The sequence below is a fragment of the Sphingomonas sp. GW821-FHT03E12 genome (assembly GCF_059420685.1).
In genome coordinates this window covers 1-115343 of record NZ_JBWKUF010000003.1, presented here as the reverse complement: position 1 = coordinate 115343, position 115343 = coordinate 1, and the positions used below count along the sequence as shown (strand labels likewise).

The 115343-nt window shown below is 66.0% G+C and carries 102 protein-coding genes and 1 riboswitch (1 of these 103 running past the window's edge); of the genes, 46 read left to right on the top strand and 56 right to left on the bottom strand.

Annotated features, from left to right (window positions below; all coding sequences use genetic code 11):
• The 3 genes in view from AC07TU_RS10050 to AC07TU_RS10040 are tightly spaced (at most 12 nt apart) and all read right to left on the bottom strand, a layout consistent with a single transcriptional unit that may run on beyond the window.
• Window positions 1–730: the 5' portion of a sulfotransferase gene (locus tag AC07TU_RS10050; protein ID WP_495187772.1), read on the bottom strand. Its footprint begins 116 nt before the window's first position; the window shows 730 of its 846 coding nt (coding positions 1–730); it begins with the start codon at window positions 728–730; the stop codon falls past the left edge of the window.
• 12 nt (window positions 731–742) lie between these two features.
• Window positions 743–1978 (bottom strand): DegT/DnrJ/EryC1/StrS family aminotransferase, encoded by a 1236-nt coding sequence (locus tag AC07TU_RS10045; RefSeq protein WP_495187771.1) that lies wholly within the window; start codon window positions 1976–1978, stop codon window positions 743–745.
• Window position 1979: 1 nt separating this feature from the next.
• Window positions 1980–3965, bottom strand: coding sequence for a polysaccharide biosynthesis protein (locus AC07TU_RS10040; RefSeq protein WP_495187770.1), 1986 nt, complete (start codon window positions 3963–3965; stop codon window positions 1980–1982).
• A gap of 402 nt (window positions 3966–4367) precedes the next feature.
• On the opposite strand from AC07TU_RS10040, the gene AC07TU_RS10035 reads away from it, so the two are divergent.
• From AC07TU_RS10035 to AC07TU_RS09995, 9 genes are all read left to right on the top strand, one after another.
• A complete protein-coding gene (locus tag AC07TU_RS10035) occupies window positions 4368–5597 on the top strand; it encodes a glycosyltransferase family 4 protein (RefSeq protein ID WP_495187769.1) in 1230 nt (409 codons plus the stop codon).
• Complete coding sequence (locus AC07TU_RS10030; protein ID WP_495187768.1) at window positions 5594–6838, top strand: glycosyltransferase; 1245 nt, start codon at window positions 5594–5596, stop codon at window positions 6836–6838. Before AC07TU_RS10035 ends, AC07TU_RS10030 begins: the two co-directional genes overlap by 4 nt.
• Window positions 6835–8586 (top strand): sugar transferase, encoded by a 1752-nt coding sequence (locus AC07TU_RS10025; protein ID WP_495187767.1) that lies wholly within the window; start codon window positions 6835–6837, stop codon window positions 8584–8586. The genes AC07TU_RS10030 and AC07TU_RS10025 overlap by 4 nt, the downstream gene beginning before the upstream one ends.
• Window positions 8558–9469, top strand: coding sequence for a methionyl-tRNA formyltransferase (locus AC07TU_RS10020; protein ID WP_495187766.1), 912 nt, complete (start codon window positions 8558–8560; stop codon window positions 9467–9469). The genes AC07TU_RS10025 and AC07TU_RS10020 overlap by 29 nt, the downstream gene beginning before the upstream one ends.
• Window positions 9466–10152, top strand: coding sequence for a PIG-L deacetylase family protein (locus AC07TU_RS10015; protein ID WP_495187765.1), 687 nt, complete (start codon window positions 9466–9468; stop codon window positions 10150–10152). Before AC07TU_RS10020 ends, AC07TU_RS10015 begins: the two co-directional genes overlap by 4 nt.
• On the top strand, window positions 10152–11168 hold the full coding sequence (locus AC07TU_RS10010) for an ATP-grasp domain-containing protein (protein WP_495187764.1): 1017 nt from the start codon (window positions 10152–10154) through the stop codon (window positions 11166–11168). The genes AC07TU_RS10015 and AC07TU_RS10010 overlap by 1 nt, the downstream gene beginning before the upstream one ends.
• Window positions 11165–11872 (top strand): HAD family hydrolase, encoded by a 708-nt coding sequence (locus tag AC07TU_RS10005; protein ID WP_495187763.1) that lies wholly within the window; start codon window positions 11165–11167, stop codon window positions 11870–11872. The genes AC07TU_RS10010 and AC07TU_RS10005 overlap by 4 nt, the downstream gene beginning before the upstream one ends.
• Window positions 11869–13014, top strand: a complete 1146-nt coding sequence (locus AC07TU_RS10000) for a glycosyltransferase family 4 protein (protein ID WP_495187762.1) — start codon at window positions 11869–11871, stop codon at window positions 13012–13014. The genes AC07TU_RS10005 and AC07TU_RS10000 overlap by 4 nt, the downstream gene beginning before the upstream one ends.
• Before the next feature lie 545 nt (window positions 13015–13559).
• Window positions 13560–14303 carry a LuxR C-terminal-related transcriptional regulator gene (locus AC07TU_RS09995; RefSeq protein WP_495187761.1) on the top strand — a complete coding sequence of 248 codons (744 nt, stop codon included), beginning with the start codon at window positions 13560–13562 and terminating at the stop codon, window positions 14301–14303.
• Here the strand turns inward: AC07TU_RS09995 and AC07TU_RS09990 are convergent.
• Window positions 14185–15552: a lipopolysaccharide biosynthesis protein gene (locus AC07TU_RS09990; protein ID WP_495187760.1), complete on the bottom strand. Its 1368-nt coding sequence runs from the start codon at window positions 15550–15552 to the stop codon at window positions 14185–14187. The genes AC07TU_RS09995 and AC07TU_RS09990 overlap by 119 nt on opposite strands.
• Before the next feature lie 245 nt (window positions 15553–15797).
• On the opposite strand from AC07TU_RS09990, the gene AC07TU_RS09985 reads away from it, so the two are divergent.
• The 4 genes from AC07TU_RS09985 to AC07TU_RS09970 all read left to right on the top strand — a co-directional run bounded on the left by AC07TU_RS09985 (window position 15798) and on the right by AC07TU_RS09970 (window position 22182).
• Window positions 15798–18047 (top strand): GumC family protein, encoded by a 2250-nt coding sequence (locus tag AC07TU_RS09985; protein ID WP_495187759.1) that lies wholly within the window; start codon window positions 15798–15800, stop codon window positions 18045–18047.
• 137 nt (window positions 18048–18184) lie between these two features.
• Complete coding sequence (locus AC07TU_RS09980) at window positions 18185–18811, top strand: response regulator transcription factor (protein ID WP_495187758.1); 627 nt, start codon at window positions 18185–18187, stop codon at window positions 18809–18811.
• Window positions 18812–19117: 306 nt separating this feature from the next.
• Window positions 19118–21136, top strand: a complete 2019-nt coding sequence (locus AC07TU_RS09975; RefSeq protein ID WP_495187757.1) for a hypothetical protein — start codon at window positions 19118–19120, stop codon at window positions 21134–21136.
• Between the two features lie 242 nt (window positions 21137–21378).
• A complete protein-coding gene (locus AC07TU_RS09970) occupies window positions 21379–22182 on the top strand; it encodes a Crp/Fnr family transcriptional regulator (RefSeq protein WP_495187756.1) in 804 nt (267 codons plus the stop codon).
• On the opposite strand, the gene AC07TU_RS09965 is transcribed toward AC07TU_RS09970, so the two are convergent.
• Window positions 22175–23236, bottom strand: coding sequence for an NAD-dependent epimerase/dehydratase family protein (locus AC07TU_RS09965; RefSeq protein WP_495187755.1), 1062 nt, complete (start codon window positions 23234–23236; stop codon window positions 22175–22177). The two genes, AC07TU_RS09970 and AC07TU_RS09965, sit on opposite strands and share 8 nt — an antisense overlap.
• A 266-nt stretch (window positions 23237–23502) precedes the next feature.
• Here AC07TU_RS09965 and cysD point away from each other — a divergent pair, with 266 nt between their 5' ends.
• Both cysD and cysN read left to right on the top strand, forming a co-directional pair.
• Window positions 23503–24423, top strand: coding sequence for a sulfate adenylyltransferase subunit CysD (gene cysD / locus AC07TU_RS09960; RefSeq protein ID WP_495187754.1), 921 nt, complete (start codon window positions 23503–23505; stop codon window positions 24421–24423).
• The gene (gene cysN, locus AC07TU_RS09955) at window positions 24423–26312 is read left to right on the top strand and encodes a sulfate adenylyltransferase subunit CysN (protein ID WP_495187753.1); all 1890 of its coding nucleotides are present in this window, start codon (window positions 24423–24425) and stop codon (window positions 26310–26312) included. The genes cysD and cysN overlap by 1 nt, the downstream gene beginning before the upstream one ends.
• A 22-nt stretch (window positions 26313–26334) precedes the next feature.
• On the opposite strand, the gene AC07TU_RS09950 is transcribed toward cysN, so the two are convergent.
• From AC07TU_RS09950 to AC07TU_RS09940, 3 genes are all read right to left on the bottom strand, one after another.
• The gene (locus tag AC07TU_RS09950) at window positions 26335–26958 is read right to left on the bottom strand and encodes a response regulator transcription factor (protein WP_495187752.1); all 624 of its coding nucleotides are present in this window, start codon (window positions 26956–26958) and stop codon (window positions 26335–26337) included.
• Window positions 26955–28829, bottom strand: a complete 1875-nt coding sequence (locus AC07TU_RS09945) for a PAS domain S-box protein (RefSeq protein ID WP_495188378.1) — start codon at window positions 28827–28829, stop codon at window positions 26955–26957. Before AC07TU_RS09945 ends, AC07TU_RS09950 begins: the two co-directional genes overlap by 4 nt.
• A 140-nt stretch (window positions 28830–28969) precedes the next feature.
• Entirely contained in the window at window positions 28970–29359 is a 390-nt protein-coding gene (locus tag AC07TU_RS09940; protein WP_495187751.1) for a response regulator, read from the bottom strand.
• A 557-nt stretch (window positions 29360–29916) separates the two neighbouring features.
• Here AC07TU_RS09940 and AC07TU_RS09935 point away from each other — a divergent pair.
• Window positions 29917–31968, top strand: a complete 2052-nt coding sequence (locus AC07TU_RS09935; protein ID WP_495187750.1) for a hypothetical protein — start codon at window positions 29917–29919, stop codon at window positions 31966–31968.
• Between the two features lie 72 nt (window positions 31969–32040).
• Here AC07TU_RS09935 and AC07TU_RS09930 read toward each other — a convergent pair whose 3' ends face one another.
• Both AC07TU_RS09930 and AC07TU_RS09925 read right to left on the bottom strand, forming a co-directional pair.
• Window positions 32041–33648, bottom strand: a complete 1608-nt coding sequence (locus AC07TU_RS09930) for a peptidase dimerization domain-containing protein (protein ID WP_495187749.1) — start codon at window positions 33646–33648, stop codon at window positions 32041–32043.
• A gap of 94 nt (window positions 33649–33742) precedes the next feature.
• Window positions 33743–36700, bottom strand: coding sequence for a TonB-dependent receptor plug domain-containing protein (locus AC07TU_RS09925; RefSeq protein ID WP_495187748.1), 2958 nt, complete (start codon window positions 36698–36700; stop codon window positions 33743–33745).
• A 296-nt stretch (window positions 36701–36996) separates the two neighbouring features.
• Between AC07TU_RS09925 and AC07TU_RS09920 the strand changes: the two genes are divergently transcribed.
• Window positions 36997–37512, top strand: coding sequence for an Lrp/AsnC family transcriptional regulator (locus AC07TU_RS09920; RefSeq protein WP_495187747.1), 516 nt, complete (start codon window positions 36997–36999; stop codon window positions 37510–37512).
• Between the two features lie 31 nt (window positions 37513–37543).
• Window positions 37544–40045, top strand: a complete 2502-nt coding sequence (locus AC07TU_RS09915) for a zinc-dependent metalloprotease (RefSeq protein ID WP_495187746.1) — start codon at window positions 37544–37546, stop codon at window positions 40043–40045.
• 7 nt (window positions 40046–40052) lie between these two features.
• Here the strand turns inward: AC07TU_RS09915 and AC07TU_RS09910 are convergent, their stop codons facing one another.
• Window positions 40053–40397: a UrcA family protein gene (locus AC07TU_RS09910; RefSeq protein WP_495187745.1), complete on the bottom strand. Its 345-nt coding sequence runs from the start codon at window positions 40395–40397 to the stop codon at window positions 40053–40055.
• Between the two features lie 231 nt (window positions 40398–40628).
• Between AC07TU_RS09910 and AC07TU_RS09905 the strand changes: the two genes are divergently transcribed.
• Window positions 40629–41924, top strand: coding sequence for an Hsp70 family protein (locus tag AC07TU_RS09905; protein WP_495187744.1), 1296 nt, complete (start codon window positions 40629–40631; stop codon window positions 41922–41924).
• Between the two features lie 20 nt (window positions 41925–41944).
• On the opposite strand, the gene AC07TU_RS09900 is transcribed toward AC07TU_RS09905, so the two are convergent.
• The 12 genes from AC07TU_RS09900 to AC07TU_RS09845 form a co-directional block, all read right to left on the bottom strand.
• Window positions 41945–42355: a GtrA family protein gene (locus AC07TU_RS09900; protein WP_495187743.1), complete on the bottom strand. Its 411-nt coding sequence runs from the start codon at window positions 42353–42355 to the stop codon at window positions 41945–41947.
• Between the two features lies 1 nt (window position 42356).
• Window positions 42357–43097, bottom strand: a complete 741-nt coding sequence (locus AC07TU_RS09895; protein ID WP_495187742.1) for an SDR family NAD(P)-dependent oxidoreductase — start codon at window positions 43095–43097, stop codon at window positions 42357–42359.
• Window positions 43094–44404, bottom strand: coding sequence for an FAD-binding oxidoreductase (locus AC07TU_RS09890; RefSeq protein ID WP_495187741.1), 1311 nt, complete (start codon window positions 44402–44404; stop codon window positions 43094–43096). Before AC07TU_RS09890 ends, AC07TU_RS09895 begins: the two co-directional genes overlap by 4 nt.
• Before the next feature lie 2 nt (window positions 44405–44406).
• Window positions 44407–45903 carry a UbiA family prenyltransferase gene (locus AC07TU_RS09885; RefSeq protein ID WP_495187740.1) on the bottom strand — a complete coding sequence of 499 codons (1497 nt, stop codon included), beginning with the start codon at window positions 45901–45903 and terminating at the stop codon, window positions 44407–44409.
• A gap of 85 nt (window positions 45904–45988) precedes the next feature.
• Window positions 45989–47572, bottom strand: a complete 1584-nt coding sequence (locus AC07TU_RS09880) for a hypothetical protein (protein WP_495187739.1) — start codon at window positions 47570–47572, stop codon at window positions 45989–45991.
• 9 nt (window positions 47573–47581) lie between these two features.
• Entirely contained in the window at window positions 47582–49087 is a 1506-nt protein-coding gene (locus tag AC07TU_RS09875; protein WP_495187738.1) for a DUF8728 domain-containing protein, read from the bottom strand.
• Between the two features lie 131 nt (window positions 49088–49218).
• Window positions 49219–49995 (bottom strand): enoyl-CoA hydratase-related protein, encoded by a 777-nt coding sequence (locus AC07TU_RS09870; RefSeq protein ID WP_495187737.1) that lies wholly within the window; start codon window positions 49993–49995, stop codon window positions 49219–49221.
• Entirely contained in the window at window positions 49992–50969 is a 978-nt protein-coding gene (locus AC07TU_RS09865) for an NAD(P)H-dependent flavin oxidoreductase (protein ID WP_495187736.1), read from the bottom strand. Before AC07TU_RS09865 ends, AC07TU_RS09870 begins: the two co-directional genes overlap by 4 nt.
• Complete coding sequence (locus AC07TU_RS09860) at window positions 50969–52132, bottom strand: acetyl-CoA C-acetyltransferase (RefSeq protein ID WP_495187735.1); 1164 nt, start codon at window positions 52130–52132, stop codon at window positions 50969–50971. The genes AC07TU_RS09865 and AC07TU_RS09860 overlap by 1 nt, the downstream gene beginning before the upstream one ends.
• The gene (locus AC07TU_RS09855) at window positions 52125–52919 is read right to left on the bottom strand and encodes an enoyl-CoA hydratase/isomerase family protein (RefSeq protein ID WP_495187734.1); all 795 of its coding nucleotides are present in this window, start codon (window positions 52917–52919) and stop codon (window positions 52125–52127) included. Before AC07TU_RS09855 ends, AC07TU_RS09860 begins: the two co-directional genes overlap by 8 nt.
• A 1-nt stretch (window position 52920) precedes the next feature.
• On the bottom strand, window positions 52921–53682 hold the full coding sequence (locus AC07TU_RS09850; protein WP_495187733.1) for an SDR family NAD(P)-dependent oxidoreductase: 762 nt from the start codon (window positions 53680–53682) through the stop codon (window positions 52921–52923).
• A gap of 28 nt (window positions 53683–53710) precedes the next feature.
• Window positions 53711–54838, bottom strand: a complete 1128-nt coding sequence (locus AC07TU_RS09845; RefSeq protein WP_495187732.1) for an acyl-CoA dehydrogenase family protein — start codon at window positions 54836–54838, stop codon at window positions 53711–53713.
• An 86-nt stretch (window positions 54839–54924) separates the two neighbouring features.
• Between AC07TU_RS09845 and AC07TU_RS09840 the strand changes: the two genes are divergently transcribed.
• From AC07TU_RS09840 to AC07TU_RS09830, 3 genes are all read left to right on the top strand, one after another.
• The gene (locus AC07TU_RS09840; RefSeq protein WP_495187731.1) at window positions 54925–55554 is read left to right on the top strand and encodes a TetR/AcrR family transcriptional regulator; all 630 of its coding nucleotides are present in this window, start codon (window positions 54925–54927) and stop codon (window positions 55552–55554) included.
• A 16-nt stretch (window positions 55555–55570) separates the two neighbouring features.
• Window positions 55571–57022, top strand: a complete 1452-nt coding sequence (locus AC07TU_RS09835) for an NAD-dependent succinate-semialdehyde dehydrogenase (RefSeq protein ID WP_495187730.1) — start codon at window positions 55571–55573, stop codon at window positions 57020–57022.
• Between the two features lie 140 nt (window positions 57023–57162).
• Window positions 57163–57990 (top strand): enoyl-CoA hydratase/isomerase family protein, encoded by an 828-nt coding sequence (locus AC07TU_RS09830; RefSeq protein WP_495187729.1) that lies wholly within the window; start codon window positions 57163–57165, stop codon window positions 57988–57990.
• Window position 57991: 1 nt separating this feature from the next.
• On the opposite strand, the gene AC07TU_RS09825 is transcribed toward AC07TU_RS09830, so the two are convergent.
• The 3 genes from AC07TU_RS09825 to AC07TU_RS09815 are packed head-to-tail and all read right to left on the bottom strand — an operon-like array spanning window position 57992 to window position 61193.
• Window positions 57992–59119, bottom strand: a complete 1128-nt coding sequence (locus AC07TU_RS09825; protein ID WP_495187728.1) for an acyl-CoA dehydrogenase family protein — start codon at window positions 59117–59119, stop codon at window positions 57992–57994.
• Window positions 59116–60033, bottom strand: coding sequence for an acyl-CoA dehydrogenase family protein (locus AC07TU_RS09820; protein ID WP_495187727.1), 918 nt, complete (start codon window positions 60031–60033; stop codon window positions 59116–59118). Before AC07TU_RS09820 ends, AC07TU_RS09825 begins: the two co-directional genes overlap by 4 nt.
• Complete coding sequence (locus AC07TU_RS09815; protein ID WP_495187726.1) at window positions 60030–61193, bottom strand: acyl-CoA dehydrogenase family protein; 1164 nt, start codon at window positions 61191–61193, stop codon at window positions 60030–60032. The genes AC07TU_RS09820 and AC07TU_RS09815 overlap by 4 nt, the downstream gene beginning before the upstream one ends.
• A 134-nt stretch (window positions 61194–61327) precedes the next feature.
• On the opposite strand from AC07TU_RS09815, the gene AC07TU_RS09810 reads away from it, so the two are divergent.
• Both AC07TU_RS09810 and AC07TU_RS09805 read left to right on the top strand, forming a co-directional pair.
• Window positions 61328–62464, top strand: coding sequence for an AraC family transcriptional regulator (locus AC07TU_RS09810; RefSeq protein ID WP_495187725.1), 1137 nt, complete (start codon window positions 61328–61330; stop codon window positions 62462–62464).
• An 89-nt stretch (window positions 62465–62553) separates the two neighbouring features.
• On the top strand, window positions 62554–63492 hold the full coding sequence (locus AC07TU_RS09805; RefSeq protein WP_495187724.1) for an acyl-CoA dehydrogenase family protein: 939 nt from the start codon (window positions 62554–62556) through the stop codon (window positions 63490–63492).
• Here the strand turns inward: AC07TU_RS09805 and AC07TU_RS09800 are convergent.
• Genes AC07TU_RS09800 through AC07TU_RS09755 form a run of 10 tightly spaced genes read right to left on the bottom strand, consistent with a single transcriptional unit; the run spans window position 63489 to window position 74345 of the window.
• Entirely contained in the window at window positions 63489–64592 is a 1104-nt protein-coding gene (locus AC07TU_RS09800; protein WP_495187723.1) for a 3,4-dihydroxy-2-butanone-4-phosphate synthase, read from the bottom strand. The genes AC07TU_RS09805 and AC07TU_RS09800 overlap by 4 nt on opposite strands.
• Before the next feature lie 13 nt (window positions 64593–64605).
• Complete coding sequence (locus tag AC07TU_RS09795; RefSeq protein WP_495187722.1) at window positions 64606–65373, bottom strand: enoyl-CoA hydratase/isomerase family protein; 768 nt, start codon at window positions 65371–65373, stop codon at window positions 64606–64608.
• Window position 65374: 1 nt separating this feature from the next.
• The gene (locus tag AC07TU_RS09790) at window positions 65375–66622 is read right to left on the bottom strand and encodes an acetyl-CoA hydrolase/transferase family protein (RefSeq protein WP_495188377.1); all 1248 of its coding nucleotides are present in this window, start codon (window positions 66620–66622) and stop codon (window positions 65375–65377) included.
• On the bottom strand, window positions 66622–67503 hold the full coding sequence (locus AC07TU_RS09785) for an HpcH/HpaI aldolase/citrate lyase family protein (protein WP_495187721.1): 882 nt from the start codon (window positions 67501–67503) through the stop codon (window positions 66622–66624). Before AC07TU_RS09785 ends, AC07TU_RS09790 begins: the two co-directional genes overlap by 1 nt.
• A 10-nt stretch (window positions 67504–67513) precedes the next feature.
• Entirely contained in the window at window positions 67514–68680 is a 1167-nt protein-coding gene (locus AC07TU_RS09780; protein WP_495187720.1) for an acyl-CoA dehydrogenase family protein, read from the bottom strand.
• A 2-nt stretch (window positions 68681–68682) separates the two neighbouring features.
• Complete coding sequence (locus tag AC07TU_RS09775; protein WP_495187719.1) at window positions 68683–69870, bottom strand: CaiB/BaiF CoA transferase family protein; 1188 nt, start codon at window positions 69868–69870, stop codon at window positions 68683–68685.
• Entirely contained in the window at window positions 69863–71158 is a 1296-nt protein-coding gene (locus AC07TU_RS09770) for a spinster family MFS transporter (RefSeq protein WP_495187718.1), read from the bottom strand. The genes AC07TU_RS09775 and AC07TU_RS09770 overlap by 8 nt, the downstream gene beginning before the upstream one ends.
• A 36-nt stretch (window positions 71159–71194) precedes the next feature.
• Window positions 71195–72001 carry an SDR family NAD(P)-dependent oxidoreductase gene (locus AC07TU_RS09765; RefSeq protein WP_495187717.1) on the bottom strand — a complete coding sequence of 269 codons (807 nt, stop codon included), beginning with the start codon at window positions 71999–72001 and terminating at the stop codon, window positions 71195–71197.
• A gap of 22 nt (window positions 72002–72023) precedes the next feature.
• Window positions 72024–73595, bottom strand: a complete 1572-nt coding sequence (locus AC07TU_RS09760) for an AMP-binding protein (RefSeq protein ID WP_495187716.1) — start codon at window positions 73593–73595, stop codon at window positions 72024–72026.
• A 9-nt stretch (window positions 73596–73604) separates the two neighbouring features.
• Window positions 73605–74345, bottom strand: a complete 741-nt coding sequence (locus AC07TU_RS09755) for an enoyl-CoA hydratase/isomerase family protein (RefSeq protein WP_495187715.1) — start codon at window positions 74343–74345, stop codon at window positions 73605–73607.
• A gap of 307 nt (window positions 74346–74652) precedes the next feature.
• Between AC07TU_RS09755 and AC07TU_RS09750 the strand changes: the two genes are divergently transcribed.
• Window positions 74653–75417 (top strand): GntR family transcriptional regulator, encoded by a 765-nt coding sequence (locus AC07TU_RS09750; protein ID WP_495187714.1) that lies wholly within the window; start codon window positions 74653–74655, stop codon window positions 75415–75417.
• 20 nt (window positions 75418–75437) lie between these two features.
• Here AC07TU_RS09750 and AC07TU_RS09745 read toward each other — a convergent pair whose 3' ends face one another.
• Both AC07TU_RS09745 and AC07TU_RS09740 read right to left on the bottom strand, forming a co-directional pair.
• Window positions 75438–76586 (bottom strand): FAS1-like dehydratase domain-containing protein, encoded by a 1149-nt coding sequence (locus tag AC07TU_RS09745; RefSeq protein WP_495187713.1) that lies wholly within the window; start codon window positions 76584–76586, stop codon window positions 75438–75440.
• A 17-nt stretch (window positions 76587–76603) separates the two neighbouring features.
• A complete protein-coding gene (locus AC07TU_RS09740) occupies window positions 76604–78181 on the bottom strand; it encodes an acetate--CoA ligase (protein WP_495187712.1) in 1578 nt (525 codons plus the stop codon).
• 177 nt (window positions 78182–78358) lie between these two features.
• Here AC07TU_RS09740 and AC07TU_RS09735 point away from each other — a divergent pair, with 177 nt between their 5' ends.
• The 5 genes from AC07TU_RS09735 (at window position 78359) to AC07TU_RS09715 (ending at window position 84794) form a co-directional block, all read left to right on the top strand.
• Window positions 78359–79180 carry an IclR family transcriptional regulator gene (locus AC07TU_RS09735; RefSeq protein ID WP_495187711.1) on the top strand — a complete coding sequence of 274 codons (822 nt, stop codon included), beginning with the start codon at window positions 78359–78361 and terminating at the stop codon, window positions 79178–79180.
• A 198-nt stretch (window positions 79181–79378) separates the two neighbouring features.
• Window positions 79379–81862 (top strand): TonB-dependent receptor, encoded by a 2484-nt coding sequence (locus tag AC07TU_RS09730; protein WP_495187710.1) that lies wholly within the window; start codon window positions 79379–79381, stop codon window positions 81860–81862.
• 98 nt (window positions 81863–81960) lie between these two features.
• Window positions 81961–82875, top strand: coding sequence for a VOC family protein (locus AC07TU_RS09725; RefSeq protein ID WP_495187709.1), 915 nt, complete (start codon window positions 81961–81963; stop codon window positions 82873–82875).
• Window positions 82872–84320, top strand: a complete 1449-nt coding sequence (locus AC07TU_RS09720; RefSeq protein WP_495187708.1) for an aldehyde dehydrogenase family protein — start codon at window positions 82872–82874, stop codon at window positions 84318–84320. The genes AC07TU_RS09725 and AC07TU_RS09720 overlap by 4 nt, the downstream gene beginning before the upstream one ends.
• Window positions 84321–84332: 12 nt before the next feature.
• The gene (locus AC07TU_RS09715) at window positions 84333–84794 is read left to right on the top strand and encodes a VOC family protein (protein WP_495187707.1); all 462 of its coding nucleotides are present in this window, start codon (window positions 84333–84335) and stop codon (window positions 84792–84794) included.
• A 12-nt stretch (window positions 84795–84806) separates the two neighbouring features.
• Here the strand turns inward: AC07TU_RS09715 and AC07TU_RS09710 are convergent, their stop codons facing one another.
• From AC07TU_RS09710 to AC07TU_RS09690, 5 genes are all read right to left on the bottom strand, one after another.
• Window positions 84807–85418: a carboxymuconolactone decarboxylase family protein gene (locus AC07TU_RS09710; RefSeq protein WP_495187706.1), complete on the bottom strand. Its 612-nt coding sequence runs from the start codon at window positions 85416–85418 to the stop codon at window positions 84807–84809.
• A 10-nt stretch (window positions 85419–85428) separates the two neighbouring features.
• Window positions 85429–86133 carry a dienelactone hydrolase family protein gene (locus AC07TU_RS09705; protein ID WP_495187705.1) on the bottom strand — a complete coding sequence of 235 codons (705 nt, stop codon included), beginning with the start codon at window positions 86131–86133 and terminating at the stop codon, window positions 85429–85431.
• A 128-nt stretch (window positions 86134–86261) separates the two neighbouring features.
• Entirely contained in the window at window positions 86262–87461 is a 1200-nt protein-coding gene (locus tag AC07TU_RS09700) for an LLM class flavin-dependent oxidoreductase (protein ID WP_495187704.1), read from the bottom strand.
• Between the two features lie 155 nt (window positions 87462–87616).
• Window positions 87617–88120 carry a flavin reductase family protein gene (locus AC07TU_RS09695; RefSeq protein ID WP_495187703.1) on the bottom strand — a complete coding sequence of 168 codons (504 nt, stop codon included), beginning with the start codon at window positions 88118–88120 and terminating at the stop codon, window positions 87617–87619.
• Window positions 88121–88131: 11 nt separating this feature from the next.
• Entirely contained in the window at window positions 88132–89694 is a 1563-nt protein-coding gene (locus AC07TU_RS09690; protein WP_495187702.1) for an AMP-binding protein, read from the bottom strand.
• 147 nt (window positions 89695–89841) lie between these two features.
• On the opposite strand from AC07TU_RS09690, the gene AC07TU_RS09685 reads away from it, so the two are divergent.
• Both AC07TU_RS09685 and AC07TU_RS09680 read left to right on the top strand, forming a co-directional pair.
• A complete protein-coding gene (locus AC07TU_RS09685; protein ID WP_495187701.1) occupies window positions 89842–90624 on the top strand; it encodes an SDR family NAD(P)-dependent oxidoreductase in 783 nt (260 codons plus the stop codon).
• Window positions 90625–90705: 81 nt separating this feature from the next.
• Window positions 90706–91392: a hypothetical protein gene (locus tag AC07TU_RS09680; RefSeq protein ID WP_495187700.1), complete on the top strand. Its 687-nt coding sequence runs from the start codon at window positions 90706–90708 to the stop codon at window positions 91390–91392.
• Window positions 91393–91408: 16 nt separating this feature from the next.
• Here the strand turns inward: AC07TU_RS09680 and AC07TU_RS09675 are convergent, their stop codons facing one another.
• Together AC07TU_RS09675 and AC07TU_RS09670 are read right to left on the bottom strand one after the other, a co-directional pair.
• The gene (locus AC07TU_RS09675) at window positions 91409–92284 is read right to left on the bottom strand and encodes an ROK family protein (protein WP_495187699.1); all 876 of its coding nucleotides are present in this window, start codon (window positions 92282–92284) and stop codon (window positions 91409–91411) included.
• Window positions 92285–92294: 10 nt separating this feature from the next.
• On the bottom strand, window positions 92295–92864 hold the full coding sequence (locus AC07TU_RS09670; RefSeq protein WP_495187698.1) for a TMEM165/GDT1 family protein: 570 nt from the start codon (window positions 92862–92864) through the stop codon (window positions 92295–92297).
• A 66-nt stretch (window positions 92865–92930) separates the two neighbouring features.
• Window positions 92931–93066, bottom strand: a riboswitch (yybP-ykoY riboswitch).
• A gap of 91 nt (window positions 93067–93157) precedes the next feature.
• On the opposite strand from AC07TU_RS09670, the gene AC07TU_RS09665 reads away from it, so the two are divergent.
• From AC07TU_RS09665 to AC07TU_RS09650, 4 genes are all read left to right on the top strand, one after another.
• Window positions 93158–93922, top strand: coding sequence for a class II aldolase/adducin family protein (locus AC07TU_RS09665; RefSeq protein ID WP_495187697.1), 765 nt, complete (start codon window positions 93158–93160; stop codon window positions 93920–93922).
• Window positions 93923–94269: 347 nt separating this feature from the next.
• Window positions 94270–94518 (top strand): hypothetical protein, encoded by a 249-nt coding sequence (locus AC07TU_RS09660; RefSeq protein ID WP_495187696.1) that lies wholly within the window; start codon window positions 94270–94272, stop codon window positions 94516–94518.
• Between the two features lie 55 nt (window positions 94519–94573).
• Window positions 94574–94912 (top strand): YciI family protein, encoded by a 339-nt coding sequence (locus AC07TU_RS09655; RefSeq protein WP_495187695.1) that lies wholly within the window; start codon window positions 94574–94576, stop codon window positions 94910–94912.
• A gap of 59 nt (window positions 94913–94971) precedes the next feature.
• Window positions 94972–95967, top strand: coding sequence for a hypothetical protein (locus tag AC07TU_RS09650; protein ID WP_495187694.1), 996 nt, complete (start codon window positions 94972–94974; stop codon window positions 95965–95967).
• Window positions 95968–95980: 13 nt separating this feature from the next.
• On the opposite strand, the gene AC07TU_RS09645 is transcribed toward AC07TU_RS09650, so the two are convergent.
• The 6 genes from AC07TU_RS09645 to AC07TU_RS09620 form a co-directional block, all read right to left on the bottom strand.
• Window positions 95981–96763 (bottom strand): alpha/beta fold hydrolase, encoded by a 783-nt coding sequence (locus tag AC07TU_RS09645; RefSeq protein ID WP_495188376.1) that lies wholly within the window; start codon window positions 96761–96763, stop codon window positions 95981–95983.
• Window positions 96764–96795: 32 nt separating this feature from the next.
• On the bottom strand, window positions 96796–98676 hold the full coding sequence (locus AC07TU_RS09640; RefSeq protein ID WP_495187693.1) for an acetyl/propionyl/methylcrotonyl-CoA carboxylase subunit alpha: 1881 nt from the start codon (window positions 98674–98676) through the stop codon (window positions 96796–96798).
• The gene (locus AC07TU_RS09635; protein ID WP_495187692.1) at window positions 98673–99557 is read right to left on the bottom strand and encodes a hypothetical protein; all 885 of its coding nucleotides are present in this window, start codon (window positions 99555–99557) and stop codon (window positions 98673–98675) included. The genes AC07TU_RS09640 and AC07TU_RS09635 overlap by 4 nt, the downstream gene beginning before the upstream one ends.
• Window positions 99554–99931, bottom strand: a complete 378-nt coding sequence (locus tag AC07TU_RS09630) for a RidA family protein (RefSeq protein ID WP_495187691.1) — start codon at window positions 99929–99931, stop codon at window positions 99554–99556. The genes AC07TU_RS09635 and AC07TU_RS09630 overlap by 4 nt, the downstream gene beginning before the upstream one ends.
• Window positions 99928–100317 carry an endonuclease domain-containing protein gene (locus tag AC07TU_RS09625; RefSeq protein ID WP_495187690.1) on the bottom strand — a complete coding sequence of 130 codons (390 nt, stop codon included), beginning with the start codon at window positions 100315–100317 and terminating at the stop codon, window positions 99928–99930. The genes AC07TU_RS09630 and AC07TU_RS09625 overlap by 4 nt, the downstream gene beginning before the upstream one ends.
• Before the next feature lie 107 nt (window positions 100318–100424).
• Window positions 100425–102026 (bottom strand): carboxyl transferase domain-containing protein, encoded by a 1602-nt coding sequence (locus AC07TU_RS09620; protein WP_495187689.1) that lies wholly within the window; start codon window positions 102024–102026, stop codon window positions 100425–100427.
• A gap of 48 nt (window positions 102027–102074) precedes the next feature.
• On the opposite strand from AC07TU_RS09620, the gene AC07TU_RS09615 reads away from it, so the two are divergent.
• Complete coding sequence (locus AC07TU_RS09615; RefSeq protein WP_495187688.1) at window positions 102075–102413, top strand: DMT family protein; 339 nt, start codon at window positions 102075–102077, stop codon at window positions 102411–102413.
• Window position 102414: 1 nt separating this feature from the next.
• On the opposite strand, the gene AC07TU_RS09610 is transcribed toward AC07TU_RS09615, so the two are convergent.
• Both AC07TU_RS09610 and AC07TU_RS09605 read right to left on the bottom strand, forming a co-directional pair.
• A complete protein-coding gene (locus AC07TU_RS09610) occupies window positions 102415–102762 on the bottom strand; it encodes a hypothetical protein (RefSeq protein WP_495187687.1) in 348 nt (115 codons plus the stop codon).
• Window positions 102759–103910 (bottom strand): isovaleryl-CoA dehydrogenase, encoded by a 1152-nt coding sequence (locus AC07TU_RS09605; protein WP_495188375.1) that lies wholly within the window; start codon window positions 103908–103910, stop codon window positions 102759–102761. The genes AC07TU_RS09610 and AC07TU_RS09605 overlap by 4 nt, the downstream gene beginning before the upstream one ends.
• A gap of 96 nt (window positions 103911–104006) precedes the next feature.
• On the opposite strand from AC07TU_RS09605, the gene AC07TU_RS09600 reads away from it, so the two are divergent.
• From AC07TU_RS09600 to AC07TU_RS09565, 8 genes are all read left to right on the top strand, one after another.
• Window positions 104007–104867 carry a LysR family transcriptional regulator gene (locus AC07TU_RS09600; protein ID WP_495187686.1) on the top strand — a complete coding sequence of 287 codons (861 nt, stop codon included), beginning with the start codon at window positions 104007–104009 and terminating at the stop codon, window positions 104865–104867.
• Window positions 104868–104917: 50 nt separating this feature from the next.
• The gene (locus AC07TU_RS09595; protein ID WP_495187685.1) at window positions 104918–105367 is read left to right on the top strand and encodes a MaoC family dehydratase; all 450 of its coding nucleotides are present in this window, start codon (window positions 104918–104920) and stop codon (window positions 105365–105367) included.
• A gap of 119 nt (window positions 105368–105486) precedes the next feature.
• Complete coding sequence (locus tag AC07TU_RS09590; RefSeq protein WP_495187684.1) at window positions 105487–105897, top strand: TadE/TadG family type IV pilus assembly protein; 411 nt, start codon at window positions 105487–105489, stop codon at window positions 105895–105897.
• Window positions 105894–107498, top strand: coding sequence for a pilus assembly protein TadG-related protein (locus AC07TU_RS09585; RefSeq protein WP_495187683.1), 1605 nt, complete (start codon window positions 105894–105896; stop codon window positions 107496–107498). Before AC07TU_RS09590 ends, AC07TU_RS09585 begins: the two co-directional genes overlap by 4 nt.
• A 14-nt stretch (window positions 107499–107512) precedes the next feature.
• The gene (locus AC07TU_RS09580; protein ID WP_495187682.1) at window positions 107513–107752 is read left to right on the top strand and encodes a hypothetical protein; all 240 of its coding nucleotides are present in this window, start codon (window positions 107513–107515) and stop codon (window positions 107750–107752) included.
• Between the two features lie 57 nt (window positions 107753–107809).
• On the top strand, window positions 107810–108325 hold the full coding sequence (locus AC07TU_RS09575) for a (2Fe-2S)-binding protein (RefSeq protein ID WP_495187681.1): 516 nt from the start codon (window positions 107810–107812) through the stop codon (window positions 108323–108325).
• 104 nt (window positions 108326–108429) lie between these two features.
• Entirely contained in the window at window positions 108430–109296 is an 867-nt protein-coding gene (locus AC07TU_RS09570) for an RcnB family protein (protein WP_495187680.1), read from the top strand.
• 87 nt (window positions 109297–109383) lie between these two features.
• Entirely contained in the window at window positions 109384–110088 is a 705-nt protein-coding gene (locus AC07TU_RS09565) for a 2OG-Fe(II) oxygenase (RefSeq protein ID WP_495187679.1), read from the top strand.
• Window positions 110089–110538: 450 nt separating this feature from the next.
• Here AC07TU_RS09565 and AC07TU_RS09560 read toward each other — a convergent pair whose 3' ends face one another.
• From AC07TU_RS09560 to AC07TU_RS09550, 3 genes are all read right to left on the bottom strand, one after another.
• On the bottom strand, window positions 110539–110931 hold the full coding sequence (locus AC07TU_RS09560; protein ID WP_066581509.1) for a response regulator: 393 nt from the start codon (window positions 110929–110931) through the stop codon (window positions 110539–110541).
• Between the two features lie 62 nt (window positions 110932–110993).
• Window positions 110994–113420: a hybrid sensor histidine kinase/response regulator gene (locus AC07TU_RS09555; protein WP_495187678.1), complete on the bottom strand. Its 2427-nt coding sequence runs from the start codon at window positions 113418–113420 to the stop codon at window positions 110994–110996.
• Window positions 113420–114823, bottom strand: coding sequence for an EAL domain-containing protein (locus tag AC07TU_RS09550; protein WP_495187677.1), 1404 nt, complete (start codon window positions 114821–114823; stop codon window positions 113420–113422). The genes AC07TU_RS09555 and AC07TU_RS09550 overlap by 1 nt, the downstream gene beginning before the upstream one ends.
• A gap of 442 nt (window positions 114824–115265) precedes the next feature.
• On the opposite strand from AC07TU_RS09550, the gene AC07TU_RS09545 reads away from it, so the two are divergent.
• On the top strand, window positions 115266–115343 hold a 78-nt coding region (locus AC07TU_RS09545; RefSeq protein ID WP_495188374.1), incomplete at its 3' end, for a hypothetical protein.

The following is a 115343-nucleotide window of genomic DNA, read 5'->3' as shown; positions in this document are numbered from 1 at the left end:
ACAGAGGCGGATAGCGGACCGGCCGCGCGATCAGACTGCGCGCGCCTTCGAACAGGCGCGTCCCGCGCAGCGGCGTGGCGAGCCGCTTCACCGGTGCGGGCAGCCGCCGCAGCGCGAGCGGGACGATGGCCGACGCACCATCATTCATGCGCTGCGCGATCCGCATGTCGTCGCCCGCGAGTGGCGGCAGATCGAGCATGTGCAACACGTCCGCCGTGACCTCAGCCGGATCGTGCTTGATCTCGTCATGCAGGATGACCTTGATCTGCCCGGCCGGGAAATAGTCGAGGAAGCGGCGGAGGTGGCGGCCGTACAGACCGTCCTCCAGGAAGCGCCGTTCGGACGCGCGCGCGCCGTCGAGATGGCGGTCCACATCGCCATCGACCCGGCCGCGCCGGAACAACATGCAATAGTCCGAATAGGCCCGCTCGACCGGATTGCGCAGCTGCGCGATCAAGCGGACCGAAGGGAGCAAGGCGGCGATGCGGGCCGGTGCCTCGGGATGCGCCAGATAGTCCGCGGACTTCTCCGCCACGAGTTGCCCCGGCCGGGCGCCGGCGAACAGCGATCGATACCATTGCTCCCCGCGATGGAACTCGCGGCTGAAATAATGGGGCTCCGGTCCCGGCATACAGACGTCCGGCCGGGTGCGGAGCTGGTGGGCGATCCAGGTGGTGGCCGCCTTGGCGGCTCCGATCACGATCAGCGTTGGGAGCGGCGGTGAATCCATGCATGCCTCTCGTCAGGCGGTGGCGCGTTCGATCACCGATGCGACGATCGCGCCCATCCGCTCGGCCATTGCGCTGTCGAGCGTCGGATCGACCGGCAGCATCAGGCTGGTCTCGCCCAAGGTTCGGGAAACCGGCAGCGGATTCAACGGTACGGACGGGCTACCGACAAAGGCTTGCTCACGGTAGATTTCGGGGCAGCTGCCGGTGCCGCACGGCACCCCGGCCGCGATGCATTCGCCGACGATACGATCCCGGGTCCAGCCCGGCGCCAGCCGCTCGGGCTGCACGAAGGCGTAATATTTGTAATAGGCATGCCGGACGTTCGACGGCGGCAGCGTCAGCCGCACTGCCCGCAGCGGCGCCAGCGCGGCGTTCAGGATGCGCGCATTGCGCTGCCGCGCCTCGATCCATCCGTCCAGCTTCGCGAGCTGGCAAAGGCCGATGGCGGACTGCATCTCGGTCGCGCGATAATTGCTGCCCAGGCTGCCGTGCAGCCACCGGAACGTGCCCGGCGCACCGATCGCCGCATCGACATGCGGAGACTTGCCATGGTCCTTATAGGCCCAGGCCCGTTCCCATATCGCATGGTCGTGCAGCACCAGCATGCCGCCCTCGCCGCCGGTCGAGATGATCTTGTCGGTGCAGAAGGAGTAGGCGGCGGCGTCGCTGCACGCGCCGACCGGAAGGTCGTCGTGCATCGCGCCATGCGCCTGTGCACAGTCCTCGATCACGAACACCCCCATCGCGCGCGCGAGAACCATGATCTCCTGCATCGCCGCGGGCCACCCGGCGAGATGCACGACGATGATCGCGCGCGTCCGCGGCGTGAGCGCGCTTGCGATCGTGTTCGCGGTCAGGGTCTGGGTGTCGGGATCGACATCGGCGAAGACGGGGATCGCGCCCACCGCGGCGACACAGCTCGCCGATGCCATGAAGCTTCGCGCAGGTACGACGACCTCGTCTCCCGCTCCCACGCCCAGCGCACGCAGCGCCAGCTCCAGCGCCAGCGTCCCGTTTGCCAGCGCGATTGCGTGCGAGGCTTGCGAGCGCTCGGCAAAGGCCTGTTCGAACGCGCGTGTCTGCTCGCCATGATGCAGCGCATTTACCCTGCCGCTGCGCAGGACCGCCGTGACCGCGGCGATCTCGTCTTCTTCATAGACGGGCCAGTACGAACGGATCTCGCCACCGGAAGCGGATGCGGCGTGCCGGACTGTCAGGTCGGGCGGCCGGGCGGGTGCGGTCGCCATCTCAGCCCGCCTGAGCCAAGATCGCCGGGCGGCTCGCGGCGACCAGCGCCATTTCGCCCGCCAGCGCACGCCGTCGATCGAGCAGGCCGGTCGCGATGGCAAGGCACGCCGCATCGTCGGCGTCGTCGCTGGCCCGCTCAAGCGCATCGAACGTCTTGTTCAGTGTCCGTAGCGGGATCGGGCGCGGCTCCGCCTCGAACACGCCGGGGATAGACGACGGCAGCCGCGCCTCCTCGGTATCGAACAGCTCCTCGTAGAGCTTCTCGCCCGGCCGCAGCCCGATGATGTTGATGCCGACATCGATCTCCGGATCGAGACCTGCGAGCCGGATCATGCGGCGCGCGATGTCGATCACGCGGATCGGCTCCCCCATGTCGAGCACGAAGATCCGTCCATGCCGCATGCCGTCACGCAAGCCCCGCGACGCGCTCTGCAAAATCAGCTGCACCGCTTCATGCACCGTCATGAAGAAGCGCTCGATCTCCGGATGGGTGACCGTGAGCGGCCCGCCCCGGCTCAACTGCCGCTGGAACAGCGGGATCAGCGAGCCGCTCGATCCCAGCACGTTGCCGAACCGCACGGTGATGAACCGCGGCGCGGCGGGGTCGCTCCTGCCCGCCAGATCCAGCGCCTGGCAATAGAATTCGCCCAGCCGCTTGGTCACGCCCATGAAGCCGACCGGGTTGACCGCCTTGTCGGTCGATACCTGCACCATCGCCTTCGCCCCGTGGAGGCGCGCGGCGTCGGCCACATTGCGCGTCCCCAGCACGTTGGTCTGGATGCCGGCGGCCGGATGCATCTCGACCAGCGGCACATGCTTCAGCGCCGCGGCATGGAACACGAGCTCGGGACGATGTTCGGCGAAGACCTGCATGAGCTGCCGGCGCTGGCGGATCGAACAGAGCACCGGCGTGCACGCGACCTGCGGGTGGCTCTCGCGCATCTCGAGATCGGCGTCGTAGAGGTTGAATTCGTTGGCATCGAGCAGGATCAGCTGCGCCGGTCCGCACTCGGCGATCTGCCGCGCCAGTTCGCGCCCGATCGTGCCGCCCGCCCCGGTGACCAGGATACGGCGTCCGCCGATCATGTCCGTGACGGCGCGGTCTTCGAGTGCGGCTTGCGGCCGCCCGAGCAGGTCCGCGACATTGAGGAAACGGAAGTCGAGGCTGGCGCCCGGTTCGGGCGCGAAGCCGATGAACCCCGGCCGATAGGCGATCTCCAGGTCCAGGCTCTGCGCCTGCGCGACGATATCGACCATCGCCAGCCGCTGCAGCCGCTCGACCGGGCCGGCGAAGATGAGGCAGGCCGGACGCGCATTCCTGGCGGTAAGGCTTCCGATCACGCGGACCAGGTCCGCGGGCCGCCCGACCACCGGCACGCCACGTACCCGCGCCCCGGTGTGCGCGCCGGTTTCGTCGAGAATTCCTACTGGACGGAAGGCCGCGTTCGGCTCGCCTTCGAGCTGGCGCAGCAGCTGCTCGATATCGTCGTTCGATCCGAAGAGCAGCGCGGTGCGCTTGGGATGTTCAGGATTGGCGGCCGAAGCAGGCGGATGAAACCGCCCGCCCAGATATTCAGCGGCCAGGCGGCGCGCCATGCGTACCCCGCCCATCAGCACGACGAGCACGAACCACTGGATGACCGGGATCGACCGCGGCAACCACCCTGCCCCGCCGATCAGGATCAGCAGCACGACATAGGCCAGGATCGCGGCGGTCGCCGCCTTCAAGATTTCAAAGACCTCCTCGGTCGAGCTGTAGCGCCACACCCGCCGGTGCAGCCGCATCGCCGCAAAGGTGGCGACCGCGACCGCAACGAACATCGGCGTCGCGACGAGATGTTCCTTCAGAACCTCGCCGGCGCGCAGCGAACCGACGCGCAGGCTGATCGCGGCCACCAGCGAAACGGCCGCAAGCATGCCGTCGATCAGATAGATGAGCGACGCGCGGATCAGAGACGATGATCGGCTTTCCAATGTGATGGTCATTCCGCTGCTCCGTCCCGAAGCGGCGGCGGTTGCACGGCCGCGCCCGGGATGCCCTTGACCAAGCGAAGGTAGCGGCGAAGCGAAGGGCCAATAAGCCGGGCATAGAGATTGCGTTCTAAAGGACAGGGCGGTCACCTTTTGGTTCGCCGGCTACCCCTTCTCGATCTTGTGCAGGAAAATGGGGGGCATCGCGCGATCGCCGGCCAAGCCCCCGGCACCGTCCGGAACCGATCTGGGGAGCCGGGAAAATCTTTCGGCCAGCGGCGCTGATTCCTTTGGGCAGTGTCCGAAGTTGCCGTGGTGGGCGGGTGTTCGATGCGCGACATTCCCCGCGTGTTTGAACACCTGCCTGTTTGAATAGGGGCACCCCGGTCGATGCAGATCGAACGACGAACCACAGCCATGTCGGAACATATCGTCAGGTTCGGCCCCGGCGCGCGCGATCATGCCGGCCCGTATCCGGTCAGGCCCCATCCGGTGCTTCCACGGCGGACCCGGATCTGCTTCCCCTTTGCCGGCGGGTTGATCGGGGGAAGCCATGTCTCGGCCCTGAAGCTCGTCCAGTCGCTCGATACGACCGAGTTCGAACCCGTCGTCATCCTCCATAGCCTGGAAGGTCCGCTCCGCGACTTCATCGAGGGCGCCGGCGTCCGGTTCGAGCTTGCGCCCCCGGTTCATGTCTGGCGGTCCGGCGATCGTCTGGCGATCGGCAAGGTCGCCCGCGCGCTGCCGGACGTACTGCGCATGCGCACGTTCCTGCAGGAAAGGGACATCCGCATCGTGCATACCAACGAGGGGCCGATGCACGCGACCTGGTCGCTGCCCGCGCGGCTCGCCGGAGCCGGACATATCTGGCATCACCGCGGCAATCCCCGTGCCCGGGCACTGCGCATCCAGGCGCCTTTGCTCGCAAGCCGCGTTCTCTGCGTCTCCAAATTCGCCACTCCCAAGGCGGGGCTCTGGTCGGCGCACCACAAATCCGCCGCAGTCTACAGCCCGTTCGATACCTCGATCGCGCAGATCGACCGCGATGCGGCGCGGGCCACGCTCGATGCCCGGCTCCGTATCGGCCCAGATACGGTCGTGCTGGCATTTCTCGGCCAGTTCGCGGCGCGCAAGCGCCCGCTCGTCTTCGTCGAGACGATCGCCGCACTGCGCCGGGCGCGGCCGGACCTGCGCATGATCGCACTCATGTTCGGCGAAGAATTCGAGCCGGGTATCGAAGCGCAGATCCGTGCGCGGATCGAGGAACTCGGTGTCGGAGATCTCGTCCGGATGATGGGCTTCGTCCGCCCGGTCGAGCCCTGGCTCGCGGCCAGCGACATGCTGGTGGTTCCGGCGGTCGAGGAACCCTTCGGACGGACGCTGATCGAAGCGATGCTGGTCGGCACCCCGGTGATCGCGGCGGCCTCGGGAGGCAATGTCGAGGCAATCCGGAATCGCGGCACCGGCATTCTCTCGCGCGTCGACGATCCCGCCGACCTGGCCGCGCATATCCTCGATCTGATCGATCACCCGCAGCTGGCGGAAACGATCGCGCATCGCGCGCGGCAGGAGGCGTTGGCGAAGTTCAGCGTCGAACATCACGTCAAGAAGGTCACGGCCATCTATCGGGAGGTGCTTGCAGGATGACTGATCCCGCCTGTCACGCAACGTCGGCAATGCCGGGTCTCGTGCAACACGTCACCACCAGCCTCGATATCGGCGGCGCGCAGGCGATGCTCGTGAAGCTGCTCGAAGCCAATTGCGCCAAGCGCAAATGCGCGCGGCCCGCGGTGCTTTCGCTGATGCGGCCGGGCACTTTCGCGCAGCGCATCCGGCAGACGGGCTGCCCCACCTATACGCTCGGCATGTCGCGCGGCCTCCCCGGCCCGGTCGCGATGCTCCGGCTGCTCCGGATCACGGCGATGCTTCGGCCCGACATCCTCCAGGGCTGGATGTATCACGGCAATCTCGCCGCAAGCGTCGCGAGCCTCTCCGCCGGGCGGAAGGTTCCGGTGTTCTGGAACGTACGTCACTCGCTGGCCGATCCGATGGTCGAGAAGCGCAGCAGCCGGGCCCTGTTCGCGCTCAGCGCGCGCTTGTCGCGGTCGGTACAGGGCATCATCTACAATTCGCGCACCGCGGCGAAGGAGCATGCGGCGATCGGCTTCGATCCCTCGCGCGCGATTCACATCCCCAACGGGTTCGATCTGTCGGACTATCATCCGGACCCTTCGGCCCGCGAACGGCTGGAGGCGCTGTTCAACCTCCCCGCCGGTGGAACCCTGGTCGGCATGATCGCCCGCAATCACCCGATGAAGGATCACGCGATGCTGATCCGCGGGCTCGCCCGCGCGCGCGCGGTGGGACATGATCTGCGCCTGCTCCTCGTCGGCCCGGGAATGGAACGGCCCGATGCAGCCCTGAAACGCGCGATCGCAGAGTCCCTGCCGCCGGGGACCGTCACGCTCGCAGGGGAGCGGACCGATGTCGCCAGATGGCTGCCCGGCCTCGATCTACTGGCGCTCTCCTCTGCCTGGGGCGAGGCATTTCCCAACATTCTGGGCGAGGCGATGGCGTGCGGCGTACCCTGCATCGCCACCGATATCGGCGACAGCGCCTGGGTGATCGGCGAAAGTGGCCTGATCGTCCCGCCGCGCGATGCCGAAGCGATGGGGGCAGCGCTGGAGCGCATGGCAGGGCTCGATACCGCCGCCCGGCGGAATCTGGGAGCTGCGGGACGTGCACGCGCGATCGCGCATTTCGACATCAACGACATCGCCGTCCAGTACCGCCGACTCTACGCCAGCGCGGTCCAGCGGGCGACAAGGGACACCGAGCCTGCCAGCGCGAGCACGCTGGCCAGCGACGCCGGGGTGAGCCGGCTATGAAAGTCCTGGTCCTCGCCAGCCTCGCCTATTCGCTGGTCAACTTCCGGGCAGCGTTGCTGCGTGAGATGGTCGCCGCGGGTCATGAGGTCGTTGCCTGCGCGCCGGATGAGGATCTGGCGGTCCGCGCCGAACTGTCGGCGATGGGCGTCCGTTTCATCCCGGTGCCGATGGATCGGGCCGGGACCAACCCGCTGCGCGATCTCGTGACCCTGCGCGCCCTGATCCGGACGATCCGGCGTGAGGCGCCCGACGTCTGCCTCGCCTATACACAGAAACCGATCATCTATGGCGGCATCGCCACACGGGTCATCGGCAGGGGCGCCCGTTTCTTCGCGATGGTGAGCGGACTGGGGCACGTCTATTCCGACGACCGCCCGGCCACCTGGCCACGTCTGATGCTGCGATGGCTGACCTCCATCCTCTATCGCGGCGCAGTCGCGCGTGCCGCCGGGATCTTCGTCTTCAACGCCGACGATGCGGGCGAGATGCGCCGTCACGGAATCGTGAGTCCGGGCCGCCGGATCATCCAGGTTCCCGGCTCGGGCATCGACACGGTCAAGTTCCCGCATGTCCCCATTCCCGATGGCTCACCCGTCTTCCTCCTCATCGCCCGGCTGATGCGCAACAAGGGGATCGGCGAGTTCATCGAGGCTGCGGCTTGCGTCCAGGCGCGATATCCCGAGGCGCGCTTTCAGATCCTCGGCCCGCCGGAACCGGGACCGGCCGGTTTCACCATCGAGGAGATCGGCGCGTGGCGCGCGCAGGGCATCGACTATCTCGGCGCGACGCGCGACGTGCGTCCACATCTCGCGCAATCGAGCGTATTCGTGCTGCCCAGCTGCTATCGCGAGGGACTCCCGCGCACGATCCTCGAAGCACTGGCGACGGGCCGCCCGATCATCACCACCGATACACCGGGCTGCCGCGAAACCGTCGTGCCGGGCGAGAACGGGCTGCTCGTGCCGCCGCGCAACGCCCCCGCGCTCGCCCGCGCGATGGAGCAGCTTGCCGGCGATCCGGAACGCGTTCGATCGATGGGCGCACATTCGCGACAGCTGGCGCAACAGCGTTTCCGCGTCGATCGGGTCAACGAACAGCTGCTGACGGAAATGGGCCTGATCGGGACGCCGCCGCAGCCGCCCCGGCACCGCGCGCTCGGCGATCACCGGCTTGCCGAGCGCACGCTGGCCGTGCTGGTGCTGGTGGCCACGCTCCCGCTGCTGCTGCTGACCGCGGGGGCCGTCGCGATCGCACTGGGGCGGCCGCTGCTGTTCCGCCAGTGGCGTGCCGGCCATGGCGGGCAGAGCTTCCAGCTCGTCAAATTCCGCTCGATGGCTGCGGCGGAGGGCCAACTGCTCCCCGATGAAGCCCGCGTCACATCTTTCGGACGCCTGCTGCGGCGCACCCGGCTGGATGAGCTGCCCGAGTTGTGGAACATCGCGCGCGGCGAGATGAGCTTTGTCGGCCCCCGCCCGCTGCTGCCCGAAACCGTGGAGGCGATGGGCCGGGCCGGCGCACGGCGCGGCGAGGTGCGGCCGGGACTGACCGGCTGGGCGCAAATCAACGGCAATGCGCTGCTGAACGATTCCGACAAGCTCGCCCTGGACCTCTGGTACATCGACAACCGCTCGCTCGTGCGCGACGCCAAGATCATCCTGCGCACCTTCGTCATGCTGACCGGAGGGGAACGGGTGAGCCCCGCCAATATCGGGAGGGCTTATGCGCGCATTGCTGATCGGCGCGGTTGAGGGCACGCGCGTCGCGGCCGATGCGATCGCGCAAACTCCGGGCTGGGAGCTCGCGGCGATCGCGACCCTCCCGGCGGAACTCGCCGCGCGCCATTCCGACTTCGTCGATCTGGCCCCGGTTGCAGCCCGCCACGGTGCTGCACTGCTATCCGTCACGCAATGCAACGCACCGGAATTTCTGGAGAGGATGCAGGCCATTGCTGCCGACATCGTCTTCGTCATCGGCTGGTCGCAGATCTGCGGTCCCGAATTCCGCAGCGCCGCGGGCGGTCGCGTGCTGGGGTACCACCCCGCCCCTTTGCCCCGTCTGCGCGGGCGGGCGGTGATCCCTTGGACGATCCTGCTCGACGAGAAGATCACTGCATCGAGCCTGTTCTGGATCGACGACGGGGTCGATAGCGGGCCCTTGCTCGCCCAGCGCTTCTTCCACGTTGCGCACGACGAAACCGCCGGCACACTCTACGCCAAGCATATGGCTGCGCTCGATACGATGCTGCGCACGCTGCTGCCGCACCTGGCGCAGGGCCCGGTCCCCGGCGAGCCGCAGGACGAGCGCGTCGCGACCTGGGCAACGCGCCGCCGCCCGGGCGACGGGCGGATCGACTGGCGCGAGCCGGCGGAGCAGGTCGAGCGGCTGGTGCGCGCGGTCGGTCATCCCTATCCGGGCGCATTCACCGACACGGGCGGCGATCGCATCACCATCTGGTCCGCGCGCGCCTGCGGCTGCGCCGAGCGCCAGCATGCGAGCCCCGGCCAGGTGGTCCAGCGCGATGCGGAGGGATTTGCGGTGCGGTGCGGAGACGGGCGCGCGCTCCACGTGCTCGACTTCGAAACGACAGCCCGCGCGCCTGCGCTCCATAGCGTGCTGGGGAGCGGACGATGACCGGCGCGCTGGCCAATATGGGGGCAGTGCTGGTCGTCGCCCCGCATCCCGATGACGAGATTCTGGGATGCGGGGGCACGATCGCACGCCTCACCGCGGACGGGAACGACGTCCATGTCGCGATTGCCACGCGCGGAACGCCCCCGCGCTACAAGGCGGAGGATGTCGAACGCGTCCGGCAAGAGGCCGCGGCCGCGCACGCGCTGTTGGGCGTCACACGGACGCATTGGCTCGACCACCCCGCCGCCGAACTCGACCGCGTCCCTCATGCGGAACTCAACGCATCGATGGACGCGCTGTTCGAGGCAGTGAAGCCGGATACGCTCTTCCTCCCGTTTGCCGGGGACATCCATCTCGATCATCAGCTGATCTTCCGCTCCGCGCTCGTCGCCGCGCGGCCGCGGGACTGGCGCTACCCCACCCGGCTCTACACCTATGAGACACTGTCGGAGACCAACTGGTCGGCGCCCTATGTCGAGCCCTGCTTCGCGCCGAATGTCTTCGTCGACATCCATGAGACGCTCGAACGCAAGCTCGACGCCTTTGCCTGCTATCGATCACAGTGCCGCGCCTTCCCCAACGAACGCTCGCCCGAGGCCCTGCGCGCGCTGGCGATGCTTCGCGGCGCCACGGTGCACCGGCGCGCGGCAGAGGCGTTCCTGCTGATCCGGGAGGTAATGTGATGCACCAGCTCGTCGCCGATCATTTTCTCGGGAGAGCGCCCGCGACCGGCCGCGACCGGCAGCTGACCATGCTGCTCTGCTCGGCCGGGCGGCGCGTCGGGCTGTTGCGGGCATTCCGGCGCGCCGCCGCCAACCTGCACATCGATCTGCGCGTCATTGCGTGCGACGCGCAACCCGAATGGAGCGCGGCGTGCCGGCTGGCCGATCTGGCGGTGCGTGTGCCCTTTGCGAACGACCCCGGCTATGTCGCGGCGATCGAGGCGGTTTGCCGCGAATATCATGTCGGGCTCGTCGTCCCGACGATCGACCCGGAGTTGCTGCCACTGGCCGAGGCGCGCGAGCGGTTCGCGGCGTCCGGTACGGCGGTCGCGGTGAGCGCGCTTCCGGTGGTCGATATCTGCCGCGACAAGCTCCGGACCGCCGAGTTTCTCGCGGCGCACGCGGTTCCGGTCCCGAGGACGATGGACCTGGCATCGGCGGATCCAAAGGCGTGGAACGGCCCGGCAATCGTCAAGCCGCGGCACGGCAGCGCCGGTCGTGCGATCACCCGGATCGCCAGCCTCGATGCCCTGCCCGATGCCGGGACCGAACCGATGGTCGTCCAGGAACTGCTCGAGGGCGAAGAGTGGACGGTCAACCTCTATTTCGACGAAGCCGGCGCCCTGCGTTCGGTCGTGCCGCATCACCGGATTCAGGTGCGCGCCGGGGAAGTCGAGAAAGGTGTCACCGGGCGACAGGCACAGCTGATGGAGATTGCCGAGCGGATCGCAGCCTGCCTGCCCGGTCCGCGCGGCGCGCTCTGCTTTCAGGCGATCACGGCCGCCGACGGTTCCGCAAAGGTGTTCGAGATCAACGCGCGCTTCGGCGGCGGCTATCCGCTCGCGGACTATGCCGGCGCGAGCTTCGCACAATGGCTCATCGAAGAGCGGCTGGGATTGCCGGACACGGCCACCGACACATGGGCCGCGGGCGTCGCGATGCTGCGGTTCGATGCGGCGATCTTCGTGACGCTATGACCATCACCATCGTCTTCGACCTCGACGACACGCTGTATCGCGAGCGTGACTATGTGCGCAGCGGAATCCGTGCGGTCGACATATGGGTAGAATGGCGGCTCGGCGTACACGGCTTCGGCATGACAGCCACCCGTCTCTGGAACGAAGGGCGGCGCGCGAAGCTCTTCGACGCGACGCTGGCCGAACTCGGCGTGACCGTCGATCCGGCAACAATCGCGGCGATGGTCGCCGTCTATCGCGATCATGTTCCCCGCATCCGGCTCGCATCCGACGCGCGCGCCTTCCTCATGCGCGATCACGGTTTCTCCCTCGCGCTGATCACCGACGGCTCCGGCATCGCCCAGCGGCGCAAGGTGGCCGCACTCGGCCTGTCCAGCTACGCCTTCGATCCCGTCGTCTACACCGACGATTGGGGCGCGGCATATTGGAAGCCGCACCGGCGCGCGTTCGAAACCGTCGAGGCAGCGTATCGCGGACGATCGGACCGCTTCGTCTATGTGGCGGACAATCCGGCCAAGGACTTTCTCGCGCCCCGCGCCCTCGGCTGGGCGACGGTACAGATCGACCGGGCCGATGCGGTTCATTCCCGGATACCGCCAAGCCCGCAACATCGCGCCGCCGTGCAGATCCGTTCGCTGCACGACCTGACGCCGCAACGTATTGCGGATCTGTTCCACCCGGCCCTGCTGAGGCTCCGCGCATGAACGTCGCGTTCGTCCTTTCGGCGCTCGGCGCGGGCGGCGCGGAGCGCGTCATCAGCTGGCTCGCCCAAGCGGGCGCCGCCCGGGGGTGGAAGATCAGCATCATCACCTTCGACGCTCCCGGAGACCCGGTCTTTCACCCCATCGATCCGCGCGTCGAACTCATCCGCCTTGCGCTGCCGCCCGGAGGCCGCGGCATCGCTCCGTTCGTGACAGGCGTTCGCCGCCTCCACGCGCTCCGCCGCACCGTTGCAGACAAGCAGTTCGACGTGGTCGTGTCCTTCCTGACCAAGATCAATGTGCTGACCTTGATCGCGATGCTGGGCAGGCGCACCCCGGTCATTGTCTCCGAACGCAACAACCCCGACCGGCAGCCTGCGCATCCGCTCTGGCACGTCATGCTGCGCCGCCTCTATCCCCGTGCCGCAGCGATCGTGATGTTGACCGAACGCGGCAAGGCTCGGCTGCCGATCGCGGACAGGTCACGAGTGAAGGTCATCCCGAACCCGGTCCATTCGCTGCCGTTCCGCCCCCGGCAGCAAGGTGCGCCGCAACTGGTGGCGGTCGGGCGATTGAGCGAGCAGAAGGGGTTCGATCTGCTGATCGAGGCCTTTGGCAGGATCGCCGAGCGCTTTCCCGACTGGAATCTCCTCATTTTCGGCGAAGGTCCGGAACGGCCGCGGCTGGAGGCCATGATCGCGCGAGACGGGTTGCGGGATCGAGTCTTCCTTCCCGGCAATACCGGTCAGCACGGCGAATGGATCAGCGCGGCCAGCGTGTTCGTCCTTTCCTCCCGCTATGAAGGGTTTGCCAACGTCGTCGGGGAAGCCATGCAGGCGGGACTGCCCGTCGTGGCGAGCGATTGCGACTTCGGCCCTGCCGACATGATCGAGCCTGATATAAGCGGGCTGCTGGTGCCGCCCGAGGATGTGGAACAGCTCGCCGCCGCACTGAGCGAGGTCATGTCCAGCGAGGGGAAACGGTTGCAATTGGGCGCCAACGCCGTCCGGCGCGCCCGGCTATTCGACGAACGCGCCATTCTCGACAGCTGGCTGGATGTGATCAGCGATGCGAACGCAAATTCGCCTGCGGGAACGAAAACGAGGAGGCGACAATATCCGCCGTTACGCAGGGCGAGCCGGTAGCCGTTCGCCCCTTCAACTCCATCTTTTCGGGGAAGAATCGCCGCCGGGGTTGAGCAGCAGCGGCACGTAAAGGAATGGCGGCCTCTGATAAAGCCGCCATCCGAGTGCAGAACACTGCCTCGCACAGTGTTCAGGTCGCAACGACGACTCTAGCTCGATCGAATGCTATTCAAACTGCGGGATTCTACTAATACCATTAAGTGACAGGTTGACTGCCGATGCGCACACACCAACCTGCAGATTCATATCAATCCAGCATCACTGGAACATATGTTACATTGATCCATTACCGAACCGAAACGACATGTTTGTCGTTCTTCCAAGCGGGCAGTATTCTGATATTCCTGGCACAGAACTGTCTCATTCCGGAATATGACAACGTCGTCATCGACAACATCTTCATACATTTTAAACTATGATATTTTCTGTTCCGGATTTGAATATATACCCCCACTTTAGGGTCGCCCCTATTAATGCGAAGTAGTCCACTCGTCCAAAAGGTCGAGAAGAATTCGACTACCAAAGAGAGCGGTAGGAGGAGTCCCATGCTAAGCGATCCCATTCACGTCAATATCATCGGCAGGAATGAAATTGTCCGGGAAGGGCTGAAGCGCATTCTTGCGGATCAGGACTTCTACGTAGATTGTGCTGTATCCTGCGTCGACGACCTGGATATGGAGAATGAACCGTCCGTCATTATTGTCGACGTGAATGACATCGATGAGGGTCTGTGCGTATGTGCCGACGTACGCGAGCGCTGTCCTGGACCGCGCATTGTGATCATGACCGATGGATACAGCATGGAGGATGTTTCCCGGGCGTTCGCGACCGGGGATGTCGACGGATATCTCGTGAAGGAGATTTCGTGCGATCCGCTGGCCGGCGCATTGCGCCTGACCGCCCTTGGCGAAAAGGTATTGCCGTCGCAGATCGCGAGCTCGCTCGCGAGTGCGCCCGCTGGCGCGATCTCGCGCTGCTGGGATACCGGCGCCAGCGGAACCAACCTGTCCGCGCGCGAGGTGGATATCCTGCGATGCCTGGTGGATGGTGAGCCCAACAAGGTGATCTCGCGCCGGCTGAACATCGCCGATGCGACGGTCAAGGTTCATATCAAGGCGATCCTGCGCAAGCTGCGCGTCCGCAATCGCACCCAGGCAGCGATCTGGGCAGTCAGCCGCGGACTGGCGGGCGAAGCACCGGCGGACACGGCTCTGCGGACACCGCTGCCCGTTCCCGGCGCATTGCCCCCGCAAAGAGTAGCAGACATGCAACTAGCCAGAGCGAATTGAAGATGATGTGGGCGATTCCGGCGCCGCTCACGCCTACCGCCGGGATCGCCAGATAGAGCGCGACGAAGAAGGCGATACCCGCCACGATCGCGACCCCCAGTACCTTTGGCTGCAATCCCATCGTCATCAGCGCCGGCCGCAGCGCGCTGCCCGCGAGGAACAGCAGCGCCGCAATGGACTGGACAATCAGCGGGGTGGCCGCGTCTTCGAACTCGGGTCCCGCGATAAGGCGAATGGCGAGATCGCCTGCGAAGACCGTGCCGACGACGAAGGCGACACCCACACAGAGCGTCAGCAGCTCAAGCTGCCGGATCGCGGTCACGAAGCCATGGAGGTCGCGCCGCGCCCATAGCCGGGCGAGGTCGGGAAAGACGACCTGCTGCAGCATCGCACCGGCCTTCATCGCGGCGAGCGTGAACTTGCGCACGAGCTGGTAGATGCCCGCGCCGATCGGTCCGGCAACGGCGCCGACAGCCAGGATATCAAGCTCCTGCGTACTCTTGCGCACCAGCACCGCACCGTTGGCGGAAAGGATGAACGCCCAGATCCCTTCGAAACTGCCGGTGTCGACGAGTGCACGGAAACGCGGGCGGACCCGGTACCCGCGGCGGAGGAGCTCACGCCACGCCATGGCCGCGAGGGTCACGCGCTGGAGACACGGCACCGCGATCGCGATCACCAGCAGTTCGGATATCGAACCGCCCAACGCCCAGACCAGCGCCACCGCAACCAGCCGAAGCACCGCAAGCGCGGGATCGACCCAGGCGATGAGCGCAAAGCGATCGAACAGGCGCAGGACGCCCGTCGGCGTCGACGAAATGCCGAACGCGACGGCGATGGTGTAGAAACCGGCCATTGCCCGCGCCTCGCCGCCCCACCCGATCCAGCCGCCGACGATCGGAATGGCAAGCAGTGCGATCGCGCCGGCGGCAAGCGCCCCAATGATGTCGAGCGCGATCCCGAACCCGACCAGTTCGGCAAAACGCGCCTCGTCCCCCGCTTCGAGCGCGGCGGCGCCGTAGCGGATCACGGCCTGCCAGGTCTCGAGACGAATGACCTGATCCATGAACCGGCCATAGGCTTCGACCATGGCGAGCAGACCGAGCAGCGCGGGGCCCAGCATGTGCGCCGTCAGCGCAAGCGTCACCATGCCGATCCCGATGGCTGCAGCGTTGCCGGAGGCAAGGTGCGCGATCTGCCGCAATGTCCAGCCGATGCGCGCCCGCCCCGTGCGACTGCTCGTTTCCATGGGAGCTACAATTCCCTTACCAGCGCAATCGATGTCGCGGGTCTGCCTTTCGGTGAAAGTGATTTCTAGGCGAGCAAGCGGAATAGCCCCACTGGGGTAGTGCATGTCCCCCCGGCGATACCCGAGACGAGTTTCCCGCACCGGCGCATACCCGCAATCGCTCCGCTTCCCCCTTCTGACCAATATCCGTGGAGCGCAGGCAGCCTAAGCTCGTCCGCCAGCCGCTGTGCCGGGGAGTTGAGCTGATGAACATGCAGGAACGGGCTTTGATGGAGATGCGTCCGGCTGAGGTCGCCGTGCCGCAACAAGCGTCGGGTGTCGATTTCCTGCGCGTCCTGCGCCGGCACCAGCGCCGGCTGATCATCACCGTCCTGGTCGTGATCGTGCTTGCGGCGCTGGCACTGCTGTTCATCGAGCCGCGCTATCAGGCGACTGCCGTGATGCGCGTCGATGTCGAAGAGTCGGTGCTGCAGACCGAGGATGAAACCGCCGCCTCGATCCGTGACGCGGAACTTCGGCGCGAGCACCAGATCGAAACGCAGATCCAGCTGCTCCAGTCGCGCCCGGTCGCCCGGCAGGTGGTGCGCGACCTTGCCCTGCATGACGACGCCGAATTCAACCCTGATGCAAATCCCGACAAGAAGACCAGATGGGGCCGCTTCCTGGATCGCCTGCGATTCTGGAGGGACGACACGGTGAAGACGACCCCCACGCCGGCCGGAGCCGTCTCCCCGCAGCTCGTCGAACGTACCACCGACCGGCTGCTCGAGGTTCTCGATGTCGGTCAGGACGGCCAATCCAGCTTCATCGACGTGACCGTGACATCGCGGCACCCCGACAAGGCCGCGCTGATCGCGAACAAGATCACACGGGTCTATGTGAAGACGCAGGTCGAGGAACGCCAGGCCGCGATCCGGCGGCGCATCCAGGCATTGGGAGAGCGCGTCGATGAACTTCGCGACCAGCTGGTCTCCACCGAACAGACGATCGCATCCTATCGCCGCTCGCACGGACTCGACGCCGGTGCAGGCAGCCAGGCCGATGCGGCGCAGATGGGACGCGCCGCGGCCGAACTTGCCGCAATCCGCGGGCAGCGCGCCGAAAGCGAACGGCGCAGCGGATCGGCGGGTCAGATCATGTCGCCGCTGCTCGCGGACCTGCGCAGCCAGCAAACGACGGCGCAACGCCGCCTGGGCGAGCTGACCACCCTCTATGGCAACGCGCACCCCGATGTTCTCAAGATTCGGGCCGAACTCGCGCAACTCGACGCCAGCATCAGCCGGGAATCGGGCCGGGTCGGCGCGCAGCTCGCCAACGAGGCCTCCGCGCAACGCTCACGCGAGGCGCAACTGGCGGGAGACCTGGCGTCGCTTCGCGCCCGGTCACTCAACGACATTTCAGAGGGCGTGCCGCTGGCCGACCTGGAGCGCAACGCGCAGGCGACGCAGACCGTCTATCTCGCGCTGCTCGGCCGGCTGAAGGAGATCACCCGCAACGAGAAGACCGTCAAGGCCGACGCCGAGATCGCATCGCCGGCGCTTCAACCGACGCAACCGAGCTTCCCGCGGCGCGCCCAGATCATGGGCGCCGCCGCCGCCGCTGCGCTCATTTTCGGCTTGATCATCGTCATGCTGAGCGAAGCGCTCGACACCCAGGTACGAAGCGCGGCGCAGGTCTGGGCGATCAGCGGACTGCCGACGCTCGGCATGATACCCGAGCTCGCAAAGGGCCGCCGCCGGATGCCGACCCATCTTCGGGTGATCGGGCAACCCTATTCGGTCTTCGCCGAGGCGATCCGGTCGGTCGAGACGCGGATGGGGCGCGATGCGACCCGTGCGACGGGCAATATCGTGCTCGTCACCTCCCCGCTTCCCGACGAAGGCAAGACCAGCGTGTCGATCGGGCTGGCGGCAGCGGCCGTCGCCCGCGGTCGCCGTGCCATCGTCGCCGACTTCGACCTGCGCCGGCCGGGACTTGCCGGCCTGCTCGAAGACACATCGGGCGAGAAGGATCTGCTCGACTATATCCGCGGCGACGCCGAGATCGACGACGTCATCTTCACCAGCAGCTCCACTCCGGCCGTGCACGGCGTCAAGGCGAACCGGCCGGCCCCGGACCCGGGAGCCGCGATCGCGTCGCCGCGCGTCGAGACCCTGTTCGCGATCCTGCGCGACCGCTACGACCTCATCGTTATCAACACCCCGCCCGTGCTGGCGGTGAGCGATGCGCAACAACTCGCGCGCTTCGCAGAGCAGAGCCTGCTCGTCCTGAGGTGGGGCCGGACCACGCCGGATCTGCTGCGGTCGGCGATCCTGCAGTTCGGCGAAGCATTGACCGGTGTGGTCTTCAACCGGGTACGCTACCGGAAGCACGCGCGGCTCGATTACGGAGACGGCATCCGTCAGTACCACCGCTATGCGCGCGACGATCAGTCCTACGCCCTGCTGCGCCACCCGCTCTTGCGGCTGCGCGGCCGCCGTACCGAGTTGGCCTGAGACGGATCGCCCGCGCAATGGCCAGACAAAGACCAAGAACCCCTGTGTGACGAGGCAGACCGTTGACCGCAAACCTGCGTGCGATAGGCGGAGAGCGGAACCAGGGCAGGAGCAGTTCGGACGAATTGCATCTGCTGGTGATCGATCCCCGATCCCTGACCCGCGACTGTCTGGTGGCGGCGCTGGAGGGTGCGCAGGGCGTCGCTTCGGTGACCGCCACCGGAAGCATTGAGGAAGCCGCGACGATCCTGCGCAGCATCGACGGGCGCACGGCGGCGCTGCTGAATCTTGCTTCGGACGCCTTCGACCACCAGACGCTTTCGAGCATGATCGCGCCGCTGCGCGAGCTGGCGCCAGGCAGCCTCCTGATCCTCACCACGCATATCGACGCCGAGCATGCCCGAACCGCGCTGCGCCTGGGGGTCGCCGGCCTGCTGAGCACCGAAATGTCGTTCGACCTGACCCTCGATGCGATCCGGATCGTCAGCCGCGGCTGGATCACCTACCCCGGGTCGGTGTTGGACCCATCCTTTATCGAGGCGATCACCCGATCGGCGGGCGCCCATCGCGGCCATGAGGAGATGCTCACCGGACGCCAGCGACAGGTCCTTGATGGCCTTTCCCGCGGCATGACCAACCGGCAGATCGCGAAGAGCCTGATGGTCACCGAGCGCACCGTGAAAGCGCATGTGAAGGAACTCATGCGCCGACTCGGCGCGAGCAATCGAACCCAGGTCGTCGCAATCGCGAACGCCTATCCCTAGGCGGAATCGATCGCCCGCTGCCTTGCAACCAAGTAATCATCGCCCCGACATGAACTAAAGTACATGCACTTTAGAACAATATCCCATATCCAAATAACCCACACCGAGCCGAATAGAGGCAAATTCGGGTTAGGATTCATTTTTTTTAAATCGATATCACGGTAGACGACAGCGCCACGATCTCAATCTCAAATACATATGACTATTTACTGAACATCGGGTCGCAACCGGCAGATATATATTGAATACTTCCAGTATTCAAACTGCAGAGTCGCGCCCAATGTTGATCAACAAGGGGCGCAAATCATGAAATTCTTCTCCAGGCGCGGAGCCGGGCTGGGCACGGTAGCCGCCATCGCATTGGCGGCCACCGCGATGGTCGCCGCGCGCGCCAACCCGATCACGCTTGGGGCCGGCGTAGAGCTGACCGCAAAGTTCCGCGTCATGGGCAGCGATCTTCAGACGGGCGTTGGCATGCAGGAGGGAGGTGCCATCGGCACGATCGTCGAGGGGCCGGTGATCCGCCTTGGAAAGCGCTGGTGGAAAGTCGATTTCGGCCAGGGCGTCGATGGCTGGGTGAATGAATCGCTCCTGCGGACGACCGGTGGGATCATCATCACACCAAGTCCGACGCCGGCCCCGACGCCGCCGCCAGTCGTCACGCCGACTCCTACGCCGCCGCCCTCGACAGGCGCGGCCGGCGCGTTCGCGAACCCCGACAATGGCGGCATCCCCGACCGGGCGCGCCACCCCCTCGCCTTCCCGACCGCGACGGGTTTCGGAAAACACACCAGCGTCCGCAGCCCCAATGCCGTGGTGTACAAGATCAACACGCTGGAGGACGTCGCCAATCCAGGCGACGGCAAGATCAGCTACCGGGAATGCGCGCTCGCGCTGCCGGTCACCAGCCCCTACAATATTCCGGCAAACCGCCCGCGCTACTGCGTCTTCGACGTCGCGGGTGCGATCATTCTCCAGTCGTCGGCGTTCATCACCCAGCCACAGATCTACATCGCCGGGCAGACGTCACCGGGCGGAATCGAGTTCAGGCTCGGCGACCTCTACAACCCGGTGGATTCGCTGATCGACACCCGCAATGGCGGCAACAACATGATCTTGCGCCATGTCCGCACGCGCACCGGTCCGCATGTCGGCCGGACGTCGGAGAATGGCGATCCGATCCGCATGTCCGGCACGCGGAACCAGATCATCGATCACGTCTCGACGATGTTCGGCACCGACGAAAGCCTCGACATGGCCTGCGTCGACTGCACCGTGCAATGGTCGATCATCGGACCGAACATCTGCCGCAATGCCGGCCACACCTCGTCGCTGCATTGCAAGACCTTCTTCCTCAAGCCCGCGTCGCGCGTGACGATCGCGCACAATCTCTCCCAGCATGGCGAGCAGCGCGGCATCAACATCGCGGTCGGCACCAATCCGGCGACGGCGGGGGCGACCGGCCAGGCGGATGTGGTCAACAACATCCTGTACGATTTCATCGCGGAAGCAGGGCTGGTCTCGAACCAGTTCGGCAGCGTCTACGCCAACTATGTCAATAACACCTACCTCCGCGGCCCGCGCTACAATGCCAGCGACGGCAACTATCTGATCGGACTCTACGGAAACGGCGCCCGCTATCCGTTCGGATTCAACATCTATTCCTCCGGCAACGTGACGCCGCGTACCCGGATCGCCGGCCAGTTCGGATCGACGACGACGGATCCGTTTCAGAACGCCGCCGGCTTCATCACGCACGTGACCCCCGGCTCAATCTGCGGCGTCACCAGCACCGGCGCACAGGATTGCAGCCGCACCGGTCTCGCCACGGTGCAGAACGCCGCCTATGCGCTGATGCCCGGCATGACCGAGCCCTCGTTCGACCCGACGCGTATCGCATCGGCCGAACAGGCCCTCAGGGATGTCCTCACCTTCGCCGGCGCCGATCTCTGTCGCGACGGCATCTGCCGCGACAATGTCGACCAGATGTATGTGGAGGATGTGCGCAGCTGCGACACCGCTCCCTACCTCTTCGCCACGAACTGGCCGTCGACCGTCGCTGAGGCAGGCGGCTGGGCACAGATCACTCCCGGTGCCGCCAGACGCGACAGCGACAATGACGGCATGCCCGACGACTGGGAAAGCCGGTTCACCAACACCAACCCCAATGTCTGGGACGCGAACAACGACGCGGATGGCGACGGCTATCCGAACATCGAGGAATATCTGAACGCGCTCGCCCAGGACGATGTCCGCTACTACGGCATGGTCGGCTTCGGAACGGGGCACGTGCCAGCCTATAATTGCGGAAGAGCGATGTTCTGACCCCGGCCGGGGCGCCACGCGCAAGCGCCCCGGCGGCTTCGCCCGGCCAGGACCGGCAAGTTCCGGCAAGTTCCAAAGAAGCGCGTGGCACGGACAAAGTCCGGACGCCCTTTGGGCAAATAGGTCGCAAGAGCAACAAGGATAGTACGGATTAGTACTTATTAACAGCTTGGTAGCATTCGTTAAAATCCCGATCCTGTGTCCGGTCGTTCCACTATGGCGATTCTGTATCGAAGGTTATCGTGCTCAATCCGCTCCTCACCAAGTTCGCTTGTAAAATGCCACTGGGGCAGGAGGAACGGGCAGCGCTTGCCGGGTTGGTACAGAGCAAAGCACGCCGACTGCCCGCGCGGCAGGATCTCTATGTCGAAGGCGACGCCATTTCGCCGATCCGCATCATCCTTGACGGCTGGGCATGCCGGTACGACCAACTCGCCGATGGCCGGAGGCAGATCGTCGAACTCTTCCTCCCCGGCGACATCCTGGGTCAGGATTGCCAGTTCGTGGAACGCCAGGATCATTCCGCCTGCTCGATCTCGGCGCTCTCCTATGCCCTGATACCCCGGAACGAACTCGACGCAGTGGCCCGGCAATTCCCGGCGATCGGGCAAGCGCTGCTCTGGGACTCCTCGGTCACTGCGGCGATCCACCGCCAATGGATCCGGTCGCTCGGAAGACTGAGTGCAACCCAGCGGATCGCGCATTTGTTCTGCGAATTGCTCTATCGCGCCGCACGCGCCGGGCTGGCACGAGGGACGACGTTCGACATGCCGATGGGACAGCGCGACCTCGGCGATGCGCGGGGCCTCAGCACCGTGCAGGTCAACCGGACGGTACAGTTGCTGCGATCGGCGGGATTGCTCGAATGGCGCCGCCGCGTGGTCGAGATTTCCGATCTGCCGCGCCTCTCCCGCATCGCGATGTTCCGGCCGCACTATCTCGAGCTCGGCCCGGACAGCGCGTTGCTGGCATCGCGTTGCGATCCGGGGCCAGAGGCGGACACGCCCCCCGCGCCCGAGGATCGCGATCTGCCCTTGTTCAGATAGCGGCAACGACCGGCGCGGCTGCCTGCGCCGCACCGGTTCTGGGCAGGTCGTGATAGCTGCAATACCAGTCCACAAAGGCAGCAACGCCCTTTGCGATCCCGGTGTTCGGTACATAATCGGTCAAGGCACGCAGGAGCGACGGGTCCGCGCTGGTCAGCGGCACATCCCCAGGCTGCATCGGCAGCAAGTTCAGCCGCGCGCGCTTCCCGACACAGGTCTCGACGGTTCGAATGAACTCCATGAGTTCGACCGGATGCCCCCCCGCGATGTTCACCGTGCGGTAGGGAGCGACGGGCGAGAGGCTGTCGACCACCCCTCTTTCCCTGATCGGCATCCCCTGTGCCGGCACGGCGTCGATCAGCCTGACGATCGCTTCGACCAGATCTTCGACATAGGTGAAGTCCCGCACCATCTGGCCGTTGCCATAGACCTCGATCGGGCGGCCGGCGCGAATGGCGCTGGTGAACCTGAACAGCGCCATATCGGGGCGTCCCCATGGCCCATAGACGGTGAAGAAACGGAACAGCGTGCTCGGGATCGCGAAGAGATGGGCATAGGCGTGCGCCATCGCCTCCATGCCCTTCTTGGTCGCGGCATAGAGGCTCACCGGATGATCGGCGCGGTCAGTCTCGCCGAACGGGATCGTCTCGTTCGCGCCATAGATCGACGAGGTCGATGCCATCAGCAGATGCCTCGGCCGCACTGCGCGCGCCAGCTCCAGGACCGCCCAGGAGCCGGTCAAATTGCTCGACACATAGGTTTCGGGCTCCTCGATCGAGTAGCGCACCCCGGCCTGTGCCGCGAGGTGCAGGATCACCGCGGGCGGCCGTGTCTCGGCCGCGCGCATCAGCGCGTCGCGGTCCTCAAGCCGAGCCTCGACGAAATGATAGCCCGGAAAGGCCCGAAGGATGGCGTTGCGCGCGTGCTTGAGCGCCGGGTCGTAATAGCTGGTGAGCGCATCGAAGCCGACCACGCGATGGCCGTCGGCGAGCAACCGCCGTGCCAGGTGGAAACCGATAAAGCCGGCGCTGCCCGTGATCAGGAATTGAGTCATTTCAAGACTCCGATTGCGACTCGATCCCGGCCGATGCGTAGCGGATCGCAGCCTGCACGTGCGGGGCGCATTGGAGGGAATGGCTGACCCTTGTTGGTGAGCAGGGGCGCACAGCGCAGCAGTGTTCCCGCGGCCGGCGATTTCGGCGTGTCGCTACTTCCGGACTACCCCGCCTTCCCCGCCCGCTCAGCGGGCTTGGCAATTCTCAGCGCCCTCCGGAACCGCCATGCTGGTCACGAACACAGAGCCGTCCAACGGAAGATATCATGCGTCCTACGCCGCCGCTGCTGCCAACACTCTCGCATCTCGAGCGGCTTGAGGCCGAGAGCATCCATATCCTGCGCGAGGTCGTTGCCCAGACGGAGCGTCCCGTCATGCTCTACTCGGCGGGCAAGGATTCGGCGGTCATGCTGCATCTGGCGCGCAAGGCCTTCTACCCGGCCACCCCGCCCTTCCCGCTCCTGCATGTCGACACGACCTGGAAGTTCCAGGCCATGTACGCCTACCGGGATCGTGCGGCCGCCGCGGCGGGCATGAAGCTGATCGTCCACCGGAACCCTGAAGCGCTCGCGCGGGGGATCAACCCGTTCGACCATGGCGAGCTCCACACCGAGATGTGGAAGACGCAGGGGCTGAAACAGGCGCTCGACGCGCACGGGTTCGACGCCGCGTTCGGCGGCGCTCGCCGCGACGAGGAAAAGAGCCGGGCCAAGGAACGGATCTTCAGCTTCCGCGACCGCGACCATCGCTGGAACCCGCGGGACCAGCGCCCCGAGCTGTGGCGGCTGTACAATGCCAGGATCGGCAAGGGTCAGAGCCTGCGCATCTTCCCCTTGTCCAACTGGACCGAACTCGACATCTGGCAATATATCCTCGCTGAAAATATCGAGATCGTTCCCCTCTATTTCGCGGCTCCCCGTCCGACCGTTGTGCGCGACGGCATGTTGCTGATGGTGGACGATGCGCGCTTTCCCCTCGCCGATCGCGAGGTGCCGGTGATGCGTTCGATCCGCTTCCGCACGCTTGGCTGCTACCCGCTCACCGGCGCGGTGGAGAGTAGCGCGACGACGCTTGCCGAACTGCTTCAGGAAACGCTGTCGGCGACGACCAGCGAGCGCCAGGGCCGCGCGATCGACCGGGAGAGCAGCATGAGCATGGAGCGCAAGAAGCAGGAAGGATATTTCTGATGGCCGAGCCCTATCGGGTAATCGCGTCGAACCTTGAAGACTGCCTTGCCCGCCGCCACGAGCGGTCGCTGCTGCGCTTTCTGACGTGCGGCTCGGTGGACGATGGCAAGTCCACGCTGATCGGCCGCCTGCTCTATGATGCGAAGCTGCTGCTCGAGGACCAGCGCGCTACCCTGGAAGCCGAAGCGCATGACACCGCGTCAGGGGGCAAGCGGATCGATTTCGCCAGCCTCCTCGACGGTCTCGCTGCGGAGCGCGAGCAAGGCATCACCATCGACGTCGCCTATCGCTTCTTCGCGACCGAGAAACGCAAGTTCATCGTCGCGGATACCCCGGGGCACGAACAATATACCCGCAACATGGTCACCGGCGCATCGACCGCCGACCTCGCCGTGATCCTGATCGATGCCCGCAAGGGCGTGCTGACCCAGACACGCCGCCATAGCTACATCGCCCACCTGCTCGGCATCCGCCACATCGCGCTCGCGGTGAACAAGATGGATCTGGTCGGTTACGAACAAGGCAAGTTCGAAGCCGTGATGACGGACTATGCCGACTTCGCACGGCGGATGGGTATCCCCGACTTCACGGCCATCCCCATCTCCGGCCGCAACGGAGACAATATCGTCACCAGATCCGAAGCGATGCCCTGGTACGCTGGCCCCACCCTGATCGAGCATCTTGAGACCGTGGAGGTCGATGTCGAAACCGATGCGGCGAAGCCGTTCCGCATGCCGGTGCAATGGGTCAACCGCGCCGATCAGGACTTCCGCGGGCTGGCCGGCACGATCCCCAGCGGCACCGTCCGCCCGAACGACCGGGTCCGCGTCCTGCCCTCGGGGAAGACGTCCCGCGTTCAACGAATCGTGACGTTGGACGGCGATCTTGAGCTTGCCCGCGCCGGACAGTCGGTGACGATCACACTGTCGGACGATATCGACTGCGCCCGCGGTGATGTCCTCGCCGCGGCAGACACGCCTCTACAGGTTTCCGACCAGTTCGAAGCGTCGCTCGTCTGGCTCGATGAGGCTCCCCTGCTCCCGGGGCGTCGCTATCTGCTGCAAACCGCGAGCGCTGCTGTCGGAGCGACAGTGACCCAGATCAAGCATGCGGTCGAACTCGAAACGCTGGGCAATGCCTGCGCACGCACGCTGGACTGCAACCAGATCGCGGTGGTCACGCTGCGGCTCGAGCGCGCCATTCCCTTCACCACCTATGCCGAATGTCACACGCTCGGCAGCTTCATCCTGATCGATCGCGAGCATCATCGTACCCTGGCGGGCGGAATGTTCCATTTCTCGCTGCGCCGCGCTGACAATGTCCACTGGCAGCCGCTCGAGATCCGCCGTGAGCAACGCGCCGCCATGAAGGCCCAGGCCCCAAGGGTTCTGTGGTTCACCGGCGTTTCGGGTGCGGGCAAATCGACCATCGCCAATCTGGTCGAGAAGAAGCTGCATGCGCTCGGCTATCACACCTTCCTGCTGGACGGGGACAATGTGCGGCACCGGCTGAACGGGGACCTCGGCTTTACCGATGCAGATCGCGTCGAGAATATCCGCCGTGTCGGAGAGGTCGCGGCCCTGATGGCGGATGCGGGCCTCATCGTGCTCGCCGCGTTCATCTCGCCCTTCCGCGCCGAGCGCGAAATGGTGCGTGCGATGGTTCCGGAGGGCGAGTTCGTGGAGATCTTCGTCGATACGCCGCTTGCCGATGCCGAAGCACGCGACGTCAAGGGACTCTATCGGAAGGCCCGACGCGGCGAGCTCGTCAACTTCACCGGTATCGATAGCCCGTACGAGCCTCCTCTGATGCCCGAACTGCATCTGGACACAACGCAATGTTCCGCAGACGAAGCCGCCGACCGGATACTGGCCGGCCTGTTTGCCTGAACGATCGCCGGCACGCGCGCGTTCAGGCGCGCTCCTCGCCCATGCCTGCCGCGAAGGCGATGCGCAGCGCTCCGGACAGACTGCGCGTCTGCAGTTTCACCATGATATTGGCCCGGTGAACCTCGACGGTGCGAGGCGAGATGCCGAGATAATAGGCGATGGTCTTGTTCGGATGACCTTGCGCAAGCCCCTCCAGCACCTCGCGCTCCCGCTCGCTCAGCACGCCGATCACCGTCTCGGCATCGGCCGCCCGATCCGCGACCTTGTTGTCCGCGGCAATCCGCTCGAACGCGCGGCGGATTGCGTCCACCAGCGTATCGGTCTCGAACGGTTTCTCGAGAAAGTCGATGGCGCCCGCCTTCATCGCCTTCACCGCCATGGCGATATCGCCATGGCCGGTCAGCATGATGACCGGCATCGTCACACCGCGCGCATTGAGCTTCTGCTGAACCTCCAGCCCGTCCATCTCGGGCATGCCGATGTCGAGCAGGATGCAACCCGTCTCGATATGACCGATGTGCTTGAGAAACCCGACTCCCGAGTCCCAGGTGCGCACGGCATAACCTGATGTCGTGAGGAAGAAACTTGCGCCGCGGCGGATGCTTTCCTCGTCATCGATGACGTGAACCAGAGGCCGGTCGGTCATTCGGATGTCTCCTTATCCGCGCGGATCAGCGTAAAGTGGAAGCGCGCGCCTCCCTCGGGCCGTTGCTCCATCCAGATCCGTCCTCCATTCGCCTCGACAATGGTGCGGCAGATCGACAGGCCGAGACCCAGGCCGTCGCACTTGGTGCTGTTGAAAGCGCTAAACAGATTTGCGGCGATCTCCGGGGCAACCCCTGGTCCCGTATCGGCCACGGTCACCCGCAGAAAGCCGTCCTCGTCGGGTTTGCTCGAAACGGTGAGCAGGCGTGCCGGCGACTGGCTCATCGCTTCCATCGCGTTACGCATCAGGTTGATAAGCACCTGCTGGATCTGGATCTTGTCGACCAGCACCCGGCGCACCGTCCGGTCGAGCTCGAACTGAGCCCGAATCCCCTTCTCGCGGGCATCGATCAGAGCAAGCTTCGAGGCCTCGTCGGCCAGCTTGACCAGATCGACGACCGACTTGTCGACATCGCCGCGCGCGACGAATTCGCGCAGGCGCCGGATGATCGCTCCCGCGCGCAGCACTTCCTCATAGGCGCCGTCCAGTCCCTTCTCGATCATGGCGCGGTCGCCGGCCTTGCCTTCGTGCACCAGGTTCCGGACGCCACGAACAAAGGTGGCGACCGCGGTGATCGGCTGGTTCAGCTCATGGGCAAGCGTCGAGGCCATGGTTCCCATTACGCTGACACGGCCGGCGTGAACGAGCTCAGAGCGCAGCTCGTTGACCCGCTGCTCGGCCGCCTGCTTCTCGGACAGATCGCGAATGAACCCGGTGAACACGCGCGCGCCGTCCGAGATCGCCTCGCCGACGGCGAGTTCGATCGGGAAAATGGTGCCGTCGCGCCGTTGTCCGGTCACCGTCCGTCCAATCCCGATGATGCGCTTCTCGCCCGTCGTGATGTGGCGCCTGATATAGTCACCGTGATGCTCGCTCTCGTGCGGAGGCATCAGGCAGCTGACATCTACGCCGATGACCTCTGCCTCCGTAAAGCCGAACAGCCGTTCGGCGGCAGCGCTGAACCAGAGGATCTTGCCTGTCTCGTTGATGACCACCATCGCATCGGGGACGGTCGCAAGGATCGAGCGAAGGTGCGAAGCGCTGGCAGCCAGCTTCTGCTCGGCGGCACGCTGCTCGGTCACGTCGCGGATGACCTTGCCAAATCCCTTGAGCTTGCCCCGCTTGTCGTGGAGCGCGGTGAGGGTGATGTGCGCGAGGAACTCCGAGCCGTTCTTGCGGACGCGCCAGTCTTCCTTCTCAAGCCGCCCCTCCTCGCGCGCACTGGCAAGATCGAGTTGCGGCCGGCCAACCGCGACCGTCTCCTCGGGGTAGAACAGCGCAAAGTGCCGGCCGACGACTTCCGCCTCGTTCCAGCCCAGCAGGCGCTCGGCCGCCTTGTTCCAGATCGTCACATTCCCGTGTGGATCGAGCATGTAGATGCCGTAACCGCTGGCCCCGTCGATCAGCAGGTTGAGTTCCTCGGCCAGTTGATCCGCACGCGCGGCACGGAGTTCGGCCCGTTTCTCGCTCTCCTGCGACTTGCGATGGAGGGAGCGGACATGCCCCGTGATCCAGATGATCAGGCCGGATGCAAGTGCGAAGACCAGCAGCGTCGGCGACAAGAGCTCGTCTGAGAACCACCCCAATGCCCGCACGGTGGCAATCGAGAGCACAGCGGAAACAACCGCCGGTCCGCGCCCGGCAAATGCACCGGTGGCAAGGACCGCGACACCGAAGAACAGGAAATATCCCCGTCCGGGCACCCAGGGGTCGAACGCAAGACGCACGAGTGCAGCAGCGGCCACGGCAACGATCGCCAATCCGTAGCCGAACCAGATGCGATCGCTGATGGACTTCCCTTCAGCTTTCATGCGGCCCCCGCCGGACAGTCGGGAACCGGCGCCACGATAGTCGCGTCCGCGCCAGTTCACCGGCCAGCAACTACCCCATAACATATGTCCGGAATCGAGCAAATTCCGTGACAAGACCAATCTGTCTCGGAATCGATCATTTACTTCCCCGCGCGGGTACCGTGCAGTGCCTCGAGTAGATTGGCGTCGGGAAACGGCTTGGGAAGGATTGCAGCAAATCCGGCACGAAGTGCAGCCCGACGCAGTTTTTGCGAATAGCTAGCAGTGATCAACACCGCTCGACCGCTCCATCCATAGAGTTGAAGAAGGTTCAGCGTCTCGACGCCGTCGGTCTCGGGCAGGATATAATCGATGACGAGGTGGCTCGCGCTGAGCGCCAGAGGGTCGGCGAATGCGCGAGCCGCGCTGGAAAAGGCCTGGACCTGATACCCCTGCCCGGTCAGCAGTAATTGCAGGCCGCGCCGCAGGGTATCATTGCCCTCGACTAACAGAAGACGCGGCGCAGACGCGCGCCGGGCGATCGAGTCCATAGGGTGTAAGGCCTTCAGTTGCTTAAGTAACCGGTTTCCGCACGCTCCAAAGACAACCGGACCGTCCCTCAGCTGCGGGTGGCCGAAAGCGATCGACCACGCCTGGATTCGAGTTGGATGCTCCCGGTGGCGGCAGGACCAGCATCGAAGTGCAGACAATGCAGAGTTGAGGGGAGCCCCCCGACCGCACATCTGTTCCGTTGCTGATCACTGCAATCGCACGCCCACTCTAAGCCGCCATCACGGCCGCGCGACTAGGAATAATACGTAGCAGCCCGCGCCCGTATCTGCCGAAGACAATGCCGACTGTCCGCCGCAACGGGCGGTTCATCGCGAATTGCGGGTTTCATGGCCGGCAGATCGTTGTGCATTGCCCGACGATCGGACGACCCAAATCCCGGAATTTGCTCAAAGAAGACTCTGCGTACTCGCCGCCGCGCGCATCTGCAGTCAGGTGCAGCGACACTGCCCTGTCCCTTTGGCCAACTAGTGGCGCCCCGGCTGCTCTTTTAGAAGCACTCCAATTTTGGGGCATCGGAGAGTTGTGGGTAAGTAAAATGGCAGGATCCGATCTGCGACGGGTTCGGCCCGTTCGGTTGCAAGCGGCGCTGACACTCGTCCTGCTTCTGGCCGGCTGTGACGGCGGAGGCGGAAGCGGCGGCACCGGCGGCGTCGTGACGCCCTCGCCCACCCCTCCTCCCGTAACCTCGCCTTCCCCGACGGCAACCGTCACGCTTACTGCGTCGCCCACGACGGTCGCGCCAGGCGCATCGACCACGCTCAGCTGGACCAGCTCTTCCGGCGCGACCAGCTGCACCGCCAGCGGCGGCGCGTCGTTCAGCGGCACCCAGCCCGCCAGCGGAAGCGTCACGGTCAGCCCGGGCGCAACAACCAACTACGTGCTGAGCTGCACCTTCGCCTCGGGCGCGGCCGCAGGTTCGGCGACCGTGACGGTACAGGGTTCGCAGCCGTCCGCTGGCGCCGCCGCCGCCTTCGCCAATCCCGACAATGGCGCAATTCCCGACCGCGCCCTGCACCCACTCGCCTTCCCCACTGCGATCGGATTCGGTCGCAATACCTCGGTCCGTGCAGCCAATGCCGTCGTCTACAAGATCGACACGCTCGACGACGTCGCCAACCCGAACGACGGGAAGATCAGCTATCGCGAGTGCGCGCTCGCGTTGGCCGTAAATACGCCCTACGCGATCCCCGCCGGGCGGCCGCGCTATTGCGTGTTCGACGTAGCCGGCGCGATCATCCTGCAATCACCGGCGCAGATCACCACGCCCAAAATCTATATCGCCGGCCAGACCTCACCGGGCGGGATCGAGTTCCGGCTCGGCGCCAACTACAATCCGGTGGATTCACTGATCGACACGCGGCGCGGCGGCGATCACATGATCCTGCGCCATGTCCGCACCCGGCTGGGCGAGCATCCCGGGCGGTCTTCGGACAATGGCGATCCGATCCGGCTGCAGGACACCAGCTACCAGATCATCGATCACGTCTCGACGATGTTCGGCACCGACGAGAGCCTCGATACCGCCTGCAACAACTGCACGATCCAGTGGTCGATCATCGGCCCCAATATCTGCCTGAATGCCGGGCACAGCTCGTCGTTGCACTGCAAGACCTTCTTCCTGAAGCCGGCCAACAACGTCACCGTTGCGCACAATCTGTCGCAGCATGGCGAGCAGCGCGGGATCAACCTCGCGGCTGGGACCAATCCGTCAACGGCGGGCAACACCGGCCAGGCCGATATCTTCAACAATGTGCTCTATCATTTCATCGCCGAGAGCGGGCTGCTCTCCAACCAGTTCGGCAGCGTCTATGCCAATTATGTCGGTAACGTCAGCCTGCGCGGGCCGCGCTACAACGCCAGCGACGGTAACTATCTGATCGGCCTCTACACGCCCGGCGGCGCGCTCAATTTCGGCTTCAACGTCTATGCGCGCGACAATGTGACGCCGCGCACGCGTATCGCGGGGCAGTTCGGATCGACCGTGACCGATCCCTTCGTCAATGCGGCGGGCTTCATCACCCACGTCGTGCCGACCACGATCTGCGCCGTCACGCCCGCGGGCGTCGCCGATTGCTCGCGCAGCGGGCTCAGCGTCGTGCAGGACAGCAGCTTTGCGATCGCGCCCGGACGATCGCTGATGTTCGACCCCGGCCAGATCACCTCCCCCGAACAGGCGATGCGCGACGTCATGGCCTATGCCGGCGCGGATCTGTGCCGCGACGGCGGGTGCCGCGACAATGTCGATGCGCTCTATGTCGATGATCTGCGCACCTGCGACAGCGCGCCCTATCTCTTCGCGTCGAGCTGGACTTCGACGGTGGCGCAGTCCGGTGGCTGGGCGAACCTGACCCAGGGCGCCGCCAAGACCGATACCGACAATGACGGCATGCCCGACGAGTGGGAGCGCCGCTTCACCAACACCAACCCCAATGTCTGGGATGCCAATGCCGATGCCGATGGCGACGGCTATCCCAATATCGAAGAGTATCTGAACGCCCTGGCGCAGGACGATGTGCGCTATTCGGGCTTCATCGGGTCGGGCACCGGCCGGGTTCCGGCCTATAATTGCGGCCGGGCGATGTATTGAGCGGGGAGCTCCGGGGCAGCGCCCCCCGGCCCGCATCGGCGGGCCGGGGGGATGAGATCACCCGGAGAGCGCCTATTCCTTGACCGGCGTCAGCGTCGGATACTTGATACCCAGTTGGTCGAGATAGGTCGGGTATTTGGCCGGATCGTAATAATATTTGCTGAGCTCAGGCCGCATCCGTTCCATCACCTCCTTGTTGAGATGGATCGCCGGCATGTCCGTAGCGGTCAGCACCGGATCATATTTCTGATCCTTGGTCTGGACGTCGCGGAAATAGGCCTTGGCGTCGGAGATGAGCTTGGGCGTGGTCATCGCATCGAGCACCGTCATCGCCACCGCCTTGGCGCCCGCAACCGCGCCCTTGTGCGCGACCGGCGTCGCCATCGCGATCGCCGCGGTGACGTTGTGACCGATCATGCTGGGGATGTTCGACGGGAAGCGGATCGTGATCGTCGGTACGGTCCACATGATATCGCCGATATCGTCCGATCCACCGCCGAGCGAGCGGCCGCGCGTTTCGGGGGTGGAAAGCGTATCGACCGTGGTCTTGAGCGGTTCGACCTTGAACTTCAGCCCCTCCTGCACCGCCTTGGTGAAGGCCTGGTCGTCGGCCGACCATTTGGGCATGCCGACCAGCTCGATATTCGCCTGCGCCGCCTCGGCCAGCGGCCGGTTGGCGTGGTTGGGCGCGGCATAGCCCAGGATGCGGCGGGTAACGGTGGTGCCGGTTGCCTTGGCCGCGGCCTCCGAAATCTCGTTGCCGGTTTCGAACAGCTTGCGAATCGAATCGAAATTCTGCTCGCGGAAATAATACCAGACCGTCGCTTCGCCCGGCACGATGTTGGGCTGGCTGCCGCCATTGGTGATGACATAGTGCGAGCGCTGGGTGAGCGGGAGATGCTCACGCCGCATGTTCCAGCCGATATTCATCAGCTCGACCCCGTCGAGCGCGCTGCGCCCGGCCCAGGGTGCGCCCGCGGAATGGCTGGTCAGGCCTTTGAAGTTGTACTCGACCGAGACCATGCCGTTATTGCCGGAATCGCCCCAGCTGGTGCCGAAGCTCGACGCGACATGGGTGAAGATCGAGACATCAACGTCCTTGAACAGCCCCGCGCGGACATAATAGGCCTTGGTCGCCAGCAGTTCCTCCGCGACCCCCGGCCACAGCATCAGCTTGCCCTTGATGTTGTTCTTGATCATCACGTCCTTGGTGGCGAGCGCCGCGGCGATGATCAGCGACATGCCGGCATTATGTCCCTCGCCATGGCCTGGAGCGCCGGGAATGATCGGCTTGATCTGGGGAACGCCCGGGACCTGCGACAGGCCGAGCAGGCCGTCCACGTCCGATCCCAGCGCCACCACCGGTCCGTCACCATTGCTCCAGGTCGCGGTCCATGCGCTGGGGATGCCGGCGACACCCTTCTCGATCTTGAAGCCGTTCTTCTCGAGGATCGCGGTCAGATATTCCATCGTCTGGAATTCCTGGAAACCCGGCTCCTGAAAGCTGAACACGGAATCGACCATTTCCTGCACCAGCTTGGCGCGGGCATCGACGCCGGCGGCGACCTCCTTCTTGAGCGCGCCCGATGCCTTGGCGTGCGCGCCGGCGATCGGCGTGGTGACGAGCAACGCGGCGACGAACGACTTCAACGCAAGTTTGGACATCATAAGGTCTGACATGGCATTCTCCCTGATCGAACGATGGTTCTGAATCGACGTTATGGAAACAAATCCACGGGAGGCACAGGGCTGCACCTCCCGTGGAAGGGGAAGTTCAGATCGCAAGTCTGAACCCCATGCGGAACACGCGGCCGAGCACGTCGTAGAGTGCGCGGTTGGTCTGCGGATAGGCGGGCGTATTGTTGCCGGTCGGGCCGTTGCCGACCAGCACCGGATCACGGCCGGTGATGTTGCGGATCGCAAGGAACACTTCCGCCTTCGCGTTCGAAACCTCGAACCGGTAGTTGAAATTGAGGTCGAAGTAGAAGGCACCCGGGATCGAGTTGGTGTTCACCGTCCGCCGGTCCGCGGTGGAGAGGGGGCAGCTGGTGGTGCAGACGATGTAGTTGTTGTTGTACACGCCCCCCGAAACACCGCGCGCGATCGCCTGGACCGAGAAGCCGCTTTCCATGTCGTACCCGGCGGAGAAGCGATAGGTCCAGTCGGGCAGGCCGCCGGTATTCTGCCCGGCAGCGTCGGTCGCCAGCGTCACGCCATTCTCGGTCTTCAGCTCAAAGGCATAGCTGGCCAGCGCGCGCAACGTCAGGTTGCCCGGCCCGACCTCGCGGCGATAGCTCGCCTCCAAGTCGATGCCGCTCGTCTTCACGCTGACGAAGTTCATCGGCTTGATCTCGATGCTCGTCACCGCAAGGCCTGGCGTGACGACCCCGCGCCCGCCCGTGGTCGAGATCGCCGAGCAGGCCGTCGCGATGTTCTGCAGATAGCATTGATCGACCAGGGTCTGCGCCGTCAGCGAGTCGATCGCACCGCTCAGGTCGATCTTGTAATAGTCGGCCGAGAAAGCGAAGCCCGGGATGAAGCTGGGCGTCAGCACCACGCCCGCACCGTAGGTCAACGCCTCTTCCGGGACGAGCGCGGAGTTGCCCACTGTCGATTCATTGAACTGGTTCGCCGCGACGGTGCCGTTCGGCTGAGGCACGTTGACGGTATTGGTACGCCCCGTGCCCGGCGCGAACAGTTCGGACAGATTGGGTGCGCGGATGTCGCGGGAGATGGTGCCGCGGAACTTGATGTCGTCGATGATCTGCCAGGTCAGGCCGGTCTTCCACGTCACCACGCTGCCCGAGGTCGAATAGTCGGTGATCCGTGCCGCGCCGTTGAAATCCATCCCCTTGAAGATCGGGATGATGGTTTCGACGAACGCCTCCTTCACATTGTAGCTGCCGACGGTCGGCAGATAGTTGCCATAGATCCACGTACCCGTGGTGACGCCGCCTGACACCATCGGCCGGAACAGCGCGTCAACGGTGCCGGTCACCTCCTCCTTTCGCCACTCACCGCCAAAGGCGAGGCTGACCGGCCCCGCAGGAAGCCGGAACAGGTTGTTGGTCGAGAAGCTCAGCGCCGCGACCTGCTGCTTCAGGTGCTGGCGGCGCAGCGGCTGAAGCCCGTTGTAGAGCACATACTGGATCGCCTCGGGCGAAGCGCCGTCGGTGCCGATCCGGTTGAGCGGGACGCACGCGCGATCGTCATTGGCGGCGTTGGTATCCACGTTGATGCGGCAGACGATCGTCCCCGCCGCATAGCCGCCCGGATTGCCGGCCGCGGCGACCACCGCGTCAGTGGCGTTCGCCATGCGCTGGATGTGCCAGGCATTGGTCAGCAGTTCGGTCGTGTCGGTCTTGCCGAACTGATAATAGCCGTCCCAGTCCCAAGTGATCCCGCCGGTGGCGAACTCGCCGCTGCCCCCGACGACATAGCGCTGGACCTGACGGCCATTGTCGCTGCCCTGTGGCGGCAGGAAGATGTTGCTGGTGCCGATCTGGATGGTCTGCAGATTGTTCGTGACCATCGCCGCGCGCACTGAATCGGGCAGGAAGGCATTGTCGCGCTGGATGGTCACGCCCACGGTCGGCGTCTGCTGATAATAGCTCTGGCCGCGATAATGGCTGATCGCCGCCTGCGCGAACAACTCGATCGCGGGGGAGAATTCATAGCTGATCCGCCCGAAGCCGCTGACGCGCTTCTCCGCAGGAAGCAATGTCGCGCTGCTGCGGTGCCCGGCGGTGGTGATGTCCAGATCGCCGCCCAGCATCCACTGGCCGCTCGTGGTGCCGAAGTTGAGCTGACCGACGCTAGCCTTGCCCGTCGCCGGGTTGATCGATCCGAAATAGGTGCCGCGGAGCGGTCCGGTCGAGATCAGGCCGCCCGGAGTGAACTGGCCGGTGCCGGTGTTGGCGCCGACCCAATATTCAGGTCCGCAGCCCGTGATCGGGGTCCCCGCGACATAGCCCGCGGGCGCCCGGCAATTGCCGCCCACCGCCGTGCTGTAGGCCGGGTTGTTGATCAGGAAGAAACCGCTGTCGTTCCAGTCGCGATCGATCGACTGGATGCCCTTCTGCGTGAAATACTCGCCTGACAGCAGGATATGCCCCTTGCCATCCGCGAAGCTCGCGCCGCCGGTTGCGGAGAATTTGTGGTTCGGTCCGTCGCCATAGGTAGTGACGCCATGCTCATACTCGGTCTTGAAGCCGGTGAAGGTCTTGTCGAGGATGAAGTTGACGACACCGGAGACCGCATCGGAGCCATAGGCGGAGGATGCGCCGCCGGTCACCACCTCGACCCGTTGAATCAGCGCCTGGGGAAAGGTGTTGACGTCGACCGACCCGGTAGTGGTCGATGCGACCGAACGCTGGCCGTCGAACAGCACCAGCGTGCGCGCTGCGCCAAGGTTGCGCAAGTTCACGCTGTTGATGCCGGCAGCGCCGTTCGACAGCGATCCGTTGGAACTCGCCGCCGTACCCGAGCCGCGCACCGCAGGAAGCGTATTGACGAAATCGGAGATGTTGGCGGGCGCTTCGGCCTTGAGCTCCTTGGTGCTGATGACGCTGACCGGGGTCGGCGCGTCATAGCCGTCGCGCACGATGCGCGATCCTGTGACGGTGATCTCCGGGGTAGACGCCTCCGGCTCCGCCTCCTCAGTCTGCGGCACGTCCTGTGCAAATGCCGAACCGGGGAGCATCGCGATCGCAAGGATCGCAGCGGTTCCCATCAGCGACTTTCGTGAAAATCCGTTACTTCCGCCCTGAATTCTATTGTTGTTCGCAGCCATTACAGCCCTCCAAATCTTCATTGGATTGGGCCAGCCAGGAATCCTCTCTGTACTGTTCTGGTGTTCGGGCTTCTGCGGAAATTGTCCGGCCATCTTCCGGCACGAGTGCCGGCGCAGCCATTCGGCGATCTGTGATCGGCATGAAGCTTAACAGATTCGCCGGGACGATAGTGCCTAAAATCACGGCGCGAACAAGGGTATTGATTCAATTTTCTACACAATTATGGATTCACGTGATGAATATCGAACCTGAGTCGCTCGACGCGATCGATTATCGAATCTTGAAAGCGCTGTCGGAAGACGGCCGGATCTCCGACGTCGCGTTGGGGGAGATGATCAACCTGTCGAGTACGGCGGTGGCACGTCGCCGCCGCATTCTGGAAGAAACCGGTGTGATCGAGGGCTATACCGCCAAGCTCTCCCTCAGCGCGCTCGGCCTTGCCGGAACCGTGGTGGTGATGGTCGAGCTCGGCTCCCAGGCGGAGAAGATCCTGGTCGAGTTCGAGCGCGAAGTCGTCAAATGCCCGTCGGTGTCCTTCTGCGGATTCGTCTCCGGCGACACCGATTTCATGATCCTGATCCACGTCAGTTCGCTGGACGAATACGACAAGATCTATCGAGAAGAGCTGTCCAACCTTCCGCACGTGTCGCGGATCCGGAGCAGCTTCGTGCTTAGGGAGGTTGCCCGCCGTTCGAACGTGCCGATCATCTTCGAACGCGGAAAGGCAGGTACAACCGGGCCACGCCGCTGATCGCGGCAAGCCCCATCTGTCAGGGGAAGTGATGACCAAGATCGATTCGCGCAGGCCAGTCCTGCGGCGTTCACGGGCGCGGACGCTGCTGGGCGTCGCCGCCATCTCGCTGGCGGCTGCGGCAGGGATGCTGCTTCCGCACTCGCTTCACGCCGCGCCGGTTCAGGCCACCGCACTTGCGCCGGCAGACGGCTACATTCCGGTGACATGGGACACGGCGCGCGGCAAGCTGCTGCTTCAGGTGCCCGCTTTCGACACCGACGTCCTGTACTACGTCTCGGCGGCGACCGGCGGCGGATCGGTGGAATTGCCGTTCGATCGCGGCGTGATGGAAAGCGCCGTCATCCGTTTCCAGCGCGCCGGCAACCGTGTGCTCGTCGTGGAGACCAACACAAGCTATCGTTCGACCCGCGGCGATGCGGCGCATGCGCAGGGCGTCGCCGACTCCTTCCCCACCTCAATCCTCGCCAGCCTGCCGATCGAATCGAGCGCGGGCGGCAAGGTGACGGTCGATGCGACCGCGCTGTTCATGCGCGATGCCGCAAATATCGAGGGGACGCTGCGCCGCGCCAATCAGGGCAGCTTCAAGCTCGATCCCGCGCGCAGCACCTTTTACGCGCCGCGGATCAAGGCGTTTCCCGAGAATAGCGAGGTCGAGACGATCCTCACCTTCGCCGCCGATACGCCGGGCGCACTGGTGCGCAACGTCGCGCCCGACGCCCGCGCGCTGACGATGCGGGTCCGCCACAGCTTTCTCCGCCCTCCGACCGGCTACGCCCCCCGTGCAGCGGATCCGCGTATCGGGGTGAGCGAGTTGCGCTTCCGCGATTACTCCAAGCCGTTCAGCGACCGCACCGAGACCGCCTGGATCACCCGCTGGCGGCTCGAGAAGAAGAACCCCGGCGCCGCGATGAGCGATCCGGTCAAGCCGATCCGCGTCTATTTCGACCCGGCAATCCCGGCGCCGATCCGCACGGCGATGAAGCAGGGCCTGCTCTGGTGGAACAAGTCGTTCGAAGCAGCCGGGTTCAGCAACGCGATCGAGGCGATCGACGCCCCGATCGACATGGACCCGATGGATATCCGCTACGCCTATATCCTGTGGATCAATCGCGACGAGCGCGGCTTTTCGTCGGGCGGAACCTATCGCGATCCGCGCACGGGCGAAATCCTGGGCGCCAAGGTGCGGATGGACACGCACCGTATCCGCACCATCGGCAATTACTGGGACGCCTATCAGGCAGGGCTGCCTGGCGACGGCGGAGGCGTGACGATGGCCGATCCCGGCCTGCTGACCGAAGGCGCGTTCGCGAACATGCCGGCGGGACAGCGCGACATGGCGTTGCTGCGTCAGGCGCTGCTGATGGCGCACGAATATGGCCACTCGCTGGGCTTCGGCCACAACTTCGCGTCGAGCCTCAACGATCGCGGGTCGGTGATGGAGTATCCCACCCCACGGGTGAAGGTGAAGGACGGCAAGCTCGACCTGTCCGAGAGCTTCATGAAAGCGATCGGCGCCTATGACACGATGATGGTGCGCTATGCCTATACGCCCTTCGCTCCCGCGGCGGAGAAGGCGAGCCTCGACGGCGTGATCGCCGACATGCGCGCGCAGGGACTGCTCTATGTCCCCGACACCGATCCGCGCTGGACCTGGTATGACGACCGCGCCACGCCGGGCGAGAATATGCGTGAGGCGATGGCGGCGCGCCGGATCATGCTGGCGGGTTACGGCCAGACCGCATTGACGCCCGGCGAGCCGGTGGGCGCACTGCGCGACGCGCGGCTGTGGATGGCCTATCTCCACCATCGCTACGCGATCGAAAGCGCGCTCAAATATGTCGGCGGCCAGTATCAGAACATCGTCGTCAAGGGCGACACGATTGCGCCGACCGAATTCATCCCCGCCAATATGCAGCGCGACGTGCTCGGTCTGCTGCTCGACGCGATCGAACCCGCCAGTCTGGAACTGCCCGAAAGCCTGCTCGCGCAACTGACACCCGATCCTGGCGACAATCTTGAGGATCTGTCGAGCGACGCGACCTTCGATCAGCTCAAGGCCGCGCGTATCCTTGCCGCTTTGGTGTTCGAACCGATGTTCGACGCCGCGCGCGCCAACCGGATGCTCGCACTCGAGGCCCGCAAGCCGGACACGCTGACACTGCCGCAGATGGTCGATGCGGCGCTTGCACGGACCTGGAACGCGCCGCGCGACGGCGGCGTCTCCGCCCGGGCGCTGCGCCGGGTGAGCCAAGGCGTGTTGCTCGATGCGATGATGATGCTGGGCGCCGACGAAGCCGCGTCGCCCGAAGCGCGCGCGTTCATCCTCGAAACCCTGTCAGGCCTGAGCACCAGCATCGGCCGCCGCAGCGATGCCGATCCGGTGACTGCAGCCTTCTACCGCCAGAGTGCGAAGCGCATCGCCGGCTATCTGGAGGACCCGGCCGCGCACGCACCCAAGAAGCTGGCGCCCGAATGGGGCAAGGGGCCGCGCTCGCGCTTCCCGATGCCCCCGGGGCCGCCGCTCGGCTAAGCCCTTGTCAGGTGCCCCGCACCAGCGCCACGTGGCGATCAAGTTCGCCGCGGGCGCTGGTCAGCGCCTGATCGAAGCAGAGACGATAGTCGCGCTTCTGATACAGATCCTGCGTCGTGCTCGTGTCGCAAACCTGCTTCGAAGCGAAGCGGAGGCGGCTTTCGGCGCGCGCGACATGGGGATCGCGGCGAAGGTCGAGATCGGCGAGTGAAACGGTCTGCGTTCGGGTGATCCCGCGCATCGCGCCGGTCACCGTCATCTCCGTTCCGAGCATGTTGGTACGCGCCACGGCAGGCGTCAGCGCACATCCCAAGGCGCCGACGATCGCCGGCGCTGCCATCCATCTAAGCATCCTCGTTCCTTTCCTGCTCCGCCTCTGGCGGGCGGCCACCGATAGATGGACCATGCGCGGCGCGATTCCAAGGCATCGACCGCCGCGCCCTCGTCAGTCGTATTCCGTCAACGAACGGCGGCGGATTCTCGTAGGGACCGCCGGCAATTTCAGCTAGGTGGACCGCCGCTTGGCGTGATTCGCGCATTGCCGCGGTGCCGTCGAGCCTCCGAACCAGAACAGGAGAAGCGCGTGGACAGCGCCACCCGCCCGAGCGCGCTCGGGCTCGATTTCGGCACGACCAACACGGTCGTCGCATTGGCCGATGGCCGGGGCGATTCCCGGCTGGTCGAGTTTGCGGGCGATGCCGGCGCGGTGTTCCGCACCGCGCTCTGCTTCTGGGAAGAAGAACGCGGCTGGAACGGGATCGCACACGAGGCAGGCCCCTGGGCAATCGAGGAATTCCTCCAGTCGCCGCTCGACAGCCGTTTCGTCCAGTCATTCAAGAGCGTCGCGGCCAGCCCGCTGTTCGAGCGCGCACAGATCTTCGGCAAGCCCTTCCGGTTCGAGGATCTGGGCCAGAAGTTCCTCGCCAAACTGGTCACCCATGCCAACGGCGCGCTCGACGATCGCCCGAGCCGTGTGATCGTCGGCCGTCCGGTGGAATATGCCGGCGCACGTCCCGATCCCGCCCTCGCCCGCCAACGCTACGACGCGATGCTCGACGGGTTCGGGATCGAGCTTCACTATGTCTACGAGCCGCTCGGTGCCGCCTATAGCTATGCATCGCAACTGACCGAACCGGCCACCATCCTCGTCGCGGACTTCGGCGGCGGCACCACGGACTTCTCGATCGTTCGCGTCGCCGAACCGGGGGCCGCGCGCCGCTGCGAACCGCTGGGTTCGGCCGGCATCGGCATCGCCGGCGACCGGTTTGACCAGCGTATCGTCGATCATCTCGTGCTCCCGCTGCTCGGCAAGGGCGGAAACTACCGTTCCTTCGGCAAGCTGCTGCCGATCCCGGGTGGCTATTTCACCGAATTCGCCGACTGGTCGCGGCTCGCGCTGATGCGCAACCGCCGCACGCTTGAAGAGCTGCGCCGGCTTCAGCGCGACGCGATCGATCCCGAACCGATCGGCCGGATGATCGCGCTGATCGAACATGAGCAAGGATTTCCGCTCTACGACGCAGTGGGCAAGCTCAAGCGCGCCTTGTCGAGCGAGACCGAGGCGCAGTTCCGTTTCGAAGGCGGCGGCGTGACGATCGCCGAACCGGTGCGCCGTGCCGACTTCGAGCGATGGATCGCCGAGGACCTCCGCCGGATCGAAGCCGCGCTCGATCTCGCACTTGTCCAGGCCGAGACACCGGTCGAAGGGATCGACCGCGTCTTCCTGACCGGCGGATCATCACTGATCCCGGCGATCCGCGCGCTGTTCGAACGCCGCTTCGGCACCGAGCGGATCGCCACGGGCGGCGAGTTGACCTCAATCGCGCACGGGCTGGCGCTGGTCGGCGAGCAGGACGATCTCAGCCAATGGGTCGCATGACCCCGTCAGCCTGAAACGGCTCAGCGGAAGGTGATGATGCGATGGCCGACCCAGCTTGTCGCGACAGGGGTCGCGATCGCGATCGCATGCCCGATCGCTTCGGCGTGAAAGGTCATGCCGATAGCGGGGAACAGTATTTCGACCAGCAGCCAGGCGACGCAGACCGTCGCTGCCATCCCGAACAGGTTGACCAAGCAGAAGTCCCGCGCTTGCCCGCCGATCGGCCGTGCTGAATCGAAGACGAAGGCGCGGAACAGGTAGAACGCCACGATCATGCCGACGCCATAGGCAGCGACCACCGCCAGGCTGAACGGCAGGATCATGCTCCACAGAAAACGCGATCCCCAATTCGCCAGGGCTGCGATGCCCCCGCAGGCGAGGAACCGGACGAAGACCGGTATGCGATCGATCGCGGGCGCCGCGAACGCCATATCAGAGCTTCGTGCGATGGAAGATCGGCGTCGGCACCGACCGGACGATCGTCATGATCAGACGCCAATAGCCAGGCGCGTAGACGATCGTCCCCTTCCCTTCCGCTGCCTTGCGGATCCGTGCCGCGATCTTCACCGGTGAGCTCCACAACGCGCCCTTGGGCTCGATATGCGCGGTCATGGCAGTGTCGACGAAGCCCGGCTTGATCAGCACCGCCCGCGCGCCCGTGGGTGCGAGCCGGTGGGCAATCCCTTCGACCAGCGCCGCCAGACCCGCCTTGGTCGCGCCATAGAGATAGTTGGACTGACGGCCACGATCCCCCGCGACCGATCCGATCACTACCAGCGTTCCGCTCCCGGCTGCTTCCAGATGGCGAGCCGTAGCGAGGCACCACAGGCTGGCCGAACGGAAGTTGGTGTCGATCATCGCCGCCGCCTGCGAAAGGTCGGCCTCCGCGGTCCGCTGGTCGCCCAGAACGCCATAAGCGAGCAGGACCAGATCCAGGCCGCCCAGGATGCCGATCCACCGCCGCGTGCATGCCTCCGCATCCGCCGTGGCAAGATCGACCGCATCGACCTCCGCCAGGCTGGCGCCGCGCGCGCGAAGATCGGCGGCAATGTCGGTAAGCCGCGCGGGATCGCGCGCCACAAGAACGAAGCGTGCACCCTCCGCTGCATAGAGCCGCGCCGTCGCCTCCGCGATCTCGGAAGTGGCACCCAGAACAAGAATCCGCTTCGTCATTGTGTCACTCGCGTCCAGAAGTCGGATCGACAGCACGGGTCGATCATCGCTTCAAATTGTTTCGATTGGGGATAGCCTGCCCGGAACATCTCCGCCGGCATACGCAGATCCTTGGCCGGATAGAGCCGCCCGCCCGCTTCGAGGACGATGCGGTCGAGCCGGTCGAACAGCGCCAGGGTCGCCGCACCCCGATTGCGGAAGTCGAGCGCCAGCGTCAGCCCCTTCATCGGGAAGGACAGCATGCCGGGGCTCGGGACGTCGCCGAACGTCTTGAGCACCGCAAGCAGCGACCCCTCGCCCGTCGCAGCGATCTCCGCGAGCAGGGCCGCCAGCGGCGCCCGTCCGGCCGCCGCCGGGATCACGCACTGATACTGGAAAAACCCCTGCTTTCCGTAGAGCCGGTTCCAGTTGAGGATGGCATCCAGCGGATAGAAGAACGGCGCATAATGGACCTGTGCGCGGCCCGCCCGCATGCGCCCCATCGCGAAATAGACGCTGTTAAACAGCTTGAGCGTCAGCGGATTGAGTGGCGTCGGCAAATCGATCCCGGGCACCGAACGCCCCGGCGGCGCGTGAACGGAAAGCGGTCCCGTCTCGGTCCAGTTGGCGCGGCTGACGATGCCACGGCCGTTGCGCGCGGTGCAATCGATCCAGGCGACGCTGTGCTCGAAACCGGCTTCGCTCTGCTCCAGCGTGTCGCACAGTGCATCCAGGTCGGCGCAGGCGATGGTCTCGACGTCCAGCTGGGACGAAGCGATCCGCTGAAGCTGAAGCTCGACCTCGACGATGATACCGGTCAGCCCCAGCCCGCCGATCGTCGCGGCAAAGAGCTGCGGATTCTCGTCCGGCGAAACACGCATGCAGCCCTGATCCGATCGCTCGAGCACGATGCTGCGAACGTGACGGCCAAAGGTACCCGCACGATGATGGTTCTTGCCGTGGACATCATTCGCGACCGCGCCGCCCAGCGTCACGAACCGCGTGCCGGGCGTGACCGGCAGGAAGAAGCCGCGCGGAACGAACGCCTCCAGGATCGCGTCCAGCATCACCCCGGCCTCGGCGACCAGGATTCCGGTATCGGGATCGAAGCTGCGAAAACGGTCGAGGCCGCCCATCGCGATCAGATTGCCCTGATCGCAAAGCCCGACATCGCTGTAGGAACGGCCGTTGCCGATCGCGAGGCGCGTGTCGCGGCTGCTCCGGTTCCACGCCGCCAGCTCCGCCGCGAAACGCGGCCGGGCGACCTGCTGTTCGCGCTTCCCGACACGGCTCCATGACGAAACCCCGCTATCGCGGTGGAACGCCATGCTCACCGCAACAGGGCCGCGCCGGCAAAGCTGCACAGCACGCCGGCACCGAGAAGGATGCTGACCCGGTCATGCACCGTGAACTGCACGGGGTCGTCGTTGAGTTGACCACGCGTGCAGAGCAGCCAGATCCGGCCGAGCCATAGCCCGATCAGCACCGGCGCGGCCCAGAGCAGTTCGGGATGGCCATAGAGCGCACTCGGGAAGGCTTCGTGGATCAGGTAGAGGACCATGATCGCGACCGCGGTTAGTGCCGAGGACACGCCGAGCGTCGAGACGAACGGCGCATCCGCCGGAACATAGCCCCGGCCGTGCATCGCCGTGATCGCCGACCCCCGGCTGATCGTCCGGGTGAGCTCGATCGAGCGCTTGGCAAGCGCCAGCGAGAAGAACAGAAACATCGAGAACACCATCAGCCACGCCGAAAGCCGGACATCGACGATCACCGCGCCGACCGCCAGTCGCAGCGTGAAGAGCCCGGCAAGCACGGTGACGTCGAGCAGCGGCACCCGCTTGAGATAGAGCGAATAGGTCAGCGTGGCGGCGCAATAGAGCAGGACAAGGCCCAGCGTAGGGGATCCCCCCGCCAGCATGGCGAGGCCAAGGCCTGCTCCCAGGAGGACGATCGAGGCCAGTGTCGCGGCAGGAATACCGATCTTGCCGGAGGCGAGCGCACGGTTGCGCTTGCTCCAATGCCGGCGATCCTCCTGCAGATCCATCAGGTCGTTGAGGAGATAGGTCGCCGAAGCGGTGATCCCCATCGCGATGAAGCCCAGCGTGCAGGCCAGCCAGGCGTTGAGATCGAGCAGCACGCCGGCCAGCAGCATCGGCAGGAAGATCAGTCCGTTCTTTGCCCATTGGTGGACGCGGAGCGCCTTCATCCAGTCGAACAGACCGGCGCGCTCGCGCCTGAAATGCGCCTCGACCGGAACCAGCGCCTTGACCCGCTTGAAGACACCGGCGTCGTCCCCGGCAAAGATCGCAAAGCGGGCAGCGCGCCAGACATGCAGATCCGCCGCGGCGTCGCCCGCATAGACGAACCCGTCCGGATACCGTTGCATCAGTGCCTCGGCCTTCCGCCGGCCCTTGAGATTCAGCTCGGCAGTTGATGCCAGCGCCTCGCGCGCAAAGCCGAAGCGGTTGCACACATGCTGTGCGAGAATTTCGTTCGCTGCGGTCGCGATGATGACTTCGCGCCCGTTGTCGGCCGCTGTCTGGGCATAGGCGACGAGCGCTTCGTTCACCGGGAGCAGATCGATGGCGAGTTCGGCGCGCTCGGCGAGCCGTTGCTTCAAACAGGCGATGCCGTGGAGCGCCCACCAGACGAGCAGGAAGACCCGCAACGGGCGCGTGCGCACAAATTGCAGCGCACACTCAAGAAGCAGGTCGGTACGAAGAAGCGTCCCGTCGAGGTCGAGGACCAGCGGATAGAAACCCCGGATTTCCGAAGCCGGGACCTCCCCGGCTTCCTCTGGCCGAATTGCAGTTGCAACGCTCACCGTTCAGCCCCCTCATCAAGCTCAGAAGGCAATCCCACGGCTGTGGTTAATGAAACGCTAAACCTGCCCCGATCCGGCTGCTTTTCTAGTGCGGGCGCCTGACCTCCAGCAGCGAGAAGAAGCTGCCCTGCCTGACCATGCGCAGCGCCTGGGGATCGAAGTTCGGATTGGTCCCGAAATGATAATAGATCACGTAATCGAACCGCTCGGGCCAAAGATGCGCATAGCTGACCTGTTTGGACAGCACCGGATAACGGGTCAGCGCGTCGGGCAATTTGAGCGCGGCCGCCGCTTCGACGGGCAACGGCATCGACGCCGGCACGTCATAGCTTGCGAAGCGCGCCGTTGCCCGCAGCGGCTGCATACCGATCCCGGTGAACTCCAGCGGGTTGAAGACCCGCCGGTCGGCGGTCGCGTAGCTGGCGAGATGGCTGTACGCCACCGGCGGCGCGGTATCGGTGCGAGGCTCGCCCTCCCCGGTACCAACGCTGAGGATCGTGGCATGCGCAGGCAGCATCGCGATCGCCCCGCGGAATTCGTCCACTTGCCGGCTGAACGGCGCCCACACCGTCACCACGGTGACCAGGTGCGCAACCAGCGGGACCGCCGCCAGCAGCGAAAGCAGCTTTGCGACCGGCCGCCCGACGCCCGCCGGCGCCAGCGAAGCGAACAGCAGATAGGCCAGCGCGACCGACGTCCGGGAATCGATATCGACCGCGTCCTGCAACTGAGACGGGACGATCGCAATGTAGATCGCGACCATCAGCAGCGGCAGTCGCATCCGGGGATGCAGCGCGACCCGGCCGTGCCGCCACAGAAGATAGAAGGGCACGATCAGCGCCACAGGGATCAGGATCGCCTGCGCGCCCGAATGAACGAGGAACGGCGCGAACAATGCCCTGAGCTTGGCGAAATAGCTGATCGAAAGTTCGGCGCTCTCGCTGGGCACGAACGGAATCAATGCAAGCGGCACCGCGAACATCGCGAGCGTCCGCAGCCCGGCCTCGACCACGCCGCGCAGCCGCAGCGGCCATTTCAGGAACCAGCCGAAGAAGAAGACGACCGCAAAGGCCAGCGCAAAGATATGCGCGAAAAAGAGCAGCATACCGCCCGCATTGCCGATCAGCACAAGAGACCGCATCCGGGGCCGCGCGAGCGCAAACGCGATCATTGCCGCCGCGATCGCGACACCGGACAGGAAATTGATGTAGCCGATCGTGGTGACCACGTTCAGGCTCACCGCGGGCACGAACAGGAGGAACGGGTTCGCGGCCCCGTAGAGGCGGCGCTGGATCTGCCAGCACGCGCAGTAGAGGATCGCCAGTGCCGCGACGATCGTCCCCTTCAGCACCAGCGCGGGTGCAGCGATCCCGCACAAGGGCGCGTTGATCAGATCGACCGCCAGATTGGGAATGAGGCCCAGCTTGAAGGTGTACATTGCGCTGACGACAGGATCGCCCATCGCGCATTGCAGGCTCAGCCGGGCCGCGTGGTTCGGAAAATCGACGATCGGCGGATTCGCGACGGCGATGAACGGAACGACGCTGAGCGCGCAGAAGATCAGGTACAACCACAGCGGCAGCGCCGCAGTGCCGGAAGGCTCCACGCGCGCCTGCGCGGATTGCGTGCCGGTCGCAGATGGCTGGCGGGTGTCGTGCGAAGCGTACATCGATAGCCCCTATCGCGCGCGCTGCGGCGCAGCGTTCCCATTGTCCGGCACGCTCCGCCCCGGCGGATCGATGCTGTACACCACATACTCATAGTCTTTGACCGGCGAGAGGGGCTTCACCGTCCAGCCGGACCGCTCCAGCGCCGCCGGCATCTCGCCCCAGAAGCGCGGAGGATCGACCAGCGCGACAAGATATTGCGCCTTCGCGCCGGTCGCGATCCCGTTCAGCGCCACATCGCGATTCCCGGTCTGTGCGGTGTAGCGACGATGCCACGCCATGCTCGCCGCGCTCTTGAGGCCCACCACATCGACCAGCCGGCGATCGGGCAAGGCCCAGGCGAGATACCCCGCGTCGTGAACCAGGATGACAGAGTCGCGCGGCAGCTTCGCACCGATGAACTGCGCGGCGCGGTCGAGCGCCTCGGCATGCGACCGATCAAGATAGGTTCGCACGCCGGTCGCGCCGGTGACAAGGGTCCAGCCCAGCAGCAGCACGAGCATCGGCAGGTGCCAGGCCGACTTGCGCGCAAAGACGAGTCCCCAGCCAAGCAGCAAAGCGGGCAGGACCATGCTCACATAGCGGAACCAGTTGTGATGGAGCCCGCCCGGAAAGACGAACGCGGTCAGTCCGAGCCAGCAAATCAGGAAGACGAGCGCGCAGAGTCCTGCGGGCCGGCGGGCGAGCACCGGTATCGACAGCCAGAGCGGACCGAAGAGGCCCGAGATGACGGCCCACAGCAGGATTTCCCACCGCGCGCGCCAGTCGAGCGCCGCTTCGGTGAAGAAGGCCGCCTTGGCGCCGCCGGTATTGGGAATCGGCCAGCCGGTATAGACGGTGTAGAGGATCAGCCATGGCGACGCTGCAGCCAGCGCGAGCGCTCCGTTGAAGACCAGCCGGCGCAGATCGCGCCGATCCAGCCAACAGCGATAGAAGAACAGCGGCGCGGCAAGAAAGGCGAGTTCCGGGCGTACGAAGGGCATCGTCCCGCAGAGCAGCGGCAGCCACTTGCTGTCGATCAGCACGAACCCCCAGACGATCACCGCAACCGCCAGCCCGCTCTCCAAGCCGTTGAGCAGATGATAGGGCATATAGCCCACCATCAGGCCGGTAACGAGCAGCACCGCGCGCGCGACCGGCGGACATTGCAGGCGGCGCAGCAACACGACCAGGCCGGCTGCATAGAGCAGGATCGCCGCGAGCGTGACGAGCTTGGACGCAAGCTCGAGCGGCATCACCAATCCGAGGATCGCGATCAGGACGAGGTGTACTGCGCTGGTCGCGCCCGTCAGTGCGGTCGAGCCGGCATAGACCGGATCCGCACCCCCGGCGAGGAGCGTGCGCGCATTGTGAAGCGTGATATAGGCGTCATCGAGCGGGAAGCTCGGCCGGACGAACAACAGGACCGTCAGGATCAGCAGCGGCGCAACGCAGGTCCAGTCCCAGGCAGATCCCGCGCGAAGAAACGTTCTGCCGCTGAACCCTGCAGGCGCAGGGGCGAGTCCAAGACCTGTCATTGATAGACCGCTTCCAAATGCCGGACCGACGAAGCCCGCCCCCGTTTCGCTTCATCGACAATGGCGAAGGATGGTTACCCGAAGATTAAAGATTCAAGCGGCTGGCCCATGGAGGCCCGCGTCGATGCCGGTCAATGGCCGGTCCACTCCGGCGCGCGGCGCTCGACGAATGCGCGCGGCCCCTCGATCGCGTCGTGCGAAGTCTGGGCGCGGCGCACCTGTGGCAGATCCCATTGCGGGTTCATCGCGTCCGAGAGCGATGTAGTTGCATAGTCGAGCGCGACGCGCTTGGTCGCGCGCACCGCGAGCGGGGCGGCGGCGAGCAGTTCGTCCGCCCAGCGCAGCGCAGTCTCAAGCGCGGCGCCATCGGGCGCAACCTCGGTGACGAAGCCCAGTGCGTGCCCTTCCGCCGCGCTCACGCGCCGGCCGGTGAGCATCATTCCCAGCGCGCGCTGCTGCCCGATCAGCCTCGGCAACCGGAGAATGCCGCCCGCAAGCGCGGTGAGCCCCACCCTTACTTCCGGCAAGGCAAAGCTCGCGCGTTCCGCGGCGATCACGATGTCGCAGGCCAGCACCATTTCGAACCCGCCGCCGACCGCCGGTCCATTGACCGCGGCGATCACCGGCTTGTCGAGATCGAAGCGCGCAGTGATCCCGCCGAAGCCGTTCCGTGGCAGTCCTTGCGGCCCATCGGGCGCGGGCGTGCGCAGGTCGTGGCCCGCGGAGAAGATGTCCCCTGCCCCGGTCAGGATCGCGACCCATTGATCCTCGTCCGCGGCGAAGGCGTCGAAGGCGTGCTGCAACTCATCCTGCGCCTCTTTGTCGAGCGCGTTGCGCTGGGGCTGGCGGTCGATAGTGATGATCGTCACCCGGCCGCGCTGCTCGACGCGGATCGTTCCGTAGCTCATGCGGCAATCCGCGCGAGGCGCTGTTCGATGATCGCTTCGGCATCGGCGACGATACGCCCGATCAGCTCGGCGCAGCTCGGGATGTCGTGGATCAGCCCCTGCACCTGCCCCGCCCAGATCAGCCCGGCGTCGAGATCGCCCGTCTCCAGCGCGCGGCGGCCATGGGCGCCGCCGACCAGCGCACGGACATCCTCGAACACCGCGTCGGGCTGCGCCGCGATCTCGACCACCTTGTCCGAAATGCTGTTGCGCGCGACACGGCCGGTGTTGCGGAACTTGCGGAAGATGAGGTTGGTCGCCCGCTCGTCATTGGCAACCAGGAACTGCTTCACCGCATCATGGATCGGCGCTTCTCTGGTGGCGCAGAAGCGCGTGCCCATGTTAATCCCCTCGGCACCGAGCGCGAGTGCCGCCACCAGGCCCCGCCCGTCACCGAAACCGCCGCTGGCGATCATCGGGATCTTCACCTTGTCGGCAGCGGCGGGGATCAGCACCAGACCGGGGATATCATCCTCCCCCGGGTGTCCGGCGCATTCGAACCCGTCGATCGAGATGACATCGACCCCCATCCGCTCCGCCGACAGTGCGTGGCGCACCGCGGTGCATTTGTGGATCACGGTGATGCCGTGCGCCTTGAAATCGGCAACATGCTCCTGCGGATTATGTCCCGCCGTCTCGACGATCGTGACCCCGCTCTCGATGATCGCGCGGCGATATTCCGCATAGGGCGGTGGCGAGACCGAGGGGAGAATGGTGAGGTTCACCCCGAACGGTTTGTCGGTCATCGCCCGGCACCGGTCGATCTCGCGCCGCAGATCGCCGGGCGTCGGCTGGGTCAGCGCAGTGAGGATGCCGAGCCCGCCGGCATTGGAAACCGCCGCAGCCAGTTCGGCGCGGCCGACCCACATCATTCCGCCCTGGACGATCGGATACTCGATCCCGACGAGTTCGGTGAAACGCGTCCGGATCGCCATTACAACCGCTCCACGATCGTGACATTGGCGATCCCGCCGCCCTCGCACATCGTCTGCAGGCCATAGCGCCCGCCCCGCGCCCGCAGCGCGTGAATCAGCGTCGCCATCAGCTTGGTCCCCGTCCCGCCCAGCGGATGGCCGAGCGCGATCGCGCCGCCATTGACGTTGAGCTTCGCCGGGTCGGCGCCCAGAACCTTGAGCCACGCCATCGGTACCGATGCGAAGGCTTCGTTCACCTCGAACAGATCGATCTCGTCGAGCTTGATACCCGAGCGTTCGAGCGCGCGCTGCGTGGCGCGGATCGGCTCCTCGAGCATGATGACGGGATCGCCCGCGGTAACCGTCAGGTTGACGATCCGCGCTATGGGCGAGAGGCCGAAGCGCTTCACCGCCTCGGCGCTCGCAACCAGCGCGCCCGACGCGCCGTCGGTCATCTGGCTGGCGTTGGCAGCGGTGATCGTGCCGCCTTCGGTAAGCGTCTTGACCGACGCCATACCCTCTGCGGAAGCGTCGAAGCGCACGCCCTCGTCCTGCACGAACGGGCCGTCCGCGGTCTGGACCGGCACGATTTCGGCCTTGAACGCGCCGCTTTCGATCGCAGCGGCGGCCTTGCGGTGGCTGTCCAGCGCGAACTGGTCCATCGCCTCGCGGCTGAAGCCATGCTTGTCGGCGATCATCTGCGCCCCGGCGAACTGGCTGAACGCCGACACGCCATAGCGTTCACGGATGCTCTGCGGCCACGGGCCTTCGCCAATCCCGGACTGCTGGTGGAGCGTGAAGTTGGAGCCCATCGGCACCCGCGTCATGCTTTCAGCGCCCGCCGCGATCACCAGATCCTGCGTGCCCGACATCACCGCCTGTGCCGCGAAATGCAGCGCCTGTTGCGAGGAGCCGCACTGGCGATCGATCGTCACGGCAGGCACGCTGTCGGGCAGTTTCGAGGCGAGGACGAGGTTGCGTCCGAAGGCGAAGGCCTGCTCGCCCGCCTGCGTCACGCAGCCGACGATCACGTCGTCGATCGCGGCGGGATCGACTCCGGTGCGATCGACCAGTGCATCGAGGATGGTGGCCCCGAGGTCGGCGGGGTGAACCCCCACCAGCGCGCCCTTGCGCGCGCGGCCGCCCGCGGTCCGGAGCGATTCAACGATATAGGCTTCAGGCATGTGAGCGAACTCCGGTGAAATCGGGGGCACGTTTGGCGGCGAAGGCGGCGACGCCTTCCTTCCCTTCGGGCGTGCGAGAGAGCGCGGCGATGCTGCGCGCTTCGGCATCGAGCTGCGTGTCGAAACTGACGGCGGCGCCATCGAGCAACAGGCGGCGGGTGGCACCGAGTGCCGGGGTGGCCGCTTCGGCAAGCTCGTGCGCGATCCCCATTGCTTCGGCGAGCAGGTCGCCATCGACCACCCGCGTGACAAGACCCAGCGCTGCGGCCTCCTCCGCCCCGACGCGGCGGTTGCGCAGGCACAATTCCTGCGCCTGCCGCATCCCGATCAGGCGCGGCAGCAGCCAAGTGGCGCCGGCATCGGGCGAGAGACCGAGGCCGGTATAAGCCAGCGTGAAGCTCGCCTTCGGACTCGCCAGCGCGATGTCACCCAGGACCGCCAGCCCCAGGCCCGCCCCGGCGACCGATCCGTTGATCGCGGTGACCAGCGGCTTGTCCATCCGCGCGAGCCTGAGCAGCGCGGTATGGAGATAGGCAGTGATCTCCTTGAGGAAGGCGGGCAGTTGGTCGCCGGCCCCGGCAAAGGCGCCGACATCGCCGCCCGCGCAGAACAGCTTCCCCGCACCAGCCAGCACGACACAGCGCACGCCATCATCCTCGTCCACCCCGATCGCCGCCTCCAGCAGCGCGCGCGCCATCGGGATGTCGATCGCGTTGCCGACGTCGGGCCGGTTGAGCGTGATCCGCGCGACCGCACCCTCGCGTTCGACGAGAACCCCGGCGCCCATCTCAGCGCGGCGCCATGCGGATCGCGCCGTCCAGGCGGATCACCTCGCCATTGAGCATCGGATTGGCGACGATGCTCTCGACCAGCTGCGCATATTCATCGGGGTGGCCAAGGCGGCTGGGGTGCGGCACCTGTTGGCCCAGCGACTCCTGCGCGGCAGGCGGCAGCCCCATCAGCATCGGCGTCAGGAAGATACCCGGCGCGATCGAGACGACGCGGATGCGATGCTGCGCCAGATCGCGCGCGGCGGGCAGGGTGAGACCCACGACCCCGCCCTTGGACGATGCATAGGCCGCCTGCCCGATCTGCCCGTCATAGGCGGCGACCGAGGCGGTATTGACGATGACGCCGGCTTCCTCGCCTTCTACCCCCGCCGCGATCAGCCGTGCCGCGAACTTCGAGATCATGTTGAAGGTGCCGACCAGATTGACCTCGATCGTCCGGCGATAGGCATCGAGCGAATGGGCGTTCCCTTCCTTGTCGACGATGCGCGTCGCGGTGGCGATGCCCGCACAGTTGACCAGCACCCGCGCCACGCCATGCGCCGCCTGCGCTGCATCCATCGCCGCGATCACATTGGCTTCGTCCGCGACATTGACCTTGAAGAAGGCCCCGCCGATCTCCGCGGCCAGCGCATTGCCCGCATCCTCGTTCAGGTCGAAGATCGCGACTCTCGCGCCGTTCCTGGCCAGCATCCGCGCGGTCGCCGCGCCCAGCCCCGATGCGCCGCCCGTGACGATCGCGCCCAATCCCTCAACCTTCATGTCCCTCTCCCGTTCTTGAAGCCCGGCGTCACAGCGCGCGGGCAATCACCATGCGCTGGATGTCCGATGTGCCCTCGTAGATCTGGCACACCCGCACATCGCGATAGATCTTCGCCACCCCGAATTCCTCGAGATAGCCATAGCCGCCGAGCGTCTGGATCGCGCCGGACACCACCGCCTCGGCGGTCTCGGACGCGATCAGCTTCGCCATCGACGCTTCGGTCAGGCATGGCGCGCCGCTGTCCTTGACCGCCGCGGCGTGCAGCACGAGCTGACGCGCCGCTTCCAGCCGCGAGGCGAGATCGGCGAGACGGAAACCGACCGCCTGATGCTCGATGATCGGCTTGCCCATCGATTTGCGGTCCTTCGCGTACCCCACTGCGATCTCCAGCGCCGCCTGCGCCATGCCGACGCATTGCGCGGCAATCCCGATCCGGCCGGCTTCGAGGTTGGACAGCGCGATGCGATAGCCGGCTCCCTCCTCGCCCAGCAGCGCGGCATCGGGCACGAACATGTCATCGAAGCGCAGCGCGCAGGTGTCCGACGCGCCCTGACCCAGCTTGTGCTCGACCTTGTCCACCGCATAGCCGGGCGTGTCGGTGGGGACGAGGAAGGCGGAGATGCCCTTCTTCCCCGCATCGGGATCGGTGACGGCAAAGATCATCGCGATTCCGCCGATCCGGCCTGATGTGATGAACTGCTTTGCGCCGTCGATCCGCCACCCGCCCGTCTCGCGCACGGCGCGCGTCCGGATCGCGGATGCGTCCGACCCGGCATCGGTTTCGGTCAGCGCGAACGCACCGATCATCGATCCGTCGATCAGCGAAGGCAGGTAACGCCTTTGCTGAATCTCACTGCCGTAGCGGATCAGGCCTGAGATCATCAGGCTGTTCTGGATCGACAGGATCGTCGAGAGCGCACCGTCGGCCGCCGCGATCTCGATCAGCGCGAGGACGTAAGTGACGGTGTCCGCCCCCGCCCCGCCCAGCGCCTCCGGCGCCGTCATCCCGAGCAGTCCCAGCTCCGCCAGCTCGCGGAACACCCAGTCGTGATAGCCGCCCTCCGCTTCGAACGACGCCGACAGCGGCTTCAGCCGTTCCTGCGCATAAGCACGAACGGTGTCGCGAATTTCTCCCTGGGTCTCATCAAGTAGCATCTTTTATACTCATTGGAATAAAGCTACTGATGAGTAGCTGTACGAGTCCGCAGCCGGAGTCAAGGTGATCGATGACAGGTGTGAAGATGAGCGGCGTGAATGAGATCACATCCCCCTTTCGCTCGACGCGTACGAGCGACACCGAACGGCAGGAGAAGCGCGCCGCGTTGCTGCTCGCCGCGGTGCGGATGTTCAACGAACGCGGCTTTCACGCGACCTCGCTCGAGGATGTCGCGGCAACCCTCGGCGTGACCAAGCCGGTGATCTACCACCATCTCGGCAACAAGGATCAGGTGCTGTTCGAATGCGTGCGCATCGGACTGCACGAACTGCAGGACGCGGCCGAACTGGCCAAGGCCACGCCCGGCACCGGGCTCGACCGGCTCCGCGCCTTCCTGCGCCGCTATGCCGAAACGATCATGGGCGATTTCGGACGCTGCGTGATCCGCACGGGCGACGAGGTGCTCTCGCCCGAGGCGCGCGTGAAGTTCCGCGCACTCAAGCGCGAGATCGACGATGCGCTGCGCGCGATGATCGGCGAGGCGGCGGCGGACGGATCGGCCTCGATCCGCGACGTGCGCACCACCGCAATGACCTTTGCGGGCGCACTCAACTGGCCCGCACGCTGGCACCGGCCCGACGGCGCGCGACCGGCTGCCGATCTGGCGGCGGAGATGGTCGAAATCCTTTGCGCCGGCATCGAGCCGCGCGACTGAACCAGGGGGAATGACGATGGCGGGGATTGCCCTCACCGACGCGGCGCTGCTGCGCGAACAATGCTTCATCGACGGCGCATGGACGGGCACGGGATCGATCGCCGTCACCGATCCGGCCAGCGGCGAGACCCTCGGCCATGTACCCGATCTGGGCGTGGCCGAAACGCGCGCTGCAATCGCCGCCGCGGAGGCAGCCCTGCCCGCATGGCGTGCGAAACTCGCAGGCGAGCGATCCCGGTTGCTGCGCCGCTGGTTCAATCTGGTGATGCAGCATCAGGACGATCTCGCGATGATCCTGACGCGCGAACAGGGCAAGCCGCTTGCCGAAGCCAAGGGCGAGATCGCCTATGCTGCATCCTTCATTGAATGGTTCGCGGAAGAGGCCAAGCGTGTCTATGGCGAGACTATCCCGGCGCATCGCACGGACAGCCGCATCGTCGTGATCCGCCAGCCGGTGGGCGTTGTCGCGGCGATCACACCATGGAACTTCCCGGCCGCGATGATCACGCGCAAGGCCGCGCCTGCGCTCGCCGCCGGCTGCACGATGGTCCTGAAACCCGCGACCCAAACCCCGCTCACGGCACTCGCGCTGGCTGCACTGGCCGAACGCGCGGGCATCCCCGCAGGCGTGTTCAATGTCGTGACCGGCTCCTCGCGCACAATCGGCGGCGAGCTCACCGGCAATCCGGCGGTACGCAAACTCAGCTTCACCGGCTCGACCGAGGTCGGCAAGACGCTGATGGCGCAATGTGCACCGACGATGAAGAAGCTGTCGATGGAGCTGGGCGGCAACGCCCCCTTCATCGTCTTCGACGATGCAGATCTGGACGCCGCGGTCGGCGGCGCGATCGCATCGAAATACCGCAACAGCGGCCAGACCTGCGTCTGCGTCAACCGGATCCTTGTGCAGCGCGACGTGGCAGACGCGTTCGAGGAACGGCTGGCGGCGGCGGTCAAGGCGCTCAAGGTTGGCCCCGGCATCACCGAAGACACCACCCAGGGACCGCTGATCGACGAGAAGGCCGTCGAGAAGGTCGAGGAGCATATCGCCGATGCGCTGGCGAAGGGCGGCCGCATCGTTGCCGGAGGCAAGCGCCATCCGCTCGGTCATAGTTTCTTCGAGCCCACCGTGATCGGTGGGGCGACGGCGGACATGATGCTGGCGAAGGAGGAGACGTTCGGTCCGCTCGCGCCATTGTTCGTGTTCGATAGCGAGGAAGAGGCACTCGCGCTCGCCAACGACACCGAGGTGGGCCTTGCCGGCTATTTCTACACGCGCGACCTCTCCCGCGCCTGGCGCGTCGGTGAGGCGCTGGAGGTGGGCATGGTCGGCATCAACACCGGCCTGATCTCGACCGAGGTCGCGCCGTTCGGCGGCATCAAGGAATCCGGCATGGGCCGCGAAGGGTCGCGCCACGGAATCGAGGATTATCTGGAGATCAAATATCTCTGCATGGCGGGGATCTAGGGTACTCACAGCCCTGATGCCTCTTCACCGTCACCCCGGCACAGGGCCGGGGCGACGAAGTGGGTAAAGCTGTCGCGTGCGGTCAAGCCACCTCGGCGGCTGCGCGATAGACCTTCCGAAACAGTTTCGGGAGAGTGGCGATGACCCAGGCGTATGAACAGGCGGCGGATGCTCCGCCGCCGTTGCTGATCGCGATTGCGGACGGCATTGCCGAAGTGACGCTCAACCGGCCCGATCGCGGCAATTCGATCAGCCCGGCGATGATGAAGGCTCTCGAGGAAGCCTGGGGGGCGTTGGAGCAGGATCGCGACGTCCGCGTCGTGCTGCTCACCGCCGCAGGCGAGCGGCATTTCTGCACCGGCGCCGATGTCAGCGCGCTCGAGGTCGGCGTGGGCGGCCTCAACAACCAGCCCTATGCCGTCGCCAACCGCTTCACGCCGCGGATGATGCACATGACCAAGCCGGTGATCTGCGCCGTGAACGGCCTGGTCAATGGCGGCGGGCTGCACTTCGTCGCCGATTGCGACATCGTCGTGGCGAGCGAAACCGCTGAGTTCATGGACAGCCATGTCTCGGTCGGTCAGGTCTCAGGGCTGGAGAGTCAGGGGATCGCGCGCCGCGCGGGCCTCGGCGCGGCGCTGCTGATGGGGCTTGCGGGGCGCAGTTACCGAATGAATGCGCAGCGTGCGTGGATGCTGGGCATGGTCGACCTGCTCGAACCCACCCCTGCCGCCACGCTGACCAAGGCGCGCGAACTTGCCGCCGCGATCCGGGAGAATTCGCCTCAGGCGATGGCGCTGTCCAAACGCGCGATCTGGGCGACGACCGAGCTCAGCGACCCCATCGCAGCGGACTATGGCTGGGAGTTGTTGAAGTCCCACTGGGCGCACCCAGACTTTACCGAAGGCCCCAAGGCGTTCGGGGAGAAGCGCAAGCCGGTGTGGAACCCCGACCCGAACGCGCGCTGAGCTATCGCGGCCCGCGCGGCAGCCCCAGCACGCGTTCGCCGATGATGTTGCGCTGGATCTCGGCAGTGCCGCCCGCGATCGTCTCCGAAAAGGCGTCGAGATATTCATGGCCCCAGCCATGGGTCCCGGCGACCTCTGGCGACGCGATGCCGTAGAGGTCGATCGCCGCCGCGCCGATCCGCTGCGCCAGCTCGGCAAAGGCGAGGCGCACCATCGATCCGCGCGCGTCAGGCACACCTTCCTCGGAATCGAGCGCCAGCCGGTAGGACATCGCGCGCACCGCCGCCGCCTCGACACGCAGTTGCGCCAGCCGCGCGCGCATCTGCGGACGGCTGATCGGGCAGTCGCCCAGCATCTCGTCCACCTTCAGCGTGTTGGCGATGATGATGCCAAGACTTGCGGTGCCGCGCTCGAACCCCAAGGTCGCCATCGCAGTCGCCCAGCCATTGTTGAGGCCACCGACGACGTTCGCCAGCGGGATGCGAACATCGTCATAGAACACCTCGCAATATTTATGCGCGCCGGCCATCGTCTGGATCGGCCGTACGGTGATGCCCGGCGTATCCATCGGGCAGATCACCCAGCTCAGCGCGCCCGAAGTCTTGGCGTCGGAATCGGTGCGCACCAGCAATTCCTGCCAGTCGGCGATATCGGCGAAGCTCGTCCAGATCTTCTGCCCGTTCACCACCAGATGATCGCCATCGACCACGCCGCGCGTACGCAGCGAGGCAAGGTCCGACCCCGATCCCGGCTCGGAAAAGCCCTGGCACCAGATCGCCCTGCCCTCCAGCAATTGCGGAAGGTGGAGGGCCTTCTGCGCCTCCGTCCCGCACGCGATCAGCGTCGGCCCGGCGTGGTTCAACCCCACGAACGACGCGTCGAGCACCGGCGGCGCCTTGGCCCGCGCATATTCCTCGAACCACACGATCAGCTCGAGTACCGAAAGCCCGCAGCCGCCATGCTCCTTCGGCCAGGCAAGCCCCGCCCAGCCGCCTTTGGCCTGAATCTGTTGCCAGGCAAGCACATAGTCGCGCAGCGGCTGCCCCTCGAGCGGGGTCCTTTCCGCGGGCACATTGGCTTCGAGCCAGCTGCGCGCGCGGGTACGGAAGGCGCCGATGCTCTCGCTCATGCCGCACCCCACACGGCCTGCGCCGCAGCGCGCGCCTGCGCACTCGCCCCGCCAAGCTCGCCGGCGAGCGCGCGCAGACGATAGGTCCAGAGGTGCAGGGGAAATTCCAGCGTCAAACCCATCGCTCCCGAAAATTGGTGAAGGTCGTAAGTGAAGCGTGCGATGCGATCCTGCACGAAGCCCGCCGCGATGGCCGCATCCGCCTCGGCGTCTGACCAGGCTGCGCGAAAGGCGAGCCATTTGGCAGACTGCGCGGTTTCCTCGGCCATCGCCAACCGGTGCTGGATCGCCTGAAATGCACCGAGCGGGCGGCCGAACGCCTGTCGCGTGCGGACATGCTCGATCACGGTCGCGAGCGCCGCGGCCATGCAGCCCGCTGCCTCCGCAGCGATCGCGACCCGCCAGCGGCGGCGGATGTCCGCCGCGTTATCCAGCGTCCGCACCGGCAAGCCATCGAGCGAGGCGAGCCTGCCATAGGGATACGCCATCAGGCTCTCGACCGGTTCGATCGCCGCATCCGCCAGCGACACCAGCAACGCATCATCCTCGCGCAGCGCCAGCAGATGCTTCGCCATGGGCAGGAAGCGCGCGGGCCGCGTCGCGTCGCCGCTGACCAGCGCCAGCGGCCGTTCACCCGGCTCCAGCGGCAGCAGCGGCGCGATCAGCGCCGAGGCCCCCGCCTCCACCACCTGAGGCAGCCGTGCCAGCCGCTCGACCGCCAGCCCCGCATCGAGCGGCCCGAACCCGTCGATGCGCGCGATGTCGAGAAACCCCGATTCCGCCAGCGCAGCGTCGAGCGCGGTACTGTAGAGGAAATGCTCCGGCTCCCCGCTCGCTGCCTGCGCGTGCGCGGCGATCAGCTGATCCAGCCCGGCCAGAATGCCCGCCTGATCCTCGTTCAGCTCATAGTTCATCGCCGCGCCTCCCCCGGCAGCTCGAGCCAGCGGCGCGCAATCAGGTTGAGCTGGATCTCCGCCGCGCCCGATGCAACGCCCGCGGCGATCGCGCGCTGGTGATGCGCCTGTTGCACCGGATCGCCGCCCAGCAGTCCGTCGGGCAGGAATTCGGTCAGAAAGTCATTGACGCCATTGTCCGCCTGCACCACCGCCCAGCGCGCGACGCTGGGATAGGCGTCGGCGGGCAGCCTCTGCGCCTTGGCATCGACCACGCGATAGACAAGCATCCGTGCCGCTTCGCACAGCATCAGCGCACGCGCGGCGCGGTCCTGTACCACCGGATCGGTCCAACGCCCCTCCGCCTTCAGCTTCGCGACCGCGCGGTCGAGGATGCGGCGCGAAAACTCGTAGCGCGCAATGCCGGTGCGTTCATTGGCCAGCGCGAAGTTGATGATCTCCCACGCCTGCCCCTCCTCGCCGAGCCGGTTCCCGACCGGCACGAACACGTCGTCGAAGAAGACCTCATGGATGTCCCCCTCGCCGACCAGCGCGGGGATCTGCTTCACCTGGATGCCGGGCGAGGCCATGTCGGTGAGCAGGATGACGATGCCCCCCTTCCCCGCCGCACCGCCCTCGCTGGCGGGCACGCGGGCGAGCAGGAAGCAGGTGTCCGCCTTGCCGGCATAGCTGGTCCAGATCTTCGCGCCGCTGACGCGATACCCGCCCGCGACCGGCACCGCAGCGGTGCGCAGCGCTGCAAGGTCGGATCCGGCCGACGGCTCCGAAAACCCCTGACACCAGATCGCCTCCCCCGCACGCACCGGCGCCAGATAGCGGTCGATCTGGTCGGGCGTGCCATAGTTCATCAGCACCGGACCGACCCAGTTGACGTTCATATATTGCGCACCGCGCGGTTCGCCTGCGGCCCACATCTCCTCGCCCAGGATGAACTGGTGCCACACCGGCATGTTCTCACCGCCCTGCGACGCGGGCCAGTGCGGGACGAGCAGCCCCTGATCGGCCAGCAGCTTGCAGAAGGTGCGCGAATAATCGGTCTGATAGTCGCTGCCCGGCCCGTGGACCGACAATTCCTCCCAGTCCGATGGCAGCGTGTCGCGCAGCAAATCACGGATGCGCGCACGGTGCGCCTCCTGTTCGGGGTTCCAGCCAAACTCCATCGCCTAGCTCCGCCCTCGCGGCGCACGATCTGCAAGCATCCTCATCACCCTCTCCCGCTACGCCGCGTCTTGCGGCGCCGTCTTGATGGCGCGCGACAAGCGCCGCGCCGCAACCGACTTGCGATCCTTGTTGCATGGTTGCATTATACGGACAACTATTCAAACCTACCGAAGCGGAGAGAGCGATGGACGCGATGACCGCCATCCCCCAGTCAGAAACCGATGAAGGGACAAAGTTACGAGGTGCGGGCTTCGACGCCATTCATTCGCAGGCGCTCGCCGGCTTTCCCGAGCTCGTACGTGATCTTGAAAATAGTCCGGATGAATTATTGGCGGAATTCGGAGTCGCTTCAGCCGAAGCCGGAGGGCGCGGCCCCGTTCTGGAATATCGCACCTTCGTCCAGCTTCTTGCACGCAGCGCCGACCGGCTCGGCGCGCCCGATTTCGGCATCCGTCTCGCGCAGCGTCAGCGCGGCGGCAAGGTGATCGGCCCGGTCGGCGTCGTGATGAAGAACTCGCAGACCGTTGGCCAGGCGCTGGGCTACTGCGCCCGGCATATCCACGCCTACAGCCTCGCCACGCGCGTCCGTTTCCGGCCCGATCGAGCGCGGCACATCCTGTTCGTCGGGCTCGATATCCTGCTCGATCGCCCGGCCGACACGCGGCAGGTCATCGAGCATGCGGTGATGCTCGCCCACCTGAACGTCACCGATATTTCGGGCGGCGCAGCACGCGCACGCCAGGTATATTTCCGGCATGAGCCGCAGGCCCCGCTCAGGGTCTATCGCGATGCGTTCGGCTGCGAGGTGCGGTTCGGGCAGGAAATGGACGGCTTTGTCCTCACCGAGGACGACCTGCTCTGCAAGATCGGCGACCCCGACGAGCAGGTCTATGAAATGGCGACTGCGTTCATCGACACCCATTATCCCGCCGCGATGCCGCCGCTGCACGCGCGCGTGCGCAGTCTGGTGGTGAGCCTTCTCGGATCGAGCCGTTGCACCAGCGAGCATATCGCGAGCGAACTCTGCCTCCACCCGCGCACGCTCCAGCGCCGCCTGCGCGCCGAAGGCATGTCGTTCGAAGGCATCAAGGACGAGGTCCGGCGTGCGGTGGCGCTGCGCTATCTCAGCCAGTCGGACCTGCCGCTGATGCAGGTAGCGGAGAAGCTCGGCTATTCCGAAGCCTCGGTACTGTCGCGCAGCTGCTATCGCTGGTTCGCCCTCTCACCGATCCAGCTGCGCCGTCGCGCGGCGCGGGCCGAGGCCGCATGAGCGTGTCGGCTGGCGTCGGCGCTGCGTCCCCCGGCGTCAATACGCCCGTTCCGCCGACCACTAGTCACGGACAGGATTGAGAGGATCCCATGACCGCCATCTACCAGCCCAGCCGCGATCAGCGCACGCTCGCCGACTCCTTCATCGACTCGCTCGCGCCGCTGCTTCCGGTCGAACGGCTTCACCGCACTGTCGATGAGGACGCCGCGACCTGGGCCGCGCTCGACGCGCTCGGTCTGTTCGAGATGGGTGTGGACGAGGATGCCGGCGGCCTCGGCCTCGGCGCGGTCGAGGAAGTGCTGGTCGTCACCGCGCTCGGCCGCTACCTCGCCTCACCTTCGGTGCTCGCGACGCTTGGGGCGGCGCACGCAGGCTATGCCGGAGAGCGCCCGCGCCGGGTATTTGCGGCCTTTGACGGTTTCGCGGTCGATTGCCCCTCTGGCGCCGCGATCCTGCTCCACGACAATGAAGCGACGGGGATTTTTGCCACGCATTCGATCGGCGCAGCGCAGCAGGCGAACCACTGGCTGTCCGATCTCGCCCCGGTCAAGAGGGGCGAGCGTCTGGGCAGCTTCGACGCCACCAGCTTGCTGCGCCTCCGCCTGATCGAAGCCGCAGCGCTGGCGGGCCTTGCCGACGGCGCCTGCGCCATGGCGGTCGGCTATGCGCAAGTGCGCGAACAGTTCGGCCGCGCGATCGGCAGCTATCAGGCGGTGAAGCACTTCTGCGCCAACATGGCGATCGCCGCGCAGTCGGCGGGCGATCTCGTCACCTTCGCGGCAGTGGCACTCGACAATGACCGCGCCGACGCCGCCGCACAGGTCGAGGCCGCATGGATCGCGGCAGCGCAGGCAGCGCTCGGCAATGCCGCCACCAACATCCAGATCCATGGCGGCATCGGCTTCTCGGACGAAGCCGACCCGCATCTCTTCATCAAGCGCGCGCGCCTGCTGATCGCGGCAGGCGGCGGGATCGAGACCGCACTGGAACGCATCGCCGATCGCGATGCGCTCCCGGCGGCGATCTAGCGCAACGCGCTGCCGAAGGGCCGGATGCCCACAACCTCAAGCCCATAGCCGCCGATCCCCGGGATCGGCGCGCGCAGGCTGCCGCTCAGCAGTTCGATCCGCGTGATGCCCAGGTCGCGCAATATCTGCGCGCCCACGCCATATTCACGCAGCGCGCTTTTGTCGTCGCGACCCGCCCGGATCGGCACGCTGCCGTCGGACTTGTGGACGATCGGCCCGCGGATCAGCACCACCACGCCCGCTCCCTCCGCCGCGATCGTCTCCATCGCCTGCGGAATCAGCCCGGCGCGGCCGCCCTTGCGGCCGAGCACATCGTCCTGCACCGCAAAGGCATGCATCCGCACCAGCGTGCTGCCCGCGCCGGCCGCTCCTTTGACCAGCGCACAATGCTCGGTCCCGTCCACGCGGTTGCGATAGACATGCATCCGCCATTCGCCGCCATGCTCGCTGTCGATCATCTCGGACGAGACGCGCTCGATCAACACCTCGGTCGCATGGCGATAGGCGACAAGGTCGCGGATCGTCCCGATCTTGAGATCGTGTCTGCGTGCGAACGCGATCAGTTCATCGAGCGTCGAAAGCTCGCCATCCTCGCCAATGATCGCGCACAGCGCGGCGCTGGGATTGAGCCCCGCGATCCGGGCCATATCGACCGCAGCCTCAGAGAAGCCCGCACGGACCAGCACCCCGCCGTCGCGCGCCGCGACCGGGAAGATATGCCCCGGCGACACCAGATCGCGGTCGTTCGCACCGGGATCAATCGCGACCTCGATCGTCCGCGCGCGATCCGCCGCCGAGATGCCGGTCGAAACCCCCTCTCGTGCCTCGATCGAGACGGTGAAGGCCGATTGCCGCGGCGAACTATTCTGCGCGACCATCGGCGGCAGGTTGAGCTGTGCCACCCGCCCCGGCGTGAGCGCGAGGCAGACGACGCCGCGGCAATGGACCGCCATGAAGGTCACTGCCTCAGCACCCGCAAAGCTGGCGGGGATCGCGGCCATGCCGACATTGGCCGCTCCGCCATCCTCCACCAGGATGAACACGCGACCGGCGCGTGCCTCCTCGATGATCTCCTCGGCCAGGGCCAGATAGTCGCTCACTCGTCCATACTCCCTATCGCCCCGTCCATACCGGCTTGCGCTTCCCGGCAAAGGCGCGCGGCCCTTCCTGCGCGTCCTGACTTTCATAGCTGAGGTCGGATGCCCGCCGCGCCGCCTGAAGTGCTGCCGCACGGCCCATTTCGGTCGCCAGCATCACGGTCTGGCGTCCGGCCTGGACCGACAGCGGTGCCCCCGCCAGAATCTCGCCCGCCAGTTCCAGCGCCACATCCATCACCGCGGCGGGCTCGGCCAGCCGGTTGACCAGCCCGATCTCGTAGGCGCGCCGCGCGGTGATCGGCTTTCCGGTCAGAATGATCTCCATCATGATCCGTTGCGGGATCATATGGATCAGCGGCGCCGCCCAGGGTGAGCTGCGGCCGACCTTGACCTCTGTGATCGCGAATTGTGCCGCGGTGCTGGCGACGCACAGGTCGCACGCCTGCGCGATCATCCATCCGCCCGCGAACGCCGCACCATTGACCGCTGCGATCGTCGGCTTGCTCAGCTCGATATTGTCGCCCGGTACCGGGAACATGTCGCGCGGCGGGATCGCCATGCCGGTCTCGACCATCTCCTTCAGGTCGCCGCCAGCGCAAAATGCTCGCTCCCCTGCGCCGGTCAGGATCGCGACACGCAGCGCCGGATCACGCTCGAACCGGTCCCATGCGGCGAACAGTCCCTCGCGGATCTCGCGGCCCAGCGCGTTACGCTGCTCGGGCCGGTTGAGCGTGATGATCGCGATACCGTCAGCGCGCGCATCGAACAGGACGGGATCGGTCATGTCAGAATCCTCGCTGGCGGATCGCGTGGGCGGAGCGATCCAGTGGCTCACGGAAATCAGGATGCGCGATTGCGACCAGCCGCCGCGCGCGTTCGGCCAGCGTCTGGCCCTTGAGTTCTGCGGCGCCAAACTCAGTCACGATGACATCGACGTCGCTGCGCGCGGTCGTCACCGGCCCGGACAGCGCGGGCACGATCCTGCTCACCGCTCCGCCCTTGGCCGTTGCGGGCAGTGCGATGATCGAATGACCGCCCGGCGACCGCGCCCCGGCACGCACGAAATCGACCTGGCCTCCGGTCCCGCCCAGATAGGTCACGCCGGATTGCTCGGCATTGACCTGCCCGGTCAGATCGACCTCAAGCGCCGAATTGATCGTCACCAGCCGCTCGAGCCGCACCAGCACCGCGGCATCATGGGTATAGGCCGTGCTGCACAGCCGGACCGCAGCATTGCGGTGCGCCCAATCGTACAGCCGCCGCGTGCCGATAAAGGCGCCGTTGACCGACACGCCGGTATCGATCGCCTTGCGCGCATTGGTGACGACGCCGGCCTCGATCAGATCGACCACGCCATCGCCCAGCATCCCCGAATGCACGCCCAGATCCTTGCGGTCGCGCAGCAGCCGCAGGATCGCGTCGGGCACGCCGCCCACCCCCACCTGCAGCACCGATCCGTCGTCGACAAAGGTTGCGGCGTGGCGCGCGATCGCCTCGTCGGTCGGCGTCACGCTCGCCGCCGCCACTTCCACCGGATCGCGCGACACCTGCACCGCGACATCGATGCGCGAGCTGTGCAGCATCTCGCCCGGCACGAACGGCACCCGGTCATTGACCTCGGCAATCACCACCCGTGCCTTGGAAACCGCGGCCGGCACATAATCGCCGATCAGGCCCAGGCTGTGATTGCCATCCGCGTCCGCCGGGCTGACCTGCACCATCGCCACGTCGCAGCCGATGAGTCCGGCCTCGATCATCGGCCCGATCTGGCTGACATGGCACGGCACGATGCCCAGCCGGTTCGCCTTCGCCATTCCGCGCAGCGCGCCGATCGCACCCATGCTCGACAGCGCAAAGGCGTCCGCAGTCTCGGGCGTGAACAACCCGGAAAAGCTGGTCGCAATGAACGCCGACAGGTCGCCGATCCCGGTCCCCTGCGCGATCAGCGCCTCGACCAGCGTCACCGGCTCGCCGCACGCCTGACCGATGACGATCCGGTCGCCGCGCTGCAGATGGCGGGCAAGATCGATGATCATCCCCGCCCCGCCTGCCGCAGCACATTCTGCGCGCGCGAAAGATAGGGCCGGTCGAGCATCCCGCCCTTCCAGCCGATCGCGCCAACGCCGGGATTGGCAGCGAACAGCGCAACGATCTCCTCCGCCTCGGCAATCTCGTCCGCGTTCGGTGCAAAGGCGGCGTTGATCACCGGGACTTGCGCCGGATGGATCGCCAGCATCCCGCGATAACCGTCGCGCCGCACCTTCTCCGCACGCGCCTTCAGCCCGTCGAGATCGCGGAAATCGCCCTGGATCGTCTCGACCGCCGCCACCCCTGCGGTCGCCGCACCCAGCAGGCACAGGGTCCGCGCGAGTTCATAGGTGAAGCCATAGCTGCCATCGGGGTTGCGGTTGCTGCTCGCACCGATCGAATCCGCCAGATCCTCGGCGCCCCAGGTCAGCGCCACCACACGCGGCGCGCCCTTATAGTCACCGGTATGGAACATCGCTTCGGCGGTCTCGGTGACCAGAACGATCACCTTGGTTGCCCCAATTTCAGTCCCGTTCGCCGCCTCGAACGCGCGGAGATAGTGGTCGAGCCGCTCGACATCCGCGCGCCCGTTTGCCTTGGGCAGCATGATCCCGCCCGGGCGCCCCGGCATCACTGCCGCGAGGTCCGCCAGCGTATGTGGTCCATCCATCGGATTGACCCGCACCCAGAGCCGCTCATGCTGCGCAGCATTGGCGTTCAGGAAATCGCGCACCATCGCGCGCGCGGCGGGCTTGGCCTCCTCCGCGACCGCATCCTCCAGGTCGATCAGGACGATATCGGCATCGCCCTCCATCGCCTTAGTCATCTTCTTCGCGCTGTCGCCCGGTGCGAACAGCCAGGAGCGCGCGTTGAACCCCGTCGTCATCGTCGTGTCCTCAATAGGAGCGCGGAAGCTCCAGCACCTTCTCGGCCAGGAAATTGAGGATCATGTGCGGGCTGACCGGCGCGGTGCGCGGGATCAGCACCTCGCGCAGCAGCCGCTCGACATGATATTCCTGCGCGTAGCCCATGCCGCCCAGCGTCAGCATCGCGGTGTGGCACGCCTCGAACGCCGCCTCCGCGGCCAGATACTTTCCGGCATTGGCCTCGACCCCGCATTCCTCGCCTTTGTCGAACAGGGTCGCGGCCTTCATCACCATCAGGTTCGCGGCTTCGAGCTGCGCCCAGCATTTGGCGAGCGGGTGCTGGATGCCCTGGTTCATCCCGATCGGCCGCCCGAACACCACCCGCTCGCGCGCGTAGCGCGCCGCCCGCGCGATCGCGTTGCGGCCGATCCCCACCGCCTCTGCCCCCAGCAGGATACGCTCGGGGTTGAGGCCCTTGAGGATGATGCGGAATCCCTGACCCTCAGCGCCGATCCGGTCTTCCTCGGGCACGAACAGGTCGTTGATGAAGACCATGTTCGATCCCACCGCATGGCGCCCCATCTTGGGGATGATGCGATGCTCGACATGGTCACGGTCAAGCCTTGTGTAGAATAGCGACAGCCCGTCGGTCTTGCGCGTCACGCCGTCCAGCGGCGTGGTGCGCGCGAGCAGCATCATCCGGTCCGCGATATGCGCGTTGGTGATCCAGATCTTCTCGCCGTTGACCAGATAACCGCCATCGACCTTTTTCGCGAAGGTCCTGAGCTGCGTCGTGTCGAGGCCGGTATTCGGCTCGGTCACCGCAAAGCACATCTTCTCCGCGCCCGTCAGGATCGGCGGGATCATTCGCTGCTTCTGTTCCGCCGTGCCGAACTGCTCGACCGGCTCGAGACTGAAGACGGGACCATGGATCGACGAGGCGGCGGTCATGCCCCCGCCGGCCTCGGCCACCGCCTGCATCATGATCGCGGCCTCGGTGATCCCCAGCCCCGCGCCGCCGACCTCCTCCGGCATCGCGACGCCCAGCCACCCGGCCTCCGCCATCGACCGGTGGAACTCGAACGGAAACACGCCCTCACGGTCCTTCTCGAGCCAGTATTCGTCGGAGAACTGTCCGCACGCCTTAAGGATTGCGTCGCGAATGTTCTGCTGGTCCGCGGTGAGCTGGAAATCCATCGTCAGGCCCTCCGTGCGCCGTCTTGATCCGTGCCCAGTCCGATCTCGGCAAGGATCTGCTCGCCATGCTCGCCGGTGGTCGGGGCATAGCCTGCGACAGCTCCGGGGGTCTGCGAGAACCAGGTCGGCACGCCCGGGAAACGCACCGGACCGTGCGCGGTCTCGATCGTCTCGAACAGGCCCACCGCGTTGAGGTGCGGATCATCGAACAACTCGCCCGGCGTGCGCAATGGCGCCGACGGGATTTCCAGCGCGCGGAACAGCTTGATCCACTCCGCCGTGGTCCGCTCGGCCAGCGTCTCGGCGAGCCGGGCATAGATGGTGTCGATATGCTTCGCCCGCGATTCCAGCGTCGCGAAGCGCGGGTCATTGGCCCAATCGGGCTTGGCGCCCTCGACGAACGCGTTCCACTGCTTGTCGTTGTAGATCAGCACCGCAATGTGCCCGTCGCGAGTCTTGTAGGGCTTGCGGTTCGGCGCAACCGCGCGCGGGTATCGAGCCGGGCCGAGCGGCGGCGTGAACATCGCACCATTGGCGTGCTCGACCAGCATGAACGAGGCCATCGTCTCGAACATACCGACCTCGACCTCCTGTCCCTCGCCGGTCCGTTCACGGTAAAACAGCGCCATCATCGTCGCATAGAGCGTGGTGAGGCCCGCCACCTTGTCCGCGATGATCGTCCCGACATAGCTCGGCTCGCCGGTCAGCATCTGCTGCACCGCGGGCAGCCCGCATTCGGCCTGGATCGTGTCGTCATAGGCGGTGCGGTCGCGGTCCGGTCCGCGCCGGCCGAAACCGTAGCAGTTGGTGTAGACGATGTTCGCATTGATCGCCTTCACCGCATCATAGTCGAACCCCAGTCCCGCAATCGCCTTGGCGCGCATCGAATGGATGAAGACGTCCGCTCCCTCGATCAGCTTGGTCAGCACCGCCTTGTCCCCGGCCGACCGCAGGTCGAGCACGATGCTGCGCTTGCCGCGGTTGACGTTGATGAACACCCCGCTCATCCCCGCAGCCGGCCCTTGCGAGATGAAGCGCGTATTGTCCCCGCCCGGCGGCTCGACCTTGATCACATCGGCGCCCATGTCGGCCATGATCTGCGTGCAATAGGGGCCCATCACCATCGTCGTCAGATCGACGACGCGGATCCCCGCAAGCGGCCCCGTCCGATCCTTCGCTGCGCTAGGCATGCGCGATTTCTCCATCATCCCGGGTAGCCGCCAGCTGCGCGCGCGGCATGTCGCCAGGCAGCGCACGCCCCGCGAGCGCGAAGTGCAAGGCGGCCCAGGCGAACAGCACCGGCACCACCAGCAGCGCATATTGCAGCGACAGTTCGCCGACGCTGGGCGCCATCCGGTCGCTGATCGATCCGACCAGGAACGGGCCGATCGTCGGACCGAGCAAGTTCATGCAGAACAGCAGCACCGCCGATGCGGTCGCGCGCGCATCATCCGCCACCAGCGACTGTACCGCGGCAAAGGTCGGCGCGAGATAGGCGTAGCCAAGCCCCTGGACGAAGGCGAGAAACAGGATCGCGAGACCGACACCCGGCACGCTGATCGCTGCGAACGCCGACACCGCCCCCAGCGCCATCGCGATCGCCGGCACCCATTGCCGCCAGCGCACATCACGCCCGCCGAGCCAGTCCGAGATCCATCCGCTCGCAAACAGGCCGATCAGCCCGCCGATCCCGGTCGCAAGGCCAAGCTGCATCCCGACCTCGCCTGCGGTCATGTGATAGGTGCGCATCAGGAACGCCGGCGACCAGACGGTGATGCCGAACCCGGCGATCGTGTAGAGCGACCCTGCCATCGCCATGTGGCGGTACGACCGGCGCGAAAACAGGAATTTGAGCGTGTCCCAGAAGGGCGCCGGCTCGGCATTGTCGGCCAGCACCACCTTGCCCGGCTCGGGCAGCAGGAACCACGCCATCAGCGCGACGAGGAGCCCCGGCGCACCGACGAAGAAGAAGGCCGCGCGCCAGTTGGCGACATCGGCGATCCACCCGCCCAGCATCAGTCCCAGCATGCTCCCCAGCGGAAAGCCCAGCGACACGATCGCGAGCACCAGCGCGCGCCGTTCCGCCGGGAAGGCGCGCGCGACCAGCGCATGGCCCGCGGGTGCGCTCCCGGCCTCCGCCGCCGCAACGCCCCCGCGCGCGAGCAGCAGATGCATGAAGTTCTGCGCGAAACCGCTCAGCGCCGTCATCAGACTCCAGAAGGCAAGCGTGAGCGAAAGCACGACACGCGAACTGTGCCGGTCCGCCACCCGTGCCAGCGGCAGCGCCGCGACCGCGTAGATCAGCCCGAACCCGACCCCGGTCATCAGCCCGATCTCGCTGTCGGTGAGGCCCAGATCCTTGCGGATCGCGTCGACCAACACGAACGGGAGCACCCGATCGAGCACGTTGAGCGTGTTGATCAGCAACAGGACAAAGATCGCCAGCAGGCCGCGGCGGCCAAAGACATTGGTGATCACGCGCAACCTCTCCTCATGCTCGGGACCCCATCATGCCTAGAGGCAGGTCCAGCCGCCATCGACGGCATAGGTCTGGCCAGTGATGAAGCGGCCCGCATCGGACGAGAGCAGCAGCACCGTGCCGACGAAATCGTCGGGCACCGCGGTGAACGGCATCGGCTGCCCCTTGCGCACCCATTCCGACATCTTGGGGTGCGCGAACATGTCGGTGGTCATATCGCTGCGGAAGAAGCCGGCCGCGATCGAATTGACCCGCACGCCCCAGCGTCCCCACTGCCCCGCCAGCTCGCGTGTGAGACCGACCAGCCCCGACTTGCTCGCCACATAGGCCGCCTGAGGGATACGCCCGATGCCGACCACGCCGCTGATCGAGGCGATGTTGACGATCGACCCGCCGCCTGCCTCGCGCATCCCCGGTTCGAACAACTGGGCGAGGTGGAAGGGCGCGAGCAGGTTGAGCTCGAGCGTCGCGGCGATCTGCGCCGCCGATTCCTGTTCGGCCGGCACCACGTCCTGCACCGTGCCCGCGACGTTCACGAGCACATCGACACGCCCGGCTTTCGCCGCCAGCTCGCTACGGGCTTCGGCGGTCGAGAGATCGCACGCCATCGGGACGATCGCGGGATGCGCGTCGGCGAGCGACTGAAGCCGCTCGGCGCGGCGCGCGACGCCGATCACCTTCGCTCCGGCCGCCGCGGCGGCAAGCGCGATCGCCTCACCCATGCCGGACGATGCCCCGGTGACCAGCACCGTCTTGCCCGCGAGCGAGTAGAGCGTGTCGGGTGCAAAGGCGGCGAGCCGCTCGGCATGGCTGGGGACGGTATATTCGACCGCTTCGGTCATCGGTTGATCTCCTCGATTGGGCTCACGCACGCGCGGCCTCCAGAATTTCGGATCGGGTGAGGTAGGCGGCGCGCGGCGCGGCACGCAGCTCGGCCTTCTGCACCTTCTCGGTCGGAGTGCGCGGCAAGTCCGCCATCACGCGCAACAGGGTCGGCACCGCATAGGCAGGCAGGTTCTTCGCCGCATGATCGAGCACCGCGCGCAGATCGGACGCACCGGTCCGCAGCACGATCGCCACGGCGACCTCCTCATCCGCCTCGTCGCAGGCGACCCCGAACACCGCGGACTCCGCGACATCAGGATGCGCGTCGAGCACGCTTTCAACCTCCCATGCCGAGATATTCTCGCCACGCCGCCGGATCGCGTCCTTCTCGCGCGCCTCGAAGAACAGGTCGCCCTGCTCGGACAACCGCCCGCGATCGCCCGAATGGAACCAGAGGTTGCGAAAGGCGCGGACGGTCGCCGCGTCCTTGTTGTAATAGCCCGCCATCATCGCGTCGGGCACGCGCGGGCGCAGCACGATCTCGCCGATCTCGCCAGCGGGCAGCAGCCTGTCGTCCGCATCCGCGACCGCAAGTTCGAACAGGTCGGTCCCCCGCCCCGCCGATCCGATCTGCGACGATCGCGCGCCCTTGCGCACGTTGAGCGCGGCCATCGGCGCTTCGCTGAGGCCATAAGTCTCGACCAGCCGCACGCCCAGCCGCTGCTCGAACGCTTCCCACACCGCCGGCGGCGCGCCCGCACCGAAAGCAGTGCGCAGCGTATGCGACCCCGTCACACGATCCTCACCCGTGACGTTGAGGATCAGCCGCAGCACCGACCCCAGATAGTTGAACGCGGTGATCCCGTCGGCATCGACCGTCTTCCAGAAACTGCTGGTGCTGAGCTTGCGCTCAAGCCGGATGCTTGCCCCGGCCCAGATCGCCGGGATCACGCCGGTGTAGCGCGCATTCTGGTGATAGAGCGGGAAGAAGTTGAGCAGCCGGTCGTCGCGGCCATACTCCATCATCTCCGCATTGTAGCGCGACAGGGTCAGGCACGAGCGCTGGGTATGGGTGACACCCTTGGACGGGCCGGTGGTGCCTGACGTGTACAGGATCACCCGCTCCGGCGCGCCGTCCACCGGATCGAACGCGCCAGTTGCGTCATGGCAATCGGCAAAACGCTCGACGCGGATGGCACCCGGATCGGAGAACGCTTCATCGCCGCAAACCAGCACGAGTTTCAGCTTAGGCAGCGCCCCCGCCACCTCGGCGAGTTGCGTGACATAGGCGGTGTCGCAGATCACTGCGGTCACGTCCGCGTCCTGCAGCAGATAGTGCAACAATTGTCCGCGATATTGCGGGTTGATCGGTACTTCGGTGCAGCCGAGCAGGCTGGACGCCAGCCAGGCGAATACACAGTCGAGCGAATTGTCCATCAGCAGCGCGACATGATCGTCCGCGCCGATGCCGAAGCCCCGCAGTCCCACCGCGACCCGTTCCGACCGTTCGAGCAGTTCCGCGTAGCTCACTGTCTCCGCGTCGAACAGCAGCGCGGTGCGCGCACCATGTTCCGCTGCCCGGTCACGAAGAAGCTGATGGAAGGTCGTCACGCCGCCCGCCTATTTGTCGCGAAAGGCCTGAAGGCGCTTCAGCACCTCAGGCTGAAGCATCATCAGATAGGCATCGGTCATCGCCGAAAGCGGTCGCTTCTCGTTGAAGATGTGCTTGAGCATCCGGAGCGCGACCGGCGACCCGGTCTTCACTCCGGCGATCATCTTGTCGAGCGCGGCGGGCAGTTCGTCGGGCGTCACCAGCTTGGTCAGCAGCCCGGCCGCCTGTGCTTCCGCGGCCGGGAAGATCACCCCGCTGTACATCCAGTAGCGCAACGTCGCGTGCGGCACGATGTCGCGCAGGAAGCGCGGCAGATGCCCGTCGACGATCCCGACCTTCGCCTCCGGGATCGCGAAGCGCGAACGGTCGGTCGCGATCAGCATGTCGCACATCAACGCGAGCGAGAGCCCACCGCCGATGCACAGCCCATCGATCGCCGCGATCGTCGGCTTCTTCATCGTCCGCACCGCTTCGAACGGTAGATATTCCTCATAGTCGAGGATCGCGGGCGGATCATTCTCGAGGACGTCGAGGATTTCCTTGAGATCCCCGCCCGATGCGAAGGCGCCGTTCGCCCCCTGGATCACCATCAGATCGACTTCGGGATCGGCATCCGCCGCCGCCGCCGCATCGCGAATCGCGGCATACATCGACTTGCACAGCGCGTTCTTCGCCTCCGGCCGATTGATCGTCACAAAGGCGACGCGGTCGCGCAACTCGACCGTAATACGCGGATCACCGCTCCTCATCCCGTCCTCTCCAGCAGCGCACGAACTTCGGTCCATGCAGAATATGTCCAGACAGATACAGGGATCAACCTAGCGGTCAAGGCGGTTTCTGGGTCAAACAGTGCGATTTATGTACGGACATCCAATCCGAACAAACACCGACGTCGCCAGACCGCGTCGGCGCAGCGCTAACAACCGGGCACAAGCCTTGTTGAAACCGCCATAATCTATAAGGATGCCGCTTGCCGGGTAAGCCGCGATCCCCGAAGCGGACGCAGCATCGACCCGCGACAGGGGTGAGGATCGAACGATGGGGCAACAGTCAGGCGTGGCAAAGACGAGCGACGATAGCGCAGAGACGACCGGACAAGCAGCCGGCCCGCTCTACCTGCAAGTTGCACGGACGCTACGCGACGAGATCGTCAACGGCATCTACCCGATCGGCAGCCAGCTTCCGACAGAGGAAGAACTGCGTGCGCGCTTTTCGGTGAGCCGGTTCACGGTGCGCGAGGCGCTGCGCCGGCTGCGCGAGGACGGTCTGGTTGCGTCGCGCCAGGGTGCCGGCACGGTGGTGGTCCCCGGCCCGTCCGAGACCGAAGTGTTCCACGCCACCTCGATCAACGATCTGCTCGCCTGGGCCAACGACACGCGGTTCGAGATCGAATCGATCAAGATGATCACCGTGGACAACAAGCTCGCCGCGCGGATCGGCATCCCGGCGGGCGAGGAATGGCTGATGGTCCGCGGCATGCGCCTGCGCGACGACAATGACGTGCCGATGTGCTGGATCGAATATTACATCAACCGCAACTTCGCGAGCGTCGGCCGCCTGCTCCCGCGCAACAAGGGGCCGATCTTCCCGCTGATCGAGGATCTGTTCGGGGTGACGATCGCGGAGGTCGAGCATGTCGTCTCCGCGACACTGGTCTCCCCGGCGCTCGCCGCGAAGCTCGACGTCGAGAAGAAGTCGGCGGCGCTGGAGATCCTCCGCAGCTATCGCATGACCGATGGCGGCATCGCGCAGGTGACGCTGAACATCCATCCTGCCTCGCGCTACAAGCATTCGATGACGATGCGGCGGGTGAAGGCGTAACCCTCACCCGCCAGGCCGGATCACCCCCTGCTCGGCAACTCGACGATCGCCGTCCCGATCGCCGACAGTTCGCCGCGATGCGTTTCCGCGCGCTGCTGGATCTCGACCAGATGGCGCCCCTCTTCATCCACGAACTTGCGGACCACCTGACCGTCGATGAAGATCACGTCGCCATCGGGATTGTGGCGGCGGATCTGGCAATCGGACTGGCGCAGGAAACCGTCATCGCCCATCCAGTTGGTGAGGTGATGCGTCAGCCATGACGTCCGCTCGGGACCATAGTCATAGGCGCCGGGTGCGCCGACCTCAAGCGCGAATGCCTCGTCCCAATGCACCCGCTCGGGGCAGTCTGGGACGTTGAAGCGGTTCTTGATGCCAAGGCCCGGATGCTTCTGCTGCATCTGCCAGGCGATCTTGTTGGCACGGATGTAAAGCCCGCCCCAGCCCTGCGCGTAGCAGATGAAGCCGGTGACGGTCATCGGCCCCTTCATCATCCGCGGCAGCCTGTCGCCTTCGGCAACCTCATCCCAATAGCGCGGGGTCGCACCTCGGATTTCCTCGCTCGCATAGAGTTTGCCCCATTCGGCGAGCTGCTCGTCGGAGAGCTGCTCCACCCGGCCGCGCGCTTCAGTGTATTTCGTCCCCTTCTCGCGCGCCTCGTCGCGGTCGGTGCGGAACACCCAGCTATCGGCTTCGGCGACCTTGTCGCCATGCTGATTGAAGAAATCGACATGGTAGATCTGCTGGAACGAACGGCCGGCGAAGCGGGTCTGATGCTCGATCAGGTCCTTGAGATAGGCTTCGGTCGTGATCGTGTCGTTGCGCAGGACCGGCTTGTGCCATTTCCAGTTCGCGCCCGCCCACATCGCATGCACGCCCGGCAGGCCGCCGCAATAGCCCGAGATGATCCGGCTGGTGGTAAACAGGAAGCTCGGCAGCGCGACCACGTCGCCATACTTCGTCGTGGCAGCATATTCAGGGTCGCACCAGAGCGGGTTGTCGTCGCCGATGCCGTGCGCATAGTGGCGGATCGCGTCGCGGCTTGCCTCATAGTTCCACGGCTCGACCGTATCGGTGATCCTGACGCCGATACGCTTGCGCAGATCGGCCAGCCCCTCTTCGGTGATCTTGGGAAACCGGGCTTCGGTCTTTTCGAGTGTCGTTGCCATTCGTTTCTCTCCTGAATTCAAGCAATCTCGGCGGCGCGCGCGGCCTCGCGGTCGCGCAGCACCTTGCGGTTGACCTTGCCGGCCGGGGTTTTGGGGAGCTCGTCGACGAACGCGACGATGCGCGGGAATTCGTGCTGGGCGAGCCGGTTACGGGTGAAGTCCTGAAGCTCTCGGGCGAACGCGTCGCCGGCGTCGCGGCCGGAGACGACGAAGGCCTTCACCACCTGCCCGCGCTGTGCATCGGGAACGCCGATCACCGCGCACTCGCGGACATCGGGATGGTTGAGCATCGTATTCTCGATCTCGACCGCGCTCATCGTCCAGCCGGCGGAGATGATGACGTCGTCGGCGCGGCCGCAATGGTAGAAATAGCCGTCGGCGTCGGTCTTCGCCCGGTCCTTGGTCGATAGCCAGCCGGCACCCTGCCCGCTCTTTGGCCGCCACAGCATCAACTCCCCGATCTCATCGGGCGCGCAGGCATTTCCATCGGGACGCTGCACCTCAAGCTTCTGGCCAGGGACCGGCTTGCCCAGCGATCCGCGCCTCACCATGAAGTCCGCCGCGCCGGGATAATTGACCAGCACCACGCCGATCTCGGTCGTCCCGTACATCGAGCAGGCAGGCACGCCGAACTGCGCGTCGATGAAATCGAGCGTCGCAGGATCGATCGGCTCGCCGGTGTAAGAGAGCTTGGCAAAGCGGAAGCGGTGATCGCCCGCCGCACCGCTGTTCTTCATCATGCGATAATGGGTCGCCGCGGCGGACATGTTGGTGATGCCGTGCGTGTCGAGCGCCTGCATCAGTCGCACCGGGTCGAAGCGCCCGGCGAAGGTCCCGGTGGTAACCCCGAGCGCAAGCGGGGCGAGCGTACCGTGCCACAGCCCGTGCCCCCAGGCGGGCGATGACGGGCAGAAGAACTCATCGCCCGGGCGGATGCCGGTGCCGTAGAGGGCGGCGAACATCAGCGTGACGATCGCCTTGTGCGTATGCCTGACCGCTTCTGGCAGCGCGCGCGTAGTGCCCGAAGTGTACTGGAACACCGCAAGGTCGTTCGCGCTGGTGCGCGGGGCATAGCTCGCCGGATAGGTCGCGATCTCGGCGAGCAGGCGGTTGTCGGCGACGACCACGTCAAGCCCGTCGATCGCCCGGGCGAGCGGCGCCTTCTCCGCGTTGGTGACAAGCAGCCGCGGCGAGCAATCGTCCACACGCAACCGCAGCGCGTCGGGGCCGAACAGCGTGAACAGCGGCACCGAGATCGCCCCGGTCAACATCGCCCCGAACAGACAGACATAGAAGGGCAGCGACGGTTCGAGCATAAAGGCGATGCGCTCGCCGGGCTGCACGCCCCTTGCATCGAGCCAGTTGGCGAAGCGCATCGCGCCCGCCGCCAGCGTATCAAAGCTCAGGACTTCATCGTGACCGTCGGCATAGGCGATGCGAACCGCGGCACGGCCCGTGCCGTCGGCGTGCCGCAGGACACATTCATGCGCGATGTTCAACGCATCGCGATCCCCGTCGAACAGCGCCCAGAGCGCGTCCATTCCGGCATGCGCCTGCGCATCCGCATAGCTGGTGAAGTCCGTAAGCCTGGCCATCGGCAATCCGCCCCCGTCACGAGCGATTCAGCGACCGCCCTAGATATGACCGGACAAATGACATATGGATATCAACGTTGTAAATATCGAATAGTGTTCGATATATCGAACATATCAGACATATAAATTAGTTAAATCAGCACTTTAATTGAGATCGCTGCCGCAAGGGATCACGCCATGGGCAAGTCAATTAGTCCGGATACATCGACAAAGGCGCCCGCCATCGCACGTGCCGCGGCCATTCTCCGCCTGCTGGGACGCAGCGAGACTCCGCTGGGCGTCCACCCGATCGCGCGCGAGCTGGGACTCGTGCCCAGCACCTGCCTTTACGCATTGCGCGCGCTGGCAGCCGAGGAGCTGGTGGCGTTCGATCCGGAAACCAAGCGCTACGCACTCGACGCAGGGATCCTCACCCTCGCGCGCCACTGGCTGGAGCGCGACACGTTCAGCAACCTCGCCCAGCCGCTGCTCGACCGGATCAGTCAACAGCACCAGGTCACGACACTGGGCGTACGCATCGCCGGCCTCGACCCGATCGTCGTCGTCGCGATGGCGCAATCGGGACGAACACTGCAATTGAGCACCCGGATCGGCAGCCGCTTCCCGGCACTGATCAGCGCCACTGGCCGCTGCGTCGCTGCATTTGGCGGTCACGCCGACACCGAGATCGAAGCGCGATTCCATCGCCTGCGCTGGGACACCCCACCCCGATATGAAGACTGGTTGCGAGAGGTCGCCGAGACGCGCAGCCGGGGCTGGGCCGTCGATACCGGCAATTACATCGCAGGCGTGACCGTGGCCGCCGCCCCGGTCCGGCAGGCGGCGCAGCCACCGAGCCACGCGTTGGTCGCGATCGGCATCGGCACCGCGATGCGCGACGGACTCGCCGCATTGCGCCGGGATCTGGTCGCGGCATCGCGATCGCTTTCAACGCGACTCGGCAGCGAACCTCGATTCACGGTCACGCCCATCCAACCGGTCATAAATGCGAGAAATTAGCCATTTAAGTACGGACAAGATGAGAGATTCAGAGGGGTTTACTCGTGAGTAGCCTCTGTTATAGTCTGGACAAAATAGATCATTGACGCCTACGAAGATAGCAATTGGTCCGGGCAACATCATCGATGCGGCGACGGGTCCAACGCTTCAGAAGCAAAAAAATGCCCGGTACAAGGGCTATGGAGGGGAGAGGAAGGAATGCGTTCCAAGACCGTTCTGCTGTCGTCGATCGCCGTGATCGGCCTGATGTCCTGGGCAGCGCCCGCCGCCGCAGAGGAAGCGCCCGCCGCGCCACCGCCCGCAGCCGGCCAGCAGGAAGACACCTCCACCGCCGATGCGCAACGCGACGAGGTGATCATCACGGCGCGCAAGCGTCAGGAATCGATCCTCAACGTTCCCGTGGTCGCGACCGTGCTGTCGGAATCGCTGATCGAAGAGACCGCGATCGACGACCTGTCGTCGATGAAATCCTATGTCCCCAGCATGCTCGTCGGCCAGCACACCAATTCGGTGGGTCTTCAGGTCACGCTGCGCGGCGTCGGCACCACCGCGCAGAACGCGACGATGGACCAGTCGATCTCGCTCAACATCGACGGCCTCGGCCTGAGCCAGGGCGTCGCCTACCAGGCGGGCATGTTCGACCTCGCCCAGATCGAGGTGCTGAAGGGGCCGCAGTCGCTCTTCTACGGCAAGAACAGCCCTGGCGGCGTCATCTCGCTGCGCACCGCCGATCCCGGCAACGAATTCGAGCTGATCGCGCGCACCGGCTATGAATTCGAGGCGGACGAGGTGATCGGCGAGCTGATCGTCTCCGGACCGGTCTCCGACACGCTCGGCCTGCGCTTCGCGGGCAAATATTCAAGCTCGCAGGGCTATTTCAAGAACAAGGGCGTGGCCCTCCCCAACTGGGGCAGCATCACCCCCAGCTATGACGATCAGAAGATCGAAGGCTGGATCCTGCGCGGCACCGCGGTGTGGAAGCCGAGTGCAAGCTATAACGCCCGCCTCAAGTTCAACTACACCAAGGATCGCATCGACGGTGCGATCTCGATGACCCAGCTCGTCTATTGCCCCGATGGCCTGGGGCCGGTCGCGCCGGGCAACATCCCCTTCCTGACGGGCGAGGATTGCAAGCAGGACCGCTATTTCCGCTTCCCCTGGGCCGATCCGGCATCCTTCCCGGGCAACCCGCGCAACGGCGGCATCTTCTTCAGTGACTCGCGCCAGATCTTCGGCACGCTGGAGCAGAATCTCGACGTCGTTCCCGGCCTCTCGGTCGCGTCGGTCACCGGCTATTACAAGAACGACTATGACTCGCTGATGCACGGCGCGACCACCGCGGCGATCACGCCGTTCGTTCAGGACTACACCTGGTCGAACAAGCAGTTCACCCAGGAGCTGCGCATCACCTCCGACTTCAAGGACAGCCCGGTCAACTTCATGATGGGCGCCTTCTACCAGGACGGGCACCAGCAGAATCTGGTGAAGATCATGGGCAACAGCCGCGTCGGCCTGCCCGCGGTGATCCAGAATGTCGATCACGATGTGTGGATCGAATCCTTCTCGGTCTTCGGCCAGCTGTTGTGGGACGTGACCGACAAGCTGGAGCTCGCCGCCGGCGCCCGCTGGACCGACGAGACGCGCCGCCATCTGGAGGTGAACCTGAACCCCGGCAACGGGCCGGTCGGTCCCCTCACCCGCCCCGATCCCAAGATCCGCGCCGCGAACATCTCGCCCGAGATCTCGCTGACCTACAAGCCGACCGAAGACCTGACGCTGTTCGTCAACTACAAGCAGGGCTTCAAATCGGGATCGTTCAACTCGATCAACTTCGTCCCCGCCAACACGCTCGCCTCCTTCGGCGACGAGCAGGTCAAAGGGTTCGAGGCCGGTCTCAAATCGCGGCTGTTCGACCGGCAACTCCAGTTCAACCTTGCCGCCTATAGCTATGACTATTCGGACCTGCAGGTCGGCGCGCTGGAACTGAGCGCCATCCCTGGCGGCACCGGCTTCACCTTCGCCCAGCGCACGCTCAACGCGGCCTCGGCGGACGTCAGGGGCGTGGAAGCGGATCTGAGCTTCCTCCCGCGCGGTGCGCCCGGCCTCTCGCTGCGCGCAGCAATCGCCTATAATGACGCGCGCTACAGCAGCTTCCCGAACGCACCGTGCGGCAATGGCCAGACGATCGCCGAAGGATGCAACAAGCTCTTCAACGCCGCGCTCGGCCGCTACAATGCGCAGGACCTGACCGGTCGCCAACTGGTGCGTGCGCCCGAATGGACCGGCACCGCAGGCTTCAACTATGAGACTTCCGTCGGCGGCGGGGTGAAGGTCCGGTTCGGCGGCGACCTGAACTACACATCGTCCTATGTGACCACGCTGGTGGACCTGCCCAACTTCCGGCAGGAGGCCTTCACCAAGTTCAACGCCAACCTTGCGATCGGCGCGGACGATGACAGCTGGGAAGTCTCGCTCGTCGGCAACAATATCGGCGACAAGATCACCCGGGCGATCTGCTTCAACACCAATGCACAGAACGGCACCATCCTGGGCGGACTGGTGGCGGGCGCCGCGACCAAGGGGCCGGCGGGCAGCGACGAAGCGGCCTGCTCGCTCGACCGCGGCCGCGAGGTGTGGCTGCGCCTGAAGCTCAAGCCCGGCGCGATCTTCGGCGGGCGCTAGGCGGCCGGGAGGGGCACCCCCGGAACGCTTCGGCGCTCCGGCGACGGCGGGCGGAGCAGGGTCGCCCCGCCCGCCGTCCGTATTTTGGGAGAGAGGCGATGCATCTTGCCGAAAGCAAGACGTTCGATCCGCGCGGCATGCTGCTTGGTCCCCATGATGGACGGCCGCGCATACTGCACACGATGCTGCGGATCGCAGACATTGGCCGAGCGGCCGATTTCTACACAAGCGGGCTCGGCATGGCGGTGATCGAGCGGATCGAGGTTCCCGAGAAGGCCGCAACCGCGCTGTTCCTGGGGTATGAAGGCGCGGATCGCGGCGCGCTGCTCGAACTGGTCCGGTATCGCCAGGCGGAATCCCCTGCGCATGGCACCGGCTATGGCCATGTCGCGATCGGCGTTCCCGACGTCGATACCGCCTTTGCCCATGCGATCGAACACGGCGCAGCGGAGATGCTCGCGCCCGGCGTGATCGCACCGGGCGGGCCGCGCTGCGCATTCATACGCGACCCGGACGACTATGCGATCGAGCTGGTGCAGACGCGCCGGGCTCCGCAGGCTGAAGATGTGCCGCCCTTCGACGCGAATGGCGTGATCCTGGGCCCCGATGACGGACGGCCGCGCATCCTGCACACCATGTTGCGCATCGCGGATCTCGATCGCGCGCGGCGCTTCTATCTCGACGGGCTGGGCATGGCCGAGCGCGAGCGGGTCGAGATCGACTTTCGCGGCGGCGTGACGGCGTTGTTCGTCGGCTATGACAGCGGCGATGCCGGACGCAGCATCGAGCTGGCCTGCTATCGCGAACCCGGTGAGCCCTACACGCGCGGCACCGGATATGGCCATGTCGCGATCGGCGTCGCCGATGTCGCCGCGGCGGTCGAGCGGCTGACCGCACTGGGCTTTGCCTGCACCGAGACGCCGCGGCTGACGCATCCTGGCGCGCCGCTGCGCGCCTTTGTCCGGGACGGCGACGGCTATGAGGTCGAACTGATCGAAAGCGCCCGCCGATGAGCTACGGACTCGAGCATCGCCTGCTGATCGACGGGCAGTGGCGGGAGACCGGGCGGCGTGAGCCGAGCGTCAACCCCTCCGATCTTTCCGACACGATCGGCGACTATTGCTGGGCGGGTATGGCGGAGGTCGAAGAGGCGGTCGCTGCCGCCCGGCGCGCGCAGGCGCGCTGGGGCCGATCGAACGTCCAGATGCGCGCCGACCTGCTGCTGCGCGCAGCCAACGCGATCTACGCCAGTGCCGATACGCTCGCCGAACTGCTCGCGCGCGAGGAGGGTAAGGTGCGCAAGGACGCATATGGCGAGGTGATCCGCACCGGGCAGATCTTCCACTTCTACTCGGGCGAGACAGTGCGGCACGCGGGCGGACATTTCCCCAGCCTGCGCGACGGGTTCGACATCGTCGTCGCGCATGAGCCGGTCGGCGTCGTCGCGCTGATCACGCCCTGGAACTTCCCCTTCGCCACCGCCGCGTGGAAAATCGCCGCGGCGCTCGCCTATGGCAACTCGGTGCTGTTCAAGCCGAGCGAATTCACCCCCGGCTGCGGCGCAGCGCTGGCGCAGATCCTGGCCGATGCAGGCGTCCCGGCGGGCGTATTCAATCTGCTCCACGGATCGGGCGCCGAGCTTGGCGATGCGCTGATCGATGCGACCGATGCGGTGAGCTTCACCGGGTCGACGCCGACCGGGCGCCATGTCCTCCAGCATGCCGCACGCGGCATGAAGAAGGTGCAGCTCGAGCTGGGGGGCAAGAGCCCGCTGGTGTTGCTGGACGATGCCGATCTGGACCAGGCGGTTCAGGTCGCACTCGACGGCGCCTTCTTCCAGACCGGCCAGCGCTGCACCGCGTCGAGCCGGCTGATCGTGACGCATGGCGTGCATGACGCCTTTGTCGAGAAGCTGACGGCACGGGCAAAGGCACTGCGCGTCGGCCACGCACTCGACGCGGAAAGCGAGATCGGGCCGGTCGCGACCGAAGCTCAGCTCGCCAAGGATCTTTCCTATGTCGATATCGCGCGCGCCGAGGGCGGCGAGCTGATGTGCGGCGGCGAGCGGCTCGAGCGGCCGACCGAGGGCCATTACTTCGCCCCTGCCCTGTTCGCGGGCGTCACGGCGAAGATGCGGCTTGCGCAGGAAGAGGTGTTCGGGCCGGTCGCCGCGGTGCTGAAGGCCGAGGATCTGGACGAAGCGCTCGCCATCGCGAACGACAGCGAATTCGCACTGTCTTCCGCGATCTGCACGACGAACCTGTCGGCTGCGGAGAAATTCCGGCGGACCGTCCGCGCAGGCATGGTGGTGGTCAACGCGCCAACATCGGGTGCGGAATATCATGTCCCCTTCGGCGGCCGAGCGCCTTCGGGGTATGGCGCGCGCGAACAGGGTGCCGCGACCGCCGAATTCTTCACCGAAACCAAGACCGCCTGCATCAACCACGGCGTCATCTGACGGGAGAGGCCCATGTTCTACGAGAACCAGTATCAGCTCGCCTATGTCACCCCCGATCTGGATCAGGGAATCGCGATCCTGGAGCGGCAATTCGGCGTACCCGCCTTCAAGGGGCTGGGCGGCGACAATTTCGTCGAGAACACCGTCTGGACGCCACAGGGGGATCGCGACATCGGGATGCGTGTGGCGATCGCGACCGTCGGTCATCTGACGCTGGAAGTGCTGCAGCCGGTGTCCGGTGCGACCGAGATCTTCACCGACCTGCTGCTGCCGGGTCAGCCGCTATGCCTGCACCACATCGGCATGCGCACCGACGATATCGAAGCGGTTCGCGCGGCGCATGAAGCGGCCGGACGCCGGGTCGTGATGGCGGGCGGCTACAAGCTCGCGAAGTTCATCTATGTAGATGCCCGCGCGACTTTGGGCCATTTCCTCGAATATGCGCAGGCCCCGGCCGAGCATTGGAACCGCTGAGGCGCGGGCGGCTCAGCCGCCCGCAGCATTATTCTCGAAGAAGCGTTTGAGCTGGTCGCCATTGGCCTTGAAGTCCTTCGCCATCTCGACACGCGCAACGTTCGAGGAATAGGCGACCACGGTATAGAGCCCGACCGCAGCGATAAGCTGCATCAGGCCCGGCAGCCCGATCGCTGCCGCCACCGCATCGCGCGTCGCATCGGTCAGCGTGCCGGTCTTCACCAGCTCGACATTGGCGTCGTAGACCGCACGGTCGCCGGCATCGTCAAAGCGCGGATCCACGCCCTCGCCGATCGCCGCAATCACGGTGTCGCTCAACCCCTGATGCCGCGCGAACACCGCGTGGAAATCATATTCGATCCGGCAGCCAAGCTGAACTGACGTGGTCAGCACGAGGATCTCACGCCGCTTCGCGCTCAGATCGGGCTGGGCACGGATCGCGTCGGCAAGCTTGAGCATCAGCTGGCCGAATTCGGGGAATTGGAGCCAGGCATTATAGAGCTCGGGCAGTGCCTTCGTATCCGGCCCGCCGGTGTAGAAGCCACGCGGGCCGATCGTAAGCTCGTTCCACAGCCGGGCCTGTTCCGGGTTCAGGTCGCCTTTCGAGAGTTTCGGAAAGTCCATTACAGCCTCCTCAGGCGAACATCTCATCGAACAGCGCATGCATCGCCGCCCAGCTCCGGCGATCGGCGGTCGCGTCATAGTGGCAGCCGGCGACGCCGAAACGCGCGGCATCGGGGTTGGTGAAGCTGTGCCCGACACCCGAATAGAGGATCATCTGCGCGTCGAGCTTCGCCGCGCGCACATTGTCCATGAAGGCGTCGCGTACCTCACCCGGGATCAGCGGATCGGCATCGCCCAGACAGACCAGTAGCTTCGCCCGGATCGCCGCCGTATCGTCGGGACGCGAGGTCTTGAGGCCCGAATGGAAGCCGACGATGGCACGCAGATCAGCCCCCGACCGCCCCAGTTCCAGCGCCGCGCTGCCGCCAAAGCAGAAACCGATCGCCGCGAGCCTGTTCGAATCAACATTCGACTGACGCCGCAACACGTCGAGCGCGCCCTTGCAACGGGTACGCAGTTCGTCGGGATCGGTCATCAGCGGCCCGGCGAGCTTCTTCGCATCGTCGAGCGTATCCGCAACCTCGCCATAGAGATCGGCCGCAAAGGCGACATAGCCTGCCTCGGCCAGCATATCCGCCTTTCTGCGCGCATGATCGCCCAGACCGTTGGCCTCATGGATCACCAGCACGCCGGGCGACGGCTTGCCGCCCGATCCGTCCGCCAGATAGCCGGTGTAGCTGCGGCCCCCGATCTCATAGGTCACATCGCTCGCCATCGCCCCTCTCCTCGTCGAATGCTGCGCGCAGGATTGCGCGGCGCGGCAGGCACATGCCCGCCGCCCGGATCGTCTCAGCTGGAATTTTGGGGGCGCGGCGCCTTCCCCAAAGCGCCGCGCCCGGCCCCTCAGGCGGCAGCAACCGCCTGCGGATCGGGAAGCACATGCGGCTGGAGCGGCGCTTCCATCTTGTGGATCACCGGCAGCACCTCCTGCGCGAACAGGCGCAGACTCTTGTGCGCTTCGTCCATCGGCATCGAACCGAAATTGGGCAGGATCGTCACTTCGGAGAAGGACGCTTCCTTCTGCCCGGCCATGATCCGCTCGATGATCGTCTCCGGCCGGCCGATCAGCAGATTGGTCTCGTCATAGCCCGGGCTCTTCTTCTGGCCCTGCGCCTCTTCCGCGACGGCCGGCTGACCGGCGCCCTGCTGCGGCGCGGTGGCATAGGCCTGCCGTGCGGCGTAGGATTCATAGCCCTTCACGCCCTCGAAATTCTTGGGATCGCCGAACCCGTAATGCGCCGTCACGTCGCGATTGGCGTCGTTGATGAACTCCGCCGCCTTTTCGGCCGCGTCGGCGTCCATCGAGCAGTACATGAACAGCACATTCTTGGGCTGGCACGGCGGCAGGCCCATTTCCTGACGGAAGGTGTTGACCAGCTTCACCTCCTCGCCCGCGGCCTGGATCGACTTGTTGCCCACGAACAGCGGCTTCAGCCCCCGGCGCGCGTTGATCTCCAGCGACGGCCCGGTCGAGGACGCGCCGTAGAAGCGCTCGGCCAGATCCTTGGTCTTGTACTGCGGCCGGATCGACATTTCGGGCAGCTTGAAGATCTCGCCATCATAGGAGAAGCGCTCCTGCGTGAAGGCGAGCTTGAGGATATCGATCGTCTCATCGAAGCGCTGGCGAGCCTCGTCGCGCGGAACCCCGACCGCCTCGAATTCCGACTTGGCGACGCCGCGGCCAAGGCCGATCGTATCGAACCGGCCGTTCGAGATGATGTCGAGATAGGCGATCTGGTGCGCGAGGCGCGTCGGATGCCACCACGGCGTCACTGCGACCATCGTGCCCAGATTCACACGCTCGGTCCGTCCGGCGAAATAGGTCAGCAGCTGGATCGGGTTGGGCGTCATGCCATAGGGCGTGCCGTTGTGCTCGGGCGCCCAGATGCCGTCGAAGCCCAGCTTCTCCGCCATGTCGCCCATCTCGATTGCCGCCATGACGATGTCGTGGTCCGGGGTCTCCATCGGCTTGTCCCAGGCGCCCGCGAGAAAGCGGTCCCAGTCGCGCGAATTGTGACAACCGATGCCGATATTGACCTTCATGGACCGTCTCCTCATTCGCCGGCATGCACGCCGCCGGCGAGTCCTAAATCCGTCCGCGCCCTTCGATGAGTCGCGGAACTTATCTTTTGTCCAGACTAATCCTGCACAATTCAGCCTGTCAAGCTCATCAAGCCGACAAACATGTCCGTAACATTTTACGTCAACTGCGTCTGAAGGCCCAGCATCCGTGCAAAATCGCCCTCGATCCAGCCCATCGGCTCGGTACCGGCGCCCGCGATCACATCATCGACCGCGCCGACGAACAGCTCGTGCGTGCCGAAATGCTGCGTCGTCCCGACGGTGCAGAAGATGCTCGCACAGGCAGCGGGGAGATAGGGCAGCCCGTCGTGTGCGGCCCACCCCTCTCCCGTGAAGCGCTCCGCCCGGCGCGCCGGGCTCGAAAAGACCCGGACCAGATCGGTCTGCCCGATGCAGAGCAGGTTGATGCAGAACCGCCCGGCGCGCGCGACCGTCGCATGCGCGCTGGCGCCGCGGTTGATCGCGACCAGCATCGAGGGCGGCTCCATCGACACGGGAATCACCGCCGACGCGGCCAGCCCTGCATAGCCACCGCCGTCGGGATCGGTGGTGGTCACCAGCGCCACCGGGCCAGGCATCCGCCGCATCGCCGCCTTCAGCCCCTCCGCCACATCCTGCATCGATCGTCCTTTCACGCCTGCGCCATCAATGTGGCGCGGATTTCATGCTTCACCACCTTGCCGGTGGCATTTTTGGGGAGCGCATCCCACAATTCGAGCCGTTCGGGCCATTTGAAGCGCGCGACGCCCGCGGAACGCAGAAAGCCGGTAAGGTCCGCAAGGTCCGGAACCGCATCGCCCCGCGGAACTACGATCGCGCAGGCGCTCTCGCCCGTCCTGGCATCGGGCAGCCCGACGATCGCAACCTCCGCAACTGCCGGGTGCGCCGCAAGCAGATCCTCGATCTCCTTGGGCGCGATATTCTCACCATTGCGGATGATGATGTCCTTCGCTCGCCCGGATATGACAAGATAGGCATCGTCCACGAAATGCCCGAGGTCGCCGGTACGGAAATAACCTTCGGCATCGAAGGCAGCGACCTCGTCCTCGATGCGATGATAGCCGACCAGCATCTGCGGACCGCGCGCGACGACCTCCTGCCCACCGGGCACGTCACCGATCGCGAGCTTCACCTGTGCGATCCCAGTGCGGCCATCGGTCTGCGCGGCGCGACGGGTATCCGACCGGTCGATCGTCCCGATCGTCACCACCGGCACTTCGGTGGATCCATAGACCCGCGTTACCACCGCGCCGGAGAATTGCGCCGCCGCCTCCTCGATCAGCCGGGGCGGTACGCCTGCGCCTCCACACACGAACAGCTTGAGCGCGGGGAGCCGCTCTCCCTCCGCCTTGGCAGTCGCAAGCAACTGCTCAAGAAAGGGCGTGGCACCCGCCATATGGGTCACACCCCGTTCGCGCATCAGCGCGAGGCCGCCAGCCGCATCCCATTGATCCATCAGCACCGCGGATGTGCCGAGCATCACCGGCATCTCGAACGCGTAGATCGACCCGCCGATATGGCTGATCGGCGACGGCACCAGGAACCGGTCGCCGGGCGCGATCAGCCAGTGCGCGCCGAGCTGGCGGATCAGCGCACCGATCGAGTTCTGGCTGTGCATCACCCCCTTGGGCCGCCCGGTGGTGCCTGACGTATACATGATCATCCGCACCCCATCCGGATCGACCTGGGGGAGCGTTTGCGCCGCCTGGGTGGCAAGCAAGGATTCAAACGAAATTTGACCAGACGACTCGTCGCGAACGGCCACGATCCGGGGCGGATCTGTCAGCCCCACGCACACGGCTTCGAGCATCGCCAGATAGTCGCGCCCGCGAAAGGCATGCGGCACGAACACCATCTGGCTTTGCACATCGTCGAGCATGAACGCGATCTCGCGCTCGCCCATCGAGGGGAGGATCGGATGCACCACCATCCCCGCCAGCGTCGCGGCGTGATAGACGATCGCCGCCTCCGCCCAATTGGGCAACATCATCGAGATCACACTGCCCGGCGCGCAGAATTCCAGCATTGCCGTGGCAAGCGCGCGCGCATCGCGCAACAGGGTTGCACAGTCCAGCCGACACGCGCCATCCTCGACCAGTACCCGGCCGGGCGTTTCGCGCGCGGCGCGCTCAAGTTCGTCACCGAGCGTGGCACGGCTCCACCAGCCCTGCGCGCAGGCTTCGGCCGCACGCATATCATCCCAGCGGAGCCGCCGCCCCGCGATGATCCGCTCCGATATACGCCCTGCGCTCGCCACCCGCCTCTCCCGCTGCCAGTTTTATGATGAAACATGTCTGGACATCTTCTATAATCAAGCCAGCAAAAATGCCAAGGAGGGGATATGCGGGTCGCGATCGTCACCGGCGCCGGGAGCGGCATCGGGCGGGAGACCGTCAGGAAGCTGACCGAAGCGGGTATCGCCGTGCTCGGCGTAGGCCGCGATATCGACAAGCTCGCTGCGCTGGCGGATGTCGTGCCGGACCTGTCGCTGCTCGCCACCCTGTCCGCCGACCTCACCGAGGACGCTGCACCGTGCCGCGTGGTCAACGCCGCGATCGACCGCTGGGGGCGGATCGATCATCTGGTCAACAATGCCGGGATCGGGCGTCCCACGCCGGTCGGCGAGACTGACGACGCGACCCTCGACTATGTCCTGGCACTGATGCTGCGCGCGCCGTTCCGGCTGATGCGCGAGGCGCTGCCGCACCTCAAGCAGGGCGCGTCGATCGTCAATGTCACCTCGACCTTCGCGGTGGTGGGCGGTCTGCGCGGCGGCCCTTATTCGGCGGCGAAGGCGGGGCTGACCGGCCTCACGCTGCATATGGCAGCACATTATGGCGCGCGCGGCATCCGCTGCAACGCCGTCGCGCCGGGCGTGGTGCCGACGCCGATGACCGAGGGGCGGCTGGATGATCCGGGCTTCATCAAGATGAATGTCCATATGACGCCCTATCCGCGGCTTGGCCGGGCGGAGGACATCGCCAACGTCATCGCCTTTCTCTGTTCACCCGCGTCGGAGATGATCAACGGCCAGACCATCCTGGTCGATGGCGGCTGGGCGACGACCAAATATCTCTCCGAGACGGGTCTCAAGTCCGACTGGGTCATGCCGGCGCAGGCATAGCCGCGGTAAATTGTTGGCTTCGCGCAACAAAGGCGCAGTGATAGCGTTCTTCCGGCGGCGTTCCCGCCGAGGAGACTTCAGATGCAAAAGCCATTGATGCTTGCCGCGGCCAGCCTGTGCATCGTCGCACCGGCCGTCGCCCAGTCGCCGACGCGCAGCGAGCGTGTACAATTCCCGCGCGGTGCATCTTCACAGGTCGTGCGCGGGACGATCCGCGGCTATTCGACCCTCGACTATATCGTCGGCGCGCGCGCCGGGCAGACGATGCGCGTGAACATGCGCAGCAGCAACGCGTCAGCCTATTTCAACGTCATCGCGCCGGGCGCGCAGAGCGCGATGTTCATCGGCTCCAATGGCGGGAACAGCTTCAGCGGGCGGCTTCCGCAGACGGGCGATTACCGCATCCGTGTCTATCTGATGCGCAATGCCGCGCGGCGCGGGGAAAGCGCGACCTACGCGCTCGATGTCGACGTCAGCGGCCAGATGGGCGGCCCGGGTGGACCGGGTGGTCCCGGCATGGGCAACGGATCGGGTCCGCCGATCTCCGCCGGCAATATGGGCGCCTATTGCCGCGGCGAGGCTGCGGGGCTGTACGGCCTGCGCCCGGCCTATGTCCGCACCGGGCGGCCGGTCGCCGCACCGGGCGGCGGCACGCGGATCGAAGGAACCGCGGACAAGGGCCGCGAGGGCATCAAGCGCTTCCGTTGCCGCTTCGACGCGCGCAACCGCTTCATCGACGTGATGCCACTCGACCGCGACGGCGAGTGATCTCGTTCGCGGCGCGCTAGCCAGTGCGCGCCGCGGCCTGACGGGCAAGGATCAGCGCACCCTCGAGCCCAGCGTGCTCGAGGGCAGCGGGCCGGATGAAGCCGGGCTCGCCGGCCGCGCTTCCCACGCCATAGCCGCCCAGCGCGAGGCGCATCCGACCGGCCGCCGCCTCCCTCAGGCCCGGCACGTCCATAACCCCGCCGCCCGCGACGATGCGGTGCGGCGACCAGACGAGGACGATCGTCGCGAAGAACTGACCGATATAGTCGGCCACTGCGGCGAAATCGGCGGGCGAGTTTTCGAGCGCCTTCCCACCGAGCCGCCGTTGCAGGGCGGGGCCGGCGGCCATCCCCTCGACGCAGCTCGGATGGAAGGGGCAGGCGCTGGGGGTTGCGTCCCCCTCGAACCGCAGCACCGGAACGTGGCCCATTTCGGGGTGAAGCGCACCGGTGAGCGTCCGGCCCTCGCGTGCCAGCCCCGCGCCGATACCCGTGCCGACGGTGACATAGCCAAGACTGGCACATCCCTGCCCCGCCCCCATCGCCGCCTCGGCCAGTGCGGCGGCATTGACGTCGGTATCGACCGCGACCGGCACGTCCAATGCCCGTTCGAGCCCAGCCCGCAGATTGGCGCCAGTCCAGCCGGGCTTGGGCGTCGCCAGCACCTCGCCAAAGTTCGACGCCCCCGGGTCGACCACGATCGGACCGAACGCAGCGATCCCCACCCCCGCAAGCGGCGTATGCCCGGCAAAGGCGAGCAGTTCCGCCTCCGCCGCTTCCGGTGTGGTCGTGGCCCAGCGTTGCTCGGCCACGATCGCATCGCCCTGCACCAGCCGCGCCAGAAGCTTGGTGCCGCCGGTCTCGATCGCCAGCCAGGTTCGCATGTCGCTCATGCGCGCCAGCCTATCCGGCCAAAGCGGTCTGCGCGAGCATCCAGATGCCGATGGCGAGGAACATGAGGGCCGCGACGATGCGAACGGTGCGGAGCGGCACGCGCTTGACCAGTTCGTTGCCGAGGAAGACCGCCGGGACGTTGGCGATCATCATGCCGAGCGTCGTGCCGGCGGTGACCCAGCCGACCTCCGCGAAGCGGGCGCCGAGCGCGATCGTCGTGACCTGGGTCTTGTCGCCCATCTCGACCAGGAAGAAGGCGATGACGGTGGTGACGAAGGCGCCGAACTTCGCCGGCTTGTCCTCCAGATCGTCGAGCTTGTCGGGGATCAGCGTCCAGGCCGCCATCGCGATGAAGGAGGCGGCAATCAGGTAGCGGAACCACGCCCCTTCGAGCCAGGCCGCCGCCTGCTGACCGACCAGCGCCGCGAGGAAATGGTTGGCGAGCGTCGCGACGAGGATGCCGAGGATGATCGGCACCGGCCGCTTGAAGCGGGTGGCGAGGACGATCGCGAGCAGCTGGGTCTTGTCGCCGATCTCGGCGAGCGCGACCAGCGCGGTGGAGGTGAGGAAGGCTTCCAAGACAGGTCTCCGGGCCGGGCGGTGCGAAACTCCAACGACACCATACCCTCCCGCCCGGCCTGAGCGGAAAGCATGGCGCCATTGGTCTCGCCCGAACGGGACCGAAGTCCCTGCTCCCTTCGCGCCATGGTCTCTCGACCAAGTATGTTGACGCGGAGGCCCGTCCGAAGACGGCTGGCTACTCCCCAGATGACTGTGGCGGCCCCTAGCTGCTTCACCGGCAGAACGCAAGTTGCCCTGCCCCGTCCAGTCATGGCATACATACCGCAACCACGAAAAATGGAGAGGGTATCATGGCCACCGCCGCCGCCGAGACCACCCGCGTCATGACCGACGCCGAATGGGAGGCGCGCCAGCAGCTCGCCGCCGTCTACCGGGTGTTCGACATGCTCGGCTGGTCCGAGATGATCTACAACCACATCACACTGAAGGTGCCGGGCGAGGATCACGCCTTCCTGATCAACCCGTTCGGGCTGCACTTCAGCGAGGTGAAGGCGTCGAACCTGGTCAAGATCGACATCGACGGCAACAAGCTCGACGGCAGCCCCTACCTCGTCAACCGCGCCGGCTTCGTCCAGCATTCGGTGTTCCACCGCAACCTGCCCGACGTGCACTGCATCATGCACACCCACACCACCGCGGGGATGGCAGTGAGCAGCCTGGAGGGCGGGCTTCAGCCGATCAACTTCTACGCCTGCAACTTCGCCGGGCAGATCGCCTATCACGACTTCGAGGGCGTGACGGTGCGCGACGAGGAAGGCGACCGGCTGATCGAGAACCTTGGCGACAAGCGCATGCTGCTGCTGCGCAACCACGGCATCGTCGCAATGGGCCGCACCCTGCCCGAGGCGTTCGTCAAGCATTGGGCGCTCCAGCGCGCCTGCGAGATCCAGCTCGCCACCCTGTCGATGGGCAAGCCGCTGGTCGTGTCCGAAGACGTGATCGCGGTCCATCAGCGCGACCTGCACATGGCGCAGGCATCGATCGCGCCCGGCGCGGCCGACTTCGCCGCGATGGTCCGGCTGGTCGACCGGACCGACAAGAGCTGGCGCGAATAGCGCGTCGCGGACCGCCAAGGTTCACACGCTTTTCGCATCGGGTGACGTTGTTCTCCTTCGCCTTTTCGCCAGCAGGTCATGGACTCAATTATAACCCATTTGGATCATGTAGGAAAATAAACCAGATTTAATCTGGTTAATCCATGGCTTGCATGAAGGGCGGAAATCGCCGGGCATAAGCGAGGACGTGACGGTGCGGGCGGTGCGGACGAAGGCATCGTGGAACATGTCGGTGCCGATGTTGGCGGATGCGCTTTTCGCAATTCCACTTTGCGCAGACCGGACAGCGAAAATATCGACAGGAGTGTCGACAGGTCGGCAACCCCGTCCCGTGCCTGATTGTCCACATGCGAGACGTCGGCGCAGACCGGATGCCGCATCGCCCCGGCTACACCCATCAGGTCGCCGGGATCGCGCGGCTGACCGACGGCCTGGCGATCGGCGGGGTTCGCCACCAGTTCCGCCAGGAAGGCGAAGGCTTTCGCGCGCTGCTGACCGTCGAGTTTCCCGCCAGCGTTCCCGGCCGCATGATCACCCAGCATTGCTGGCATCTGGCGGTCGATTTCCCGAACTGGATCGAGGCGGCAGCGCGATGATCGCGTGCCTGTTGATGGCCTTGCCGCTGCCCGGCCGCCGATGCATCATCGCGGCATGACCAAGTACCTCATCTCCTTTCCCGCCGAGGCCATGCAGGTCACTGACGAGGAACTGCCGGCCGTCTCCGTCGACTCGCATGCGGTAGTCGAGGAGGCGAAGGCAGCCGGCGTCTATGTCTTCGGCGGCGGGATCGACGAGGGCGTCGCGCCGGTGCGGGTCTCCGGCGACGGATCAGTGTCCAGCGAGACCTATCCGGGCAGCCGCCTCAATGGCGGGTTCCTGGTGCTGGAGGTGCCGACGCGCGAAGAAGCGGTCGACTGGGCGCGCCGGATCGCCATCGCGTGCCGCTGCGCGCAGGAGTTGCGCGAGTTCGGGTACGATCCGGCGAGCTAGGCGCGCAGATCGGGTGGGGGTTCCCGGCAGAAACCGACAATTGGGGGAGTGTTGTGAGAATGGCCTATCGATGGTGCGCGACCGCACTGGCCGCGCTGTGCGGCACCACAGCGTGTTCGGCCCAGCCCGCCGCGCAGCAGGGCGACCGGCAGATCATCACCGTTCCGTTCGACTTCTCGCCCGATGCGCGAAACCCGATGGATGCGTTCCGGCAACTCTATGCCGAACTTGGCCAGCGCGCCGCGCGGGAGGCGCGCGACCGCGACTATGAGCCCGTTGTCAGCCACGAACAGCTCAAGGACGGGCGCTGGACGCTGGTCAGCGCCATCACACCGCGCCGGGGCGTATTCTATTGGGTGCTGACGGGTCCCTATGACGTCTATGGATCGGGCAAGATGCTCGAAGCCCGGCGCGACCTGTCGGTATGCCGATTCACCCTTTCCTTCGACGGCCCGGCCATCGACCCACTCACCCCCACGCATAGCTGGTTTGCGCTGGCTGAACCGACCGGTCCAGCCGCCGTGATCAAACCCGAGTGCGCGGCACCGCTTCAGGTGGAGGTGGAGCGCATCGCGCGGTGGCGGAGCGATCGCGGCAAGGCGGTCTATACGACCCTTGGCGAGGCCAGTTCCGGCACGTTACGCGGGTGGCTGGTCGAACAATCCGAGGTCAATCATACCTTCGACGCGAGCGGCGCGGTCAACTCGCTCATCGAGCGCGGAGACACGGTCGTTCGGGCGACCGCCGCCGGTTCCTACAATTCCCCGATTGCGCACGTTACGACGCGAAGCGGGCGCAGCTTTGTGGGGTTTCATGACTCCTCCGCTGCGACGCAAGGCTATCCCGCCTGTGTCGTCGAGGGTGTGGCTTGGAGGGACGTGGCGGGCGCCCCTTATCCCCCCTCCCCCGTCATGGCCAGCGCAAGGCAGCTCTGTGAGCAGATCACGCAGCGCTATTCGGAGCTTGAGCGCAAGCGGATGGACCGCGAACTCGAGACGAACCCGATCCAGGTGGTTCCCATCGAGGAATTGCAACGGCGAGCGGGCGGCAAATAGGTCTCTTGGGCTGCTAGACCGTCTGCACGAAATCGCGGATCAGGTTCAGCACGGCGTCGGGCATTTCGCGATGCGGCATGTGGTGGCAGTCCTGAAGGATCACGGCGCGGCCGCCCGTCAGCGCGGCGATGCGTTCGGGGTGCGCGTTCGAGCCATATTCGTCATGGTCGCCATGCAGCGCCATCACCGGGCTGCGTAGCCGGCGGAGTTCGTCGTCCAGCGACCAGGTCGCGAAGGCGGGCGTCCGCCAGGTCTCGATCCAGGCGTCGAGCACCCAGCGCGCCTTGTCGCCATGATATTTCGCGACGCGATCGACCTGGCCTTCCGACTGGAACGCGATCCGGGCAGCCTCGATACCCGCAAGGGTCCGGTCCTCGGTAAAGGCCTGCGCCGCCAGCGTGATCACCGCATCCGTCTCGGCGGGGAACGCCGCGCCGCTCGCGATGGCCATGCCGCCGCCGACGCTGTGGCCGAACAGGATCATTCGATCGATCGCGAACGCGGCGCGGATCGGGGAAAGGCCCGAGCGCGCCTCGTCCTGGACGAAGTCGTGCTGGAGCAGGCCCGGGTGCGGGTCCGAGCGGCCGAAGCCTAGACGGTCGTACGCAATCACGCTCCGGCCGGTTACCGACGCGATCCGCGCGGGGAAATCGCGCCACTGATCGACCGATCCGAGGCTGTCGTGAAACAGTATGAACGGCGCAACTGCAGAGACCGGCGCCGCGCGCCACTCCCGGGTGAAGAGGCGACCGGCCGGGGTATCGACGTAGCGATCGAAGAAGGACGGGTTACGCATGGTACGCACGCGGGGGCCGGACAGGCCGCCCTTCACTCCCCCTTCGCGACCTTCACCAGCAGCGCGTCGACCTGAACCTGCGCACCGGCGACGGCGTTGAGGGTTTCGATCGTGCCGTCGAACGGGGCGGTGAGCGCCTGTTCCATCTTCATCGCTTCGAGCACCAGCAGCTTCTGGCCGGCAGTGACCGCCTGTCCCTCGGCAACCTCGACCGAGACGATGCGGCCGGGCATCGGGGCGAGGATCGAGCCGTCACCCGCGGCTGCGCCCGCGGCGCCGTCGGTGCGATCGGCGGTGACACGGAAGGTGGCGCCGCCATGGACGAGCAGTGCGGCACCGTCGCGCTCATGGCCGTAGAAATGCGAGGCGATGTCGCCGTGATCGGCTTCGAACGCCACACGCTCGCCATTGACGCTGACCGCACGTCCGGTTGCCGGGCCGCGGTTGAGGCGGAAGCCCTCAAGGCCATGTGCCATGAGCAGCGTGTCGTCGGGTACATCCTGCTCGAGCCAGTAGATTGCGCGCGTGAGATCGGCAGCGGTCGGCAGCGGATCGATCGTCAGTGCTTCGCCGCGGCGCTCGATCAACCCGGTATCGAGCCGGGCCTGCTCGAAATCGCCATCGCCGAGCAGGCGGAACAGGAAGCCGGCATTGGTGCGCACCGGCCAGACGGTGAGGTAGCTGAGCTCGGACCGCAGCGCGGCGATCGCCTCCTCCCGCGTGTCGCTGTGGACGATCAGCTTGGCGATCATCGGATCGTAGAAGGGCGAGATTACCGATCCCGCCTCGACCCCGGTATCGACGCGTGCATTGACCGGGAAATCGAGCACTTCGAGCTTGCCGGTACTGGGCAGGAAGCCGCGCGCGGGATCCTCGGCATAAAGCCGCGCCTCGATCGCGTGGCCATTGATCGACAGTTGCTCCTGCCTGAGCGGGATCGGCTCGCCGCTGGCGACGCGGAGCTGCCATTCGACGAGGTCGACGCCGGTGATCGCCTCGGTCACCGGATGCTCGACCTGAAGCCGGGTGTTCATCTCCATGAACCAGATGCGGTCGGCATGGAGGCCCTGCGAGGCGTCGGCGATGAACTCGATCGTGCCTGCGCCGACATAGTTGACCGCGCGCGCCGCCTTCACCGCCGCCTCGCACACAGCGAAGCGCGCCGACTTGTCCATGCCGGGCGCCGGCGCTTCCTCGATCACCTTCTGGTGGCGGCGCTGCATCGAGCAGTCGCGTTCGAACAGATGGACGATGTTGCCATGGGTGTCGCCGAACACCTGCACCTCGATATGGCGCGGGGCGAGGATGTATTTCTCGATCAGCACGCGATCGTCGCCGAAGGACGAGGCAGCCTCACGCTGGCACGATGCGAGCGCGTCGGCGAAGTCCCCGGCGGCATCGACGCGGCGCATGCCCTTGCCGCCACCGCCCGCGACCGCCTTGATGAGGACGGGATAGCCGATCTTGTCGGCTTCGCGCTGGAGGCGGTCGAGCGACTGATCCTCCCCCAGATAGCCGGGGGTGACCGGGACGCGGGCGTCCTGCATCAGTTTCTTGGCGGCGTCCTTGAGGCCCATGGCGCGGATGCTGTCGGGATGCGGGCCGACCCAGATCAGCCCGGCGGCGACCACCGCTTCGGCGAAGTCGGCATTCTCCGAGAGGAAGCCGTAGCCGGGGTGGATCGCCTCGGCGCCGGTGTCCTTTGCCGCGGCGATGATCCGCTCGCCGATTAGGTAGGATTCGCGTGCCTGCGAGCCGCCGATGTGGACGGCCTGATCGGCGCTGCGGACGTGGAGTGCGTGGGCGTCGGCGTCCGAATAGACCGCGACGGTGCGGATGCCGAGCCGGCGCGCGGTGCGGATAATGCGACAGGCAATCTCGCCGCGATTGGCGATGAGGAGGGAGTTGATCATGGCTTGCTTCCTGCTGGTGCGCCGCATGGCGGGGGCCAGGCTTCGCGGCTCCCGGGCTTGAGATCGGTGAGGTAGAGTTCGCCCGAACGGTCTTGCGATGCCTGGGCGAAGAGCAGCTTTTCCGCATCGGGCGAGAGCAGCGGGCCGACCTGGAACACGTCGGCGCGCGCGGGGATGCGGCCGGTTTCGCGCCAGACCCCGCCCTGCTTGCGGAACTGATAGAGGTGCGAACGGTCGCCACGGTCGGCGACGAGGATCAGCGTGCTGCCGTCGCCCGAGACTTCCGCCTCATATTCGTTGGCGGCGGTGCTGACGGGCGCGCCGAGGTTGCGGACCTGCCACGCGCCGGCCTGTTGCTGCGCAACATAGATGTCGCTCTGGCCGTGCCCGCCGGGGCGCGAGGAGCCGAAATAGAGGTTGCCGGCAGCGTCGATGCGCGGGAGCAGCTCGGACTGGGGCGAGTTGACCGGCGCGGGCAGGCGCACGGGGGCGGCGAAGCTGCCATCCGGGCTGCGCGCGGCATGGTAGATGTCGAAATCCTCGCCCTTCGGATCGTGGCGGGTCGAGACGAAATAAACGCCCTTGCCGTCGGGCGTGTAGCCTGCGTCGGCGTCGAAGGTCCCGGCGGGACCGGCGAAGGACGGCGGGACGGGTTTGCTCCAGGCGCCGTCGATGCATCGTGTCATGAGGAGGTGCCAGCCGCGGAAACTGGCATCGGCGGCGAGGTAGATCAGTTCGCGGCCATCGGGGGAGAAAGCCGGACTGGCCTCGTAGCCGGGGGTGGAGATCGCGTCGGGCGTCCAGCGCACAGGCGCTTGCGGCGCGGTAGAGGCACCGGTGAGCAGCAGCGCGGCTGCGGCGAGGCCCTTTCCCGCGATCATTTCGCCGCTACCGCTTCGATCTCGAGCAGCCAGGCGGGATCGTAGATGTCACAGACGATCACGGTGAGCGCAGGGGCATGATCGCCGAGGATGTCGCGGCGGATCACGGAGTTTTCTTCGCGATAGCCGCGATCGCTCAGGAAGGTGGTGACCTTGACGAGGTTGGAGAAGCCCATGCCTGCCGCGGCGAGTTGGGCTTCGACGTTGCGCCAGACGAGGCGGCATTGCGCGGCGAAGTCGGCGGGGACTTCTCCGGCGGTGTCGACGGGGATCTGGCCGCTGACGAACAGCAGCGATGCGCCCGGATCGACCAGCATCGCCTGGGCATAGCTGCCACCGGGTTGCGGGGCGTCGGGGGCGTTGATGGGGGTCATATAGAATCCTCCCCGGCACGGGGAGGGGGACCGTCGCGAAGCGACGGTGGAGGGGGCCCCGCCTCACGGCACGCGATCACGATTGCGGTGACGCAGCCTTCCATATTGCTCAGGACTTCAGCGGCAGGGAGCCGCAGCGTGCGAAACCCCTGATCTGCAGTGAAATGGTCACGCGCGCTATCCTGTTGCGGCTGATCGCCGCGCTCGTGCGCCTCACCGTCAACCTCGATCAACAGCCGTGCGGAGAGGCAAGCAAAGTCCGCGGTGTAGGGCGTGATCGGGAATTGTCTGCGGAAGCGATAACCCGCCGGGCGCGCTCGAAGCTGCTTCCACAACACTACCTCGGGCAGGCTCATTTCCTTCCGGAGTTTGCGGGCGCGCTTCACCTGGCGAACGGGCTGCTTGAGGACAGCGGGGCCCCCTCCACCCCTCGCCTGCGGCGAGCGGTCCCCCTCCCCGTTCCGGGGAGGATTTTCAGGGATGGCTGCTTCCCTCACATCCGGAACACGCCGAAGCGGGTTCCCTCCTCCACCGGCGCGTTGAGCGTCGCGGCGAAGGCGAGGCCGAGGACGTCACGGGTCTGGGCCGGGTCGATGATGCCGTCGTCCCACAGGCGCGCGGTGGCGTGCCAGGGATTGCCTTCATCCTCGTATTTCTGGCGGATCGGCGCCTTGAAGGCTTCGGCTTCCTCGGCCGACCATTTGTCGGCGTCGCGATGGACCGTGGCGAGGACCGAGGCGGCCTGTTCGCCGCCCATCACGCTGATGCGGCTGTTGGGCCAGCTAAACAGGAAGCGCGGCGAATAGGCGCGGCCGCACATGCCGTAATTGCCCGCGCCGAAGCTGCCGCCGATCAGCACGGTGATCTTGGGCACGCTGGCGGTGGCGACGGCGGTGACGAGCTTGGCGCCATGCTTGGCGATGCCCTCCGCCTCATACTTGCCGCCGACCATGAAGCCCGAGATGTTCTGGAGGAACAGCAGCGGGATACGGCGCTGGCAGGCGAGCTCGATGAAGTGGGCGCCTTTCACGGCACTCTCGCTGAACAACACGCCGTTATTGGCGAGGATCGCGACCGGCATGCCCCAGATGTGCGCGAAGCCGCACACCAAAGTGGAGCCGTAGAGCGATTTGAACTCGTGGAACTCCGAGCCGTCGACGAGGCGCGCGATCACTTCGTGCACATCGTACGGCGCGCGAACGTCAGTGGGGACGATGCCGTAGAGCTCCTCGGCGTCGAATTTGGGCGGACGCGGGTCGAGGATCGCGACATCCGGGGTACGGTCGCGCGGGAGATGGCTGACGATGTCGCGGACGATGGTCAGCGCATGCTCGTCATTCTCGGCGACATGATCGACCACGCCCGACTTGCGGCCGTGGAGGTCGCCGCCGCCCAGATCCTCGGCCGAGATCTCCTCGCCCGTCGCGGCCTTCACCAGCGGCGGACCGGCGAGGAAGATCGTGCCCTGATTGCGCACGATCACGCTCTCGTCCGACATCGCCGGAACATAGGCGCCGCCCGCGGTGCAGCTGCCCATCACGCAGGCGATCTGCGGGATGCCCTTGGCCGACATGTTGGCCTGGTTGAAGAAGATGCGGCCGAAATGCTCCTTGTCAGGGAACACCTCCGCCTGATGCGGCAGGTTCGCGCCGCCACTGTCGACGAGGTAGATGCACGGCAGCCGGTTGGCCTCGGCAATCTCCTGCGCGCGGAGATGCTTCTTGACCGTCATCGGGTAGTAGGTGCCGCCCTTCACCGTCGCGTCGTTGCACACGATCATGACCTGCCGGCCCGAGACGCGGCCGATGCCCGCGATCATGCCCGCACCGGGGACTTCGCCTTCGTACATGTCGCACGCGACGAGCTGGCCGATCTCGAGAAAAGGCGAGCCGGGATCGAGCAGCCGCTCGACGCGCTCGCGCGGGAGCAGCTTGCCGCGCGAGGTGTGGCGCTCACGCGACTTCTCGTTCCCGCCAAGTGCAGCCTGAGCGACATCGGCGTGGAGCCGCTCCACCAGCGCGCGATTATGCGCGGCATTGGCGCGGAAGCCTTCATCCTCAGGGGAGAGTGCGGATTTGAGGACGGGCGCGCTCATCTTGCGCACTCCGCACGGGCAGCGCACAGCGGCGCAAAGGGGGACTTCATGGCGACCATCCTGCTGCTCATCGCATCCAACATCCTCATGACCATCGCCTGGTATTGGCATCTGGGAAAAGCGGGCCTCGACAAGCCCCTTCTGACCGTCATTCTGATCTCCTGGGCAATCGCCGGAGCCGAATATTGCTTTGCAGTACCCGCCAATCGCGTCGGATATCTGGCGGGCTGGACGCCGGGCCAGCTCAAGATCGCCCAGGAAGCCATCGCGCTCACCGTGTTCGGGGTGTTCATGGTCGTGGTGCTGGGTGAAGCGCTGCACTGGCGCCACGCCGCGGCGTTCGTGTGCATCATGGGCGGCGTCGCCTTCCTGTTCGTCGGGAAATAGCTCACGCCGCGCCGGCCAGCGCGCAAATGCCCGCGGCGCTCAGCACCGGCCAGCCGACATGCTTGCCGCGCGTCCAGACGAGACTCACCAGACCGAGCGCGAGCCAGATCGCGCCGATCGCCCGGATCAGCGCAACCGGTGTGCCGGGCCAGACGACGGCGATCGCAGTGGCGGCCATCAAGACGCTGGTGACGTGCCAGGCATAGCGGATGATCGTGCGGGCAAAGCCGCCGGCCAGCACGCCGTGACGGGCACGCAGCATCGGGCCGATCAGCTTCGCCTCGCCGAGGATCGAATGGGTGATCCCCGTCGCAACCATCAACGCTGCAGAGGCCCAGAGCCAGATCACGCCGCGCCGATCAGCTCGCGGCCGATCAGCATGCGGCGGATCTCGTTCGTCCCCGCGCCGATGTCGAGCAGCTTGGCGTCGCGCAGGAAGCGCTCGACCGGCCAGTCCTTGGTATAGCCCGCACCGCCCAGCGCCTGAACCGCCTCGCCCGCGACCTTGAAGGCGTTCTCGCTGGCCAGAAGGATCGCGCCCGCGGCATCGAAGCGCGTGGTCTTGCCTGCGTCGCATGCCTGCGCCACCGCATAGACATAGGCACGCGCCGAATTGAGCGCGACGTACATGTCGGCGACCTTGGCCTGCATCAGCTGGAAGCTGCCGATCGCCTGGCCGAACTGCTTGCGCTCGCGCAGATACGGCAGGACGACGTCGAGGCACGCCTGCATGATGCCGAGCTGGATACCGGCGAGCACGGTGCGCTCATAGTCAAGGCCCGACATGAGCACGCCGACGCCGCCGTTGAGCGGCCCCATGACATTCTCCTCGGGCACTTCGCAATCGTCGAACACCAGTTCGGCGGTGGGCGAACCGCGCATGCCCATCTTGTCGATCTTCTGCCCGATGCTGAAGCCGGGCATGTCCTTCTCGATCAGGAAGGTGGTGATCCCGCGCGAGCCTTCGCCGGTCTTGGCATAGACGACGAGCGTGTCGGCATAGGCCGCGTTGGTGATCCAGAATTTGGTGCCGTTGAGGACGTAGCGGTCGCCCTTATGCTCGGCGCGCAGCTTCATGCTGACGACGTCCGACCCCGCGCCCGCTTCGGACATGGCGAGGCTGCCGACATGCTCGCCCGAGATCAGCTTGGGCAGATATTTCGCCTTCTGCGCGGGCGAGGCCCAGCGGCTGATCTGGTTGACGCAGAGGTTGGAGTGCGCGCCATAGCTGAGGCCGATCGAGGCCGAGGCGCGCGATACTTCCTCGCACGCGATGACATGTTCGAGATAGCCGAGACCGAGGCCGCCAAATTCCTCGTCGACGGTGATGCCGTGCAGGCCGAGCTCACCCATCGCGGTCCACAGCTCGTCGCGCGGGAACCAGTCGTCGGCGTCGATCTTCGCGGCGAGCGGCTCGATCCGCTCCTTCGCGAAACGCTGGGTGGTGTCGCGGATCATCTCCGCGGTCTCGCTCAGCGCGAAATCCATCTGGGGCAGGCTCATCAGGCTCTCCTGGGACTTTTGCCGCAGCTTAGCGGGTGAATGCGACGGAGAAAAATTGAAAGGCAACGCGCAACAGCATAGATGACATCTATGATCGACCGCTATCTGCTGCGCTATTTCCTTGCCGTCATCGATAGCGGGACGTTCACGGCGGCTGCCGCGCAGGCCAATGTCTCGCAGCCCACCCTCTCTGCCGGCATCGCCAAGCTGGAGCGCGAAACCGGGGCGAAGCTGTTCCGCCGCAACAGCCAGCGCGTCGAGCTGACCGAGGCCGGCGCGCGCTTTGCCGTGCATGCGCGGCGAATCGAGCGCGAGTTCAACCTGGCACAGGCCTCGATCGACGGGCTGGCGCCAGGCGGCACGCTGCGGCTGGGGGTGCTGAACACGATCGCCAGTGCGGAACTGGCCGCCTTCGTCGCGCTGGCCGGCCGCGCCGAACTGGCGGTCGAGCTGGTCGAGGGCAATGCCGCAGCGCTGTCGCAGCATTTGTCGCGCGGGCGGATCGACCTCGCGCTCACCGCGACACAAAGCGAGCCGGGGGCGGAGATGGAGCCGCTGCGGACCGAAGCCTTTGTCCTCGCCCTGCCCGCTTCGCATCCGCTCGCCGGCGAGGCCGCGATTCCGGGAGAAGCCCTGGCGGGGGAGACAATGATCGTCCGCCGCAATTGCGAGGCGCTGTCGGAGACCAGCCGCTATTTCACCCGGCGCGGCATCCGCCCCTTCTTCGCGCTGCGCACGACCAATGACGACCGCGCGCTGGAGATGGTCGCAGCAGGCCTGGGCGCGACGGTGATTCCCGAGTCGCACCGGCACCCCGGCGTCGCGAGTCCCGCGCTGCTCGGTTTTGGCGCCACGCGCACGCTGGCGCTGACCTGGGGCGACGACACCGCCGCGATCCGCGAGGCTTCGGCGCCGGTCACGGATGCGTTGCGCACCCAATTCGGGGGCTGACAGGCGACGAAGCAGCGCTATGTGAGGCGCAAATCAAGGGAGAGCAGCATATGGCCGGGCGCTATTTCGACGAGTGGCAGGTGGGCGACCGGATCGTGCACGACCTGCGCCGCACGGTGACCGAGACCGACAACCTGCTCGTCTCCACCCTCACCCACAATCCGCAGCCGCTGCATCTCGACGCCGAATATGCCGGCGCGACCGAATTCGGCCGGATCGTCGTCAACGGCACCTTCACCTTCGCGCTGCTGATCGGCATTTCGGTCGGCGATACGACGCTGGGCACGCTGGTCGCCAATCTGGGCTATGACGAAGTGCGGATGCCCAAACCCGTCTTCATTGGCGACACGCTGCGCGCCGAGACCGAAGTGGTCGAGCTTCGCCCGTCGAAATCGCGGCCGGGACAGGGCATCGTCACCTTCCGGCATATCATGCTGAACCAGCGCGACGAGGCGGTCTGCACCTGCCTGCGCAGCGCCCTGCTACAGGCGCGTGGTTGAGTATATATCCTCCGTTTCGGAAGATAACGCCTTCCGTTTCAGAGATACCCCATTACCCAGAACGATAATTCGTTAACCTAATCGGCGTATATACATCCCTGTAAACAGGGAGCAGTACTATGCGCCTGGTTTCGGAACGCCGCGGCACTGCGATCATAGAATTCGCGATCTTGCTGCCTGTGCTTATATCATTGCTGATGGGAATGATCTGCTACGGCCTTTACTTTGGCGCGGCGCATTCTGTTCAGCAACTGGCAGCGGACGCCGCGCGGCATAGTATTGCCGGCGCAACGCTGACTGAACGCCGGACGCTGGTTACTGGCTATGTCAATACGAACGGCCCGTCCTACTTCCTCGTCCGTGCCGAACGACTGAGCGAAGTCAGCGCGACCGAGCAGGCCGGCGGGCGGCTGCGCGTCCGGATTTCCTATGACGCGACCTGGCTTCCGATCTTCGGCTTCTCGAAGCTCTTGCCGCTGCCGCCCGCGACCATCACGCGCGACTGCGTAATTCTGGGGGACGAGACGTGACCCGCTCGCTCCGGCGCGATCACCGCGGGACCGCCGCGATGCTCGCGGCCGGCGCCTTCCCGTTTCTGCTGGCCGCCACCGCTGCCGCCATCGATGTCGGCGCGGTCGCGCTGGAGCGGCGGCGGATGCAGGGCGCGGTCGACGCGGCTGCGCTCTCCGCCGTGCAGGATCTGTCCAGCGCCGATACGCGCGCACGCAACGTGCTGACCGCAAACCGGGTCGAGCCATCGGCATCCACCCAGGTGGCGACCGGCGCGGTCGCGGGCAGCGGCACCGCACGCACCTTCACCCCCGGCGCAATGGGGGAAGCGGTGCGCGTCACCACGACCTATCCCAATCCCAGCTACTTCCTCCGCGCGCTGGGCCTGCATTTCAACGACTCTCGGGTCAGCGCGGTCGCAGGCCGCCGCAATCTTGGCGCGATCTCGATCGGGTCGGGCGTGGCTTCCTTTGATAACGGGCTGGTCAACAGCCTGACGCGCGGACTTACCGGATCCACCGTCGGCCTGTCGCTGGTCAGCTACCAGGGACTGGCCAATGTCGACGTCAATTTGTTCACCTTTCTCGATGCGGTCGCGGTGCGCGCCAATCTCGGCGCGATCAGCTATGACCAGATGCTGACGCAGACGATCGAGCTCCCCGCCCTGCTGCGCGCGCTCGACGATGTGAGCAGCGGTCAGGGGCTGGGCGCGGTCGCCGCCGGGATCAACGGGGCGCCACGGTCGATCAAGCTCGGCGACCTGATCGGGCTCGACATGGCCGGCGCGGGAACGGCCGGCAGCGGAGGCGCTTCGGCGCTGCTCGCGAAGGTGAAGGCCAACGAACTGCTGGGCGGCCTGCTTTCGGTGGTCAATCGCGATCATGTCGTCTCGCTCGACCTTGCCGGCAGCGTGCCCGGCCTCGCCTCGCTGCGCGCCGAGATCAAGGTCGGCGAATCGATGCAGTCGAGCCCGTGGATGGCGGTCGACGACCAGGGCGGGATCGAGGTGAACACCGCGCAGGCGCGGATCAATCTGGTTGCCGAAGTCGGGCCGCTGCTTGGCCTGGGGGTCAAGCTGCCGCTCGCCGCCGAAGTCGCGCCCGCGCGCGCGGTCCTCGACGCGCTGCCCTGTGCACCGCGCGATACCGCCGCGGTGCGGGCCAAGGCCGGTGTGGCGAAGCTCGCCATCGCCGACCTCGCCGTCACCGACTCGATCCCGTCCAGCGCCGCCGCGCTCACCCCCGCCCCGCTGATCCGCGCGCCGCTGATCTCGGTCGATGCCAAGGCGTACGGCGCACTCGAATCGTCGAGCTGGCAGAACATGACCTTCACCAAGGCCGAGATCGCCGCCCATCAGGCCAAGTCGATCGCGACGACCGACGGCGTCTCGACCTTGCTCGGCACGATGCTGGCGTCGACCGATATCGATGTGAACGTGCTCGGACTCGGCCTCGGGCTGGGCCTTCCCGGCGAGAACCAGATCGTGGCGAAGCTGCTCCAGTCCGCCCCGTTGCTTGAGACCACCCTGTTCCAGCTGCTGGGGGTCGCAGGCCTCAGCATCGGCACGGCGCAGGTGCGCGTCGATGGCTATCGCTGCGGCAAGCCGGTGCTGATGGTATGAGCGAGGGGGAGAAGATGGAGCATCTCACGCTCGACCGCGCCTATCCGTGCGACATCCGCTTCTTCCGCGAGCGCGCACGCGAGGAGCGGCGGCGCATCCGCCACGCCGACTCCGATCGGGAGCGGCAGGTGCATGCCGAAATGGCCGAACATTACGACATGGTCGCCGAGCTGCTCGCGGCCAAGGCGGGAACCAGACCGCGTTCGCTGACGGCGTTGCTGCGGCGCATGCTCGAGCTGCTCTTCCCCGGCTGAGCGAGCCATGCCGCCCGGGCTTGGGTTTCGTGCGGCATCCGCTAGGGTATGCGCCGCATGACCCGGTTCACCGTCAACAACCAGCCCGTCCAGTACAAGCTCGACGCCAGCACCCCCTTGCTCTGGGCGCTGCGCGACGCATCGAACCTGACCGGCACCAAATATGGCTGCGGCACCGGCGATTGCGGCGCCTGCACGGTCGATATCGATGGCGCTGCCGTGCGGTCGTGCCAGGTCACGATCGGCGCGATCGAGGGCAGTTTCGTCACCACCATCGAAGGGCTGGCGGAGAATCGCGCGCATCCGGTTCAGCGCGCCTTCCTGGCCGCCAATGTCGGCCAGTGCGGTTACTGCATTCCCGGCATGGTGATGGCGGCGTCCGCACTGCTGCGGAAGAATCGCAATCCGTCGGACGAGGATATCGCGGCCGCGATCACCAACCTTTGCCGCTGCGGTATCTATCCCCGGCTGGTCGAAGCCGTGGGACGCGCGGCACGGCTTGCCCGCGGCGAGGATGACAGCTCCCCGGAGGAACCCGACGATCAGCAGACGACCGTCGAGCCCGAAACCTGAATCCTTTCGCAATGCTGTCAGCGCAATTCAGACGCGTGTCAGCCGACTCGGTGCATTAGCGGGTTATTCTGAACGCCGGCGCTCTGCCGGAGCGGAGGACCGAGATGAAGAAGTTTGTTCTGGCCGCCCTGATCGGCGCGACCATCCTGACCCCCACCATGGCGGTCGCACAAGAGCGTGGCCAGTGGCGCGGCCGCGACGGCGGCGGCGAACAGCGGCAGCAGCAGCGCGAGCAGTTCCGCGCTCAGCGGGAGCAGTTCCGTGCCGAGCGCACGCCGCAGCAGCGCGAGCAGTTCCAGGCGCAGCGCGAGCAGTTTCGTGCCCAGCGCGAGCAGCAGCGTGCGCAGCAGCCGCAGTTCCAGCGCCCCGAGCGGCCGGAAGGCACAACGCCGCAATGGCGTCAGCAGCGCCCCGACGGCCAGCGCGACTGGCGTCAGGACCGTCGCGAGACTCGCCCTGAAGTCCGTCCGGACCGGCCCGAGGGTCAGCGCGACTGGCGTCAGGATCGCCGGGATGACCGCCGTGACGACCGCCGTGACTGGCGCGACGATCGCCGGGACGACCGCCGCGACTGGCGCGGGGATCGCCGGGACGACCGGCGCGACTGGCGCAACGACCGCCGGGACGACCGCCGCGACTGGCGGGGCGACCGTGGCGGCAACTGGAATCGCGGCTGGCGGCAGGACCGCCGCTATGACTGGGGCGACTATCGCACCCGCAACCGGAACATCTACCGGCTGCCGCGCTATTATGCTCCCCGCGGCTATAATTACGGCTATCAGCGCTTCTCGATCGGGCTGACGCTGGGCGCGATGCTGTACTCGTCCAGCTACTGGATCAACGATCCGTTCTACTATCGCCTGCCCCCGGCCTATGGCCCGTATCGCTGGGTGCGCTACTATAACGACGCGCTGCTGGTGGACATCTACACCGGCGAGGTCGTCGACGTGGAATACGACATCTTCTGGTAAGCCCCTTATCGATCGTCACGCGCGGAGGCCCGGCCGGCAACGGCCGGGCCTCTTGCGTTTCGCGGCGCCCTCGGCAAGTTGGCGATGATGAGCATCTTCGCCAAACCGAAACCGAAACAGGGCGGCGCCTCGATGACGCGCGCGCGCGCCGGGCAACAGGTCACGACCCGGCTCGAAGCCAATCCGGCGATCCGCAAGGCCAAGGTCGATGCCGCGCAAATCTACTATTATCCCGGCTTCCTCAGCGATGCCGAGTGCGACACGCTGATGCGGCTGATCGACGCCAATCGCCGTCCCTCGACGCTGCTCGCGGCTTCGGAAGACCCCGAGTTCCGCACCAGCGAGAGCTGCGATCTCAACCGCTGGTCGCCCGAGGTGCGCCCGCTGGACGAGCGGATGGCGAACCTGCTGGGCGTCCCCCCCGAACATGGCGAGACGATGCAGGGCCAGCGCTACGCCCCCGGCCAGCAATTCCGTCCGCATTACGACTGGTTCAGCGAGAATCAGGAATATTGGACCGCGATGAAGGCTTCGGGCGGCCAGCGCACCTGGACGGCGATGATCTACCTCAACGAAGTCGAGGAAGGCGGCGCGACCTGGTTCCCCCAGGCCGGAATCCGCGTGATGCCCAAGCGCGGCCTGTTGCTCGCCTGGAACAACATGAAGCCCGACGGCTCCCCCAACCCCGGCACGCTGCACGAGGGCAGCCCGGTGGTGAAGGGCACCAAATACATCATCACCAAATGGTTCCGGGAGTTTCCCTGGATCAACATGCCGATCAAGACGTACTGATCGGGCAGTTGCGCTGTGTTCAGCGTCGCTGAACCGCAATCAAACCAGGTCGTGAGCCCATAACGACCGCTTTCGGCACAAGGACTAAACGTCCGAGATTGGGTGGGAAACGGTCAGTCCGTGGGTGAAGAGCGGACAAACGAGCCTCACTCGCCTCAATGCTGCCAGATAAAGATTTTCTCACCGCGACGCCACGCGACGGCTGTCCAAATTAAGTACGTCGCCCAGCCCACGCCCAGAAGCGCGTAGAATGCGCGCGCTCCCATTTCGTCTGGAACGATCGATCCGAGATAGAGCGCTATTAGGACGAACATGAGTGTTGATCGTTCGGTCACGGGTGGCCCTTCCTATGGCAGCAGCAAGAAGGCTGGCTGCCATTTGGTATGATACCGTCATCCATGTCCGCAATGGGGTCGCTTCCGGACAACCCGCTCTTATTGAGTCTACGGCCTAAAGCAGCATCCCGTCGCCGCCGCTGCGCAGCGCAAGCACGCGGCCGATCGTATCGAACAGCGCGTCCATCGCCACCGGCTTGAACAGCACTTCGTCCGCACCCGCGGTCAGGCAGCGCTCGCGCAGGTCGATCGCGGTATCGGCGGTGACCACGATGATCGGCAGCTCGGCCTTGGCGTCGTCGCGCGCGCGGATGCGCTCGATCGCCTCGATCCCGTCCATCCCCGGCATGCGCAGATCGACCAGCACGACGTCGAAATCCTCCGCGCCGATGCGCCGCAGCCCTTCTTCGGCATGCTCCGCCTCGGCCATCGACGCGCCGGCCACGTCGAGCATGTCGCGAACGACACGGCGGTTCATCGGGTCATCTTCGATAAACAGGATATTCATGTGCGGGCCGTGCCCATCTCGTTGGCGTCGCGAGCTGAGGATATCATATGTGTGCTATCGTCTTAAGCCGCTTGTGACACAAGCCGGGTTGCGGCGGATGGCCCAGAATTTTGTGGGCGTCCTGCGACAAGCGCCTCGATCAGCGCTGCGCCGGCAACGGGCTTGGCAACCACGGTGTCGGCGCCGGCCTCCGCCAGCGCCGCGAGCATCGCGTCGTCCGGCTTGACCCAGAGCACCGCGGTCCGTGCGCCCTTTTCCTTCGCCGCCTTGTTGAGGTCGGCCAGAATCGCGACCGCATCCTCCCCGGCCGCCTTGAGCGTCGCTTCCTCGCCGAGCAGCAGCACCGGTCCGGTGCCGGGCAGCATCGCCAGCGCTTCGTCGGGAGTCGCGGCGAACTGGACCGCGGAGAAATGCGGTTCGAGCAAGGTGCGCAGCATGCCGCGCGCGATCGGGTTGCGGTCCAGCACCACAACCGGTTCGCCCGGCCCGTCCGCTGCGCCCGCACCGTCCGGCGCCGCGGCCTCGATCAGCGGCAGGTCGATGGTGAAGGTCGTCCCTTCGCCTTCCACGCTCGCGACCGACACCTCACCGTCAAGCGCGCGCGCCAGATTGCGCACGATCGCCAGCCCCAGCCCGGTCCCGCCGAACTTGCGCGTGGTGCCCGCATCGACCTGGCGGAAGGATTCGAAGATCTCCTCATGCTTCTCCGCCGGGATGCCGATCCCGCTGTCGGACACCGCGATGCGCAACCGCCCGTCCGCCGCCAAAGCCTTGACCGCGACCGTTCCCTTCTCGGTGAATTTGAGCGCGTTCGAGAGCAGGTTGAACAGCATCTGCCGCAGCCGTCCGGCATCGGTCTCGACCCAGACCGGCGCGCCGTCGGTCTCGAGCCTGAAGTCGAGCCCCTTGCCGCGCGCCTGCTCTTCCCACATCCGCGTCACGTCGCGCAGCATCGCGTGCAGATCGGCGGCGGCCAGCTCGACCGTCAGGTTGCCGGTCTCCATCTTCGCCACGTCGAGAATGTCGTCGACCAGCGCGCGCATCGTCATGCCCGCGCCGTGCACGATCCCCAGCCGGTCGCGCGTCTGTGCCGGCACGGTCGGGTCGCGCAGCATGATCTGGGTCATGCCGAGGATGCCGTTGAGCGGGGTGCGGATCTCGTGGCTGGTCGTCGCGAGGAACTCGGTCTTGGCCTTCAATGCCTTTTCGAGCGCGACGTTGGTCTCGCCCAGTTCGACGTTCGCGGCGCGCACCTGGTTGCGGCTGCGGCGGATCGTGAACAGGCCGATGCTCAGCAAGGTGATGATGATCAGCGTCGCACCGCCCACCCCGAACAACAGGGTGCGCTGGAACTCGGCCTCGCGCCGCGCCTCGTCCGCCTTCAGGTTCGCGATGCGCAGTTCCTGATTGGCATAGTCGAAGCGCGCGGCCATCAGCGCGGTGCTGGTCGAGGTTGCGAGCTGCGCCGCCTCGTCGCCCAGCTTGCGCACGCGCTCGAGGTGGGTGAGCGCCATCTGGCTCTCGCCGCGGGCGCTGTAGATGTCATAGGCGATCAGATGCGCGTCGCGCATCGCGATCGGCGTGGTGGCCAGATCGACGCCGGCAAAGCTCCGCTGGATCAGGCTCTTCGCCCGGTCGAGATTGTGCCGGTCAAAGGCAAGCTGCGCGGATACCGCCAGCAGCAGGGGTTCCGAATTGGGCGACGCGCCCTGTGCGATCAGCCGCTGCGCCTCGGCGATGACGGTTTCGGCCTCGTCGATCTTCTTGTCGTGATTGAGCGCGCGCGCCAGGTTGATCAGGATCGGCGGCAGCAGCGTCGCGCTGTTCAACGACCGTGCCGTCGCGAGCGCACGCCGGTACTGCGCCACCGCCTCGGCCGGTTTCTCCAGCCGCAGCAGCACGTTGCCGCGATTGTTGTAGAGGAACAGCGAAAGGCGCGGATCGCCCTCGTAGATCTCGGCCGCCTGCCGGAAATACTTGTCGGCGCTCGCGAAATCATTGGCCTCGGTATAGAGGTTCGCGATCGTCTGCAGGACGATCGACTGGCTCCTTTTCTCACCCACCGCGCCGAAGATGTTGAACGCTTCCTGGAGCGACGCCAGCGCCTCGGCCGGCCGCAGCTGGTCCTGCTGAACGCCCGCGCGGGCGATGAGCAAATCGCCACGAAGCTTGCTGGGTTCGGGATAGGCGCTGATCAGCCGGAGCGCGCGGGTGATTCGCGGCGCCGCCGCATCGGCATTGCGCGTGCGGATCGATGCTTCGCTCTGGAGCCACAGCGCGGTGGCGGTCGCGGTCGCCTTTGCGCGCGGATCGGCGATCGCGGCTGCACGCTGCTCGGCTTCGCCGGCAAGCTTCAACGCCTCGTCCGGCTCTGCCATCATCGCCGCCTTGGCCCGGTCGTTCAGCGTGTCCGCCGCGCTCTGCTGCGCAGCCGCCGGGACCGACAGCCCCAGCGTCAGCGCCGCAAGGATGGAAAGAAGCCGGCGCATCAGCCGCTCTTGCGCCAAAAGCCCTCCGGCCGCGCAAAGGTGGGCCGGATCGCCGACGCCGCCTTGTGCCCTTCCTCGTCGAGGAACCGGATGAAGGCGTCGAGCGCGACCGGACGGCTGATCAGGAAGCCCTGAACCATGTCGCAGCCCATCACGCTCAGCAGCGCCAATGCGGCCGGCGTCTCCACGCCTTCCGCAGTCACTTCCATCTCCAGCGCGTGCGCAAGGTCGATGGTCGAGCGGACGATCAGCGGATCGCGGTTGCTGCTGGTCAGCTGCATCACGAACATCTTGTCGATCTTGAGCTCGGTCGCGGGGAGCTGTTTCAGATAGGCGAGCGAGGAAAGCCCCGCGCCATAATCGTCGATGGCCAGCGGGATGCCGATCTCCGAGAAGGACTGGAGGTGACGGATCGCGCTGTCCGGATCGCGGATCACCGCGGTCTCGGTGATCTCGAACCCGATCTTGGCGCCGGTCTCGCGGATGATCCGGCACGCCTCGGTCACGAATGCGGCATCGGCCAGGAGCACGCCCGAAATATTGATGAACACGGGCATGTCGTACCCGTGCGCGGCCAGCACCTGCTGATCGGCAATCACCTGGCGCAGCGTCCACAGCGTGAGGCCGGCGATCTCGCCCCCTTCTTCGGCGGCGGAGATGAAGTCGCCGGGCAGGATCAGCCCGCGCACCGGATGCCGCCAGCGCACCAGCGCCTCGGCGCCGGTGACGGCTTCCTTCCGGACATGGACCTTGGGCTGATATTGCAGGAACAGCTGCCCCGAGCTGATCGCGCGGGGCAATTCGCGGATCAGCGCCAGCCGGTCGAAGGCGATGTCGGTCTGCGAGAGATCAAGCGTCACGATCCGCGATTCGGCGCGCGCCTGTGCCAGCGCCGATTCCGCAGCCTCGGTCAGCCGGACCTCGTCATCCTCGACCGCCGGTGCCACCGCGATGCCCCAGCGGAGCTGAATCACATGCCGCTCGCCATCCAGATCGATGGTGCGGGTGAATTCGCGCGCCAGCCGTTCGATCACGGCGGTCGCGGATTCGGCCGAATCGGCTTCGAACGACATTTCGAGCAGCGAGCGGCCGGCCGCGGCAATCCGGACATCGGGCTCTATCCGTCCGATATGGTCGGCCAGATCGCGCACCAGCGTGTCCGCACGGGGCCGGCCGAGATGCCGGCGGAGTGACTGAAAATTCGAGATTTCGCAAAGCGATAGCGCCCGCCATAGCCCCGCAGCCGGACCATTGACCCCGTCCCGGCGGACAACCGCGCCATGCTTGCGCGAAAGCGCCATCGGCATGGGCACATCCAGCCGCGCCGGCAGTCCTGACGACGCGGCGTCATCCGCCAGGAATGGCGAATTCGTGACTTCGGCGGGTTCGACACGCTCGGACATCGGATCCGCGAATAACTCCCACTCTTGAAGGAACTCTTAAGGACGAAACGATCGCCGCGGGGCGCCCCTCCTGTCCACCGCTGTCAGAGAATCTTGATTTAGAGTTAAAATTCTATTAAGCATCCGATTGTGCGCGTAATGCGCACGATGGGAGAAAATGAATGTTCGATTTCCTGTTTCGGGAAGGCTACGGCGAGTCGCTTCGCCCCTGGTAATCCCGGATAGCCCGGGTGGGCGGCGCCGCGGATGGTCCGCGGTCCTCGACCCGTCCGGGCTCTCTTCTCGACGATGAAAACGCTGAAGGCGGCGCGCATCCTTGCGGATCGCGCCTTTTTTGCGCCTGAAGCACCGCAGCAGCCGCGGGCCCGCACCGGCAGCCGCCCCTTGCCGTCCCACCCTGTTGCGCTAAGAGCGCGCTGACGTTCAGCGAAAGGGCTTTGGCGTGCGAATAGCGATGATCGGCACGGGCTATGTGGGTCTGGTATCGGGGGCGTGTTTCTCGGATTTCGGGCACGAAGTG

Bases quoted from the DNA above. Each gene is read 5' to 3' on its own strand.
- AC07TU_RS10045 (WP_495187771.1), bottom strand. From the start codon at position 1,978: ATGGCGACCGCACCCGCCCGGCCGCCCGACCTGACAGTCCGGCACGCC.
- AC07TU_RS10040 (WP_495187770.1), bottom strand. From the start codon at position 3,965: ATGACCATCACATTGGAAAGCCGATCATCGTCTCTGATCCGCGCGTCG.
- AC07TU_RS10035 (WP_495187769.1), top strand. From the start codon at position 4,368: ATGTCGGAACATATCGTCAGGTTCGGCCCCGGCGCGCGCGATCATGCC.
- AC07TU_RS10030 (WP_495187768.1), top strand. From the start codon at position 5,594: ATGACTGATCCCGCCTGTCACGCAACGTCGGCAATGCCGGGTCTCGTG.
- AC07TU_RS10025 (WP_495187767.1), top strand. From the start codon at position 6,835: ATGAAAGTCCTGGTCCTCGCCAGCCTCGCCTATTCGCTGGTCAACTTC.
- AC07TU_RS10020 (WP_495187766.1), top strand. From the start codon at position 8,558: ATGCGCGCATTGCTGATCGGCGCGGTTGAGGGCACGCGCGTCGCGGCC.
- AC07TU_RS10015 (WP_495187765.1), top strand. From the start codon at position 9,466: ATGACCGGCGCGCTGGCCAATATGGGGGCAGTGCTGGTCGTCGCCCCG.
- AC07TU_RS10010 (WP_495187764.1), top strand. From the start codon at position 10,152: ATGCACCAGCTCGTCGCCGATCATTTTCTCGGGAGAGCGCCCGCGACC.
- AC07TU_RS10005 (WP_495187763.1), top strand. From the start codon at position 11,165: ATGACCATCACCATCGTCTTCGACCTCGACGACACGCTGTATCGCGAG.
- AC07TU_RS10000 (WP_495187762.1), top strand. From the start codon at position 11,869: ATGAACGTCGCGTTCGTCCTTTCGGCGCTCGGCGCGGGCGGCGCGGAG.
- AC07TU_RS09995 (WP_495187761.1), top strand. From the start codon at position 13,560: ATGCTAAGCGATCCCATTCACGTCAATATCATCGGCAGGAATGAAATT.
- AC07TU_RS09990 (WP_495187760.1), bottom strand. From the start codon at position 15,552: ATGGAAACGAGCAGTCGCACGGGGCGGGCGCGCATCGGCTGGACATTG.
- AC07TU_RS09985 (WP_495187759.1), top strand. From the start codon at position 15,798: ATGAACATGCAGGAACGGGCTTTGATGGAGATGCGTCCGGCTGAGGTC.
- AC07TU_RS09975 (WP_495187757.1), top strand. From the start codon at position 19,118: ATGAAATTCTTCTCCAGGCGCGGAGCCGGGCTGGGCACGGTAGCCGCC.
- AC07TU_RS09965 (WP_495187755.1), bottom strand. From the start codon at position 23,236: ATGACTCAATTCCTGATCACGGGCAGCGCCGGCTTTATCGGTTTCCAC.
- cysD (WP_495187754.1), top strand. From the start codon at position 23,503: ATGCGTCCTACGCCGCCGCTGCTGCCAACACTCTCGCATCTCGAGCGG.
- cysN (WP_495187753.1), top strand. From the start codon at position 24,423: ATGGCCGAGCCCTATCGGGTAATCGCGTCGAACCTTGAAGACTGCCTT.
- AC07TU_RS09950 (WP_495187752.1), bottom strand. From the start codon at position 26,958: ATGACCGACCGGCCTCTGGTTCACGTCATCGATGACGAGGAAAGCATC.
- AC07TU_RS09945 (WP_495188378.1), bottom strand. From the start codon at position 28,829: ATGAAAGCTGAAGGGAAGTCCATCAGCGATCGCATCTGGTTCGGCTAC.
- AC07TU_RS09940 (WP_495187751.1), bottom strand. From the start codon at position 29,359: ATGGACTCGATCGCCCGGCGCGCGTCTGCGCCGCGTCTTCTGTTAGTC.
- AC07TU_RS09935 (WP_495187750.1), top strand. From the start codon at position 29,917: ATGGCAGGATCCGATCTGCGACGGGTTCGGCCCGTTCGGTTGCAAGCG.
- AC07TU_RS09930 (WP_495187749.1), bottom strand. From the start codon at position 33,648: ATGTCAGACCTTATGATGTCCAAACTTGCGTTGAAGTCGTTCGTCGCC.
- AC07TU_RS09925 (WP_495187748.1), bottom strand. From the start codon at position 36,700: ATGGGAACCGCTGCGATCCTTGCGATCGCGATGCTCCCCGGTTCGGCA.
- AC07TU_RS09920 (WP_495187747.1), top strand. From the start codon at position 36,997: ATGAATATCGAACCTGAGTCGCTCGACGCGATCGATTATCGAATCTTG.
- AC07TU_RS09915 (WP_495187746.1), top strand. From the start codon at position 37,544: ATGACCAAGATCGATTCGCGCAGGCCAGTCCTGCGGCGTTCACGGGCG.
- AC07TU_RS09910 (WP_495187745.1), bottom strand. From the start codon at position 40,397: ATGCTTAGATGGATGGCAGCGCCGGCGATCGTCGGCGCCTTGGGATGT.
- AC07TU_RS09900 (WP_495187743.1), bottom strand. From the start codon at position 42,355: ATGGCGTTCGCGGCGCCCGCGATCGATCGCATACCGGTCTTCGTCCGG.
- AC07TU_RS09895 (WP_495187742.1), bottom strand. From the start codon at position 43,097: ATGACGAAGCGGATTCTTGTTCTGGGTGCCACTTCCGAGATCGCGGAG.
- AC07TU_RS09890 (WP_495187741.1), bottom strand. From the start codon at position 44,404: ATGGCGTTCCACCGCGATAGCGGGGTTTCGTCATGGAGCCGTGTCGGG.
- AC07TU_RS09880 (WP_495187739.1), bottom strand. From the start codon at position 47,572: ATGTACGCTTCGCACGACACCCGCCAGCCATCTGCGACCGGCACGCAA.
- AC07TU_RS09875 (WP_495187738.1), bottom strand. From the start codon at position 49,087: ATGACAGGTCTTGGACTCGCCCCTGCGCCTGCAGGGTTCAGCGGCAGA.
- AC07TU_RS09870 (WP_495187737.1), bottom strand. From the start codon at position 49,995: ATGAGCTACGGAACGATCCGCGTCGAGCAGCGCGGCCGGGTGACGATC.
- AC07TU_RS09865 (WP_495187736.1), bottom strand. From the start codon at position 50,969: ATGGCGATCCGGACGCGTTTCACCGAACTCGTCGGGATCGAGTATCCG.
- AC07TU_RS09860 (WP_495187735.1), bottom strand. From the start codon at position 52,132: ATGCCTGAAGCCTATATCGTTGAATCGCTCCGGACCGCGGGCGGCCGC.
- AC07TU_RS09855 (WP_495187734.1), bottom strand. From the start codon at position 52,919: ATGGGCGCCGGGGTTCTCGTCGAACGCGAGGGTGCGGTCGCGCGGATC.
- AC07TU_RS09850 (WP_495187733.1), bottom strand. From the start codon at position 53,682: ATGAAGGTTGAGGGATTGGGCGCGATCGTCACGGGCGGCGCATCGGGG.
- AC07TU_RS09845 (WP_495187732.1), bottom strand. From the start codon at position 54,838: ATGCTACTTGATGAGACCCAGGGAGAAATTCGCGACACCGTTCGTGCT.
- AC07TU_RS09840 (WP_495187731.1), top strand. From the start codon at position 54,925: ATGAGCGGCGTGAATGAGATCACATCCCCCTTTCGCTCGACGCGTACG.
- AC07TU_RS09835 (WP_495187730.1), top strand. From the start codon at position 55,571: ATGGCGGGGATTGCCCTCACCGACGCGGCGCTGCTGCGCGAACAATGC.
- AC07TU_RS09830 (WP_495187729.1), top strand. From the start codon at position 57,163: ATGACCCAGGCGTATGAACAGGCGGCGGATGCTCCGCCGCCGTTGCTG.
- AC07TU_RS09825 (WP_495187728.1), bottom strand. From the start codon at position 59,119: ATGAGCGAGAGCATCGGCGCCTTCCGTACCCGCGCGCGCAGCTGGCTC.
- AC07TU_RS09820 (WP_495187727.1), bottom strand. From the start codon at position 60,033: ATGAACTATGAGCTGAACGAGGATCAGGCGGGCATTCTGGCCGGGCTG.
- AC07TU_RS09815 (WP_495187726.1), bottom strand. From the start codon at position 61,193: ATGGAGTTTGGCTGGAACCCCGAACAGGAGGCGCACCGTGCGCGCATC.
- AC07TU_RS09810 (WP_495187725.1), top strand. From the start codon at position 61,328: ATGGTTGCATTATACGGACAACTATTCAAACCTACCGAAGCGGAGAGA.
- AC07TU_RS09805 (WP_495187724.1), top strand. From the start codon at position 62,554: ATGACCGCCATCTACCAGCCCAGCCGCGATCAGCGCACGCTCGCCGAC.
- AC07TU_RS09795 (WP_495187722.1), bottom strand. From the start codon at position 65,373: ATGACCGATCCCGTCCTGTTCGATGCGCGCGCTGACGGTATCGCGATC.
- AC07TU_RS09785 (WP_495187721.1), bottom strand. From the start codon at position 67,503: ATGACGACGGGGTTCAACGCGCGCTCCTGGCTGTTCGCACCGGGCGAC.
- AC07TU_RS09780 (WP_495187720.1), bottom strand. From the start codon at position 68,680: ATGGATTTCCAGCTCACCGCGGACCAGCAGAACATTCGCGACGCAATC.
- AC07TU_RS09775 (WP_495187719.1), bottom strand. From the start codon at position 69,870: ATGCCTAGCGCAGCGAAGGATCGGACGGGGCCGCTTGCGGGGATCCGC.
- AC07TU_RS09765 (WP_495187717.1), bottom strand. From the start codon at position 72,001: ATGACCGAAGCGGTCGAATATACCGTCCCCAGCCATGCCGAGCGGCTC.
- AC07TU_RS09755 (WP_495187715.1), bottom strand. From the start codon at position 74,345: ATGAGGAGCGGTGATCCGCGTATTACGGTCGAGTTGCGCGACCGCGTC.
- AC07TU_RS09745 (WP_495187713.1), bottom strand. From the start codon at position 76,586: ATGGCAACGACACTCGAAAAGACCGAAGCCCGGTTTCCCAAGATCACC.
- AC07TU_RS09740 (WP_495187712.1), bottom strand. From the start codon at position 78,181: ATGGCCAGGCTTACGGACTTCACCAGCTATGCGGATGCGCAGGCGCAT.
- AC07TU_RS09735 (WP_495187711.1), top strand. From the start codon at position 78,359: ATGGGCAAGTCAATTAGTCCGGATACATCGACAAAGGCGCCCGCCATC.
- AC07TU_RS09730 (WP_495187710.1), top strand. From the start codon at position 79,379: ATGCGTTCCAAGACCGTTCTGCTGTCGTCGATCGCCGTGATCGGCCTG.
- AC07TU_RS09725 (WP_495187709.1), top strand. From the start codon at position 81,961: ATGCATCTTGCCGAAAGCAAGACGTTCGATCCGCGCGGCATGCTGCTT.
- AC07TU_RS09720 (WP_495187708.1), top strand. From the start codon at position 82,872: ATGAGCTACGGACTCGAGCATCGCCTGCTGATCGACGGGCAGTGGCGG.
- AC07TU_RS09715 (WP_495187707.1), top strand. From the start codon at position 84,333: ATGTTCTACGAGAACCAGTATCAGCTCGCCTATGTCACCCCCGATCTG.
- AC07TU_RS09710 (WP_495187706.1), bottom strand. From the start codon at position 85,418: ATGGACTTTCCGAAACTCTCGAAAGGCGACCTGAACCCGGAACAGGCC.
- AC07TU_RS09705 (WP_495187705.1), bottom strand. From the start codon at position 86,133: ATGGCGAGCGATGTGACCTATGAGATCGGGGGCCGCAGCTACACCGGC.
- AC07TU_RS09700 (WP_495187704.1), bottom strand. From the start codon at position 87,461: ATGAAGGTCAATATCGGCATCGGTTGTCACAATTCGCGCGACTGGGAC.
- AC07TU_RS09695 (WP_495187703.1), bottom strand. From the start codon at position 88,120: ATGCAGGATGTGGCGGAGGGGCTGAAGGCGGCGATGCGGCGGATGCCT.
- AC07TU_RS09690 (WP_495187702.1), bottom strand. From the start codon at position 89,694: ATGCGTGCGGCCGAAGCCTGCGCGCAGGGCTGGTGGAGCCGTGCCACG.
- AC07TU_RS09685 (WP_495187701.1), top strand. From the start codon at position 89,842: ATGCGGGTCGCGATCGTCACCGGCGCCGGGAGCGGCATCGGGCGGGAG.
- AC07TU_RS09680 (WP_495187700.1), top strand. From the start codon at position 90,706: ATGCAAAAGCCATTGATGCTTGCCGCGGCCAGCCTGTGCATCGTCGCA.
- AC07TU_RS09675 (WP_495187699.1), bottom strand. From the start codon at position 92,284: ATGAGCGACATGCGAACCTGGCTGGCGATCGAGACCGGCGGCACCAAG.
- AC07TU_RS09665 (WP_495187697.1), top strand. From the start codon at position 93,158: ATGGCCACCGCCGCCGCCGAGACCACCCGCGTCATGACCGACGCCGAA.
- AC07TU_RS09660 (WP_495187696.1), top strand. From the start codon at position 94,270: ATGCGAGACGTCGGCGCAGACCGGATGCCGCATCGCCCCGGCTACACC.
- AC07TU_RS09655 (WP_495187695.1), top strand. From the start codon at position 94,574: ATGACCAAGTACCTCATCTCCTTTCCCGCCGAGGCCATGCAGGTCACT.
- AC07TU_RS09650 (WP_495187694.1), top strand. From the start codon at position 94,972: ATGGCCTATCGATGGTGCGCGACCGCACTGGCCGCGCTGTGCGGCACC.
- AC07TU_RS09645 (WP_495188376.1), bottom strand. From the start codon at position 96,763: ATGCGTAACCCGTCCTTCTTCGATCGCTACGTCGATACCCCGGCCGGT.
- AC07TU_RS09640 (WP_495187693.1), bottom strand. From the start codon at position 98,676: ATGATCAACTCCCTCCTCATCGCCAATCGCGGCGAGATTGCCTGTCGC.
- AC07TU_RS09635 (WP_495187692.1), bottom strand. From the start codon at position 99,557: ATGATCGCGGGAAAGGGCCTCGCCGCAGCCGCGCTGCTGCTCACCGGT.
- AC07TU_RS09630 (WP_495187691.1), bottom strand. From the start codon at position 99,931: ATGACCCCCATCAACGCCCCCGACGCCCCGCAACCCGGTGGCAGCTAT.
- AC07TU_RS09620 (WP_495187689.1), bottom strand. From the start codon at position 102,026: ATGAGCGCGCCCGTCCTCAAATCCGCACTCTCCCCTGAGGATGAAGGC.
- AC07TU_RS09615 (WP_495187688.1), top strand. From the start codon at position 102,075: ATGGCGACCATCCTGCTGCTCATCGCATCCAACATCCTCATGACCATC.
- AC07TU_RS09600 (WP_495187686.1), top strand. From the start codon at position 104,007: ATGATCGACCGCTATCTGCTGCGCTATTTCCTTGCCGTCATCGATAGC.
- AC07TU_RS09595 (WP_495187685.1), top strand. From the start codon at position 104,918: ATGGCCGGGCGCTATTTCGACGAGTGGCAGGTGGGCGACCGGATCGTG.
- AC07TU_RS09590 (WP_495187684.1), top strand. From the start codon at position 105,487: ATGCGCCTGGTTTCGGAACGCCGCGGCACTGCGATCATAGAATTCGCG.
- AC07TU_RS09580 (WP_495187682.1), top strand. From the start codon at position 107,513: ATGGAGCATCTCACGCTCGACCGCGCCTATCCGTGCGACATCCGCTTC.
- AC07TU_RS09575 (WP_495187681.1), top strand. From the start codon at position 107,810: ATGACCCGGTTCACCGTCAACAACCAGCCCGTCCAGTACAAGCTCGAC.
- AC07TU_RS09570 (WP_495187680.1), top strand. From the start codon at position 108,430: ATGAAGAAGTTTGTTCTGGCCGCCCTGATCGGCGCGACCATCCTGACC.
- AC07TU_RS09565 (WP_495187679.1), top strand. From the start codon at position 109,384: ATGAGCATCTTCGCCAAACCGAAACCGAAACAGGGCGGCGCCTCGATG.
- AC07TU_RS09560 (WP_066581509.1), bottom strand. From the start codon at position 110,931: ATGAATATCCTGTTTATCGAAGATGACCCGATGAACCGCCGTGTCGTT.
- AC07TU_RS09555 (WP_495187678.1), bottom strand. From the start codon at position 113,420: ATGCGCCGGCTTCTTTCCATCCTTGCGGCGCTGACGCTGGGGCTGTCG.
- AC07TU_RS09550 (WP_495187677.1), bottom strand. From the start codon at position 114,823: ATGTCCGAGCGTGTCGAACCCGCCGAAGTCACGAATTCGCCATTCCTG.